The organism is Pantoea dispersa, from assembly GCF_014155765.1.
Taxonomy (GTDB): Bacteria; Pseudomonadota; Gammaproteobacteria; order Enterobacterales; family Enterobacteriaceae; genus Pantoea; species Pantoea dispersa.
This window is the reverse complement of record NZ_SCKT01000002.1, coordinates 426,355-537,872: the sequence shown is the minus strand read 5'-3', so window position 1 is coordinate 537,872 and position 111,518 is coordinate 426,355. Positions and strand designations below refer to the sequence as shown.

At 56.1% G+C, this 111,518-nt stretch carries 115 protein-coding genes and 1 pseudogene (1 of these 116 running past the window's edge); 54 read left to right on the top strand and 62 right to left on the bottom strand.

Annotated features, from left to right (window positions below; translation table 11 throughout):
• The 4 genes in view from H7K56_RS09315 to H7K56_RS09300 are tightly spaced (at most 21 nt apart) and all read right to left on the bottom strand, a layout consistent with a single transcriptional unit that may run on beyond the window.
• Positions 1 to 516: the 5' portion of an ABC transporter permease gene (locus tag H7K56_RS09315; protein ID WP_150360163.1), read on the bottom strand. 315 nt of this gene lie to the left of the window's left edge; only the first 516 of its 831 coding nucleotides appear in the window; it begins with the start codon at positions 514 to 516; its stop codon lies off the left edge, out of view.
• The gene (locus tag H7K56_RS09310; RefSeq protein WP_021508731.1) at positions 509 to 1,456 is read right to left on the bottom strand and encodes an ABC transporter permease; all 948 of its coding nucleotides are present in this window, start codon (positions 1,454 to 1,456) and stop codon (positions 509 to 511) included. Before H7K56_RS09310 ends, H7K56_RS09315 begins: the two co-directional genes overlap by 8 nt.
• A 9-nt stretch (positions 1,457 to 1,465) precedes the next feature.
• Entirely contained in the window at positions 1,466 to 3,064 is a 1,599-nt protein-coding gene (locus tag H7K56_RS09305) for an ABC transporter substrate-binding protein (protein ID WP_150360162.1), read from the bottom strand.
• A gap of 21 nt (positions 3,065 to 3,085) precedes the next feature.
• Entirely contained in the window at positions 3,086 to 4,366 is a 1,281-nt protein-coding gene (locus H7K56_RS09300; RefSeq protein WP_150360161.1) for a M20 family metallopeptidase, read from the bottom strand.
• 79 nt (positions 4,367 to 4,445) lie between these two features.
• Here H7K56_RS09300 and H7K56_RS09295 point away from each other — a divergent pair, with 79 nt between their 5' ends.
• Complete coding sequence (locus H7K56_RS09295; RefSeq protein WP_021508734.1) at positions 4,446 to 5,216, top strand: GntR family transcriptional regulator; 771 nt, start codon at positions 4,446 to 4,448, stop codon at positions 5,214 to 5,216.
• 128 nt (positions 5,217 to 5,344) lie between these two features.
• Positions 5,345 to 5,806 (top strand): OsmC family protein, encoded by a 462-nt coding sequence (locus H7K56_RS09290; protein WP_104093520.1) that lies wholly within the window; start codon positions 5,345 to 5,347, stop codon positions 5,804 to 5,806.
• Here H7K56_RS09290 and H7K56_RS09285 read toward each other — a convergent pair whose 3' ends face one another.
• Positions 5,807 to 6,883: a diguanylate cyclase gene (locus H7K56_RS09285; protein ID WP_021508737.1), complete on the bottom strand. Its 1,077-nt coding sequence runs from the start codon at positions 6,881 to 6,883 to the stop codon at positions 5,807 to 5,809. It lies immediately after the preceding gene.
• A gap of 174 nt (positions 6,884 to 7,057) precedes the next feature.
• Positions 7,058 to 8,893, bottom strand: a complete 1,836-nt coding sequence (locus H7K56_RS09280) for a methyl-accepting chemotaxis protein (protein WP_150360160.1) — start codon at positions 8,891 to 8,893, stop codon at positions 7,058 to 7,060.
• Positions 8,894 to 9,115: 222 nt separating this feature from the next.
• Here H7K56_RS09280 and H7K56_RS09275 point away from each other — a divergent pair, with 222 nt between their 5' ends.
• Both H7K56_RS09275 and H7K56_RS09270 read left to right on the top strand, forming a co-directional pair.
• Positions 9,116 to 9,370, top strand: a complete 255-nt coding sequence (locus tag H7K56_RS09275) for a type II toxin-antitoxin system Phd/YefM family antitoxin (RefSeq protein WP_058758675.1) — start codon at positions 9,116 to 9,118, stop codon at positions 9,368 to 9,370.
• Positions 9,360 to 9,650: a type II toxin-antitoxin system RelE family toxin gene (locus H7K56_RS09270; protein ID WP_088517503.1), complete on the top strand. Its 291-nt coding sequence runs from the start codon at positions 9,360 to 9,362 to the stop codon at positions 9,648 to 9,650. The genes H7K56_RS09275 and H7K56_RS09270 overlap by 11 nt, the downstream gene beginning before the upstream one ends.
• Positions 9,651 to 9,707: 57 nt before the next feature.
• Here H7K56_RS09270 and H7K56_RS09265 read toward each other — a convergent pair whose 3' ends face one another.
• Positions 9,708 to 10,757 (bottom strand): NAD(P)-dependent alcohol dehydrogenase, encoded by a 1,050-nt coding sequence (locus H7K56_RS09265; RefSeq protein ID WP_150360159.1) that lies wholly within the window; start codon positions 10,755 to 10,757, stop codon positions 9,708 to 9,710.
• A 108-nt stretch (positions 10,758 to 10,865) separates the two neighbouring features.
• On the opposite strand from H7K56_RS09265, the gene H7K56_RS09260 reads away from it, so the two are divergent.
• Entirely contained in the window at positions 10,866 to 11,294 is a 429-nt protein-coding gene (locus H7K56_RS09260; protein WP_058758678.1) for a winged helix-turn-helix transcriptional regulator, read from the top strand.
• A gap of 86 nt (positions 11,295 to 11,380) precedes the next feature.
• Here H7K56_RS09260 and H7K56_RS09255 read toward each other — a convergent pair whose 3' ends face one another.
• Together H7K56_RS09255 and H7K56_RS09250 are read right to left on the bottom strand one after the other, a co-directional pair.
• Positions 11,381 to 12,202, bottom strand: coding sequence for a Cof-type HAD-IIB family hydrolase (locus tag H7K56_RS09255; RefSeq protein WP_021508741.1), 822 nt, complete (start codon positions 12,200 to 12,202; stop codon positions 11,381 to 11,383).
• Positions 12,203 to 12,337: 135 nt separating this feature from the next.
• On the bottom strand, positions 12,338 to 12,976 hold the full coding sequence (locus tag H7K56_RS09250) for a TetR/AcrR family transcriptional regulator (protein ID WP_150360340.1): 639 nt from the start codon (positions 12,974 to 12,976) through the stop codon (positions 12,338 to 12,340).
• A 93-nt stretch (positions 12,977 to 13,069) separates the two neighbouring features.
• On the opposite strand from H7K56_RS09250, the gene H7K56_RS09245 reads away from it, so the two are divergent.
• Entirely contained in the window at positions 13,070 to 13,750 is a 681-nt protein-coding gene (locus H7K56_RS09245) for an O-methyltransferase (protein WP_031279936.1), read from the top strand.
• A 57-nt stretch (positions 13,751 to 13,807) separates the two neighbouring features.
• On the top strand, positions 13,808 to 14,041 hold the full coding sequence (locus H7K56_RS09240; RefSeq protein WP_058781352.1) for a hypothetical protein: 234 nt from the start codon (positions 13,808 to 13,810) through the stop codon (positions 14,039 to 14,041).
• A 41-nt stretch (positions 14,042 to 14,082) separates the two neighbouring features.
• Here H7K56_RS09240 and zigA read toward each other — a convergent pair whose 3' ends face one another.
• From zigA to H7K56_RS09225, 3 genes are all read right to left on the bottom strand, one after another.
• Positions 14,083 to 15,300, bottom strand: coding sequence for a zinc metallochaperone GTPase ZigA (gene zigA, locus H7K56_RS09235; protein WP_150360158.1), 1,218 nt, complete (start codon positions 15,298 to 15,300; stop codon positions 14,083 to 14,085).
• A gap of 159 nt (positions 15,301 to 15,459) precedes the next feature.
• The gene (locus H7K56_RS09230) at positions 15,460 to 16,566 is read right to left on the bottom strand and encodes an ABC transporter substrate-binding protein (RefSeq protein WP_021508746.1); all 1,107 of its coding nucleotides are present in this window, start codon (positions 16,564 to 16,566) and stop codon (positions 15,460 to 15,462) included.
• A gap of 150 nt (positions 16,567 to 16,716) precedes the next feature.
• A complete protein-coding gene (locus H7K56_RS09225; RefSeq protein ID WP_150360157.1) occupies positions 16,717 to 17,469 on the bottom strand; it encodes an IclR family transcriptional regulator in 753 nt (250 codons plus the stop codon).
• Between the two features lie 381 nt (positions 17,470 to 17,850).
• Here H7K56_RS09225 and H7K56_RS09220 point away from each other — a divergent pair, with 381 nt between their 5' ends.
• From H7K56_RS09220 to H7K56_RS09195, 6 genes are all read left to right on the top strand, one after another.
• A complete protein-coding gene (locus H7K56_RS09220) occupies positions 17,851 to 18,243 on the top strand; it encodes a RidA family protein (protein WP_021508748.1) in 393 nt (130 codons plus the stop codon).
• A 193-nt stretch (positions 18,244 to 18,436) separates the two neighbouring features.
• The gene (locus H7K56_RS09215; RefSeq protein ID WP_150360156.1) at positions 18,437 to 19,273 is read left to right on the top strand and encodes an ABC transporter substrate-binding protein; all 837 of its coding nucleotides are present in this window, start codon (positions 18,437 to 18,439) and stop codon (positions 19,271 to 19,273) included.
• Positions 19,274 to 19,326: 53 nt separating this feature from the next.
• Complete coding sequence (locus H7K56_RS09210; RefSeq protein WP_021508750.1) at positions 19,327 to 20,064, top strand: amino acid ABC transporter permease; 738 nt, start codon at positions 19,327 to 19,329, stop codon at positions 20,062 to 20,064.
• Complete coding sequence (locus tag H7K56_RS09205) at positions 20,061 to 20,705, top strand: amino acid ABC transporter permease (protein WP_150360155.1); 645 nt, start codon at positions 20,061 to 20,063, stop codon at positions 20,703 to 20,705. Before H7K56_RS09210 ends, H7K56_RS09205 begins: the two co-directional genes overlap by 4 nt.
• The gene (locus H7K56_RS09200) at positions 20,702 to 21,439 is read left to right on the top strand and encodes an amino acid ABC transporter ATP-binding protein (RefSeq protein ID WP_021508752.1); all 738 of its coding nucleotides are present in this window, start codon (positions 20,702 to 20,704) and stop codon (positions 21,437 to 21,439) included. The genes H7K56_RS09205 and H7K56_RS09200 overlap by 4 nt, the downstream gene beginning before the upstream one ends.
• A gap of 11 nt (positions 21,440 to 21,450) precedes the next feature.
• Complete coding sequence (locus H7K56_RS09195) at positions 21,451 to 22,722, top strand: alanine racemase (protein ID WP_104093515.1); 1,272 nt, start codon at positions 21,451 to 21,453, stop codon at positions 22,720 to 22,722.
• Positions 22,723 to 22,847: 125 nt separating this feature from the next.
• Here H7K56_RS09195 and H7K56_RS09190 read toward each other — a convergent pair whose 3' ends face one another.
• The 3 genes from H7K56_RS09190 to H7K56_RS09180 all read right to left on the bottom strand — a co-directional run bounded on the left by H7K56_RS09190 (position 22,848) and on the right by H7K56_RS09180 (position 26,082).
• Complete coding sequence (locus tag H7K56_RS09190) at positions 22,848 to 23,549, bottom strand: aspartate/glutamate racemase family protein (protein WP_132463528.1); 702 nt, start codon at positions 23,547 to 23,549, stop codon at positions 22,848 to 22,850.
• Positions 23,550 to 23,699: 150 nt separating this feature from the next.
• A complete protein-coding gene (locus H7K56_RS09185) occupies positions 23,700 to 23,921 on the bottom strand; it encodes a YdgH/BhsA/McbA-like domain containing protein (RefSeq protein ID WP_010615756.1) in 222 nt (73 codons plus the stop codon).
• Positions 23,922 to 24,027: 106 nt separating this feature from the next.
• Complete coding sequence (locus H7K56_RS09180; protein WP_150360154.1) at positions 24,028 to 26,082, bottom strand: FUSC family protein; 2,055 nt, start codon at positions 26,080 to 26,082, stop codon at positions 24,028 to 24,030.
• Positions 26,083 to 26,324: 242 nt separating this feature from the next.
• On the opposite strand from H7K56_RS09180, the gene H7K56_RS09175 reads away from it, so the two are divergent.
• Positions 26,325 to 27,272 (top strand): sulfonate ABC transporter substrate-binding protein, encoded by a 948-nt coding sequence (locus H7K56_RS09175; RefSeq protein WP_150360153.1) that lies wholly within the window; start codon positions 26,325 to 26,327, stop codon positions 27,270 to 27,272.
• A 173-nt stretch (positions 27,273 to 27,445) separates the two neighbouring features.
• On the opposite strand, the gene H7K56_RS09170 is transcribed toward H7K56_RS09175, so the two are convergent.
• From H7K56_RS09170 to H7K56_RS09160, 3 genes are read right to left on the bottom strand one after another with little or no spacing between them, the layout of a single operon-like run.
• Positions 27,446 to 28,156, bottom strand: a complete 711-nt coding sequence (locus tag H7K56_RS09170) for an ArsR/SmtB family transcription factor (RefSeq protein ID WP_132463522.1) — start codon at positions 28,154 to 28,156, stop codon at positions 27,446 to 27,448.
• A complete protein-coding gene (locus H7K56_RS09165; RefSeq protein ID WP_132463519.1) occupies positions 28,153 to 28,545 on the bottom strand; it encodes an amino acid-binding protein in 393 nt (130 codons plus the stop codon). Before H7K56_RS09165 ends, H7K56_RS09170 begins: the two co-directional genes overlap by 4 nt.
• Positions 28,538 to 28,861, bottom strand: a complete 324-nt coding sequence (locus H7K56_RS09160) for an antibiotic biosynthesis monooxygenase family protein (RefSeq protein ID WP_150360152.1) — start codon at positions 28,859 to 28,861, stop codon at positions 28,538 to 28,540. The genes H7K56_RS09165 and H7K56_RS09160 overlap by 8 nt, the downstream gene beginning before the upstream one ends.
• 395 nt (positions 28,862 to 29,256) lie before the next feature.
• On the opposite strand from H7K56_RS09160, the gene H7K56_RS09155 reads away from it, so the two are divergent.
• The gene (locus tag H7K56_RS09155) at positions 29,257 to 29,610 is read left to right on the top strand and encodes a GNAT family N-acetyltransferase (RefSeq protein ID WP_249042693.1); all 354 of its coding nucleotides are present in this window, start codon (positions 29,257 to 29,259) and stop codon (positions 29,608 to 29,610) included.
• A 62-nt stretch (positions 29,611 to 29,672) separates the two neighbouring features.
• On the opposite strand, the gene H7K56_RS09150 is transcribed toward H7K56_RS09155, so the two are convergent.
• From H7K56_RS09150 to H7K56_RS09105, 10 genes and pseudogenes are all read right to left on the bottom strand, one after another.
• A complete protein-coding gene (locus H7K56_RS09150; protein WP_150360150.1) occupies positions 29,673 to 30,422 on the bottom strand; it encodes a 2-phosphosulfolactate phosphatase in 750 nt (249 codons plus the stop codon).
• A 13-nt stretch (positions 30,423 to 30,435) separates the two neighbouring features.
• Positions 30,436 to 30,822: a VOC family protein gene (locus H7K56_RS09145; protein ID WP_150360149.1), complete on the bottom strand. Its 387-nt coding sequence runs from the start codon at positions 30,820 to 30,822 to the stop codon at positions 30,436 to 30,438.
• A gap of 165 nt (positions 30,823 to 30,987) precedes the next feature.
• Positions 30,988 to 32,238, bottom strand: coding sequence for an MDR family MFS transporter (locus H7K56_RS09140; RefSeq protein WP_150360148.1), 1,251 nt, complete (start codon positions 32,236 to 32,238; stop codon positions 30,988 to 30,990).
• 11 nt (positions 32,239 to 32,249) lie between these two features.
• The gene (gene eitC / locus H7K56_RS09135) at positions 32,250 to 33,011 is read right to left on the bottom strand and encodes a siderophore ABC transporter ATP-binding protein EitC (RefSeq protein WP_059010049.1); all 762 of its coding nucleotides are present in this window, start codon (positions 33,009 to 33,011) and stop codon (positions 32,250 to 32,252) included.
• Entirely contained in the window at positions 33,011 to 34,048 is a 1,038-nt protein-coding gene (locus H7K56_RS09130; RefSeq protein WP_150360147.1) for a FecCD family ABC transporter permease, read from the bottom strand. The genes eitC and H7K56_RS09130 overlap by 1 nt, the downstream gene beginning before the upstream one ends.
• A pseudogene (eitA, locus tag H7K56_RS09125) lies at positions 34,048 to 35,046 on the bottom strand (siderophore ABC transporter substrate-binding protein EitA). Before eitA ends, H7K56_RS09130 begins: the two are co-directional and overlap by 1 nt.
• 290 nt (positions 35,047 to 35,336) lie before the next feature.
• Positions 35,337 to 36,539 carry an MFS transporter gene (locus tag H7K56_RS09120; protein ID WP_150360146.1) on the bottom strand — a complete coding sequence of 401 codons (1,203 nt, stop codon included), beginning with the start codon at positions 36,537 to 36,539 and terminating at the stop codon, positions 35,337 to 35,339.
• Positions 36,540 to 36,584: 45 nt separating this feature from the next.
• Complete coding sequence (locus H7K56_RS09115) at positions 36,585 to 37,346, bottom strand: SDR family oxidoreductase (protein WP_021508768.1); 762 nt, start codon at positions 37,344 to 37,346, stop codon at positions 36,585 to 36,587.
• A 56-nt stretch (positions 37,347 to 37,402) separates the two neighbouring features.
• The gene (locus tag H7K56_RS09110) at positions 37,403 to 38,218 is read right to left on the bottom strand and encodes an SDR family NAD(P)-dependent oxidoreductase (protein WP_150058823.1); all 816 of its coding nucleotides are present in this window, start codon (positions 38,216 to 38,218) and stop codon (positions 37,403 to 37,405) included.
• A gap of 151 nt (positions 38,219 to 38,369) precedes the next feature.
• Entirely contained in the window at positions 38,370 to 39,308 is a 939-nt protein-coding gene (locus H7K56_RS09105) for a GlxA family transcriptional regulator (RefSeq protein WP_104093495.1), read from the bottom strand.
• A gap of 251 nt (positions 39,309 to 39,559) precedes the next feature.
• On the opposite strand from H7K56_RS09105, the gene H7K56_RS09100 reads away from it, so the two are divergent.
• On the top strand, positions 39,560 to 39,967 hold the full coding sequence (locus H7K56_RS09100) for a Rid family hydrolase (protein ID WP_150360145.1): 408 nt from the start codon (positions 39,560 to 39,562) through the stop codon (positions 39,965 to 39,967).
• A 55-nt stretch (positions 39,968 to 40,022) separates the two neighbouring features.
• Here H7K56_RS09100 and H7K56_RS09095 read toward each other — a convergent pair whose 3' ends face one another.
• The 6 genes from H7K56_RS09095 to H7K56_RS09070 form a co-directional block, all read right to left on the bottom strand.
• Positions 40,023 to 41,663, bottom strand: a complete 1,641-nt coding sequence (locus tag H7K56_RS09095) for an FGGY-family carbohydrate kinase (RefSeq protein ID WP_150360144.1) — start codon at positions 41,661 to 41,663, stop codon at positions 40,023 to 40,025.
• A gap of 28 nt (positions 41,664 to 41,691) precedes the next feature.
• Complete coding sequence (locus tag H7K56_RS09090; protein WP_058758909.1) at positions 41,692 to 42,645, bottom strand: ABC transporter permease; 954 nt, start codon at positions 42,643 to 42,645, stop codon at positions 41,692 to 41,694.
• Position 42,646: 1 nt separating this feature from the next.
• Entirely contained in the window at positions 42,647 to 43,636 is a 990-nt protein-coding gene (locus H7K56_RS09085) for an ABC transporter permease (RefSeq protein ID WP_021508774.1), read from the bottom strand.
• The gene (locus H7K56_RS09080; RefSeq protein WP_150360339.1) at positions 43,629 to 45,149 is read right to left on the bottom strand and encodes a sugar ABC transporter ATP-binding protein; all 1,521 of its coding nucleotides are present in this window, start codon (positions 45,147 to 45,149) and stop codon (positions 43,629 to 43,631) included. Before H7K56_RS09080 ends, H7K56_RS09085 begins: the two co-directional genes overlap by 8 nt.
• Before the next feature lie 257 nt (positions 45,150 to 45,406).
• On the bottom strand, positions 45,407 to 46,393 hold the full coding sequence (locus H7K56_RS09075) for an autoinducer 2 ABC transporter substrate-binding protein (RefSeq protein WP_058781967.1): 987 nt from the start codon (positions 46,391 to 46,393) through the stop codon (positions 45,407 to 45,409).
• Between the two features lie 474 nt (positions 46,394 to 46,867).
• Positions 46,868 to 48,202: an aminotransferase-like domain-containing protein gene (locus tag H7K56_RS09070; RefSeq protein WP_150360143.1), complete on the bottom strand. Its 1,335-nt coding sequence runs from the start codon at positions 48,200 to 48,202 to the stop codon at positions 46,868 to 46,870.
• 94 nt (positions 48,203 to 48,296) lie between these two features.
• Here H7K56_RS09070 and H7K56_RS09065 point away from each other — a divergent pair, with 94 nt between their 5' ends.
• From H7K56_RS09065 to H7K56_RS09035, 7 genes are all read left to right on the top strand, one after another.
• Entirely contained in the window at positions 48,297 to 49,199 is a 903-nt protein-coding gene (locus H7K56_RS09065; protein ID WP_150360142.1) for a DMT family transporter, read from the top strand.
• A 153-nt stretch (positions 49,200 to 49,352) separates the two neighbouring features.
• Entirely contained in the window at positions 49,353 to 49,763 is a 411-nt protein-coding gene (locus tag H7K56_RS09060) for an ASCH domain-containing protein (protein ID WP_170264730.1), read from the top strand.
• 511 nt (positions 49,764 to 50,274) lie between these two features.
• The gene (locus H7K56_RS09055; RefSeq protein WP_150360141.1) at positions 50,275 to 50,712 is read left to right on the top strand and encodes a VOC family protein; all 438 of its coding nucleotides are present in this window, start codon (positions 50,275 to 50,277) and stop codon (positions 50,710 to 50,712) included.
• A gap of 188 nt (positions 50,713 to 50,900) precedes the next feature.
• Complete coding sequence (locus H7K56_RS09050; RefSeq protein WP_104093487.1) at positions 50,901 to 51,521, top strand: LysE family translocator; 621 nt, start codon at positions 50,901 to 50,903, stop codon at positions 51,519 to 51,521.
• Positions 51,522 to 51,715: 194 nt separating this feature from the next.
• A complete protein-coding gene (locus tag H7K56_RS09045) occupies positions 51,716 to 52,258 on the top strand; it encodes a GNAT family N-acetyltransferase (protein WP_150360140.1) in 543 nt (180 codons plus the stop codon).
• Between the two features lie 151 nt (positions 52,259 to 52,409).
• The gene (locus H7K56_RS09040) at positions 52,410 to 52,670 is read left to right on the top strand and encodes a hypothetical protein (RefSeq protein WP_104093485.1); all 261 of its coding nucleotides are present in this window, start codon (positions 52,410 to 52,412) and stop codon (positions 52,668 to 52,670) included.
• Positions 52,670 to 52,906: a hypothetical protein gene (locus H7K56_RS09035; RefSeq protein WP_072208584.1), complete on the top strand. Its 237-nt coding sequence runs from the start codon at positions 52,670 to 52,672 to the stop codon at positions 52,904 to 52,906. The genes H7K56_RS09040 and H7K56_RS09035 overlap by 1 nt, the downstream gene beginning before the upstream one ends.
• Positions 52,907 to 53,059: 153 nt before the next feature.
• On the opposite strand, the gene H7K56_RS09030 is transcribed toward H7K56_RS09035, so the two are convergent.
• Entirely contained in the window at positions 53,060 to 53,809 is a 750-nt protein-coding gene (locus H7K56_RS09030; RefSeq protein ID WP_150360139.1) for a DeoR/GlpR family DNA-binding transcription regulator, read from the bottom strand.
• Positions 53,810 to 53,889: 80 nt separating this feature from the next.
• Here H7K56_RS09030 and H7K56_RS09025 point away from each other — a divergent pair, with 80 nt between their 5' ends.
• The 5 genes from H7K56_RS09025 (at position 53,890) to H7K56_RS09005 (ending at position 57,051) form a co-directional block, all read left to right on the top strand.
• Positions 53,890 to 54,483, top strand: coding sequence for an NUDIX domain-containing protein (locus tag H7K56_RS09025; RefSeq protein ID WP_059010026.1), 594 nt, complete (start codon positions 53,890 to 53,892; stop codon positions 54,481 to 54,483).
• The gene (locus H7K56_RS09020) at positions 54,477 to 54,830 is read left to right on the top strand and encodes a hypothetical protein (RefSeq protein ID WP_021508783.1); all 354 of its coding nucleotides are present in this window, start codon (positions 54,477 to 54,479) and stop codon (positions 54,828 to 54,830) included. Before H7K56_RS09025 ends, H7K56_RS09020 begins: the two co-directional genes overlap by 7 nt.
• Before the next feature lie 229 nt (positions 54,831 to 55,059).
• Positions 55,060 to 55,755, top strand: a complete 696-nt coding sequence (locus H7K56_RS09015; protein WP_058781960.1) for a DJ-1/PfpI family protein — start codon at positions 55,060 to 55,062, stop codon at positions 55,753 to 55,755.
• 193 nt (positions 55,756 to 55,948) lie between these two features.
• A complete protein-coding gene (locus tag H7K56_RS09010; protein WP_088517478.1) occupies positions 55,949 to 56,260 on the top strand; it encodes a hypothetical protein in 312 nt (103 codons plus the stop codon).
• 284 nt (positions 56,261 to 56,544) lie between these two features.
• Entirely contained in the window at positions 56,545 to 57,051 is a 507-nt protein-coding gene (locus H7K56_RS09005; protein ID WP_150360138.1) for an anti-virulence regulator CigR family protein, read from the top strand.
• A gap of 221 nt (positions 57,052 to 57,272) precedes the next feature.
• Here the strand turns inward: H7K56_RS09005 and H7K56_RS09000 are convergent, their stop codons facing one another.
• The 3 genes from H7K56_RS09000 to H7K56_RS08990 form a co-directional block, all read right to left on the bottom strand.
• A complete protein-coding gene (locus H7K56_RS09000) occupies positions 57,273 to 57,539 on the bottom strand; it encodes a hypothetical protein (protein ID WP_150360137.1) in 267 nt (88 codons plus the stop codon).
• A 468-nt stretch (positions 57,540 to 58,007) separates the two neighbouring features.
• Positions 58,008 to 59,141 (bottom strand): glutathione-independent formaldehyde dehydrogenase, encoded by a 1,134-nt coding sequence (locus H7K56_RS08995; RefSeq protein ID WP_150360136.1) that lies wholly within the window; start codon positions 59,139 to 59,141, stop codon positions 58,008 to 58,010.
• 372 nt (positions 59,142 to 59,513) lie between these two features.
• Positions 59,514 to 60,047 (bottom strand): hypothetical protein, encoded by a 534-nt coding sequence (locus H7K56_RS08990; protein ID WP_150360135.1) that lies wholly within the window; start codon positions 60,045 to 60,047, stop codon positions 59,514 to 59,516.
• Positions 60,048 to 60,422: 375 nt separating this feature from the next.
• Between H7K56_RS08990 and H7K56_RS08985 the strand changes: the two genes are divergently transcribed.
• Positions 60,423 to 60,932 carry a P-loop nucleotide/nucleoside kinase family protein gene (locus H7K56_RS08985; RefSeq protein ID WP_150360134.1) on the top strand — a complete coding sequence of 170 codons (510 nt, stop codon included), beginning with the start codon at positions 60,423 to 60,425 and terminating at the stop codon, positions 60,930 to 60,932.
• A gap of 102 nt (positions 60,933 to 61,034) precedes the next feature.
• Here the strand turns inward: H7K56_RS08985 and H7K56_RS08980 are convergent, their stop codons facing one another.
• The 8 genes from H7K56_RS08980 to ssuD form a co-directional block, all read right to left on the bottom strand.
• Positions 61,035 to 62,249 carry an acyl-CoA dehydrogenase family protein gene (locus tag H7K56_RS08980; protein WP_150360133.1) on the bottom strand — a complete coding sequence of 405 codons (1,215 nt, stop codon included), beginning with the start codon at positions 62,247 to 62,249 and terminating at the stop codon, positions 61,035 to 61,037.
• A gap of 3 nt (positions 62,250 to 62,252) precedes the next feature.
• A complete protein-coding gene (locus H7K56_RS08975) occupies positions 62,253 to 63,686 on the bottom strand; it encodes an MFS transporter (RefSeq protein ID WP_150360132.1) in 1,434 nt (477 codons plus the stop codon).
• 174 nt (positions 63,687 to 63,860) lie between these two features.
• Positions 63,861 to 64,736: a MetQ/NlpA family ABC transporter substrate-binding protein gene (locus H7K56_RS08970; RefSeq protein ID WP_058770426.1), complete on the bottom strand. Its 876-nt coding sequence runs from the start codon at positions 64,734 to 64,736 to the stop codon at positions 63,861 to 63,863.
• Positions 64,733 to 65,431, bottom strand: coding sequence for a methionine ABC transporter permease (locus H7K56_RS08965; protein WP_058770425.1), 699 nt, complete (start codon positions 65,429 to 65,431; stop codon positions 64,733 to 64,735). The genes H7K56_RS08970 and H7K56_RS08965 overlap by 4 nt, the downstream gene beginning before the upstream one ends.
• On the bottom strand, positions 65,428 to 66,447 hold the full coding sequence (locus H7K56_RS08960) for a methionine ABC transporter ATP-binding protein (protein ID WP_058770424.1): 1,020 nt from the start codon (positions 66,445 to 66,447) through the stop codon (positions 65,428 to 65,430). Before H7K56_RS08960 ends, H7K56_RS08965 begins: the two co-directional genes overlap by 4 nt.
• Positions 66,444 to 67,838 carry an LLM class flavin-dependent oxidoreductase gene (locus H7K56_RS08955; RefSeq protein WP_058780980.1) on the bottom strand — a complete coding sequence of 465 codons (1,395 nt, stop codon included), beginning with the start codon at positions 67,836 to 67,838 and terminating at the stop codon, positions 66,444 to 66,446. Before H7K56_RS08955 ends, H7K56_RS08960 begins: the two co-directional genes overlap by 4 nt.
• A 74-nt stretch (positions 67,839 to 67,912) precedes the next feature.
• Complete coding sequence (locus H7K56_RS08950; RefSeq protein WP_150360131.1) at positions 67,913 to 69,319, bottom strand: FAD/NAD(P)-binding protein; 1,407 nt, start codon at positions 69,317 to 69,319, stop codon at positions 67,913 to 67,915.
• 14 nt (positions 69,320 to 69,333) lie between these two features.
• Entirely contained in the window at positions 69,334 to 70,509 is a 1,176-nt protein-coding gene (gene ssuD / locus H7K56_RS08945; protein WP_150360130.1) for an FMNH2-dependent alkanesulfonate monooxygenase, read from the bottom strand.
• 271 nt (positions 70,510 to 70,780) lie between these two features.
• Between ssuD and H7K56_RS08940 the strand changes: the two genes are divergently transcribed.
• Positions 70,781 to 72,712, top strand: a complete 1,932-nt coding sequence (locus tag H7K56_RS08940; protein ID WP_150360129.1) for a sigma-54-dependent Fis family transcriptional regulator — start codon at positions 70,781 to 70,783, stop codon at positions 72,710 to 72,712.
• Positions 72,713 to 73,218: 506 nt separating this feature from the next.
• On the opposite strand, the gene H7K56_RS08935 is transcribed toward H7K56_RS08940, so the two are convergent.
• The 3 genes from H7K56_RS08935 to H7K56_RS08925 all read right to left on the bottom strand — a co-directional run bounded on the left by H7K56_RS08935 (position 73,219) and on the right by H7K56_RS08925 (position 78,164).
• Complete coding sequence (locus H7K56_RS08935; RefSeq protein ID WP_125311077.1) at positions 73,219 to 74,190, bottom strand: ParB family protein; 972 nt, start codon at positions 74,188 to 74,190, stop codon at positions 73,219 to 73,221.
• A gap of 7 nt (positions 74,191 to 74,197) precedes the next feature.
• The gene (locus H7K56_RS08930; RefSeq protein ID WP_058776156.1) at positions 74,198 to 75,397 is read right to left on the bottom strand and encodes an AAA family ATPase; all 1,200 of its coding nucleotides are present in this window, start codon (positions 75,395 to 75,397) and stop codon (positions 74,198 to 74,200) included.
• A gap of 1,837 nt (positions 75,398 to 77,234) precedes the next feature.
• Positions 77,235 to 78,164 carry a RepB family plasmid replication initiator protein gene (locus H7K56_RS08925; RefSeq protein ID WP_021508802.1) on the bottom strand — a complete coding sequence of 310 codons (930 nt, stop codon included), beginning with the start codon at positions 78,162 to 78,164 and terminating at the stop codon, positions 77,235 to 77,237.
• A 480-nt stretch (positions 78,165 to 78,644) separates the two neighbouring features.
• On the opposite strand from H7K56_RS08925, the gene H7K56_RS08920 reads away from it, so the two are divergent.
• Both H7K56_RS08920 and H7K56_RS08915 read left to right on the top strand, forming a co-directional pair.
• The gene (locus tag H7K56_RS08920) at positions 78,645 to 80,021 is read left to right on the top strand and encodes an aldehyde dehydrogenase family protein (RefSeq protein WP_021508803.1); all 1,377 of its coding nucleotides are present in this window, start codon (positions 78,645 to 78,647) and stop codon (positions 80,019 to 80,021) included.
• Between the two features lie 53 nt (positions 80,022 to 80,074).
• A complete protein-coding gene (locus tag H7K56_RS08915; RefSeq protein ID WP_150360128.1) occupies positions 80,075 to 80,659 on the top strand; it encodes a nucleotidyltransferase family protein in 585 nt (194 codons plus the stop codon).
• A 21-nt stretch (positions 80,660 to 80,680) separates the two neighbouring features.
• Here H7K56_RS08915 and H7K56_RS08910 read toward each other — a convergent pair whose 3' ends face one another.
• From H7K56_RS08910 to H7K56_RS08895, 4 genes are all read right to left on the bottom strand, one after another.
• Positions 80,681 to 84,253 (bottom strand): molybdopterin cofactor-binding domain-containing protein, encoded by a 3,573-nt coding sequence (locus H7K56_RS08910; RefSeq protein WP_150360127.1) that lies wholly within the window; start codon positions 84,251 to 84,253, stop codon positions 80,681 to 80,683.
• Positions 84,250 to 84,777, bottom strand: coding sequence for a (2Fe-2S)-binding protein (locus H7K56_RS08905; protein WP_374710389.1), 528 nt, complete (start codon positions 84,775 to 84,777; stop codon positions 84,250 to 84,252). The genes H7K56_RS08910 and H7K56_RS08905 overlap by 4 nt, the downstream gene beginning before the upstream one ends.
• A 43-nt stretch (positions 84,778 to 84,820) precedes the next feature.
• Entirely contained in the window at positions 84,821 to 85,282 is a 462-nt protein-coding gene (locus tag H7K56_RS08900; RefSeq protein ID WP_021508807.1) for a MarR family winged helix-turn-helix transcriptional regulator, read from the bottom strand.
• 78 nt (positions 85,283 to 85,360) lie between these two features.
• Complete coding sequence (locus H7K56_RS08895) at positions 85,361 to 86,413, bottom strand: 2,5-dihydroxypyridine 5,6-dioxygenase (protein ID WP_125311089.1); 1,053 nt, start codon at positions 86,411 to 86,413, stop codon at positions 85,361 to 85,363.
• Between the two features lie 322 nt (positions 86,414 to 86,735).
• Between H7K56_RS08895 and H7K56_RS08890 the strand changes: the two genes are divergently transcribed.
• The 9 genes from H7K56_RS08890 (at position 86,736) to H7K56_RS08850 (ending at position 95,498) form a co-directional block, all read left to right on the top strand.
• Entirely contained in the window at positions 86,736 to 87,884 is a 1,149-nt protein-coding gene (locus H7K56_RS08890; protein WP_150360126.1) for an FAD-dependent monooxygenase, read from the top strand.
• Positions 87,881 to 88,702 (top strand): alpha/beta fold hydrolase, encoded by an 822-nt coding sequence (locus H7K56_RS08885; protein WP_021508810.1) that lies wholly within the window; start codon positions 87,881 to 87,883, stop codon positions 88,700 to 88,702. The genes H7K56_RS08890 and H7K56_RS08885 overlap by 4 nt, the downstream gene beginning before the upstream one ends.
• Positions 88,699 to 89,451, top strand: coding sequence for a maleate cis-trans isomerase family protein (locus H7K56_RS08880; protein ID WP_132463419.1), 753 nt, complete (start codon positions 88,699 to 88,701; stop codon positions 89,449 to 89,451). Before H7K56_RS08885 ends, H7K56_RS08880 begins: the two co-directional genes overlap by 4 nt.
• A gap of 9 nt (positions 89,452 to 89,460) precedes the next feature.
• On the top strand, positions 89,461 to 90,099 hold the full coding sequence (locus H7K56_RS08875; RefSeq protein WP_150360125.1) for an isochorismatase family protein: 639 nt from the start codon (positions 89,461 to 89,463) through the stop codon (positions 90,097 to 90,099).
• A gap of 109 nt (positions 90,100 to 90,208) precedes the next feature.
• Positions 90,209 to 91,519, top strand: a complete 1,311-nt coding sequence (locus H7K56_RS08870) for an MFS transporter (RefSeq protein WP_150360124.1) — start codon at positions 90,209 to 90,211, stop codon at positions 91,517 to 91,519.
• Positions 91,520 to 91,727: 208 nt separating this feature from the next.
• A complete protein-coding gene (locus tag H7K56_RS08865) occupies positions 91,728 to 92,162 on the top strand; it encodes a hypothetical protein (RefSeq protein WP_150360123.1) in 435 nt (144 codons plus the stop codon).
• Positions 92,163 to 92,216: 54 nt separating this feature from the next.
• A complete protein-coding gene (locus H7K56_RS08860) occupies positions 92,217 to 93,491 on the top strand; it encodes a nucleoside permease (protein WP_031279949.1) in 1,275 nt (424 codons plus the stop codon).
• Positions 93,492 to 93,508: 17 nt separating this feature from the next.
• On the top strand, positions 93,509 to 94,531 hold the full coding sequence (locus H7K56_RS08855) for an ADP-ribosylglycohydrolase family protein (protein WP_182689001.1): 1,023 nt from the start codon (positions 93,509 to 93,511) through the stop codon (positions 94,529 to 94,531).
• On the top strand, positions 94,518 to 95,498 hold the full coding sequence (locus tag H7K56_RS08850) for a PfkB family carbohydrate kinase (protein ID WP_150360121.1): 981 nt from the start codon (positions 94,518 to 94,520) through the stop codon (positions 95,496 to 95,498). The genes H7K56_RS08855 and H7K56_RS08850 overlap by 14 nt, the downstream gene beginning before the upstream one ends.
• Here H7K56_RS08850 and H7K56_RS08845 read toward each other — a convergent pair.
• From H7K56_RS08845 to H7K56_RS08825, 5 genes are all read right to left on the bottom strand, one after another.
• Positions 95,485 to 96,225, bottom strand: a complete 741-nt coding sequence (locus H7K56_RS08845) for a GntR family transcriptional regulator (protein WP_058770409.1) — start codon at positions 96,223 to 96,225, stop codon at positions 95,485 to 95,487. The genes H7K56_RS08850 and H7K56_RS08845 overlap by 14 nt on opposite strands.
• A gap of 92 nt (positions 96,226 to 96,317) precedes the next feature.
• Positions 96,318 to 96,713, bottom strand: a complete 396-nt coding sequence (locus tag H7K56_RS08840; protein WP_072209719.1) for a GFA family protein — start codon at positions 96,711 to 96,713, stop codon at positions 96,318 to 96,320.
• Between the two features lie 25 nt (positions 96,714 to 96,738).
• On the bottom strand, positions 96,739 to 97,176 hold the full coding sequence (locus tag H7K56_RS08835; protein WP_150360120.1) for an acetyltransferase: 438 nt from the start codon (positions 97,174 to 97,176) through the stop codon (positions 96,739 to 96,741).
• Positions 97,177 to 97,210: 34 nt separating this feature from the next.
• On the bottom strand, positions 97,211 to 97,747 hold the full coding sequence (locus tag H7K56_RS08830; protein WP_150360119.1) for a GNAT family N-acetyltransferase: 537 nt from the start codon (positions 97,745 to 97,747) through the stop codon (positions 97,211 to 97,213).
• Between the two features lie 29 nt (positions 97,748 to 97,776).
• On the bottom strand, positions 97,777 to 98,217 hold the full coding sequence (locus tag H7K56_RS08825) for a VOC family protein (protein WP_182688992.1): 441 nt from the start codon (positions 98,215 to 98,217) through the stop codon (positions 97,777 to 97,779).
• A 269-nt stretch (positions 98,218 to 98,486) separates the two neighbouring features.
• Here H7K56_RS08825 and gcvA point away from each other — a divergent pair, with 269 nt between their 5' ends.
• From gcvA to H7K56_RS08780, 9 genes are all read left to right on the top strand, one after another.
• Complete coding sequence (gcvA, locus tag H7K56_RS08820) at positions 98,487 to 99,371, top strand: transcriptional regulator GcvA (RefSeq protein ID WP_136547009.1); 885 nt, start codon at positions 98,487 to 98,489, stop codon at positions 99,369 to 99,371.
• A gap of 96 nt (positions 99,372 to 99,467) precedes the next feature.
• Positions 99,468 to 100,097: a LysE family translocator gene (locus tag H7K56_RS08815; RefSeq protein ID WP_058776142.1), complete on the top strand. Its 630-nt coding sequence runs from the start codon at positions 99,468 to 99,470 to the stop codon at positions 100,095 to 100,097.
• Positions 100,098 to 100,295: 198 nt separating this feature from the next.
• Positions 100,296 to 101,153 (top strand): MurR/RpiR family transcriptional regulator, encoded by an 858-nt coding sequence (locus H7K56_RS08810; RefSeq protein WP_150360118.1) that lies wholly within the window; start codon positions 100,296 to 100,298, stop codon positions 101,151 to 101,153.
• A gap of 127 nt (positions 101,154 to 101,280) precedes the next feature.
• Entirely contained in the window at positions 101,281 to 102,609 is a 1,329-nt protein-coding gene (locus H7K56_RS08805) for an aspartate aminotransferase family protein (protein WP_150360117.1), read from the top strand.
• Entirely contained in the window at positions 102,606 to 103,160 is a 555-nt protein-coding gene (locus H7K56_RS08800) for a carboxymuconolactone decarboxylase family protein (RefSeq protein ID WP_176428143.1), read from the top strand. The genes H7K56_RS08805 and H7K56_RS08800 overlap by 4 nt, the downstream gene beginning before the upstream one ends.
• Positions 103,161 to 103,287: 127 nt before the next feature.
• Entirely contained in the window at positions 103,288 to 104,040 is a 753-nt protein-coding gene (glnH, locus tag H7K56_RS08795) for a glutamine ABC transporter substrate-binding protein GlnH (protein WP_021508827.1), read from the top strand.
• Positions 104,041 to 104,091: 51 nt separating this feature from the next.
• Positions 104,092 to 104,748 carry a glutamine ABC transporter permease GlnP gene (glnP, locus tag H7K56_RS08790; RefSeq protein ID WP_021508828.1) on the top strand — a complete coding sequence of 219 codons (657 nt, stop codon included), beginning with the start codon at positions 104,092 to 104,094 and terminating at the stop codon, positions 104,746 to 104,748.
• Positions 104,749 to 104,750: 2 nt separating this feature from the next.
• Positions 104,751 to 105,473, top strand: a complete 723-nt coding sequence (glnQ, locus tag H7K56_RS08785; protein ID WP_058759243.1) for a glutamine ABC transporter ATP-binding protein GlnQ — start codon at positions 104,751 to 104,753, stop codon at positions 105,471 to 105,473.
• Between the two features lie 19 nt (positions 105,474 to 105,492).
• Positions 105,493 to 106,515: a C45 family autoproteolytic acyltransferase/hydrolase gene (locus H7K56_RS08780; protein ID WP_150360116.1), complete on the top strand. Its 1,023-nt coding sequence runs from the start codon at positions 105,493 to 105,495 to the stop codon at positions 106,513 to 106,515.
• A 92-nt stretch (positions 106,516 to 106,607) separates the two neighbouring features.
• Here the strand turns inward: H7K56_RS08780 and H7K56_RS08775 are convergent, their stop codons facing one another.
• Together H7K56_RS08775 and H7K56_RS08770 are read right to left on the bottom strand one after the other, a co-directional pair.
• Complete coding sequence (locus tag H7K56_RS08775) at positions 106,608 to 107,006, bottom strand: tautomerase family protein (RefSeq protein ID WP_021508831.1); 399 nt, start codon at positions 107,004 to 107,006, stop codon at positions 106,608 to 106,610.
• A gap of 5 nt (positions 107,007 to 107,011) precedes the next feature.
• Positions 107,012 to 107,314: a carboxymuconolactone decarboxylase family protein gene (locus H7K56_RS08770; protein WP_021508832.1), complete on the bottom strand. Its 303-nt coding sequence runs from the start codon at positions 107,312 to 107,314 to the stop codon at positions 107,012 to 107,014.
• A gap of 87 nt (positions 107,315 to 107,401) precedes the next feature.
• On the opposite strand from H7K56_RS08770, the gene H7K56_RS08765 reads away from it, so the two are divergent.
• Positions 107,402 to 108,322 (top strand): LysR substrate-binding domain-containing protein, encoded by a 921-nt coding sequence (locus tag H7K56_RS08765; protein ID WP_375140415.1) that lies wholly within the window; start codon positions 107,402 to 107,404, stop codon positions 108,320 to 108,322.
• 25 nt (positions 108,323 to 108,347) lie between these two features.
• On the opposite strand, the gene H7K56_RS08760 is transcribed toward H7K56_RS08765, so the two are convergent.
• Positions 108,348 to 109,202 carry a LysR family transcriptional regulator gene (locus H7K56_RS08760; RefSeq protein WP_021508834.1) on the bottom strand — a complete coding sequence of 285 codons (855 nt, stop codon included), beginning with the start codon at positions 109,200 to 109,202 and terminating at the stop codon, positions 108,348 to 108,350.
• A gap of 119 nt (positions 109,203 to 109,321) precedes the next feature.
• Here H7K56_RS08760 and H7K56_RS08755 point away from each other — a divergent pair, with 119 nt between their 5' ends.
• From H7K56_RS08755 to H7K56_RS08745, 3 genes are all read left to right on the top strand, one after another.
• Entirely contained in the window at positions 109,322 to 110,068 is a 747-nt protein-coding gene (locus H7K56_RS08755) for an SDR family NAD(P)-dependent oxidoreductase (RefSeq protein WP_136547467.1), read from the top strand.
• Between the two features lie 12 nt (positions 110,069 to 110,080).
• The gene (locus tag H7K56_RS08750; protein ID WP_021508836.1) at positions 110,081 to 110,383 is read left to right on the top strand and encodes an EthD family reductase; all 303 of its coding nucleotides are present in this window, start codon (positions 110,081 to 110,083) and stop codon (positions 110,381 to 110,383) included.
• Positions 110,384 to 110,597: 214 nt separating this feature from the next.
• A complete protein-coding gene (locus H7K56_RS08745) occupies positions 110,598 to 110,909 on the top strand; it encodes a cupin (RefSeq protein WP_058770395.1) in 312 nt (103 codons plus the stop codon).
• Positions 110,910 to 110,928: 19 nt separating this feature from the next.
• Here H7K56_RS08745 and H7K56_RS08740 read toward each other — a convergent pair whose 3' ends face one another.
• Positions 110,929 to 111,414, bottom strand: coding sequence for a winged helix-turn-helix transcriptional regulator (locus tag H7K56_RS08740; RefSeq protein ID WP_058770394.1), 486 nt, complete (start codon positions 111,412 to 111,414; stop codon positions 110,929 to 110,931).
• Positions 111,415 to 111,518 lie beyond the last annotated feature (104 nt).

Below are 111,518 nucleotides of genomic sequence, written 5' to 3'. Positions count from 1 at the left end.
GGCGGCGCTGATGTAGTCCTGCTGACGCGCCGCCAGCGCCACGCTGCGCGCAATGCGCACCATGCCCGGCACGAAGGCGATAGTGATAGCCAGCACGGCGTTCATGCTGCTCTGCCCCAGGGTGCTGACAATCAGCAGCGCAAACAGCAGGCTGGGAATCGCCATCACCGCATCCATGGTGCGCATCAGGAATTCATCCACTTTGCCGCCCAGATAGGCGCTGGCGGTGCCCAGCACCGAGCCAATAACCATCGCCAGCGCGGTCGCCAGCAGCGACAGCAAAATGGTGGATCGCGCGCCGACCAGCACCCGGCTGAAAATGTCGCGCCCCAGCTGATCGGTGCCGAACCAGTGCTCTTCGCTGGGCGGGCGGTAACGCGTCAGAATTGAGATCGCTTCCGGATCAAACGGTGCCACGTGCGCGCCGCCCGCCACCATCAGCAGCGCCAGCAGCAATATCAGCACACCCGCCGCACCCTGCGGCGAGCGCAGTAATCGTTTCAGTATTTCAGGCATAGGAAATCCGCTTATCGAGCATCACGTAGGCCAAATCCGCGAGGAAATTCACCACGGCATAGGTTGCCGCGAGGATCATCACGCCGGCCTGAATGGTGGGCAAATCGCGCGCCTGTACCGCGACGATCAGCTCCCGGCCAATACCGGGAATGGCAAAAATCTCCTCCACCACCACAATCCCGCCCAGCAGATAGCCGACGTCGAGCGCCACAATGGTGATGGTGGGCAACAGGCCATTGCGCAGTGCATGGCGCCACAGGATGCGCCGGCGCGACAGGCCTTTCAGCCACGCGGCGCGAACGTAGTCGGTGTGCAGCACGTCAACCATTTCTGAGCGCACCATGCGCGAAACGTGTGCCACCAGAATCAGCGCAACGGTGATCGACGGCAGAATCAGGTGCTGAATACCGCTGATAAAATTTTCGCTGAGCGGCACGTAGCCGGTGGCGGGCAGAATCTGCCAGACATCGGCAAACAGCAGCAGCACCAGCGTGGCGGTGACGAATTCCGGAAACGAGATGCCCATATATGAGATCACGCTGACCAGCACATCGGCGGTCTTACCGCGCCGCACGGCCGCCCAGATGCCGAGCGGAATGGCGATCACCAGCATCAGCAACAGGGCGCACAGCGCCAGCAGCAGCGAGCGCGACAGCGCCGTCAGCAGCGTTGGCCCGACCGCCAGGCCATTACGCATCGACACGCCAAAGTTGCCCTGCAGCGCCTGCGTCAGCCAGTGCCAGTATTGCAGCCAGGCGGGCGCATCCAGCCCAAGCCGCGCCCGCACCGCCGCCAGCGCTTCCGGCGTGGCGTTTTGTCCCAGTAGCGTGACCGCGGCATCGGCGGGCAGCAGTTGAGTGATGCCGAACACCAGCAGCGACACCACCAGCAGCGTGTAAATCATCAGCAGCAGGCGTTTAAGCAGGTAACTTGCTGTCACGGTCGCTCCTTACAGGCTGCACTTTGGCGCGTTAGCGGTCAGCCAGACATGATCGAGGCGGAACACCGCACCGCGCGGATGCAGATGATAGCCCGCCACGTGCTCACGACTGGCAGCCAGCAAATCAAAGAAGGTCGGGATTAACGAGGGCACCTCGTCGTGCATCAGCTGCTGGGCTTTGCCGTACAGCTGGGTGCGCAGCGTTTCGTCATTGGTTTCGCGCGCCGCCATCACCGCACCGTCGAAAGCCGCATTGTTCCAGCGCGTTTCGTTCCACGCCGCTGTTGAGGTATAGAGCAGAGAAAACACCGCATCCGGCGTCGGCTGCATGTTGTAAAAGCCGACGTAGAAATTGCCCTTCTTCCACACCTGATCGAGATAGGTGCTGTGCGCCATGGTCTGCACATTGATACGGAAACCGCCCGGTTTCGCCATCTCCCGCAGGGCAATCCCTAGCTGGGTGCGGGTTGACGGCTTGTCTGAGGCGATAAGCGTTAAATCCAGCCCATTCGGATAACCGGCCTCCGCCAGCAGCGCTTTGGCTTTGCTGTAGTCCAGCGCTTTTTGCGTCAGCTGCGCGTAATACGGATAAGCGGCGTTGATTGGCGTGTCGTTACCCGGCGATCCCAGACCGTCTGCGACAAAATCTACCGATGCCTGACGATCCACGCACAGCGCCAGCGCCTGGCGGACGCGCACATCATTAAAGGGCTTTTGATCGCAGCCCATGTTGACGTTAAGAAACTGACCGGATGCCACGCGCAGCGGCAGCACGCCCGCCGATTTGGCTAAGCGGGCAAACTCGCTCGACTGCGCACTCAGCATCAGATCGGTATCGCCGGCGATCAGCGCGGAGCTTTCAGCGATAGCGTCGGGATACACCACCACTTCCACGCCATCCAGATACGGCCGCGTGGCGTCGTAATAGTGCGGGTTGCGTTTCACCACGATTTTGCGTTCCGGATCGTAAGACACCAGCTGGAACGGCCCGGCCCCCAGCGAGGCGCTACTCAGCTTGTCGTACTGCCCCTGCGCGATATGCGCCGGGATAATTTTGGCATCCGGATAGGCCAGCATCACCGGCAGATCGGCATAAGGCGCCTCGGTCTCAATCAGGATGGTGTTGTTGTCTTTGGCGCTTACCGTTTTAATCGGGCCGATGTTGTGCAGCGCCGGTGAGGCGTTTTTCGGGTCCAGCAGTGCCTGCAGGCTGGCGACCACGTCCGCTGCGGTGAGCGGCGAACCGTCGCTGAAGCGCAGATCGGGCCGCAGCGTGAAGGTCCACTGGGTTAAGTCGTCGTTCGGCTGCCAGGACTGCGCCAGATCGCCTTCCGCTTTCATCGCCTGCGTCAGGCGGGTTAAGCCGCTATACAACAGCTCTGCCACCAGATATTCCGGATTAACCCGCACCTGATGGGGATTGAGCACGCTGACCGCCTGGTCAACGCTGATGCGCAATACGCCACCTTTACGCGGCGTGCCGCCCGGGGTCGCGCTGGCAACGGCGGCAGCCGAGGCACTGAATGACCAGGGCAGCAGCGCCGCTCCGGTCAGGGCGGTTGAACTGGCGATAAACTGTCTGCGGTTTAACCCTTTCATGGCGCACATCTTCTGTTCCTCGTTGGTTTATTAATTACCCTGGGTTGGCTGAAAATCATTGGCGAGATACGCCAGAATCGACTGCGAAAGTGCAATAACATCTGCCATCGTGGTGTATTCATCGGCGGCATGAATGCGGTTATCGGGACGGGCAAGTCCGCCCAGCAGAATTTCCTGAATGCCGGCCTGCTGTACCCAGCCCATATCCGAGCTGGTGGCGGATCCCCAGGCTTTGAATTCTGCTGGCGGGAAGCCGAAGCCCTGGCTGAGCGCCGCCTGCCAGCGCGGCCAGTGCGGACCGGTGGGATCGGCGACCGGCGCCAGATGGCCAATCAGCTGCAGCGTGACGTCGCTGGCGGCGCTGCCCTGCATCGCCTTATCCACGCACTGCGTCAGCTCCTGCCACACGTCGGCAAACGGCTCTTCCGGCGCATAGCGGCGATTAACCAGCAGCTCGAAACGTTCCGGAATGGTGGAGCCTTTACTGCCACCGTGCGCGGCGGCCAGCGTCAGTAAGGCGGTGAGCGGCCGGCCCTGATAGTGCGGCGGCGCGGGCATTGCCGAAACCCGCTGTTCCACCTCGCCTTTCAGCTGATACAGCGCATTCATCAGCGGAAGTGCGGCCTCAATAGCGTTAATGCCCTGCAGCGGATCGCCGGAGTGCGCCGAGCGGCCGCTGACGATAATTTTGATATCGATACTGCCAAAACAGCCGGCCCAGATACGCGGCACCGCGCCGCCGTTGAAGCTGAGCAGGTGACCGTGGAATAACTGCTGCTCCGCCAGATAACGAATACCGGGATAAAGGCCACCCTCTTCATCGGTACAGAGTAAAAACACCGGGTTATAGCGCAGGCGGAGCTGATAGCGCTGCGCGGCCCGCACCGCAGCCAGCGCGGCCACGATGGTGCCTTTCATATCCGCGGCGCCGCGTCCAAACAGCTTGTTTTCCGCCACGCTGAGCGCCAGCGGCGGAAAGCGCCAGCCATCGCCGGCCGGAACCGTATCGGTGTGAAAGTAGAGATTGCAGTTTTCAGCCGCGCCGGCATCCAGCGCCGCCAGCAGATTCACCCGCTCGCCCTGCGCGCTGCCGTCCGGCGTCTGCCACAGCGCGTCGGGCACCGAAACGCGCTGCAAATCAAAATGCATCGGCTGCAGCATCGTGCTCAGCAGGTCGGCGAATGCTGCGTAACCCAGTCCGGGCGGGAAGCAGGTATCCACCGCCAGCATGCGTTGCAGATCATCAAGAATCTGCGCCTGATCGTCGGCGATATGGGTCAGAGCGCGCTGTAGTGATGAATTTTCCTGCATAAACTGTTCACTTATTGTATTTCTATATAGTTTATAGATAATGCAAATGAACAGCTGGGGTCAATCGGTAATCGGAAACATGCAAAAAAACTATGACGCGCACGACGTTCCTCAATTCAGTCGCCTGAACGAAGGCGAAGGCGCTCCGCTGTACGAAGTAGTGAAGCGCCATATCAGTGAATCCATCCTGCAGGGCGAACTGCCAGCAGGCACCATTTTGCCCAGTGAAAACAGTCTGGCGGCGAAGTTCGGTGTCTCGGTCGGTACGGTGCGCAAAGCGCTGGCGGCGCTTACGACGGAAGGGATGCTGATGCGCCGGCGCAAAACCGGCACGGTGGTGACCGGCTGGGCGCCGCTGCATAACCTCAGCCATTTCTTTCACTATTTTCGTCTGCATGACAAATCGGGCGGTTTGCTGCAGTCGGAAACGCGACTGCTGGAGTATCAGCACAGCCGCGCCAGCGCCGACGAGGCCGATAAGCTGCAGATCGCAGCGGGTGACGCAGTGATTCGTCTGAAACGCCTGCGCCGGGTGAAGGGCATTGCGGCCATGCATGAAACGCTGGTGCTCCCCGCCGCGCGTCTGCCCGACTTTCCGCCGGCGGAACAGCTACCGCAGTTGCTGTATCGTTACCTGTTTGAGCAGTACGATGTGCGTGTTGCGGCTGTACGCGAGCAGATCAGCGCCACGCTCGCTACAGAAGAAGATGCCAGCCTGCTGGAACTTGCTCTGCCGCACGCGGTGATGGTGATCGATGAGGTCTCATTTGATCAAAGCGCTACGCCGGTGATTCTTGCGCATCACCGTTTCAGCACTGAACATTTCATGTATGTCAATGAGATACGCTGATTACACAGACGTTTTACTGTAAGGTGTTCAGATGCGCATCGACGCGCACCTGATTAATTTGAACCAAAACGCAGCGAACGTTGTGAATAACAACCGCTAAGGTGATCTCACTGAACAGGACATTTCCCATGGCAGCACGGCAGCACCATTACCAGATTCACCTTCGCTGGAGCGGCAATCGCGGCGATGGCACAGCTTCTTATACCGCTTACGATCGTGACAGCGAATTACAGGCACCCGGTAAACCGCCCATTTTGCTGAGTGCCGATCCGGCATTTCGTGGGGATAAAACGCGCTGGAATCCTGAGGAATTGCTGCTGGCGTCTGCGGCGGCCTGCCATAAGCTGTGGTATTTACACCTGTGCGCCGATGCCGGCATTGTGGTGGAGGAGTATGAAGATGCTGCCGAAGGGAATATGGTCGAGGGGGCGCGTGGACGCTTTACCGATATCACGCTGAAGCCGCGCATCAAACTGCGCGACCCAGCGGATGCCGATCGCGCGCGGGCATTGCATCATCAGGCACACGAAGCCTGCTTCATCGCTAACTCGCTGAATTTCCCGGTAAACTGCGATCCTGAGTTTTTCTGATTATGATGCGCGGGCCAGCGGCGTTTGCCACAGTCGCACGCCGTTGCGCCCGGCGCGCTTCACTTCATACAGCGCTTCATCCGCATGGCGCAGCCAGTCGCTTAACGATTCGGCGCTGACCGCAGGCGCAATACCGATACTGACCGAGCAGCGGAACTCTGCCGAGGCCGGTAAGCGCAGCTGGGCAATCTTCTCTTTTAGCCTTTCGGCCAGCTCCACCACCGATTCATCGCTGGCCTGATGCACGATAACGCCCAGTTCATCGCCGCCAAAGCGCGCCGGAATGTCCTGCAGCCCGACATAGTTGCGCAGCAGCGCCGAGATCTCGGCCAGCAGAAAATCGCCCGCCTCATGGCCCCAGCTATCATTGACCACTTTGAAGTGATCGACATCCAGCAACAGCAGATAGCCGCTGCTATCGCCGCGCCGCGTGCTGAGAAACTCACTCTCCAGCCGCCGCTCAAACAGGCGCCGGTTAGGGATTTTCAGGCCGGGATCCATCAGCGCGATGCGCTCCAGTTCACGGTTGCGGGTGCGTAAATGCCAGGTGAGATTGTAGGAAGCCACGCTGAGTACCAGCATGTAACAGGTGGCCAGCGGCAGCGTCAGCCAGACGGTTTGCGTGCTGAACGCCAGATGTACGCTGGTGCCATCCAGCAGCCACACCATAATAAACCCGCACAAAAATGCCTGTATGGCGGCAATCAGCTGCGCGCCGCCGCCAGCGGCATAGCGATCCGATGCCAGCACCGCCATGATGACAAAAGAGGGCATCGGGCTTAACGCCATCAGCGCCACCCAGATTCCGCCGAAAGCGGCATCCAGTGTCAGATTCTGGCGTTCGGTACCGGTTGAGTCTTCGGCACGAAGCGCACGCTGATACGCCAGCCATGGCCAGAAAAAGGCGTTCACAAACAGCAGCGCGCTGAATGCCAGTCCGCGCTGCATTTCCAGCAACACTGAGAGAATCGGAAAGAAACAGAGGATCGTGCCGAGCTGACGCATGATGAACATACGACGAACGAAGCGTTTTGACCGGCGCTTCAAATGGTTTTCATCAGGCGAGTAGTAATTCATTCTCGGGAAAATTCAGGTCGACAAAAATGGCAGTGTATCGGGAAAAAGTCGCCCTGCGGCGACTTTTTTTAAGAATTTTCACCTTGCATATTGGCGGCACGCAAATAAGAAGCGCTTTGCCGCCAATAGCAGCAGCGGCCAGCGGGTAAAGTTCGCTGCCGCTGCGCGTGTTTTTTAGTTCACTGCCCCTTGCAAACGGAACTGGCTGACCAGCCGCTGCAGCATGAATGCCTGCTCTTCCAGCGCCTGTGCGGAATGGGATGACGCAGTGACCAGCGACGCATTTTGCTGAGTGGTACCGTCCAGCTCACCTACCGCGCGCGCGATTTGCTCAATGCCGCGGCTCTGCTCATCAGAAGCAGCCGAGATCTCCGCAATGATTTCATTTACGCGTGCGATGCTACTGACAATCTGCTCCATCGTTTCACCCGCGCGCGCCACCTGCTGATGGCCGTTGCTGATTCGTCCCACCGATTCGCCAATCAGTCGTTCAATATCTTTCGCCGCTCCGGCACTGCGCTGGGCCAGATTACGCACTTCGCTGGCGACCACGGCAAAGCCTCGCCCCTGCTCGCCGGCGCGGGCGGCTTCAACCGCCGCGTTGAGCGCCAGGATGTTGGTCTGGAAGGCGATGCTGTTGATCACCGCAGTAATCTCGGCAATTTTCTTAGAACTATCAGAGATCTCGCCCATGGTGCTGACGACGTTGTGCACCGCGATACCGCCCTGACTGGCGTTATGCGTCGCTTCCGCCGCGATCTGGCTGGCGAGACGTGCATTGCTGGCATTATTTTTCACCGTGGCGGTGAGCTGCTCCATGCTGGCGGCGGTTTCCACCACCGCAGCCGATTGCTGGGCGGTGCGCGACGACAACTCCAGGTTACCCTGGTGTATGGTGCTGGCAGCCTGCGACACATTGCTGACGCTGTGCAGCACCTCGCCAATCATGCCGCGCAGCCGCGCATTCATGCGTCCCATGGCAGAGGTGAGCTGGCCGAGCTCGTCCTGGCGATTAGTGACAAACTGCGAACTGAGGTCGCCGCTGGCAATGCGTTCCGCCAGCGCTAGGTTGTGGAACACCGGGCGCGTAATCTGCCGGATAATGGTCCAGGCCACCAGCACGCCCAGCACTATTGCCAGGCTGCCAATCAGCAGCGAGAGCGCCGCTGACCCGTTAGCCAGTTCATCGTTACGTGCCTTAACCAGGGCGATGATCTGTTTGATCGCCGCGCTGCTGTTATCGCCCGCCACTTTGACGGTGTTTTCCGCGCCGCGCAGCTGGCCGTAAATCGCTGCCGCCTGCAGGCTCAAATCTTTAAAACGTTCGGTATCCTGCCATAGCGCGTTAAATCCACCCTGCTGCTCCGCTGGCAGCTGAGTCAGTAGCGTGTTCATATCCTGGCCGGCGCGCTGAAAATCATGTTCCAGTTTATTGCGTAGTGCCTCGCTGACGTTGAAGCGCAGCGCCCAGGCCTCTTCGCGCACATTACTGATGGCAAACAGCAGCTGATAGATCTGGTTGGTGAGTTCGGGTGTGCTGACAGGGGTCCGGATTAGTGCGGTATAGCGCGACGTCATGTCCTGCTGGCTCAGCGCATCCAGCTGGCTGCGCAGATCGTTGAGCTGTCGGGTTGCCTGGGTCATGGCGGTGATGCTGTGCTGAAAACGGGCAAGATGGCTGGCGACATCGTTGAGCAACCCTCTGGCATCCGCCGTCCACGGCAACTGCTGGGCCTGCTGCGTCAGTTGCTGAGCGTGCGTGACGTAATCCGTCATGGTGTCGCCCGCTTTGTCCTCGCCGTATAGATATTTAAGACGATTGATTTTGGCCTGAAAGACTTCAATGTTGATGTCATAAATCAGATTGGTTTTCTGATAGATGTCGTGAATCTGATTGAATCGTTGCACGCTGAGCGCTGTGGCCAGCGCCACCAGCAGCAGGACGATGCCGAAGCCCGCCGCCAGTTTGCGCGTAATGCGCACATTCCGTAATCGGGAGACCAGTCCCATGTCTCGCTCCTGTCATTGTTGTTTTTGTTGAGTTTGCAGAAGGAGTTATCGGACCGTAACGGGAATTGTTTACTGTCGCGGGGCGAAAATGTGCTGTGTCATAAAAGCGGTATAGTATTTAGCCAAAAGACTCTTTTAAAGCACTTCTTAAAGCGCTAATATCAGCACCATAAAGTGTTAATATACTTCACCTGTTTTCATTATCTAACCGGATACCTCACCATGCCATTTCAGATCCTGTCAAACACCGCTGCCAGCATCACCGATTTAAAGCGTGATCCCATGGGAACAGTGCGTTCAGCGGAAGGGGAAACCATTGCTATCTTAAACCGCAACGAGCCCGCTTTTTACTGCGTTCCACCGGCTGTTTACCAATATCTGATGGAATTAGCAGAAGATGCAGAACTGGGTCGTATCGCTGATGAACGCATTTCTGAATTAGCGGATGCGAAAGAGATTTCGCTGGATGACTTATAAATTAAAGTTCGTTCCTTCCGCTGAAAAGGAGTGGAAGAAACTGGGTCATCCGGTGCGTGAGCAGTTTAAGAAAAAGCTGGCACAACGGCTGGAAAATCCCCGTGTCCCCTCAGCACAACTTCACGGACGAAAAGATCAGTACAAAATAAAGCTACGAGCTTCAGGCTATCGCCTGGTGTACCTTGTGCAGGATGAAACCATCACTGTCATGGTATTAGGTGTGGGTAAGCGCGAAGGCAGTCAGGTCTATGCGGATACGGAATGCAGATTGCCTGAGTAATCTGTTGATAGCAAAGCCGGCGATTTCAGCCTGAAATCGCCAGCCATGGCCGGGCAATTACCAGCGAGTCGCCAGCATATCAATGACGAAACGGTACTTCACCTCGCCTTTCAGCATACGCGCGAAGGCCGTTTCGATCTCTTCACCGGCGATCAGCTCAATATCTGCCGTAATGTTATGCTCGCCGCAGAAATCCAGCATCTCCTGGGTCTCTTTGATGCTACCGATGGATGAACCGCTGATGCTCAGGCGGCGAAACACCAGCGGCGTGATGTTCGGCGACTGATGCGGTTGGTCAGGAATGCCGACCAGCACCAGACGGCCATTGGTCTTCAGCGTCGCGAGGTAAGGATCGAGATCGTGCGGTGCCGCCACGCAGTCAATGATGAAATCAAGCGAGGTCTGGCATGCCGCCATCTGCGCGGCATCACGCGACACCACCACGCGCGTCGCACCAAGACGACGTGCGTCAGCACCTTTTTCCGGCGAGGTAGTAAACAGGGTAACCTCAGCGCCCAGCGCGCTGGCCAGTTTTACCGCCATGTGGCCCAAACCACCCAGTCCCACTACCCCGACGTTATCGCCGGCTTTGACGCCAAAATGGCGCAGCGGTGACCACACCGTCACGCCCGCACACAGCAGCGGTGCCACGCCCGCCAGCGCCAGATTTTGCGGGATCGACACGACAAAATGCTGATCGACCACCACATTCTGCGCGTAGCCGCCCCAGGTGCTGTCGCCGGTGTATTTATCGATGCCGTTGTAAGTGGCGGTGAAGCCCGCTTCGCAGTACTGCTCTTCCTGCTGCTGGCAGAAGTGGCAGGCACGGCAGGAATCCACCATCACGCCCACACCGACCACATCACCGGCTTTGAAGCGCGTAACCTGAGTTCCGGTCTCCAGCACGCGTCCAACGATCTCGTGGCCCGGCACCAGCGGATAACGACTGACCGCCCACTCATTGCGCGCCATGTGCAAATCGGAATGGCATACGCCGCAGTAAAGAATTTCAATTTTTACGTCCTGCTGCTGCAGCGGACGCAAAGTAATCTGGCCGGCAGCGAGCGGTTGCGCTGCATCCTGTGCCACCAGTGCGTTAATTTTCATGATGCCTTCCTCAAATTCTGATGTGGGCTGAATGAAGGCGGCAGACTATAATCAACGCGGTGCAGAATTGGTAGTAGTCACCATTTGGTGACCATAAAGGAGAGTGCGATGCCAGCCTGGGTTGATGGCAAACTGTTTTTCTATGCGGATTCGCCACCGCGCCGTCTGATGGATCTGTTTTCGGTGAAGTGGAGCACAATGGTGCTGCACGCGTTGTATCACTGGCCGGGACAGCGCGCCCGTACCGGTGAACTGCAGCGTAGCCTGCAGGGGATTTCGAAAAAAATGCTGTTTCAGACACTCAAAGAGCTGGAGCAGCGCGGCTTAATTGCGCGTCAGGTTTACGAAGTCATTCCACCGAAAGTGGATTACCGGCTGACCGCGCTGGGCATGACCTTCGCCCGGCCGATTGAGCAGATGTATCAGTGGGGATTAGAAAACCAGGCGGCACTGGATGAAATGGAAGCTAACCTTCGCGTGGCAGGCGGCACGCCGGCGGAAAACGCCCGCCCTGCAGCGTCATCCGCCCGTGAATAACCACGCGCGGGTCGCATACTGTCCGTCGCGGCGCGATTTATCACACACTAAATAGCGCCGCGGTTCGTGGATCGATCCGGTGACCGTTAACCAAACGGCGTTTCGCGTGCCAGCAGGCGGGCGATGACGTTGAGAGCGCCCTCGTCGTTATTACTTTCCGTCCGATACCGCGCAACGGCTGCCACCGGTGCAGCGGCGTTGGCCATGGCAAAGCTATAACAGGCCTGGCGCAGCATTTCGATGTCGTTGGCGCTGTCGCCAATCGCCAGCACTTCACAATCATCAATGCCCCACTTCTCCTGCAGCAGCGCGATGCCGTGCGCCTTATGACAGCCGGGAATGATTAAATCGACAAATCCAAATCCGCTGGAGACCGGATGCATGATGTTTTCAATCGCGTTCAGTTCGCTATGCAGACGCGCCAGCAGCGCCTCAACACCTTCGTGTGCCAGATTCAGCGAAAACTTGAAAATGGTATCGTCGATATCGTACAGGCTGTCGCGCTTCTCCAGCCGGCGATAGTGATTGGCCAGCATGGCGACCACCTCATCCGGCATTGACTTGTGCACATAGGCGCCGTTGCGACCGCACACCACGGTGCTGATCTCCGGTTCTTTGGCGAGGATATCCAGCACCTGATGAACACGCTCCGGCGCCAGCTCGCCGCAGAAAATTTCTTCGTTGCTGTCGGACACCCAGGCACCGTTTTCAGCCACGAAGGCGATCTCATCTTTGATAGCGGGAAAATAGTGCTGCAACTGATAATACTGATTGCCGCTGGCGACCACGAAACGGATGCCTTTCTCCTTCAGCAGCGCGTACTGGCGCGCAAAACGCTGCGCGTTGTACTGCTTATTGTCATCGAGAAATGTCCCATCCATATCCACCGCAATCATTTTTACTGCCATCATGCTCTCCCGTCTCTGTGTGCCGTCAATCCATCCGGCTTTACCAAGGTTTTATCAAGCTTACTCGCGGTGTGGATTAATGAGAATGTGAATAATGAGTTTGTTAACCGCTTTCAGAGATTTCCAGCCCATTTTTTACTGCAATTCGGCCCCTTTTTCTCTGATCCAGGCACAGAACATGTCTGCCATATCGCGTGCGTAAGCCTTAATTTCTGCTGCGCTGCGCGGCGATTCGGAAAAATGCTTGCCGACGTCACCCAGCGTACTGTTGATTAAATCCGCCGCCCGCGCCACCTCAGCCGCGTCCCGCTGCGGCAGCAGCTGTTGCAGAAATTCGCACATCACATTTTCGCCATTGGCGCGCGCGGCCTGCACTTCCGGCGCATCCCGGTAAAGCGGCGCGGCATCATTCAGTGCGGTGCGCATCGCCGCCTCTTCACACTCCGAGTGCAGGAACGCCCAGGTCAGCTGATGCAAGCGCTGACGCGGCGTAGATGCGCTGTCGCGCAGAATCGAACCCAGCAGATCGCCGGTTCGCTGCCACTCTTCGCTCTGCAGCCGGAAAAGGATAGCGGCCTTGTTGGGAAAATACTGGTACAGCGATCCAATACTGACGCCCGCCCGTTCGGCCACGCGGGCAGTGGTAAAGCGCGTGGCGCCCTCCTGCTCCAGAACCTGAGTCGCCGCCTGCAAAATGGCTGCCACCAGCTCACTGGATCGCGCCTGCTGCGGCTTTTTTCTTTCAGAAATCTTAGCGTTACGTTGTGCGGCCATCGTCTGCTCCTGAACGCGAATAGTGAAATGCGAGTAATCCATCGTATTCTGTTCCTGACGCAAAATCCACCTTCTGATGCAGGAACCCCGATGATGAACACCCTGACTTCCGCGCCGCTGGCGCCGCTGCTTAACTATCTGTTTGAGCTGGCGGATAACATGGCGCATCCCACCAATGAAGCGTTTCGCGTGATGTCCGATGAGGAGCAAACGCGTCTGCTGCAGAGCAAAACCGATTACCGCGAACTTTACGGTCATTTAAAAGATGTGCCGCTGGCGGTCTCACGGGAAACCGGCAAACTGCTGTATATGCTGGCGCGCAGCAGCCGGGCGCAGCATATCGTTGAGTTTGGTACTTCGTTTGGTCTCTCCACCCTGCACCTGGCGGCGGCGGTGCGCGATAACGGCGGCGGTCGCATCATCACCAGCGAGTTTGAACCGGGCAAAGTGGCGCTGGCGCGCAATCATTTTGCCGATGCTGGCGTCAGTGACCTGATTGAAATTCGCGTGGGCGATGCGCTGGACACGCTCAGTCAGGACCTGCCAGCCAGCGTTGATATGCTGGTGCTGGATGGCGCGAAGGCGATCTATCCGGAGATTTTGCAGCTGGTGCAGCCCTGGTTGCGTCCGGGTGCCCTGATTGTGGCCGATGATGCCGATTTCAGCCCGGAATATCTGGAAATGGTCCACGGCAGCCGCCTCTATACCTCGCTGCCGTTTGCTGATGGCGTCGAAGTTTCAATGTGGCTGGGATCGCCACATAAAGGCGCTTAACAGCGTCACGTTTATGTTATATCGTTACAATCCCGTGCTCTGATTGAGGTTGCTGCGATGAAGGTTACCGTTCCACTGTTAGTGATTGCTTTTGCTTCGGCGAAAGCGGGGGCATTTCAGGCGAAAATCGATCCGTTAAAGCTGGCGCTGAAACCGGCTAATGCGCTCGCCAGCACCGATCAGGCGCAGCCGCTGGCAATTGCCGAAGCGCATGCGCGCCTGGCGGCGGCGGTGAGCGGCTGTCAGTGTCCGTTCTGCACCCAGATGCGGCTGATGAATACCGGATTATGATAATAGGTTCGTCGCCGCACAGCCCGCTGCGCGGCGACGCATCAGTCAAACCATGGCTGGAACGGATCCGGCAACTGTGCCCAGCCGTCTGGCCCCAGCGCCATCTCCTCATCGGTCAGTAATGCATGGTGCAGCTGCTGACGCAGCACGGTTTCATCCATATCGATCCCGATGATCACCATCTCCTGCCGCGCATCCCCCGTGCCTTCATGCCAGTTCTCGCGGATGTAATGCAGCGTCTCTGCGTCCTGCGGCCAGCGATCTTCAGGCACGCAGGCCCACCACATCCCGGCCAGCCCCTGCCGCGTAACGCCGCCGGCCTGCGACCAGGATCCGGCGTGACGCGGGCGGGTTGCCAGCCAGAAATATCCTTTCGACCGCACCACGCCCTGCATGTGCTGCGTAATCACCTGATAAAAACGCTGCGGATGGAAGGGACGACGCGCGCGGAAAACAAAGCTGCGGATGCCGTACTCTTCAGTTTCAGGCGTGTGCTCGCCGCGCAACTCTTTCAGCCAGCCAGGAGCCTGTGCCGCAGCATCGAAGTCAAACAGGCCGGTATTCAGCACCTGATCAAGCGCCACCTGACCAAACTGCGCGCGAATAATCCGCGCACGGGGATTGAGCGAGTGCAGAATCGCGGTCAACCGTGCCTGCTCCGCCGCATCAATCAGGTCGGTTTTGTTGAGAATCAGCACATCGCAGAATTCAATCTGATCGATCAGCAAATCGACTACCGTGCGCTCATCTTCCTCGCCGAGCGATTCGCCGCGCGAGCGGACGCTTTCGCTGGAATCATAGTCACGCAGGAAATTGTAGCCATCCACCACGGTCACCATGGTATCCAGCGCCGCTACGGCGGACAGGCTTTGCCCCTCTTCATCGGCAAACGTAAAGGTTTCCGCCACCGGCAGCGGCTCAGAGATGCCGGTCGATTCAATCACCAGATGATCAAAGCGCCCCTCTTTCGCCAACCGGTTGACTTCCAGCAGCAGATCTTCGCGCAGCGTGCAGCAGATGCAGCCGTTGCTCATTTCCACCAGCTTCTCGTCGGTACGTGACAACGCCGCGCCGCCCTCACGCACCAGCGCGGCATCAATATTCACTTCCGACATATCGTTGACGATCACCGCCACGCGGCGGCCTTCGCGGTTGTTGAGAATATGGTTAAGCAAAGTGGTTTTTCCGGCACCGAGAAAGCCAGAGAGTACGGTGACCGGCAGCCGCCTGAAGCCGCCGTTGGTGGATAAAGCTGACATAATCACTCCTGAATAATGACATCACGCGCACCTGAAGCGGTGCTGATATTGATATGTTATAACATAACAATATGCAGTGTCATGATCGTCGTGCACTTTTTGTGGGGAGTTTGCCTTTCAGGGAAAGCGAACAGCGGGCCGGGCGCCCGCTGCGGGCAATTACTGGTTGTCCGGATAGCTCAGTTCGATGGCATCGTCCGGCAGTTGAGTGAAGGTTTTCACGAGGGTATGGAAATCCGCCACCGGTTTGAGATCGGCAAACTGCTGCGGATAGAGATCCTTCGCGAGGATTTCCATGCCGATAATGTTGTACGGGTGATTGTAGAAGTGATGATACACCCCGTACACGCGCCCCTGCTTCACCGGCGCGATTTGCGCCAGACCGGTACGCTGCAATAACGTCTGGAACGTGGCACGTACTTCCTGCGGCTGCACGCCGTAACCAAACGGCAGCACGTTACTGTTTGGCCGCTTTGAACCGGTCATGATGTAAACGTCCGGTTTCATGGCGATGATTTTTTCCAGCGCGACAAAGCCGGCATTGCCTGGCAGCAGTGCCGAACCAATATTTTTGCCGCCGACCGCTTCTACCAGGCCACCCCAGCCATTATGGCTGTGGGTAAAGCAGCAGTTATCGCTGTTACCGGCAATGGGTTCGATAAATACCGTGGGCTTGTTTTTGACCTTCGCAACGGCTTGGGTGATGCGGTCGAAGCGCTGCTGGTAAAAATCGGTGTAGGCTTTGGCTTCGCTTTCACGGTTCAGCACTTTGCCCAGCAGCGTGACGCTCGGGGCGGTGTTTTGTGCCGGATGCAGTTCATAATCGACGAACAGCACCGGGATGTGCAGGTTGTTCAGCGTGCTCAGCACGCCGGATTGTTCCAGCGCCGGCTTAGCGCGCAGCTGCGCAATCATCAGATCCGGTTTTTGCGCCAGCACGCTTTCCAGATTAACCTGGCCCTGATCGCTGAAGCCCATATCGACAATTTTTGTCGCTTCAGGCCAGCGGCGCTTCAGCATATCCCAGGTTTGCGTATCCTGCTTTTTCGGCAGATTGTTCCAGGCCACAACGCGTTTAAACGGATTGTCGCGATCGAGCAGCGCCAGCGTCAACACATCACGGCCATCCTGCAGAATGATGTGCTGCGGTTCTTTGCTGATTGTTTGCGTGTGACCATCCATGTCGGTGACGGTGAGCGGATAGTCAGTCGCGCAGGCTGCGGTTGAGACCAGAATCCCCATTGCCAGTAACAGGCGCGTTTTCATGCCAAAACTCCGTGGTAAAAGAAATAGTTATTATTATCAATTACCTTAACACAACCTTAATCACGGCAAAATAAACCCGACGGCACGCGGTTGTAAGCGAATAATACGGCGCCGGGAGCCCGCCTCATTAAGCTGTAGCGAAGCAACGGCTCAGGTGAAATCAGACAATTTTTGCCCGGACGCGATCAGCTCCTGCAACAGCATCTGTCGGCGTTCCGCCGGGGTATCACGACTGACCATAAAGCAGATCGCCGCGACCGCCTGGCCGCTGCGCGAGCGAATCGGTGCAGCCATACAGCAGGTAAAGCTTTCGGACAGACCTTCGGTCATGCAGTAGCCCAGCTGGCCGGCTCGGTGAATCTCTTCAAGGAAGGTCTGCTTATCGAGAATCTGACCGCTGGCCAGCCGATAATCCTCCTCCGGAATCAGGTCGAGGATGGCGCTGTCCGCCCAGTTACTCAGCAGCAAACGACCGGTCGCCGTCCAGGTGATCGGCACGCGCACACCGATATCAGAGGTGATTTTAAACGGATGGGCGTTGCTCTCCGACAGCACCACGGTGTATTTGTTACCTTCCAGCATACACAGCTGCACGGTTTCGCCATGACGCGCCACGATCTCAACCATAAGCTGATGTGCACGACGGATCAGATCATTGTGGGCCATGTAATCCGCACCGTAATAGTGCATTTCACGACCGAAAAACACGGCACCTTCCGCATCAAGCTCAACCAGACCCGCTTCACTCAGCAAACTGACCAGCTCATAAATACTGGAGCGCGGTGCACCGGTCGCTTCGATTAAATCCCGCATCGCCATAGGCTGACGCGCGATATGCAGCTGACGAAAAATATCAATAACCCGGTCAACACCGCGTGCCCGGGACGTTTTTTCATCCGGCATACGCTCACTCCCCTGTCGTTATGGTGCTACTCATCTGCGTTTAAAAAGAGCTGCATGATACACCCGGAAAAAGAAATTACCCATCCCCGCCATAATAAAAATCTTTCCGGCGACTTTATTTATCATGCGCTATTTTCGGGCCCCATTATGGCGCATAAAAAGGATGAGCTTCGCCGTCAAATTCGATAGCGGTCACATTTTCATTCAAAAAAATCAGGCACTGGATTTTATTTTGCGATCGCACCAGCACGGCAAAAAATTAATTGCCGATTGCCATATTGCAAAAAAGCAACAGCTGTGCAAATCTCGTCCTATCCGGTATTGCAGATAGCAGTCTGGTATATCAGACAGAAACAGAAGTGTGCAAAGGAGCAGAAAGACATGACGATCAAACGTTATGGCATTGAGGGCGGTACCGGTACCGGCGGGCAAAAATTGCCGTTCGCCCGCGCCGTTGAGGCCGATGGCTGGCTGTATATCTCAGGCCAGACGCCGATGCGCGACGGCGAAGTGGTAGAGGGCGGCATCATCGAACAGACACAGTTAGCGTTCGACAACTGCCTCACCATCATGCGCGAAGCGGGTTATCGCGTGGAGGATGTGGTCCATGTGACGGCGGTGTTGACCGACGCGCGTTATTTCAGTTCTTTCAACAAAGTATTCAGTGAGATATTCAGTGGTCATCCACCGGCGCGTATTTGTAGCGTGCAGGATTTAGTGGTCGACTGCAAAGTCGAAGTGGACATGAAATGTTTCCGCGCCGACCGTAAATAAGTAATACCGTTCAACCAGGCTGCGATGTTCATTTTCTTCGCCAACACCAGGCCAGCCTGATATTAATTAATGCATTTGCTTTTTCAATAAAATAACCCGAAATACGCGGTGCGGCCGCTGCGCTGGCGATCGTCTATTAAACGGGTGATGCGGAATAACGCCGTCTCGTCAAACATTTAAAGAGAGCATAAAGATGAATGCAACATCGCTGAAATTAAGTGCCAAAACCGTGGCCGGTGCGCTGGTCTTGCTGGCGATAGCAGGCTGTACGCCGACCGAAGAGAAAAAAGAGGCTGGCGCCGCGCCACAGTCGGCGCTGCAAACCGTGCTGCAGCGCGGCACATTGCGCGTCGGTGACTGCCTGAGCTTCGCACCGTTCGGTTTTTATGACAAAGACGGCAACCCGGATGGTTACGACGTTGACCTGGCGAAAGCGCTGGCCAAAGAGATGGGCGTGAAGCTGGAAATGGTCAACACCACCAGCGCCAACCGCATCCCTAATCTGCAAACCAACAAAGTCGATGTGGTGTTTTGTAACTTCACCCGCAATCTGGAACGCGCCAAAGAGATTGGCTTCACCCATCCGTACGTAGTGGCCAGTGAGGCAATGCTGGTGCGCAAAAACAGCGGCATTCAGTCTGCGCATTACATGGCCGGCAAAACCATTGCCACGGTGAAAGGCTCGACCAATGGCGACGAAGTGCGCAACCTCGGCATCGACGTGAAAATTCAGGAGTACGACTCATCCCAGGCGGCGATTCTGGCCGTCAAACAGGGTCAGGCCGATGCGATGATCGAGGATAACAACTTCCTCGCTTACCAGGCGAAGCTCGATCCGTCACTGGCCGTGACCAACGAAGCGCTGGTACCACTGGAGTACAACGCCTTTGGGGTGAAACAGGGCGACCAGGTATGGACCAATTACCTCAACGAATTCCTGTTTGAAATCAACGCATCTGGTGAGAACGCCCAGCTGTATGAGAAATGGTTCGGCAGCAAACCGCGTTATCCGCTGAATCCGCAATACTGATTGTCCGCCCACGGCGCAGTCGCACAGGCTGCGCCGCCTGAAGGAGTCATACCATGAGTTATCAATGGCTAACCCTGTGGCGTTACGCCGACACCTTTCTGGAGGCCGCGTGGCTCACGCTGCAGGTTACCCTGCTGGCGTTCGCGCTGGCGGTGGCGCTCGGTCTGCTGGCCGCACTGGCGAAATCTTCACCGCTGGCGCCGCTGCGCTGGATCAGCCACTGTTATGTTGAATTCATCCGCAATACGCCGGTGCTGCTGCAAATTTTTATCATCTTTTTTGGCCTGCCGTCGCTCGGTATCACCATGAGCGCTTTTACCGCCGGGGTGCTGGCACTGGGGATTAACGTTGGTGCCTATTTGTCGGAAACCTTCCGCGCCGGTATTCAGTCCGTGGCGAAGGGGCAGCTGGAAGCGGCATATATCCTCGGCATTCCGCGTCACCAGATTTTTCTCAGCGTGGTGCTGCCGCAGGCGGCTCGCGCCGTCTGGCCGGCGATCATCAATAACCTGATTCAGCTGCTGCTCGGTACGTCGCTACTCTCGGCAATCGCCCTTCCGGAGCTGACCGGTACCGCCACGGTAATTAACGCGCGCACCCTGCTTTATATCCAGACTTTCAGCGTCGTTGCCCTGGTGTATCTGGTGCTAAGCAACCTGTTTTCATGGCTTGGCACCGTGGCCGGACGCCGGCTGTTCCACCCGCCGCTGGTGACGCCGGTAAAAAAGTCCGGCTGGCGGTGGGCAAAAAAATGGCTGATTAATCCAGTGAAACGGGAGAATGCGTTATGAGCGAACTTATCATTAGCTCGCTGCCAATCCTGCTGAAAGGGCTGGTCATCACCTTACTGCTGTCCATCGCCGCTATCGCCGGCAGCACCCTGCTCGGTTTACTGGCCGCGGTGCTTCGCACCAGCCGTCTGCCGATCGCCAGAGAGATTGCCGTGCTGTACACCGAGCTGTTTCGCGGCACGCCGGTGCTGATCACCCTGATGTTCATTTACTTGGGTGTGGCCTATTTTGGTTATGAAATCAATCTGTTCGCCGCCGGCATTCTGGGCCTGAGCATTTATCAGGGCGCTTACATTGCTGAAGTGTTCCGGGCCGGCATTGAAGCCGTGCCGAAAGGGCAGTGGGAAGTGTCGTGGATCCTCGGATTATCAAAACGCCAGACGTTTCTCAGCGTAGTGCTGCCACAAACGCGCGGCATCGTACTGCCGCCGCTGGTGGGCCAGTATCTTTCGCTAATCAAAGATACGTCGATCGTCAGCATGATCGGCATGTCGGAGCTGATGCACCAGGGGCAGGCGATTGTTGATCGCATTGGCCAGCCGGTGGTGGTTTACGGCCTGGTCGCCCTGCTCTACTTCGCTGTCTGCTTTCCGCTTTCCCGTTGGGTTCAACATCATCAAACCAGGAGCCAGTTATCATGAGCAAATCCGCCATTACGCTGAGCCGTATTACCAAATCCTTTGGCGCAACCCAGGTACTGAAAGAGATCAGCCTGGACGTGTCGCCGGGCGAAGTGCTGGTGCTGATTGGCGCCTCCGGCTCGGGAAAAAGTACCGTGCTGCGCATTATGAGTGGTCTGGAAACCGCCGACGGCGGTGAAATCTGGGTCAATGAAGTACCGCTGCATGACCGTAAACGCAGCAGTGAAATTTGCGGCCACGTCGGCATGGTGTTTCAGCAGTTCAACCTGTTCCCGCATAAAACCGCACTCGGCAACGTGACGCTGGCGCTGATCAAAGCGCAGAAGCTGTCCGAAGCGGAAGCGAACAAACGCGGCATGGCGGCGCTGACGCGCGTTGGCCTGGCGGAGCGCGCGCATCACTATCCGGCTCAACTGTCCGGCGGGCAGCAACAGCGGGTGGCGATTGCCCGCGCGCTGGCGGTCGAGCCGAAAATCATGTTCTTTGATGAAGCCACCTCCGCGCTCGATCCCGAACTGGTTGGTGAAGTGATGGAAGTGATGCGCAGTCTGGCCCGTGAAGGCATGACCATGGTGGTGGTGACGCATGAGATGGGCTTTGCGCGTAAAACCGCCGATCGCGTGGTGTTTATGGACCAGGGGGTGATTGCCGAACAGGGTTCGCCGGAGCAGATTTTTGTTAATCCGCAGAATCCGCGCACCCAGCAGTTTTTGTCGCGCGTACTTGAGCACTAACAGGAGGCAGGATGTCGATTCACTTCCCTTTGCAGGCCGACGGCGCGCTGGATGCGCTGCAGCCTGCGCCGCGGTTTAAATCAGTGGCCGGAACGGGCAATCAGCCGCTGGCTAACGGCACGCCGGTGTTTAACAGCCCTGAAGTTTTTTCACCGCTGATGCTGATGAAACAATCGGCGCTGGAGAATAACCTGCGGCAACTGGCAGCGTTCTGCCAGGAAAACGGCGTGATGCTGGCTGCGCACGGCAAAACCTCGATGTCGCCGGCGATTCTGCGCCGTGCCGTCAGTGAAGGCGGCGCCTGGGGCCTGAGCGCAGCGACGCCGGCCCAGGTGCGCGCGCTGCGCCAGTTTGGCATCCGCAACGTATTTCTCGCCAATGAACTGGTCGATCCCGCCGGGATCCGCTGGATTGGCCAGTGGCAACAGCAGCATCCCGACCACGGCTTTCTCTGTTATGTGGATTCGCTGCAGGGCGTAAAACTGCTTGAGCAGCATCTTGGCGGCGCGCAGATTGCCGTACTGCTGGAGATGTCGGTCAGCGGCGGCCGCACCGGCTGTCGCTCGCCGCAGGCCGCGCTGGAAATCGCCCAGGCAATCCATGACAGCCGCTCGCTGCAGCTGGTGGGTGTGGCCGGTTATGAAGGTGCGCTGGGTGCCGGACGCGATGCCGCAGGCGTGCAGCGCGTGAAAGATTACTGCGAGATGATGATCGCGACCGCCGCGCTGCTGGCTGAACATCAGCTGTTTGCCAGCGGAGAAATTATTCTCAGCGCCGGCGGTGGCGCGTGGTTCGATGTGGTCGCGGCCTGCTTCAGCGCGGCACAGTTGCCGCTTCCGGTCACGCCGCTGATTCGATCCGGTGCGTACATGGCACACGACAGCGGCTTGTATGCACGCATTGCCCCTTTTGCGCAGCCGGGTGCAACGCACCATTTCAGCGCCGCACTGGAGATCTGGGGCCGCGTGTTATCGCGTCCGGAGCCGGGGCTGGCCTTTGTCGATTTCGGCCGGCGCGATGTACCGTTCGATCAGGATCTGCCCAATCCGCTGTGGATTCGTCAGGCGGACGGCAGCGCACCGCGCGCGGCTACGCATTTGCGCATCACCGACGTCAACGATCAGCACGCTTATTTGCAGTTACCGGCGGACGATCCGCTGCAACCGGGCGACTGGATTGGCTGCGGCATTTCCCATCCCTGTACCGCATTTGACAAGTGGCGTTATCTACCGTTGGTGGATGATGACTATTGCGTCACCGATTCACTGGAAACAGCGTTCTGACGCTTTTTCAGCCACAAAAAAGGCTGCCAGTGCTGGCAGCCAGTTCTGGCACATCCCTGTGCGACCATGCGGGTCGGCGTTGTGCCTTCAATGAACACATAATAACACAGCTTATAATTAGCAGGCTAGTTATTTGTTGCCAGCGCCAGCTTCACCGCGTCCTGCGCATGGATTAATGTGGTATCGAACAGCGGCACCGCCGCATCCTCCGCTTTAACCAGCAGCGTGATTTCGGTACAGCCAAGGATAATGGCTTCAGCCCCTTGTGCCACCAGCTGAGCAATGATGTCACGGTACTGCGCGCGTGATTCTTCACGGATCACGCCGAGGCACAGCTCCTGATAAATAATGTTGTGCACCGTTTTACGTCCGGTAGCGTCCGGTACCAGCACCTCGATGTCATATTGCTGCTCAAGGCGGCCTTTATAGAATTCCTGCTCCATGGTGAACGCGGTCGCCAGCAGACCGACGCGTTTCACGCCGGCCTGACGAATGCGTTGTGCCGTGGCGTCAGCGATATGCAGCAGCGGAATGCGGGTGGCCGTGGTGATCTGATCGGCGACTTTGTGCATGGTGTTGGTGCACAGCACAATGAAATCCGCCCCGCCCTTCTCCAGGCTACGGGCGGCTTCGGCCAGGATTTCACCGGCCTGCTGCCATTCACCGGCGACCTGCAATTTCTCAATCTGCTGAAAATCGACGCTGTACATCAGGCTGCGCGCCGAGTGCAGTCCGCCCAGCTGTTGCTTTACCTGTTCATTGATGATGCGGTAATAGAGCGCGGTGGATTCCCAGCTCATGCCGCCAATCAGGCCAATCATTTTCATCAGTTACCGTTCCCCACGGAAATTAGCTCGTCTGGCACTGTACGGTATTCAATGAAGGCATGAAAGCGTCGCGGCGCTGAACCGCATCGCAGGCACAAAAAAGCCCGGGATAACCCGGGCTAAGCACGTTAACGGAGAAAGGGATTGTTATTATTTGTACAGCTCAGCAGTCATGTCCACGCCGTTGTCTGCGCGGGCGCTGGTGATTTTGTAGCTGTCTGCACCACTCGCTTTAGCCTGAGCGGCAACCTGGGCTTCAGCGCTATCCAGGGTGCTGCCGTGAACGGAGATGCTTTCAGCGGCGAAGCTACCGAAAGAGATCATAGAAAGAGCAGCAACAGCAGCGATGGTCAGAGTTTTTACATTTTTCATGGTCATATTCCTTCAATGTTTGGGTCAGAGCTGAATGCTCTGCATGGGAGTTATAGTAACCATTGTTATTATTACCGACCTAACAAAAAGTGCGATCTTAATCACACTATGTGCGGTTTTGCTCTGCCAGCGGCTGCGGCCAGCGCGCGCCAGGAAAGAGCGACAGACGGATATTGAACAGATGAAACAGCGGCGCAAACAGCGCATTTTCCTGCTGCGCCGCCGCCTCCAGCCGCAGCAGTAACACATCAAGCTCATGCAGCAGCGCCGGCGACGGCGTGCTGTCCAGCGTTTTTAGCCGCTGCTTAAGAAACTGACTCAGCTCGTGAAACATGGCTGCGCTTTCTATCTGGTTCGCCAGCAGCAGGTGCCGATGACGGGTGTAATAGTCATAGCAGTTAGCCCCGAGCCAGGCTTCCGCAATCAGGTTACCGCCCGCCACCAGTTCCGGTGCCGGATCGACACGTTTACGCGGCAGAATCACGTTTACCCTGTCCAGCGTGCGTGCGACAAATTGCTGCCGCGCCGTCAGCGTGGCGGTGTTCATGCGCAGCGCGGTAATAAACTGCAGCAGATCGCGAATGCCTTTGCGCAGCGCACGCGTGGCCGTCCACGCCGGGCGTTTGTTGCGAATCAGCAGCGTCAGCACCAGCGCAACGGCAATGCCCACCAGCGTGGAGATCATGGCATTCACTATGAGCTGCAAATCGGGTTTGAAATGGTGGCTCATGCCGATCAAACCGGGGATCTGCGTGGCGACGATGAGACCGATCAGGTTGGTTGACGGATTGGCGATCACCAGCCCTAAAGCAAACAATCCCGGCGCGAGGCAAATCACCAGTGCTTCAAACGTCACCGCCTGCGGAATCAGCAGCGTGACGTAAATCAGGCTGATCGCCATGGAGATCAGTACGCCCTTCAGAAACAACTTCATCGGCGCGATGGGGCTATCCAGCCCGGCGAAGAACGAACACAGCACCGCCGCCATCATCGGCGCGGTTGAACCATCACGCCAGCCGCTGCCAATCCAGAACAGGCAGCTGGCAAAAGTGGCGATGAAGGCAGTAAAGCACGACAGCAGCAGCAGACCTTTATCGACATGCTTGTGCGCGCGTGAGGCCTTGCCCGGTTTCACCGCTGGCGTCCAGTCACTGACGCGCTCGCTGACGCTGTGGTAAGCATCGGCAATACGGACAAAATTGAGTAACCGTTCCAGCAGGCCGATGAGCAAAATGCTCTCTTCACTGTTAAGCCGCCCTGCGCGCCAGGCCTGCTGCAGCTGCTCCTGAGCGTCGGTGAGGCGATCGCGCACCGGCTGCTGCGCGTCGCCGTTCAGCCATTGTAAAAATTGCTGAAAGGCCGTCGCGACATAATCGGGAAAGCGGATCTGCTGCTGTGCCAGCAGATTCAGCCGCGATTCAATGGCGGTGAGCGTCGGGATTAGGTACGACAAATGCTGATACTGCACGCTGACCAGCCGCACCAGCCGCCGCGCGGCATCACCTTCATAGACGCAGTGAGTGATCAGCGTTTCGACGTTAAGCGGATAGTTGGCCATCTGCACCAGAATATCCTCGCGCTCCAGTGATTTTGCCGCGGGCATCGCCGTCATCAGCTCGCTACACAATTTACGCGCGTTCTGATACCACAGCCCGACGCTCTGTTCGAGCAGATGACGCATCGAAACCGGGAAGATCAGCCGATGCACCAGGCTGCTGCAGACAATCGCTACAGTGATTTCCTCAATGCGGGAAATCACCGTATAGGTAATGGCGCCGGGCGAGGTCACATCGGGAAAGCCCATAATGGCGGCGCTGTAGCCGGCCAGCATAAAGACGTAACTTTTTGGCGTGCGGTCGTGCAGCGAGAGATACAGGCAGATGGCAACCCAGAGTGAAATACACAGGCTGAACAGCATCGGCGACTGGACCGTAGCCGGATAGATCAACAGAGTAAACAGTCCGCCCAGCACGGTGCCAAAAAAGCGAAACACCGATTTGGACACCGTCGAAGCGGAATACAGCTGCGAGGCAACATACACGGTGGTCAGTGACCAGGCGGGTTTGTCCAGGTTGAGTTCCAGCGCAAGATAAAAAGCCAGAAAGGCGGCCAGACAGGTTTTGGCAGAGAACAGCACGGCGCTTCGGGAAAACCACTTCATAGAACGGGAGCAACCTATAGCAGGCAACGTTATCGCTTATCCTGACAGAAGCCTGCGGCGTTGACATTTTGATTTGTTATACAAATTATTACCGTGCTAATTATCCGGTTCTCTATGCAACTTGCCCATTACAGTGAATGCTGATGCAGGCTGGAATTAGAGTTATAAGCGATATTAAAAAGTTATTTATTGGTTATATAGCAACTTTGCCAGGATGGAGGAAAAACCACGAGAGACGTCCCATGAAAGCACAACGTTTTGCCCTGAGCGCACTGGCACTCAGCTTCGGCCTGCTCGCCACGCACGCCTTTGCCGCCAACCCGGAAACCGTCACCATCGGCTATCAGAAAGCCAACATTTTTGCGCTGCTGAAATATCGCGGCACGCTGGATGAGACCTTCAAAAAAGAGGGTATTGCGGTGCGCTGGGTGGAATTCCCCGCCGGCCCGCAAATGCTGGAGGGGTTGAACGTGGGCAGTATCGATCTGGCCGCCACCGGCGATTCGCCACCCGCCTTCGCGCAGGCGGCAAAAGCCGATCTGATTTATCTCGGACATTCACCCGCCAACCCTAAAACCGAAGCCATTGTGGTACCGAAAGACTCACCCATCAAAAGCGTGGCCGATCTCAAAGGCAAACGCATTGGCCTGAACAAGGGTTCAGACGTCAATTATCTGCTGGTGAAAGCGCTGGAAGATGCCGGGCTGAACTATAAAGATGTCACGCCGGTGTACCTGCCGCCGGCCGATGCGCGCGCCGCCTTCCAGAAGGGCGCAATCGATGCCTGGGTGATCTGGGATCCCTACCTGGCAGAGGTCGAAGCCAACGCCGGCGCGCGTGAAGTGCGCAACGCGGAAGGTCTGGTGCCGCACTACACCTTCTATCTTGCCAGCCGCCCGTTTGCCGAAAACCACCCGCAAACGGCTAAGCAGGTGGTTGACGAGTTGAGCAAGCTGAGCGACTGGGCCAATCAGCATCAGGATGAAGCCGCCGCGATTCTGGCGAAATCCACCGGTCTGGATAAATCCATCTGGCAGACCACGCTGCAACGCCTGCCTTATGGCGCGTCACGCATGTCACCGCAGGTGTTTGCGGAACAGCAGGCGCTGGCGGACACCTTCACCCGCGTCGGCCTGCTGCCGGTGAAGGTTGATGTGCGCAGCGCGACCTGGTCGCTGGATAAGAACTAACCCCTCTATGTTCTGGCGATTAAGCGCCTGACCTGAAGCGGAGTAAGCCCGTTTTCCACGGCCGGACGGTAAGTTACCGCATCCTGAGGGAAAACTTATCGCCCTCCGCTTAACCTTTCACAATGAAGGCATGCCGGCTCACCTGATCACATCGACCGGTACCTGACGTTAATTCAGCTGATTTTCAGCTTAAACAGCCGATTCATTGCCACCCGGCCTGAATCGGTTACGTTGACTTCACGATATCCCTGTATACGCTTTACCCATTCTTTTTGCAGGAAAAGCGTAAACAGGGCTGAGCCCGCGTCACCGCCGAGGTGGAAACGCCTTTCACTCCAGTCCAGACAGGGGCAACAGGGCTTGCGCCGTGTGCGGGAATTCAGCATAACGCCCATGTTCTCAAAATGCATTTTGCCGGCTGATGTCAGTCCCGACCCCTCTGCTTCCAGCCAGTTTTCCCGCAGCATAAAGTCATAAATTTCGACAGCAAGCTCGCCGGCCAGATGGTCATAGCAGGTGCGTGCATAACGCAGATGAAGCGGCGTACTGGAAACGGGGGCCTTAATGGTCCCCATGGAAACCCCCATCAGGTTTTCCAGTAAGCCGGCGATAGGGTGGCCAGCCAGACTGTAATAGCGATGACGACCCTGCATCAGGCAACTAACCAGACCGTTGCTAAGGAGTCGGTTCAGATGCCCGCTGGTTGTCGAGGCTGCTATGCCAGCCACTACGCTAAGTTCGGTCGCTGTCCATGCGCGCCCGTCCATCAGCGCGCACAGAATAGTCACCCTTGACGGGTCTGCCAGCGCAGATGCCACCATTGCCATTGATGTTTCAAGGACATTATCCGGCTCACTTTCGCGCATTTGGTTAACAAGGTTCATTCAGAAGCTATTGCCCATTTTCGGGTTACTTCGGCTGCCCGGACATCATCATCCGTAATGAGAATGAGCCGGTTACGGTGGTCGCTGTACTGTACCAGAATATTGATGCCGTTCCGGGCAAGTGTGTCAGCGATTTCGCCCAGCTCTCCGGGACGTTCCTGCGCTAATTTTCTGACCAGAGGACGACATACGTTGCCGACTTCAAAACCGGCTTCAGTTAATACCGTACGCGCTTTATACCCGTCTTCAACCAGAAAGTGTGCATGCCCGCCTTCCGGTGTTGTAAATACGCCACCCCCTTCAAGACCCACACCGTTTTTCCCCAATACACTCCCCAGTAAACCTAGCGAGCCCGGGCTATTTTTGAGAATAACGTGAATGTCATGCATGCGGATTGGTGCCCTTATCAGAAGAGTAATCACGGAATACGCTGGCTACCCGTATCCTGTAGAATGAAAAAATCGACTGCCTGCCTTCTTGCTGCGCGGCCTGATGCATCACATTGCGTTTCCACCTGGCGACAGCATCCTCATCTTCCCACCAGGACAAAGAGAGGATCTTGCCGGGCGTGGTCAGGCTCTGGAAGCGTTCAATGGAAATAAATCCGGGCGTGTCGGATAAAAGAGGCTTCAGCTCAGAAGCAAGTTGAAGATATCGCTCCTGAGCTGCTGGCAGGGCTTCTGCCTCAAAAAGTACTGCAATCATGGTCCGCTCCGTCGTTTATTTTCGGACAGCTTAATGAAGACGAAACCATGTTGCTTCGGCCGGTACCGAAGTGTGTGTGTTAGCGAAGCCACCGGCATGGATAAGCGATAAACAGCATGCTCAGGAGTTAAACGGCGGGAATGTGGAACCACTGGCTATGGCCGCTTCTGATACAAAGCGGATTCATATACACTTCGATATCTGGTACAAGCGAAAAAAGACATTACGAGCAGCTTTGGACTCAAACCCTGATGACTTTATAAAAATGGCATCAATACTAAAATTTATGCTTATCCTGGAATGGAGTTATACCTCTGAACATAAATATAAGAACTGCCCAGGCAGCTGATATCGATGGCATGTTTCATGTCAGAATCTCAGTTATCGAGAATCATTTGAGTCGTGAGGAAATGCGGCGAATCGGGATTACCGAAAACGTAGTAGCTGATTTGATTGAAAAGAGTCGCTGTGCATGGGTTGCGACTGATGACGAGAAAATTATTGGTTTCTCTATGATTTTACCTGATGAAGGCTGCCTTTTTGCTGCCTTTGTTCTCCCGGAGTACGAAGGCAGGGGTATAGACCGCAGGCTTGTTGAACTCGCGGAGAATGAATTATTCAGGCATCATGAGATTGCCTGGCTTGAAACTGACAAACAAAGTCGTGCAGCAAAATTTTATATACAGCTCGGCTGGGGCAATAAAATTGACATCAATGACACTGATATCAGATTAGAGAAACATCGCTGAGTGAAATCCACAGCAATATTCATTGATGTCCGCTCATGGCACAGAGCGCACCGTCTGGTCGGTCAGAAACTATTTTGCCCGGGCAATGCTGACATATAGGCATCACCCCAAAGCCGGCATTCCAGGCTGGACTTGTCTACTTCAAGGCAGAGATCGACATCCCCGGCGAATCCACGTTGCATCAGCTCTATTGCAGACGAACACTCCCGTAAAAGCACCAGGTTTTGCTTCTGGTAATGCTGCCAGACAGCCACCGCAGCCTCTGCTTCTGGTGAGCAATTTTGACGCCCCATTGCAGCAATAATTCCGCCAGCAGCCACATAATCCTCAATACTGGGTCGAAGGCTACCATCGGGCCAGCGTTCTCCACAGGGAATTACCAGCACACGGCTGAAGGAACGGCAGGCATTCGCGGTCGCAGATATGTTTCTGAAACAGCCGCTCAACACTGCTATTCCTGCATCCCTTGCTTTGAATGAAACAGCTGAACCGTTAGGCGATGGGAGGACCAGTTTTTCACCCTCGCTTATGTTTCTTAGCGAAGCCGGCGATAGGCTGTAACCTTCACCGCTGAATCGCCTGTCCGGACTTGCTGTGCTGGCTCCCATTTTCAAACCATATTCAATAGCAGAAGCATCTTTCCAGGGGTACGGATAGACACAGGCACCATTATTGACAGCCATACTGACGCAAGTTGAGAACGACATAACGTCAACAATGACAGCGCAGTCGACTTCCCCGGCAAGATGCTCTACCGCAGGCAGTCCCCACTCAAGACGAACCGCAAATTTTTCCTGACTGAACCATTGCACGAGGCTTTCTCCGTTATTCCCACGCCCTGTTTTGCATCACCACCCGGTACCCGTCGGGATCGACGAAGGTTTGCCCATTCACATCCCAGTAAGGATTAAAAGAATTCGTCCGTTTAAAACCCGCTTCGATCATGGTTTCGCATGCCAGCTTCCATGCATTTTCATCCGGATAATAGAGGACGAGGAGATCGTCTTCGGTTGGCGAGGGTTGAACGGGATGTCCCGGGCAGCAGGTGAATTCGAGGTGCCAGTCGAGGTCTTTTCGCCCCAGCATCACGCCATTGAAGCCGTCGTGATCGTGGAATTCGGCAATTTTTTGCAGACCCAGTCCCTGACTAAACATCAGAACCGATCGTTCAAGCTGGGAGACGGGTCTGGCAATGCGCATGTGCGTAAACATCTGGCTTGACTCCTGAAAACGTTTTTCTGGGTGTTGTTAACCAGGTAGAGTTTACACATGATCGGGCTGGTCATTTGTCGATGAGAGCCTGCGCAACCTGCCCTGCCCGCGTTGTGCACGTCAGGCTACAGCACCGCGGCGGTATAACCCGAACGGCAGCAACGGTTATTCAGGTTTCCCGATCGGCGCGCTGCGCAGCGGGCGACAAATCACGCTCATGGCAACGGCGCTGCACAGGGGAAACAGCGCCAGCAGCAGCCAGGGATAAATAGCCTGCGTTGAAGGGACAAGCGCGTTGTCCAGCAGCGGTCCAGACATTAAATTTCCGGCCAGCACCACGAAGCCGCCGGCGGTGGCAAGGGCGCCGTAATGCGCCCCCAGCGTCGCGGGGTCGGCAAAACGGGGAATCAAATCCTTGGCCGACGGCACCAGCAGCATCTGGCCGAATGTTAAAAACGTCACCAGACACACCGCAGGGATCAATCGCAGCCAGCCGTCAGGCGGGGTTGTCGACGCGAACAGGGCCACGCTGGCAAACGCGGCGGAGAGCAGCAAAAAACCCACCGGTAAAACATTTACCGTTCCCACGCGTCGTGCAAAGCGCGCCAGCGGCAGCTGAAAAGCGATGATCAACACCGAAGCCAGCATAAAGAGCGGGCCGAGATCTTTCTCGCTGCCGCCTGCTCGCCGAATCTCCACTGGCAACGCCAGATACAGCTGGTTGTAGCTCAAAAGCCACGAGCTGTAAGACACGATGAAAGCGACAAAACGCGGCTGGCGGAAGGTCATCCACCAGGGGACAATTTTCAGCGCCTGTTTGCTGTTACCTGTAGCAGGGAGAAAAAAGTACAGCACAATCAGCGCGACGACAAAGACCGCGGCCCCTGCCAGCGCCACCTGGCGGAAACCGAATCCGGTCAGCAGTGCGCCAGCCACCGGGCCCAGTACGGCACCGAGTTCGCCGCACACCGCAAACAACGCAAACCACTCAGCGCGGCCGCGCTTGCCTTTGGCCTCGCTTTGCGTTCCCGCTTTGGCCAGCAGCGCTTCAATCGACGGGGAAAACAGCGCACCGCCGATGCCCGTCAGACAGGCGCCCAGAATGATCGGCCACAGCGATTGCCCCAGCGCCAGCAACAGATAACCTGCAATCCGGACCAGACAGCCACACAGGATAATGATCTTTGCGCCGTACCGGTCAGAGAGCGCACCGCCCAGCAGAAACATCCCCTGCTGGGAGAACGTGCGTAATCCCAGAATCAGGCCGATAACGCCGCCGGAGAGCAACATATCATCGCGTAAGAATATCGCCAGAAAGGGAACGACCGCGTAAAAGCCAATGTTGAAAACAAACTGGCTGCCCAGCAAAACGCCCGGGCGCAGGGTAGAGACAGGCCGCAGCGAGAACGGAAGCATGCTACCTGACCCTAAAGAATGAAATGAATGTGCTTCTTGCCATGAAAGCGGGAGATCTCAATTTTGGTTTTCACCCGGAATACCTGCCAAAGCAGCGCCTCGGTCAGGATATCCTGCGGCGTGCCGGTTGCGATGATTTGACCGTTCTGCATCACGATCAGCGAATCACAGAACATCGATGCGTGGTTGAGATCGTGAATGGCGACAATGCTGGTAACCGGTAACTCGCTGATCAGCTGCATTAATTGCATCTGGTGATGGATATCCAGATGGTTGGTGGGTTCGTCCAGCAGAATTTCGCTCGGCGTTTGCGCCAGTGCGCGGGCAATGTGCACACGCTGACGTTCGCCACCGGAGAGACTCAGCCATCCCTGCTCACTTTTCTCCAGCATGTCCACGCGCTGCAGAGCGGCCGTCACGGTCTCGTCATCGTGCGCGCTCCAGTTAGAAAACGGCGAATGATGCGGAATGCGCCCCAGTTTCACCACATCGCGCACACGCATATTGGCGTCAGTCATGCCGTGCTGCTCGACGAATGCCACCCGGCGGCCAAGCTGTTTGCGGGCGATGCGGACGATATTTTGCCCGTCCAGCGTCACACAGCCGGTATCCGGGCGCCGCAGGCCGGCAAGGATGCGCAGGAGAGAAGATTTACCGCAGCCGTTTGGACCAATCAGCCCGACAGTTTCACCACGGGAAATGTGCAGCGATACGTTATCGACGATGACCTTTTTTCCGACCTTCCAGCTAATGTTGTCAGCGGAGATACTCATTATTTATTCCCCGAACGCCAGATAATCACCGCAAAGAACGGTACGCCAACCAGCGCGGTCACAACGCCCACCGGCAGGCTTTGCGGGGCAATCAGCAGGCGCGACGCGATATCTGCCAGCACCATCAGAATGGCACCGGCCAATGCGCTGGCAATCAGCAACGTGCGATGCAGCGGACCAAAGAAGAAACGCATGACATGCGGCACCACCAGGCCAATAAAACCAATCGAACCGGCCATGCTGACGATGGTGGCGGTGATAAGCGCGGTGGTGATAAAGAGCGCAAGGCGCACCTGAGGCACCGCAATACCCAGCGAGGCAGCCGCATCGTCACCAAAAGTGAACGCATCCAGCGCCCGGGAATAGTAGAGGCAAATGGCCAGTCCGAGGGTCACTACCACCAGCACCAGCTGGAGTTCCGGCCAGCGCACGCCACTGAAGCTGCCCAGCAACCAGAACATTACATCGCGCGCCTGCTGCGCACTGGCAGAGGTGCTGATGGTATAAGCGGTGATGGCATTAAACAGCTGGGAAGCCGCAACGCCAGCCAGGATGGTGCGTTCATTACCGCCACGTGCCCCTTTCGTCAGAAAAGCGACAAAGGCAAAGGCAGTGAAGGCGCCGGCGAAGGCTCCCGCCGACAGCGAGACGGCCCCGCTGCCGATGCCCAACACCACGACAGAAACCGCCCCGGTGGAGGCACCGGCAGAGACACCGAGCACATAAGGCTCAGCCAGCGCATTCTTCAGCAGGCTTTGCAAAACGGCACCGCAAATCGCCAATCCAGCGCCACAGCACGCCGCCACCAGCGCCCGGCTGAGGCGAAAGTCCCAGATCACACTTTCGTAGATGCGGCTCAGGGGAACGTGCGTGAGCCCCATTTTATTGCTGATGGCATAAAAGACGCTTTTTAGCGGGATCGACAGCTCCCCGACGCTGACACCGGTCGCAATCACCAGCAATAATAACGTCACGGCAGCCAGCAGCGAGGCGGTCAGGAACAGCCCCTGTCGCGCCTGAACAACAGCGATGGTCATCAGTTCAGTTCCAGTTTTCTCAGCTGCTCACCCACCTGTTCGGCCCCGTAGATAGTGCGGATGGTCGGGTTCATGGCCTGGCCATCCATCACCACGATGTGGCCTTTTTTTACCGCATCCAGCTGGCTGACGGCAGGATCGCTTTTCAGGAATTTGATTTTCTCTTCGGCTTTATCCAGCGCCCAGCGATTGCGATCGAGACTGGAGACCACGATCACATCCGGATTGGCAGCGATGATGCTCTCCCAGCTGACCGTCGGCCATTCGGTCTCTGACGTGATGGCGTTGTGCCCGCCCAGCACGCTGGCGATGAATCCGGATGGACTGTTTTTACCGCCCACATAGGCATCCGCAGACGGTGACGAGCTTGAGAACCAGAACACAAACGAGAGATCTTTCTTGCTGCTACCAAACTCCTGACGCAGTGCCGCTTCACGTTTTTTGAAATCGGCAATCACCGCCTGGCCACGATCTTCCACGTTGAAAATTTTGGCGAAGTCCTGAATCTCCTGATACAGGAACGTCATATCCTACAGCTGCTGGCGACTGCCATACATATCCCCTGCGGCTTTTTTGGTGGCGCACATTCCAGGCGACACATAACTGTTCACGCCAAGGGTGATTAAATCTTCGCGTTTTGCCACCTTGCTCTCGGGTCCCAGCAGCAGCGGCGTCTGGGCTGGAACGAAGTCCGGATTTTGCGCCAGCACGGATTCGAGGGTGGGGATTTCAACCGTCAGCGTTTTGATTTTTGCATTCTGTGCAGCCAGCTGTGGCAACACTTTGGTTGGCCAGAAAGCGCTGGCGATGACCTTATCCTGCAGGCCGAGCAGCAGCAAAATTTCTGCGGTATTTTGCCCCAGCGCCACCACGCGCTCAGGCGGTTTGGTGAAGGTCTCTTTATAGCCGCAGTTTTCAATCGTGAGAGGATAAGTGGTGGCCAGCGCAGAACTAACCGATGCAAACACCAAACATAACGTGCAGATGACCTTTTTCATTAACCCCTATCCCCATTGATAATCTTTTGAGAAGCCCGCGCCGCTTTAATGCAAATGAAACTCATTAACGAAGCGGGCTTTTATACAATGGGCACTTTAAGGTGTCAACGGGAGATTGTTTCCCTGAGTTATCATCGTCATGGGCCTGCCGGGATCGCATACCGGACGTTCTGTAAAAGCCTGTCCGCAGCCAGCCGGTCCCCTTCCCCCGCTGGCGTAACGTATTTAATGCGCAGAGCGTGCCAGGCCAGCATTCGCTTCGCGGCACCGGGTTAGAGGCATCCACCGATTCAGGCCTGACGCTGACCGCACTCAGCGATGTTTACCGGTTGCCTGCGCTTTTCTGACAGCTGCAGACTGAGCATCGCCAGCAGAATAAAGGCCACCGACATGCCGATCAGCCCGTAAAAGCCGGCGAGTGGATATATCCATGATGCGACCGCAGAGCCAAAGCCGATACCACCAAACATGAAGGCACTGGTCAGCGCCAGCGCAATGCCGCGATGGCGGACTGATGCCAGCTCGACGATCCGGCGCTGCTGGCTGGGCCAGAGCAGATCGGTGGCAAACGCCCAGACCACCAGTGCCGCCAGCAGCACGCCCAGCGCTTTCGGCAGCACGGCGATAAGCGCCGTATCGACGATGAGCAACGTCATGCCGCTCAGCAGCAGCTTCTCAGCGGTAAAGCGTGTCGCCGCGCGGGTGACCCAGAGATTGCCCAGCACCCCGGCAACGCCCAGCACGGCCAGCGCTGCGGAGACCGCATGCGTGCCGCCAGTGTAGGTGTCGCGAATGAGCGGCGCGATAAAAGCGTAAAAGCTGTAAACGCCGGAAGTAATAAAAAACACCACCAGGAAGGCCGTCAGGTATTTACCATCGGCCAGCACGCCGGCCATCTCACGCAGGCGGATGCGCGTCCCGGCACTGTCATCCGGCACCGTCAGCAAAATGTTCAGCCCGCTCAGCAGACTTAGCAATCCGACCAGCACAAACAGGGCTTTCGCGCCCCACAGGCTGGCTACCCAGGCGGCGAGCGGAATACCGGCAAGGCTTGCCATCGATACTCCGAGCAGTACCATGCCGATGGCCCGGCCGCGCTGCTGTTCATGGACCAGTTCGGAGCCCAGCGCAACCAGCACCGGACCGATGAACCCGGCGCCTGCCCCCATCAGGATGCGTGAGGCGAGCAGTGCGTTGTAGCCCGGCGACAGCACAAACGCGAAGGCGCCCAGGCTAAACAGTGCAATGCCGGTGAGCACCAGCCGGCGACGGTGCAGGTGACCAAACAGCACCTGCACCAGCGGAGCCGCCAGCGCGAAGGTGAGTCCGAAAACACTCAGTAAGCGCGCGCTCTGCGCATCAGTCAGCTGCCAGGCTGCAGAGATGGCCGGCAGACTGCCAGCGACAGACAGCGCGCCGGTAGCCTGTACGAAGTAGGCAATGCTCAGCGCACGCAGCGCGCGGCGCTGGGAAGAGGTGATGACAGCGTTCATTATTTCTCTCCGGCATAAACTTCAGGGGCGCTGCCCCTGAAATGTTTACTGAACAGGAATCGGGTTATCCGCTACAGACTGGTTGAACTGATTCACCAGCGTATGCTCGTTCGCGCCCGGGTTATCGCGCACCGGCAGCACGCGGTCGACAATCGCTTCGATGGTGTCGGTACCCAGCTTTTCAAACGTCTCGCTGATGAAGGCGTCCAGTGGCATGGCGCGCGGGTCGCCGCTTTTGTAAATCAGATCGGTATCCACCCACGGCGGTGAAATTTCAATGACCTGCACGCCGGTATCACGCAGCAGGAAGCGCTGCGACAGGGTATAGGAGTGAATCGCGGCCTTGGTGGCCGAGTAAAGCGCGTTGGTCGCCAGCGGCAGGAAGGCCAGCACCGAGCTGTTGTTAATCAGCACCGCGTCCGGCTGCTGCTTCAGGTGTTCGATAAAGGCCGCACTGACGCGCACCGGTCCCAGAATGTTGGTGTTCAGTAGCGTCACCGCCTGCGCGTCATCCAGTTCGCCCGCCGCATTATCAAACGGCATGATGCCAGCATTATTGATGACCACGTTCAGGGCCGGATAGCGTTCCAGCACGCTCTGTGCGGCGGCCTGAATGCTGTCGGCGCGCGTGACGTCCAGCACCACATAGTCCATGCCCGGACTGGCGGCGGTGACTTCCTGCAGCAGCGCCTCGCGGCGTCCGGAGATGATCACCTGGTTGCCCAGCTGATGAAATTTTTCTGCCATTGCGCGGCCGATGCCAGAAGTGCCGCCCGTGATGAAGATGGTGTTATCGGTCAGTTTCATGATCTGATTCCTTAATGGGACAGTTATTAGGATTGCGATTCTGAATAAGGGGGCGTTCAGTGCACAGAGACGGGCCGATAGCGTTCAGCCGGCGCGTCGCTGCCGAGGTGCGGCATCATGGCCTGACGCGCCTGCTCATAGCGGGTCCAGAGCGCTTCGTCCTGCAGGGACGGAATGGTAACGAGCTCGCCGCGGGCGAAGCCGGTGAGCGCCGCATCAACCATCTCCTGCGCGCTCATGACGATGTTCGGGTCAAGCTGGTCAACCGGCAGACCGCCGTTATCCCAGAACGGCGTCGCGGTAGCGCCAGGCAGTACGGCCTGCACCTGAATCCCCTTACCGGCCAGTTCATGGTGCAGCGACTGACTGAACGCCAGCACGTAAGCCTTGCTGCCGCCGTAGACACCATTCAGCAGCTCAGGCGCAATGCTGACAATAGAGGCGATGTTGATGATGGCGCCGCGTCCGCGCGCCACCATGCCTGGCACCAGCGCATAGGTCAGGCGGGTCAGCGCGATGACGTTGAGGTTAATCATGGCGTTCATCTGCGCCACGTCGCTGTCCAGCAATGGGGTATGGGTGCCGATGCCGGCGTTATTCACCAGCAGCGTAATGCTCGCGTCCTGACGCAGCTTCTCTTCCAGCGCGTTCAGCTGTGCGGCATCGGCCAGGTCCGCGGTGATGACTTCCACGCTGCGGCCGCTGTCGGTGGTGATGTGTTCAGCCAGCTGGTTCAGGCGGTTGTGATTGCGGGCCACGATGATCAGGTCATAGCCCATGCGTGCCAGGCGGCCGGCGTACAGTGCGCCCATACCGGTAGAGGCACCGGTGACAACGGCAGTGCCGCGGTTGGTGTGTGTCTGCTGCGTCATGATATTCACCTTGTCAGTTATCGGGTTGGTGAATTCATAGTACGCAGTCGCGCACCGGCGCGGCTGACGAGAAAGGTCGTGATTTCGGACAACATGATGACCGGGATTCCGGCCATCGTGATCAGAAGGCGTTCAGGCGGGACAGCCCGCGTCAGGCTTTACCGGTACGCAGCGACTGCGGCGGGATGCCGTAACCGCGAATGAACACTTCCCGCATATGGCGGCGATCGCGGAAGCCGGATTCACGGGCTATCACCTCCATCGGCAGCCTGCTCTGCTCGATCAGCAAGCGGGCGTTTTCCAGTCGTAATCCCTCAATGGCTTTGGCTGGCGACTTGCCCGTCTCAGAACGGAACAGGCGGCTGAGCTGCCGCGCGCTGAGGTGAACCGCATCCGCAAGGTCTTCGATGGTCAGCGCTTTGCTGAGATTGTTGCGCGCATATTCCAGCGCCGACTGCAGCCGGTCGCTGCGCGGAGAGAGCATCAGCATCTCAGAGTGCTGCGTCTGTCCGCCGGAGCGGCGGTGATGCATGACCAGCAGGTGCGCCACGCTGCGCGCCACTTCGGCACCGAGATCTTTCTCCACCATTCCCAGCGCCATATCCAGCCCGGCGGTGAGTCCCGCCGAGGTCCAGATGTGATCGTCAATTATAAAGATGCGGTCTTCTTCTATCCGCGTCGTCGGGTGCAGCAGTTGCAGACTCTGGGCATGTACCCAGTGCGTAGTGGCACGGCGCTCCGATAACAGACCGGCCTGCCCCAGCACGAATGCGCCGGTACAGATCCCGGCCACCCGTCGGGCCCGGGGTGCGTGCACCTGCAGAAAATCAACGATGCCCGCTGTGGCCGGCAGCTCCAGCGGCGTCATTACGCCTGCGACCAGCCAGGTATCCATTTCCATCTCTGCATGGATCGGCTGGCTGTCCACGCCGAAGCCGGAAGAGGACTGCACCGTGCCACCGCGCTCTGAATAAACCGTGCAGTGGTAAAACGGTTCGCCGTTTACCTGATTGGCAAACTCAAAAATACTCAGCGTGGATAATCCCAGAACCTGGAAATAATCGGAAATCAGTAAACCTACCCGGTGCATCGTCGTCTCCTTCAGTCGTCCGGCACCGTCTGCCACACTGTGTCCGGCCTGATGTTAAGCAGGGTGAGCGATGACAATAACCCGATTTCGCTCAGCGGTATCACCTGCGGAAAAATAAAAAAGGCGATGACACCGACCTGCTGCGGATCTTCTGCGCCGTTTTATGTTAAGAGTACCCGATCGGGCAGTTCGCCAGGCATAGGGTTTTAAACAGGCGGCCATTGCCCAGGTCATCAACCAGAGAAAAAACCATGAAAAAATCGATCGTTCCTGAAGAATTTCAGCACTATTACCATGACTGGCACTTCTCTCCCGTTATCGAAGCCGATGGCACCCTGTATCTTTCCGGTGTGACGGCAGCGCGGAAAGACAAACCGATAAGTACCCATCCTGAAGAACAATTCCATGATGCGTTTTATAAGCTGGGTGTGTATTTAAACGCTGCCGGACTGGGCTATGAACATATACTGGAGATGACCACTTTTCATATCGATCTTAAAAAACACATCGGGGTATTTTCTAAGGTCAAAGATGCGTATATCAAAGCCCCCTACCCGGCATGGTCTGCCATCGGCGTGTCAGAGTTCATTCCGGAGAATGCCCTGGTAGAAATGCGGATTGTGGCGAAAAGAGTGCTTCAGGCGGATGGACAAAAATAACCGCAACCGCCGCTTCCGTAACAGGGCTGTGATTACAGCCCTGCTTCTTCCGCATTTATTCAGTTTTTCCCTGCATCAGCTGCCGGTATTTCATGCTGTCGTTGTACATCTCATGGAATACGCGGTACTTACGGTCGTAATACTCTTTGATTTTGTTGGTCTGCGGCGTGATGGTCTTACCGATGCGGCTCATGGCGGCCATCGCTTCGGGCAAAGAGTCGTACGCGCCCGCCGCCACAGTGCTCATCATGGCGCTGCCGAGCAACATGGCTTCACTCTCTTCCGGCAACAGCATCGCGCAGCCCGTCGCGTTGGAGTGCTCCTGTACAAAGATGGGATTTTTGGTGCCGCCCCCGCTGGCCATAATGGTATCAATGCAGTAACCACTCTGGTTCATGGTTTCAATAATGTGGCGAGTGCCAAGCGCCAGCGCCTGGATGGTAGCGAGATAATGCAGCGCCATATCTTCCGGTGTGCGTGACAGTTTCAGGCCAGTCAGCGTGCCGGTCAGGGTCGGATTGGCACGCGGTGAGCGGTTGCCGTGGAAATACGGCAGCATATGAATGTCTTTGGTCAGGAAGGCAATATTCTCGGGTTCACCCGCCATCTTGCGCAGAATGCCGTTGAGTACCTCATAGATGGTTTTGCCGCTGTCTTTACCCTGCTTAAGCAGATCCTGATAACACGGATGCGACTGAATCACATGGTCAATCAGCGCGCCGGTGGTAGATTGCCCGCCTTCGTTCAGCCAGTAATCCGGCAAAATCGCCGAATAGTACGGCCCCCAGATGCCGCCGATATAGCGCGCGCTGCGCGACATCGCCATATGGGCCGTGGACGTGCCGCCAATCAGCGCAATGCGGTTGTCAAAATCCGCTGATTCGCCAGATGCGCCGCTGGCACCGAGAATACCGAGGCTGCCGGCGTGCGCATCAATAATCGAAACGCTGACCGCCGTGCCCGCCATTAACCCCATCTCTGCGGCAGCGCGCTGCGTCAGGCCATGCCCCAGCGGCTCACCCATGGTTTTCACTTCGCTGCCGATCTTTGCCGCGTTGTTTTCCAGTAAATCCTCCAGGCCAATCTGGCGGAAATAGCTCGGATCCCAGCGGTCTTCATGGCCGATATAGGTCCATTTGCAGACGGTTGAGCACAGCGATCGCGTAGTATCCTGGGTGGCGCGCCAGGTGAGAAAATCCGGCAGGTCGAACAGATGTCCGACGTTGCTCCAGGTGGTCGGCATGTGCTGTTTCAGCCACAGCAGTTTGGGGGTCTGCATTTCCGGCGAGATAATCCCGCCGACAAACTCCAGCACGCGATGGCCGGTGGCATTGATGCGTTCTGCCTGCGTGATAGCGCGGTGATCCATCCAGACAATAATGTTCTGCTCGCTGCGCCCGGTCGGGCTGACGGTCAGCGGTTTGCCTTCTTTATCCAGCACCACCAGCGAACAGGTGGCGTCAAAACCGATGCCTTTCACCTGAATCGGGTTGATATCCGCCTGACTGACCACGTCTTTAATCGCGTTACACACGGACTGCCAGATCTCATCAGAGGATTGCTCAACAAAATCAGCTTTCGGGCGGTAGAGCGTGATCTCCCGGCTGGCCTGGCCCAGCATACGGCCAGTCATGTCGAAGACGCCCGCGCGGGCGCTGCCGGTTCCTACGTCGACGCCAATAAAATAACTCGCCATGTTCTTTCCTTTCTTGAAAAGCTTTCGCTTATGATTTTCTGTTTTGCAGAGCGATAAACAGGATCAGGACACAACCCCACAGCGCCATGGTCAGGTAACTACTGACGCCCATCAGGTTCAGGCCGCTTTCCAGCATTTGCAGCACGATGAGCGCCAGCACCAGCCCAATCACCCGGCCAAAACCGCCGTCAGGGTTAATGCCGCCAAGCACCGAGGCCAGAATGGTCACCAGCAAATAGGAGTCGCCGTAGCCAGCCTGTGCCGAGTTAAATTTGGACATCATCAGCAGTGCCGCGCCCCACCCCAGCAGAGCAGAAAGCACATACACTGCGATGGTGACTTTATGCGTGTTGACCCCACTGAACCGCGTCGCCTGCTCGCTGGACCCCATCAGATACAAGCTGCGGCCGAGCGTAGTGTGTTCCAGAAACACCCACAGCAGCAGCGCCACCAGCAGGAATAACACCAGGGCGACCGGGATACCCAGCAGGCTGCCGTTGCTGAGGTACTGAATTACCGGCGGGAAGCCGGAAATGACCGCGCCGTTGGTCAGCAGAATATTCAGCCCGGCGATCAGCGTCATGGTGCCGAGCGTCGCCAGAATTGGTGAAACCCCGATAAAGGCAATCAGCGCGCCATTGAGCACCCCAATCACCAGCGCCACACCCAGACCCGCAAGCAGCGCCAGCGCGACATATTCCGGCTGGTTCGGATGCGCCACCAGAATCGCCGCCATCACCAGCGAACACGCGTTGGCACCGGCAATGATCGAAAGGTTGATCCCGCCGGTCAGCATGGTAATGCCCATCCCCAGCGCCAGCATGCCCAGAATCGGTAACTGCGAGGAGATCGACTGGAAATTGCCGACGCTGTAAAAGCTGCCACCCAGCGTAAAGGAGAACAGCACGGCAACGGCCACGATGATCAGCAACTGCAAACGGATGATGCGGTCGCCGGGGAAGAATCGGTTTAACGTTGTCATGTCACATCCCCTTCGCCAGTTTGCGTTTTTCGTTCCACGCGGTGCTGCTAATGCTGACCAGAATGATCGCGCCGCTGAACACCTGATGCCAGTAAGATGAAATGCTAAGCAGGGTCATGCCATTTTGCAGGAAGGCCAGCAGCATCACGCCCAGAATGGTGCCGGTTAGCGAGCCGCGCCCGCCGGTCATGCTGGTGCCGCCTAATACCACCGCCGCCAGCACCGTCAGTTCATAACCGAGCAGGGAATTAGGTGCCACCGACTGGGTAATTTGCGCCTGTACCACGGCAGCAATACCCGCCAGCAATCCCATAAAACCGTAAACGTAAAAATGCAGTCGCAGGATGTTCAGACCGAGACGCGATGCGGCGTCACGGTTGCTGCCCATGGCGTAAATCTGGCGGCCCACGCGGGTGCGATTCATCAGGACGCCGGTAACGATGATCACCCCCAGCAGGCAAAGCAGCGGCAGTGTCAGCCCATAGTCGTAACCGTCGGCGGCGGTGAAGGAGAACCAGCTGATCCCGTTCATAAACCAGTCGGGGAAACCGTACAACCAGGTACCGTTAGTCAGATACACCAGCAAACCGTAAAACAGGTTGAGCGTCGCGATGGTGATAATGATGGCCGGCACGCGCAGCCAGTACACCAGAAAACCGTTGACCAGGCCGAGCAGCAACCCGATTCCCATCGACATGGCAAACGCCAGCGGAAAGCTGCCGCCGTGATGAATGATGTAGCTCGCCATCACGTACTGACCGATGGAGGTGACGGCGGGAAAGGAGATGTCGATGCCGCCGGCAATCAGCACCACAAACAGACCACAGGCCAGAATGCCCAGAATGGCATAGCTGGTGGCGACGTCAGTCAGGTTACCCAGCGTCATAAATTCACTGCTGCTGGCGCTCAGACCCACCACCAGCAGCAGCACCAGTAATCCCAGCCAGAATTCGTGCTGGGTAAACAGTTTCGATAGCGATTTGTTACCCATTAATCACCTCCGCAATCTGCGCCTCGCTGCTCTGGTGCGGCGCGAACTCCGCTACCAGTTCGCCTTTGCGCATCACCAGCACGCGATGGCTGTTGTAATACGCTTCCGGGATTTCATCGCAAATCATCAGCACCGCCATGCCGGATTCCGCCAGATCGCGGGCAATGCGGTAAATGCCTTCTTTATTGGCAATATCCACCCCTACCGTTGGTGAATCGAGGATCAGGATATGGGGCCGCGTCGCCACCCATTTGGCGATGGCGATACGTTGGGCATTACCGCCGGAGAGCGTTTTAACCGGTAAACTGCTGTCCGGAACTTTAATGTTCAGGTCTCGGATCAGATCCTTAACCACCGCAGCGGCTTTGCGGTGATCCATCAATCCGACGCCGGTATGCAGCTGGTCGAAAATCGATACCAGCGTGTTGTCATAAATGGATTGATCCATGATGAGCCCCTGCGTCAGCCGGTCTTCCGACACATAGGCGATGCCGTGACGAATGGCGTCGCGGTTAGAGTGGAATTTCACCACCTTGCCGTTAATGCGGATCTCTCCGCTGTCCGGCTGGCTCATGCCAAACAGGCTCAGACAGAGTTCCGTGCGGCCCGAACCGAGCAGGCCGATAATCGACGTGATTTCTCCCTGGCGCAGCGACAGCGAAATATTGTGATACTGACCTTTGCGACTCAACTGGCTGATTTCCAGCAGTGGCGTCACATCGGCGGGCGCCCGGTGCGGCAGATGGCTATAGGTGAAGCGCTGCCCGGTCATCAGGAACGCCAGTTCATGGCTGTCGAGTTCACTGGCCGGATAGGTGCCGACCAGTTTGCCGTCGCGCATCACGCTGATACGATCGGCGACTTCCATCACTTCATCGAGACGGTGACTAACGAACACCACGCAGATACCGGCGGCTTTGAGTTCATTCACCACCCGCAGCAGACCATTCACCTCGCTGCGGGTCAGTGACGCCGTCGGTTCATCCATAATCACCAGACTGGCGTCAGCAGCGATGGCACGGCATATTGCCACTAACTGGCGGTCAGCGATCGACAGCTTTTCAACTTTACGATCCGGATCCAGAGCAACGCCGACCCGTTGCATCGCCGCCAGCGCTTTTTTGCGCATTGACTCGCGATGTACCCAGAAATCACCGCCCGGTAAATAGCGGTGAATAACGATATTTTCGGCGACTGACAGATTGGGAAATAACGACAAATCCTGATAAATAACCTGAATGCCGTAATAAGAAGACAGCTGTGGCGTCAGGGTATGAAAGAGTTTTCCGTCCAGCGTGATGGCCGCGCCTTTTTCCGGTTGATAAACCCCGGAAATGACTTTAATTATAGTGCTTTTGCCGCAGCCATTCTGCCCGGCCAGACAATGCACTTCACCTTTATTCAGCGTCAGGCTGACATTATCCAGTGCTAATACGCCGGGGAACTTTTTACTGATTTTTTCGAGGCTGATAAAGGCCTCAGCATTAGCGGGGGACGTGCTGAGCGTATTCATCATAGATCCTTAAGCCTGACCATCCTATTTCCAGCCGGGTGTTGGCGATGTTCGCTTATCCGAATCATTTATTTAAATCTCATCGAATGTCACTGACTTTCGCCGCGCCTGACGCGAATTATTCAGGGTATATGTTTTCAATCTCTGAGTAGAAGTTCAGATACAGCACAACATACAACGCCGTATCTGTTTCTATTTGCCTGGTGTGGCGCTGGAGATAATCTATCTCCGTTAAATTAAGGTGTTAAACATTCTGATCAGAAGCCAAGTGATTTCGCATTCTCTGGCGTTACTTCGAGAATTTTATTAAAGCGAATCACTTTCTTATCCATATCGACGTCGGCTTTGCCCAGACCTTCAATGCTCAGGTCTTTAGTGACTTCTTTACCCTGCAGCAGCTGATCGGCAACCGAAACCAGGGCGTAACCGGCATCTTTTGGATCCCACAGCAGGACTTTTTTGATGTCACCGCGCATCAGATATGGCGCAGCCTGAGCCGGCATAGCGATACCGACAACCGCGATTTTATTTTTCGCCCGCTTCTGCTGAACCGCCTGACCGGCACCGATCGGACCGAGCGAGCCAAAACCGATAATCCCTTTGAGATCAGGATAGGTTTTCATTAAATCCAGCGTGGTGGAATATGACTTATCAATATTTTCTGCCACCGGCAGGCGTGACGTGACTTCATGCATCTCCGGGTATTTTTCTTTCTGATATTTGATCGCCGCATTGGCCCACGCATTATGTAATGGCACGGTCAAAGAGCCGACATAAATGGCATAACCGCCTTTGCCACCCATATCTTTTGCCAGCTCGTCCATATTGGCTTCCGCATATTTCTGGCTGTCGATGGTTTCAACATCCCACTGACCAATTTGCTGGTCCGGCGATTCATGGGTTAATACAACGATGCCCTGGTCGCGCGCTTTTTTCAGTACCGGCTCCAGTACTTTGGCATCGTTTGGCACCACAATGATGGCGTCAACTTTTTTGGCAATCAGATCTTCAATCACCTTGACCTGCTGCGCCGGATCGGGCGTCGAGGCGCCAACCTGATAGGCGTTAACATCCAGTTTCTGCGCGGCTTCTTTTACGCCGACTTCCATGCGGGTGAACCACGGAATACCGGTAACTTTGGCCACCACGGCGATATCGTAAGGTTTGGCAGCGAATGAGGGTGTTGTGAATAACATGCACGCTGAAACCACACATGCACTGACTAATGCGAGGTTAAATTTCATTTTGGTACCTTTCTGATGAGGTTCTGATATAGGGAACAGGCGGTTGCTATTTAATTCACGCTCAGAGATTAACTTACCCGTACATAGGTTTTCGCGCAGATGTGATGGAAATGTGAGCAAAGCCCATAAATGTTAATATTAATGATTAAATATGTTAAATAATAGTTAATTTAGAGAAAGTTGTGGCACGATTCTGAGCTTTATGATGGCTTTTGCTGCCATTTTACAACATTAAAAGATCTATTAATTAACAATAATGTTACATTTAAAACACTCCGCAACGGGTTTTATGACTGCAAAGTCACCGCGATGTCTTTTAAATTGCACGGATTGTGAACAGCGTCACGGGAGCAGGCGAAGAGGTTTTGCACTGCCTGTGCAGATGCCCGGGCATGATGTAAGCCACATCCACACCAGAGGCAGGTCGGGCATGCACGCAGCTATGGTTCCTTATGAGCGAGGAGCGGACAGCGCTCAAAGATCAATCTCATACTCAATAGCCTCTTTAATTTTCGCCAGGGCCTCGCTCAGCTGATTCATCGTGACTGAGCCAAGAGCAAGACGAATAGCATGCGGCACACAGTTTGAGGTGCTAAAGGGTTCTGCTGTGGAAACAGAGATATGTTGCTGCATCAATCGGTAAACAAGCCTGTCAGCCCTCACTTCCTGAGGAAGTGATAGCCAGATAAAGTAAGAGTCGTCATGGCTTACCCATTCACAGTTCACAAGTATTTTGCGCGCCAGCGCCTGCCGGTGACGCGCGTCCCGTCTTTTCAGCGCCTCAAAGCGTTTAAGTGTGCCATCTTTAATCCAGTCGCAGACAATCGAAACCATGAGGGAGGGAGTATTCCAGGTCGTTGCCCTGATGGCTCGCTCCAGGGCAATTCGCATTTCAGCGGGACACACCACGGCACCGACGCGCAGGCCAGTGGCGACACTTTTAGCAAAACCGGTAACATAAACGGTTCTTTCGGGCGCATAAGTGGCAAGCGGCGGCGGTGGACGACGGACAAGAAATGCATAGGCCGCGTCTTCGATGATAAGAAGATCGAACGTTCTGGCAATCCGGGCCAGCTCCCTGCGCTGGGCATCATTCATAACCCAGCCAAGCGGGTTATGCAGTGTTGGCATGGTATACACCGCGCGCAGGCGCCGGCGTTGGCAGATTTGCCTGAATGCCGTCAGGTCCGGTCCACTGGCATCAGCGGGTATCGCCACCAGCTCCAGATGATAGAGGCTGGCCAGGGCTTTGAAGCCAGGATAGGTCAGAGCATCTACAGCCACCACATCCCCGGGTTTCAGCAGCCCCATAACAGCAACGCTAAGACCGTGCTGCGCGCCATTTACAATCAAAACCTCATCAGCAGACGCGGTCATGCCGGAGGCATTGAGCCATAACGCGATTGTCTCCCTGTCGCTTTGCCTGCCAGCGTGCGGCTGGTAACGCAACAGTGAAGCCAGATCGCCAGATGTGGCCAGCTGTCGCATTGCCTGGCGTAACCGTTCCGCCTGGTCCGGTAGCGTAGGATAGTTGAAGTTCAGATCGAGCACGTCAGACGCCACTGCGTACTGATCCAAACCCAGCCCGGCGGGCAGCGAAATTTCCCTGACAAATGTTCCTCTTCCGGTTTCTCCGCTCACCAGCCCCATGGCTTCCAGCTCAGCGTAAACGCGGGTAGCCGTTGCCAGTGACACGTGCTTTTCAGCCGACAGCGCTCTGTGGGTAGGCAGGCGGGCGCCCGGCAGGAGCGCGCCTGTTCGTATCGCGGAAGCGAATTCATCCACGATGACTTTGTATCGAGCTTTCATGGATTGTATCTATGACAATTATTTGATTGTCATAGATGCTGTTACTTAGCATGGGCGCTGTCAACGTTATCTGTTAAATCATTTATCGAACTTAATGAGGTCATTTGTGACAGCTACCAGGGTAATAAATACACATACTGGCCTGAAGTCAGGTTGGCTGAATGGGCTGGCAGGCGTGATCATCTTCAGTGGCTCTTTGCCCGCAACACGCATAGCAGTGCGGGAAATGGATCCCTTTTTTCTGACTTTTTCACGCGCTGCAATTGCCGGTGTGCTGGCCATTATGGTGATTCTCTTTTTAAGTCAGGCTCGTCCTCAGCGACATCAGCTGATTTCTCTGGTTGTCGTTGCTGCAGGTGTAGTGGTTGGTTTTCCTCTTCTGACAGCCATGGCGCTGCAGCACGTTACCTCGGCTCACTCTATTGTCTTCCTCGGTCTGCTGCCCATGGCGACGGCTATTTTCGGCGTTATCCGGGGAGGCGACAGGCCCAGGCTGGCTTTCTGGATTTTTTCTGTTGCCGGCAGTCTGCTGGTGATGGGATTTGCCCTACTCCAGAAGAGTTCTGTATCAGTAACCGGCGATCTTCTGATGCTGGCTTCCGTGGTTGTGTGTGGCCTCGGCTATGCCGAAGGTGCAAAGCTTTCGCGTGAATTGGGTGAATGGCAGGTTATCTGCTGGGCACTGATTATTTCCCTGCCGCTGATGCTTGTTGCCACCCTGGAGACCTTGCCTGAGAACATAGGCGAAATAAGCCTTCAGGCGTGGCTTTCACTGGGATATGTATCGCTGTTCAGTATGCTGATTGGTTTCATTTTCTGGTACAGGGGACTGGCTGCAGGCGGCATCGCCGCTGTGGGACAATTACAGTTGCTGCAGCCATTCTTTGGTCTCGGACTTTCAGCAACGTTACTGTCTGAAACGGTAAGTCCGATGATGATTCTCATAACGCTCGGCGTGATCCTGTGTGTCGTTGGCTCGCGCAGGTTTGCACTTTAGGTCTTAGCCTCCTGTCGTCTGGATTTACGTAAGTGTCCGCGTTGAGCAAAAAGTGGACCACGATATGCGACGATCAGCCTGATTCTCAATACCGGAACAGTTCATGCTATAAACGATTTAACTTTTCATTCACCGACGATTGAGGGAATTTTCATGTTTGCGGTTGAGGAAATAAAAGTGAAGTATCCTGGCGCAGATGCCTGGCAAATGGGTGACAGCGCGGAACTGGCCAGCAAGCTGGCAGAACTGGTAAAAAAAGGCATCAAAACAGCTTCCTGCGGATCGTTTACCGCTTACCAGCAGGAGGAGTCTGCTCCGAAGATTGGGAGCTATAACATTATTCTTGATGGTCAGAATACCCCGGTCTGTGTGATCAGATTGATTTCACTGCGGCTGGTGCGTTTTTGTGATGTTACAGAAGCGTTTGTCCGCAAAGAAGGTGAAGGCGATTTAAGTCTTGAATTCTGGCAGAAAGAACACCAGCGCTTTTTTAGCCGTGAAGGTCATTTTTCAGAAGATATGGAGTTGATTGCTGAAGAATTTGAAGTGGTAGAAGTGCTGTAAGATCAGGCAAAAGGTCAGCATTTTATCGGCGGCCATCAATAATAATGTCCGCTTTTAGCTTACAGAGGACTTAGCACAAGTCCATTTCTGCTATGAGCGCGAAGCGGTCATCAGCTATTTATAGACAAAAAATGCAGGCTTATAGCATAATGCTTATCAATTGAGAGTAAACAGCAGGCACATTTTTGTAGCGGCGCAATTTATTGCGCGAAGCATTGATGGGCACGGTGCTGCTATTAGTAGGCGCGATTAATCGCGCCGCTACGAAATGTGCGGTAAGTGAATTTGGGACTTAACTGAACGGCATTAAGGCTTATAGCATGGTTGCTTATTTATCAACGGGAGCTGGTTTCTATCCATCTGATGCTGTGTATCCATCATAAATGCATAGTTAAACCGATTTCAGTAATGCTTTTTCCTGGAAAAAATCCCATCGCATTTAGTGTGTAGCAATAAAGCAGGCTTATCATATAGTTGGATGGTAAACTTTCGAAACTCAGCAGGTAATCGAATGATCTTAAGTGTTAATCACGTTGGTTTTTCAGTTAAAAACATTGAAGACTCCGTATTCTTCTGGACTCATATCCTTGGAGGTGAATTATTACGCGAAGGAAAAATGTCTGGACCCATAATCGATGAAGTCACAGGTGCAAGGGGAGCTGATGTACGGATGGCTTTGCTTGAACTGGCTGGTATCAAAATTGAATTACTACAATATAATAATATTGAGCAGCCAGCAGAACCTTCAGCACCTTATATCCCAGGCTACGCTCACCTTGCTTTTACAGTTGAAGATCTTGATACACTGTTGAGCAAAGTATCAGACTATGGCTGGAAGACGCCGGGTAAACCTCAGACAGTGTTGTCAGGACCGATGAAGGGAACCAGAGTAATATATTTACAAAGCCCTGATGGTCAGACGCTAGAGTTGATGGAGCACAGTCAATGAAGTCCACATGGCATAGCCCGTTATCTGCTTATTGAAACAGTGATGTTTGCAAAGTCCGCTTCTGGCACAAAGCGGACAGACGCGGAGCATGGTCCGCTATGAGCGAAAAGCGGACACTTAAAACTGATATTTGTTAGATTGATTACAGGGAACTAAATGATTAACATCTGCTCTTTCGGACAAAGAAAATGACTGTTAACGATTCTCTCTTCGCATTCTCTCTCGCAGCATTGTTACTTACCCTGACCCCCGGCCTTGATACGGCACTTATTCTGCGCACTGCTTGTGCAGAGGGCGGCAAAAAGGCTTTTCACGCTGCGCTTGGCATTGATGCTGGCTGTTTTTTATGGGGGGCGCTGGTCGCATTAGGCCTTGGTGCACTTCTGGTGGTTTCAGAAATGGCTTATACGGTGCTTAAAGTTTGTGGCGCGGTCTACCTGAGCTGGCTGGGTTTACAACTGCTGATACGTCCCCGATCATCTTTCAGTGATGGCGATGATGACAATGGTTTTCAGGGGAACTGGTTTATCAGAGGAATGTTGGGAAATGTGCTAAACCCTAAAATGGGCATTTTCTATGTCTCCTTTTTGCCGCAGTTCATACCTGCCGGTCACTCTCCTTTGATATGGACTTTTATCCTGGTCAGCATCCACGTGGCGATTGGGACTATATGGTCAGTCACACTCATTTTAAGCACGCATTTTGCGTCAGCTATTTTGAAGAAAAATCGCGTTGTCCAGATGATGGACAGAGCAACAGGGGGCTTATTTTTATGCTTTGCGGCTAAACTTGCTATGAGCACAAGATAGCTGGCAGGACTGGCTGAAAACGTCCGCTTCTGGCACAAAGCGGACGTCAGCAACCGCATCATACGGTCCCTACAGAGAAACCGGGTAGACAGCTTTTGATATCAGGGCTGAAAGGTTTCAAAGAAATGCTTCTCAGCCTATGTCTCACATATTAATGTGTTTAAACAAATCACTTACATGGAATGAAGAGAGTAATGTACTGGGAGTCAGAAAGGCTGCTTTACAGACCAGTAGTAATGTCCGATCTGGATGCGCTGTTTGGCATTTACGGTGACATCAGAACTCAAGCGTTTAACCCGAGGGGTCCACATCGGGACATTGAGCATAGTCGTAATGTTATCCTGCAGCGAACCGCAGATCGTGAGCGTTATGGGTTTGACGACTGGGCTGTTTCTGAAAAGGCGGATCCAGAAAGGATCATTGGCTTTGGAGGTGTATTTGTCAGTCAGTTCAATGGCCGACAAACGAATAATTTGGGCTACCGGTTTGAACCAGAATCATGGGGGAAAGGTTATGCAACCGAGCTTGCCTGTCGCGCTTTAATATATGCATTCGACGAGCTAAAACTTCCTGAAATTGTCGGAGTTACACGCGAAAATCATATCGCCTCTCGCCGCGTTCTTGAAAAAGCAGGTCTGTTGTTTAACCAAAGGATAGACAATCCTGAGGACCCACCGGCTAACCTGATGTTCACTCTGACTCTCGAGCAATGGAAAAGGTTAAAACGACAGCCTTGATGCATGGTTACATCTTTTGACTACATAATGTTAAGTCCACTATGAGCTAAGAACGCACATCGATTTTTGAGAAGGATAACTGTTATGATAAATTCTGACGTAAAGACATTCAATTGATAGAAATCGGTGAAGGTAATAAAAGGGAGGTGTAATGTTCGTCCCGGATTTTATTAATGAAGTTCATGGAGAGTTTATACTTGTAGCCAGCCACAGCCTGGCATCTCCGGAATCAATAAAACTCAGTATTGCGTATAATATTGCCAGAATATCCTATGGACTATCGCAACTTCCATCGCACATTCAAACTTGTCGGGTCGTCTATGATATCAGAGGACAATCGATCTCCGACCTGGTCCTGGCCCAGATTAAAGAAGCATTCGAGCAGGTAGCAATTGTGGAGTTTAAATTCTGATGGGACTTCAGTTAATTGTAAAAGCTGATCTTAAGAAGATAGAAAAATCTTTGGGCTCACTGACATCAGGTTGTGAAATATTCGCTATTGCTGAAGGCCTTTTCGGCATTTCAATTCCAGAGCGAACTCTCTCATCCGTAGGTGAAGATGTCGTTCTACACAAACTTGAACAACTCAAGCGTTTTGACCTTTGGCAGGGGGCCTGGCAAGAGCCAAAACGGCGTTGGCTCTGGTGAGTTTCAGCTTTGAGCGATCTGCGGATATTACTGACAACGCGGTGTATCAATCTTTTGGGGCAGGTCACGGACATTCACAGCTTTGCCATGCAGGTCATGCACAATCACGAACCGATCTGTTTCGCAGATGCGTCAAAAAGGCAGCGTAGAACACTACAACAGCGAGACATGCTTCTGCTTTAAAACCATGCGCAGCTCTTTATCAGGTTCGCCATCAACAATCAGCGTACTGGCCAGCTCCAGATCCCCAATCGCGAAGGCGGAGGCGGAATTAAGTTTCTCTTTTGACACCATGACAACGGTCTCGGCGGCTCTCCCCGCCAGCGCGCGCTTTATGCCAGCCTCTTCATAGTTGCCGGTCGTGAGGCCGGCGGTTTTATGCACGCCGGTAACGCCCATGAAAAACAGATCAGCATTAATACGCGCAGCCGCCTCATGGACAGCCGATCCCACCGCGACCACCGAGTGGCGATAGAGCAGCCCGCCCAGCGTTATCACTTCTACCCGTGGAAAATCCACCAGCGCAACCGCAATATCGGGGCTGTGGGTGATCGCCGTGAAAGCCAGGTCTGCTGGCAGCAACTGCACCAGTTCTGCTGTGGTAGTGCCGCCATCAATAATCACCACCTGACCGGGCTGAATCAGCTTCACCGCCTTTTGTGCCACACACTGTTTGGAACTCATTTGCACGTTTTTGCGTTTTTCGAAGGATGCCAGCGCGGCTGAAACCGGCAGCGCGCCGCCGTGCACGCGCTGTAACAATCCTTCAGCGGCCAGTTCCCGCAAATCGCGGCGTATTGAGTCCTCGGATATGCCGAAACGCTGACTGAGCTCACCTGACATCACCTGATTTTCAGCCGCCAGAATCTTCAGAATCTGTTGTTTACGCTGGCTCGATAGCATAATTACCACTCACGTTTTTTTCTTGAATTTGCACGATTATGCATGATAGCGTCTGTTTTGTCATCTTCAGGAGGCAAGCTATGCAGCAGAAAATACGCAATATCCGTGAGCAGCTGTTGTCCGACAACTGGTACACCCTGAAAAAATACACCTTCGAATTACAGCGCCGTGACGGCTCATGGCAGGAGCAGCAGCGTGAAGCGTATGACCGCGGTAATGGTGCCGTCGTGCTTCTCTATAACCGCCAAAAGCGCAGCGTGGTGCTGACCCGCCAGTTTCGCTTGCCGGTTTTCATTAATGGTCACCACGGTTTTTTGATTGAAGCGGCTGCCGGGCTGCTCGATAACGCTTCGCCGGAAACTCGCATTGTCGCGGAGGCAGAAGAAGAAACCGGTTACCGGGTGCAGCATATTGAAAAAGTCATGGAAGCCTTTATGAGTCCGGGTTCGGTTACCGAGAAACTCTATTTCTTTATCGCCGAATATGCTGATGACGATCGCCAGAGCAAAGGCGGTGGCCTTGCCGACGAGGGCGAGGATATTGAAGTACTGGAATGGCCTTTGACTCAGGCGCTGAGCGCAATTCGCAGCGGGGAGATTATGGATGCGAAAACCATCATGTTACTGCAATACGTTGCCATGAATGTCCATTTTGAGGAGCCAATACCATGCTGATCCTGATTGCCGGCCCTGTGCGCAGCGGCACCGAAGGAGACCCGGTCTTAATTCACGCCAATATACAAAAATTAGATGAAGCCGCTCTGCAGGTTTATCACAGAGGGCATACGCCGGTGATTGGAGAATGGCTGGCATTACCTCTTGCCGCCGCCGCAGGTTCAAAGGCAATCGGTGATGAAATCCGTGAGGCTTATCTTTATCCGGTTGCACATCGGCTTATTCAACATTGCGACGCGATCTTACGTATGCCGGGCGCGTCGCACGGCGCCGATAACGATATACGGATTGGCAGAGAACGCGGGTCAAAAATTTATACTGACATAGATGAGATTCCGATCGGGTGATTATGCTTTCACTGGATGGCGACGATGCCAGCGCGGCCATTCAGGCTTATGGACATTTGGCTTGTCGCCGTCATCCAAACACGAGTATTTTTCGCGAATAAAACAAACTCATTGATGCTGGGGAAATATGCCACTATTGCTGATGGCGGTTTCTCTGCATCGTCTGTTGCAGTGATTCATAACTTACCGCAGCGATGTCGGCTGCTGGCACACAATGAAGGCATTATTTATGAATGATTCTGCATCTACATCCATCGGTCTGCTGCTGTTCCCTGCGCTTACGCAGCTTGACCTGACCGGTCCGTTTGAAGTCTTTGCGCGGGCACCAGACACGAAGGTGCATCTCATCTGGAAAAATCTGGAGCTTGTGGTGTCAGACCGGGGGATGGCGATTCAGCCAACCACCACGTTTGACACGTGTCCTGCGCTGGATATTATCTGTGTTCCCGGCGGACCTGGGCAGATAAACCTGATGGAGGATGAAGAAGTCCTGTCGTTTATCCGGGCTCAAAGCAAACAGGCGAAGCTGGTAACGTCGGTATGCACCGGATCGCTCGTGCTGGGCGCGGCCGGGCTTCTGGAGGGATATAAAGCGACGACGCACTGGGCTTCGCTGGATCAGCTGGCGCTATTGGGCGCAGAGCCGGTAAATGAGCGCGTTGTACGCGACCGCAACCGTATAACGGGCGCCGGTGTGACTTCAGGTATCGATTTTGCCCTCAGCGTCGTATCAGAGATGTTCGGATCGGATATCGCGCAAAACATTCAGCTGCATATGGAATATGACCCTGCCCCGCCCTTTGACTGTGGCTCACCCCGCTCCGCATCTGAAGAACAGCTGAAAAAAGCTCAGCAACAGGTTGCGCCATTTATTGAAAAGCGGCGACAGGCAACGTTGAAAGCCGCTGCCAGACTGCAGAAATAACGGGCCGGCACAGAGCGGACTTTCCCACCGACGAATGCCTCGATGAGCGAAAAACGGACCTACAGGTAAGAGTGAATAGGCTTTTGTCGTCATAAATTTATTTTGCATTAACGAACACGGCCTTCAGAAATTACACCGTTAAGTGGCTTGCGATGATAGGGTGACATCCTTGCCACATTAAGAGGAAAAACGAATGATTGTAAGAACCTGGCACGGTTGTGTTCCGCTCAAACACGCTGAAGATTTTGCTAAACACCTTGAGAAGACAGGTGTAGAACATTCACGAAGCATTGCCGGGAATATAGGCGCTTATGTGCGCAGAGAAACACAGGGTGACTGGGAGCATTTCTTTCTGGCAACTTACTGGAAGGATCTGCAGTCAGTAAAGACCTTCGCGGGAGAAAACTATCACGTGGCAGTGACGTATCCGGATGACGAACAATTTGAGTTACTTTCCGATCCGTACGTTTTTCAGCACACCGTGGAAACCGTTTTACCGCTTTAACCCCCTTTCAGGGCGACTTAGCGGTGATCCTGATGCGTTTCTAAATTAATACCAGGCGTCAATGTCCGCTTTGCGCGACGAGCGGACATTTCTTTCATTAGTCACGAGCCGGCAGGCGCACCCCTGGGTTCAGAGGCTGAGCAGTGGAATGCCCGCGTTCAGAGTGAGTCCCAGACATGTCCGGCTTATTACATTACTGATATTTCAGAAATGAGTTGATGGTTAAGATTGCCGCCTCGTTCTATATTTCAATTAGGCAATACATACTACTAAGGACATCTGTCATGCTCATGCAACGCACGCTCAAAACAACCTTTGCTCTGATGATTGGTTTCGCCGTTTTTGTTGCACCGGCTTATGCAAACCCTGGCAATGGCAATGGCAATGGCAATGGCAATGGCAATGGCAATGGCAATGGCAATCACGGTAATAATGGCGCGCACGGAAATAAAGAGCAGGGTTACGCATCGTCGAAAAACGAACATGGACATCGCAAGAACGCCCGACACCCCGATCATGTTCAATCTGATATCAGCTTCTCTCAGGCACGAGCGCTCGCCGTCAACTATGGTTTGGTAGGCTATCAATCTCTGCCGCCGGGAATCGCTAAGAAAGTGGCGCGTGGGAAAGCATTGCCACCGGGTATTGCTAAGAAAAATTTGCCAGCATCCATGATAAATGCGCTGCCTCATTACCCCGGCTACGAGTGGCGCGCGGTTGGAGATGATTTAGTGCTTATTGCGTTGAGCACAGCAGTTGTGACCGCCGTGATTAACGGTGTGTTCAACTAACCACAGACTGCAAGCCCGGCTAAAAGAGATCGCCGGCAAAGTCATCTATACGCAAACAACCTGTTTCCCGAATTGCTTGCAAATCAAACGGATGATGTCCGCTTTTCGCGCAAAGCGGACATCGGTCTGTTCGTCAATTCGTTCTATGGCAAAAGCCGATGTTTACGATTATCCGACTCAAATGCCCCCAGACGAAACCCACATAGTGCTGTATTTAGCGGCTAATTACTGAGTGGGAAAAGGTGAATCAAATTAGCGGCCAGGGGATAAATACCTAATGATCGCGTTGAAGCCCTGAGGTCATCAATGGAGGCGCCTTCTTTCGGCATGCTTCCTCCCCACACCGTAATTCCTTCCGAAAGATGCGACGGGCGCTGCTGGCTTTCGTCACTAATTTCAACGGTTTCACCATTACTTAATGTGATAATCAAAGATGCAACATCCTGTGTTTCGGATGTTCCATTTTCTTTTTTAAGTGTAATTTTCATTAGCCTTTTCTCCGTCATGAATATTCATATGGCTATAATACCAGGCGTTTGGCTCCCTTTCTCGATTATGACATTGATGTTGTGTCCTCTTCTCGCTCATCGCGGGTATTAGCAAATCATGAAAAATGATAATTAAAAAATTAGTTATTACAAAGTTGAATAATCCGTTATCTCTTTCATGCCTGATAAATAACTTTAGCTGAGGAGGAATGATGTCAGACGACGACCAGAAATGCCTCGAAGCTTGTTATCTTTGTTGCGGCAGGTAATCACTGTGCGGCTTCGTGCCTTGCGAAAGAGATGCTGCGCATATGCATCAAACTGGATAAGCAGTGGGCAAATTTCTGCCGGATTTACGCTGATATGTCATTAATGTGGTCATGCCAGATATAGCCAGCCACAAACAGGCAGTTTTCGTTCTCCCTCTTCCCACCGCCTGAATGCGTCTTAGCTTTTCTGAGTTACCTTTCAGGGTTTCAGAATGACTTTTGTCCAGCCATTATCACGATCATCAAAATGCTTATAGCCATCGGCAGCGTCCGCCAGAGCGAGACGATGGGAGATGATCTGCGCCGGATTGGCCCTGCCCTGATGGATAAGCCTTGCGAGCTGGCGGTTGTACGCTTTGACATTACACTGACCGGTCTTGATTGACTGACCTTTGAACCAGAAATTCCCAAAATCGAATGGCACTTTACCCTCTTTGGCCAGGTCGGTCGCGCCTCCGGGATCCTGCGGAACAAAAACGCCGACCGCACCGATGCCGCCCGTGGCCTTAGTTGACGCGACAAGGCTGTTGAGCGTGGCAGAGTTATCCTCGTGGCCATGTTTATTGCAGCATTGATATCCCACACACTCGCAACCGCAATCCGTGCCGCGCCCGTCGGTTAACTCGAGAATTTTGTTTACTGCCTCATCGCCCACACCATTGATCGCTACTGCACCCAGTTGTTCGGCCAGCGCCAGTCTGTCCGGATGGGTATCAACCACAAACACCTGCGATGCGCCTTTAATCATGGCCGAGTGAGCCGCCATCAAGCCGACCGGGCCTGCGCCGTAAATCGCCACACTTTCTCCGGGGCGCAATCCTGCCAGTTCAGTGGCATGCCAGCCGGTGGGGAAGATGTCGGAAAGTAAAACGTAGTCCTCCTCTTTTTCAACCGCATCCGGCGGCAGCACCAGACAGTTAAAGTCAGCATAGGGAACACGCAGTAACTCAGCCTGTCCGCCATCCCATTCGCCCATTTCAGCAAAGCCATAGGCGGCACCGGCCGTACCCGGATTTGCCGTCAGGCAATAGCCGGTTAACCCTTTCTCGCAATTTTCACAGAATCCGCAGCCGACATTAAAGGGCAGGCAGACATAATCGCCAACTTTGACCCGCTCAACCGCGCTACCGATTTCAATGACCTGCCCCAGATTTTCATGGCCAAAGATGCGACCCTGTTTGAAGCTGGTGCGTCCTTCGTACATATGCAGATCTGAACCGCAGATATTGGTGGTGGTAATACGGACAAGCACATCGGTAGGGCGAACGATTTTGGGATCCGGAACCTCTTTGACTGAAACGTCAAAAGGTCCGTTATAGACAACTGCTTTCATGGTGTTCTCCTCACGTGCATGATCAGTTATGAAGGCTGCGGCTGCGTGACGCTTTGCTGTCGCCGCCCTCTCAGTGATGCTGCTTTTTCAATCAAACGGCTTGGTTGAATGTGTAAGTGTAGAACAGCTCATGAAGTCACCCGGGAGTATTAATATTATGTAACTCTATGAATTGTAAGCACCGTTTCGCTAAACGCCCTTTATCTCCGCCTTCTTCCAGGCCCCTGGCGCACCACACCGCTACGCTGACTTGGCCTTGCACTGAATCCCGTAACAGCTATTGTCCTCAACCTCTGCCTGGTTTGAGTACCACATGAAAAAGCCCACTCCAGGGTGGGCTTAGGCGTACACACGGTGACCAGCGTCATGCAATTAGTCAAGTATACCGGAGGGGCAGAAATTGCCTTCCCATCCAACTATCTTAGCGCCTGGATCCAGATCTCTCACCGATACGCTATCCCCGCCAAATTCTGAGCCAGTGACGACGATATCGTAATCATGATTTGGCTGAGGAATGAATCTGGTGGAGACAGATCGTTCTGTATTTTGGTAGTAGCCCGGCTGAGTCCAGTAATGAATTATACTTATCAGTTGCCCTGGCTTGATCGTAAATTCATTTATGAAAGCCCCCTTATTGTTACTTGATTCTGGCATTCCGATTTTTTTATTTCCTGACACAGGAATACCGAGAATAGCCAGACCAGCTGTAACCCGGCGCTCTAAAACTTTTTTATAACAGCCACTCGGCTGTTTTTCGTAAAATTGCAGGGCTGTATTGCCCTCAGATGCAGCACGAACCCTGGCTGCATCTGAACCTTTATAGTCTTCCAGAGAAGGCCTAAACCCAGCCGAACATCCACTTAACAACGTTACTATTATTCCCGTAATAACCAGTTTTCCATACATGCGCATCTCCTTACGTTTCTGTCGCTCCTGTTTTTATCGGCCTGTGGGTGTGAAATCTTTAACAGAAATTAAGCCAGCCATCCGGGGATAATCTGTCCCTGGTATACCTGCCTGACACCTGAACAATGTCCGCTCCCGGCACCAAACGGCCCTACCCCCTGCGCACTCCGCTATCAACAACACGCTGCCATCATAGCTAAAGCAAAGCATCAGGTGATTATTGAGACTTAACCTGTTAGTTTAAAACGATGAAAACTTGCTCAGCCCTGTCTTCCGCAATCATTATTATCACCCTGCACGTTCAGGTGGGATAACGTTTGCCATTTTCCCGCCGGTAAGGCGGGCCTTACCGGTAATCAACCAGTGAGGTCAGCCATGAACACCACCGATGTCGCATCACCTGAAAAAGCCACACTTCACCTGTTATGTGGAAAAATTGCGTCGGGTAAATCTACGTTATCCGCAAAATTAGGCGCTGCACCGCGCACGATCATTATCAGTGAGGATCGCTGGCTTGCAGCGCTCTATGCCGATGAAATGCACACGGTCGCGGATTACGTGCAGTATTCCTTTAAGCTCAGAAATGGCATGAAACCGCATCTGGTGTCATTACTTAACGCGGGGATGTCGGTAGTGCTGGATTTTCCGGCTAATACACCCGCCAGTCGTGAATGGATGATGAGTATCATTAAAGCATCAGGTGCTGCTAACCACCTGCATTTCCTTAACGTCCCTGATGAGGTGTGTAAGAGCCGATTACGTGCCCGTAACGCAGCAGGCACTCACGATTTTGCCGCTTCAGATGAACAGTTTGAAATCATAAGCCGTTATTTCTCAGCGCCAGCGGCTGATGAAGGTTTCAATATTATTGAATACTGCTCTTAAGCCGCCGGGTTGCGGCTTATGAGGTGCTAATTTCATGACGCAACTGGATTCTGCGCCATTAAACGGCGCCCGATAACGGCGCCGTTTGCTCATCAAGACTGGTTACCCCTCTCCCCTGCCGATTTGCCAGATGCCGGTTGGTGGCGTGCCGTTGACTTTCCAGTCACCGATGTCGCGCGCTTTGTAGATTACCGGGTTATGCGACGAGACGGTGCGCGCATTGCGCCAGTGACGATCCAGCGCTTTGCTGACGCGCGTATCCGACGCGCCAAGCGCATTAAACAATTCGGTGGCAGCACGCGGCACCAGCTCGCTGGCGATCACCTGCGCCTGTCCGGCCTCGGCTTCCGCCAGGTTGTTGATGGCGGCGATGGCCGCTTCATCGGCACTGACGTGCGCTTCATATGCTGATTGCAGTGAATGGGTAGCGCGAATCACTGTGGCTTCGACGGCAAATGCCAGACTGGTGATCTCGCCCACCACCTGCAGCACCTGTGCATCCAGCCGTGAGGCCGCTCCGTTGCCGTGACTGTAAACGCGGTTGCGTGCGGCAACGGCTGCCGCGCCGTCCCGCGCGACCGCGCGCGCAATGCCCGCCAGCGTCGCCAGCAACACATGCTGGTAATACGCGGTCTGATAACGGAAGCGCGTGGCAAAATCATACACGTGCTGCGTCTCCACATGCGCGTGTTCGAAGCGCGTCGTGCCGCTGCCGGTCAGGCGCTGGCCAAATCCGTCCCAGTCATCTTCACGCGTGACGCCCGGCTGATGCGTATTGACCAGCGCGATCACGTCACCCTGATTGTCATCGCGACGCGCGTAAACATCTATCCAGTCGGCGAACAGCGCACCGGTGCTGTAAAACTTCTCGCCATTCAGCGTCCAGCCATTGGCGGCAGGCGTAACGCGGGTGATCACGTCGCCCAGCCTGACGTTGCCAATCTCCGTCCAGCCGCTGCCCACCAGCTCGCCATCAACAAAACGGCGAAACCACGCATCGCGCTCCGCATTGTCCGGCTGGTTGAGCCGGTCCTCGACAAAAGCAAAGTGCGCGCGCAGCGCCTGCGGCAGGTTGGAATCTGCTTCCGCCAGCTCAATCAACAGCTGAAACAGCTGCGGCAGCGAGGCGCCCCAGCCACCTTTTTGCTGTGGAATACGCACCGTGCCAAAGCCGGCTTCCTTCAGCCACTGCAGTGGTTCATAAGGCAAGGTACGCGTACGCTCGCGTTCCGCCGCGCCCGCCGCGATGCGGGCAAACAGCGGTCGGAAGTGTGCCGCCAGCGTGTCATAGTCAGTACCGGTAGAGAGAATGCTCATGTTTTACTCCTGAGGGGAAAGGTCGTCGATGTCGTGGCGGGTCGGTTCGTGACGCACCGCCAGCAGGAAAAAGATCGGAATGATGGCGGCCAGCGATACCACCCAGAACATGTTGGTGCCGAGCGCCGCCTGCAGAATCGGCAGAATGAAGAGCGCCAGCGCACTGCCGATGCCTGACAGCGCACGGCTAAAGCCGACGCCGGTCGCGCGAATCGAGGTGGGATACGAGAGCGCCGGATAGACCATCAGCTGCGCGCCCGGGCCAAAGCCTTCAGCGAACAGCCACAGCCCGAGCATCAGCACCGCGAACACGATGCCCACCAGCGCCTGCGGGTGGCCAATCAGTGCCAGCGCCACCAGCGCCAAAAACTGCAGCGCAAAGCCAGCGATCGCCACGTGGCGTGACGGATATTTCCACGCCAGGCGCATCCCCAGCAGCCCGCCGGTAAAGGCAAACAGCGCGTTCAGCCCCAGCGAAGCTGAGATGGTCTCGAACACACCGGCACCAAGAAATTGCGCCAGTATCGACGGCAGGAAGAAGGCGATGGCGGTGTACTCAAACGAAATACAGATATTCATTACGCCGGCAACGATGGTGCGTTCACGCCACGGCTTCTGGAACAGTACGCGAAAACTCACCTTCGGTGCCGCCGCCGCGGGTGGCGTTTCTGGTTCTGCTTCGTGTGCATGAATACCGTACGAATCACGCAGGATACGCACCGCCGAGGTCAGATCGCCCTGATTTGCGGCCCACAACGGTGATTCATTCATGAACTTACTGCGCACCGCGATGATCAACAGCGCAGGTATCGCGCCAAACAGCAGCGAGGCGCGCCACAGCCAGTCGAGATGATCTTTAGGCAGCAGAAAATAGAGGCCAAAAATCAGCAGGAAACACACAGTGGAAGCCGCATACCACATCGGGCACCAGGCCGCGAGCCGTGCGGCTTTGTTGCCTTTGCCGGCAAATTTAGAGAATTCCGCCAGATAAGACATCGCCACCGGCAGATCGATGCCCACGCCAATGCCCATCAGGAAGCGCGCGCCAATCAGCACCCAGACGTTGGGTGCTAAGCCCGCCGCAATCGCCGATACGACAAAAAACAGCATGTCGGCCATGAACACCGAATAGCGGCCGTACTTATCCGTCAGCCAGCCACCAATCAGGTTGCCGACGATGGTGCCGACCATGATGGATGAAGTGACCAGCCCGGTGGTGAACGGCGATAGCTGGAACTCGCGCACCACGTCATCGATGCCGTACGACAGTGTGGTCAGGTCGTAGGCGTCGAGGAACACGCCACCCAACGCGAGAAACACAATCATGCGCGCATAGTTGTTTTTGCTACTGCGGGTGTTGATCAGCCTTGCCACATCACTGACCGAACGTACCGGTTGCGAAGCCGGCAAGGTGTTTTCTAAAGGAAGAGTACTCATAACGCCTCACGTCTGTTTTTGTTGTGCAGGTGAGGTGGTTATAAGCGCTTTATGCAGGGAACCAAAGCAACAATATTTGCTATTAATTACAATATAATCAATAAGATAACAAAGACACCAACACTAAAACCCGGACGCGCAATGCGGGTCCGGGTAGCGTATTCGGCAGTAAAGTTATTCAGCAGAAACCGGCACCAGTACGCCTTTGACCAGCGGGTCATCGGTGGTTTTTAGCCACTGCTGTACGCGCGGATCGGCAAATGCCTGTCTGAGTTTGACGATGTTCTCCTGCTCCAGGTAAGGCGTACCGATCACCAGCTGCGAGGCAAAGGTGCGCGGCGCGGGCGGGAACAGAATGCCTTTGTCACGCGGGACTTTACCGGCGTCAAACTGCGACACATAACCAATCGCCGCATCGACCGAATTAAGCGCCCGCGGCATGGTCAGCAGATCCAGCTCTTTGAACACGAAACCGTGCGGATTACCGACAATGTTTTTCAGTTTGGCGGTGCGCGGTTCTACCGTTGGATCGAGGGTGATCAATCCCTGACGCGCCAGCAGCCAGAGCGCCTGGCCCTGATTCGCCCCATCGTCGGGCACCACAATGGTTGCGCCCTGCGGCAGATCCGCCACAGAGTGGTAGCGATCGGAGTAAATACCAAAGGCCCACTGGAACAGAGGCAGGCTGGAAGTGAGCTGGAAGCCGTTAGCATCGACCACCTGCTTCAGCCACCACTGATGCTGATAGACCGTCGCAGCATACTGCCCTTCTGCTACCGCACGGTCCGCCTGCACCGGATCCTGCACACCGACCGCCTCCAGCTTCAGGCCGTAGTCCGGCGCGATATGCTCACCCACATAGTCAATCAGCTTCTGTTCCCCGGCCATTGCCGGCTCATAATGCACTTTCAGCGTGGTGCCAAACACCACCGCCTGCGGCTGCTGGCTGCGCCACAACCAGCCAGCGACGGCCAGCAAAATGACCACTATAATCAGCAGCAGCCACGGCCAGCGGCGTGTTTTACGTAACTCAAATTCTTGTGTTGTCATAACGATGTCCCCTGAGGATGGCGCAAGGCCGCAACCAGCCGGTCGCCGAAAAATTGAATGGTCTGAATCAGTGCAATTAACACCACGATGGTGGCGATCATGATGTGGTTATCGAACCGCTGATAGCCATACACCACCGCCAGGTAGCCAATGCCGCCAGCGCCAATGGTGCCGGCGATGGCCGAGTACTCAATCATGGAGATCAGGTTGAGCGTGATGGCTGCGACAATCGCCGGCAGCGCTTCACTCAGCTGGGCGGAGCGGATGATCTGCCAGCGCGAACCGCCGCACACCAGCCCCACGGCGGTAACTTCTCCGGGCAGCTCGCGTAATGCGTTGTCGACCAGGCGGCCAAAGAAAGGAATCCCGGCGGCGATCATCGGTACCACCGCCGCCGGAATGCCGATAGTAGTGCCGGTGAGCCAGAAGGTAAACGGAATGATGGCCGCCATCAGCACCAGAAACGGTAACGAGCGCCCCATATTGACGATCCAGCTCAGCACCCGATGCACGCCGCGCTGCGGAAACAGTCCGCGCGGCGAGGTGTTAAACAGCACCACGCCAACCACGCCACCGAGGCTCACCACAAACAGCATCACAATGGCAACCATCAGCGCGGTTTCACCCAGCGCTGGCAGCATCAGTGCCGGAATTTCAGGCCAGGGCGTGTCCTGGCTTATCACGGATACGCTCATACCGCCTCCCGCAAGGGCGGCATGCTGACAGCAACGCTGGCCGCCAGGCCATACTGCTCCAGCTGCGTCAGCAACCGTGCCAGCGGCACCTGCTCCTGCTGAAAATGAATGCCCACCTGCAACCGTCCGGCCTGGATGCCATTGACCCGCTCGACATGCGCACCCAGCAGATCCACCTTTAAAGCGAACTGCTGGCTGATGCGCGAAATCCAGTCGCTGGCCACCGCGACATCGGTACGGTAGCTAAGCTGCAGCACCAGTCCGGCATCACTGACTTGTGCCGTCAGCGGCAGCAGCCGCTGGCCGAGCGCGCTGTCCGGCTGTGCCAGCAGCGCACTGACGGTGCCATACTGCACTATCTCTCCATCGCGAATCTCGGCAACCGCATCCGCCGCCTGACGTACGGCATCCATTTCATGGGTGATCAGCACGATTGCCAGCCGGTAGTCGTCACGCAGTTTTTTCAGCAGCTCAAGGATGGTGACCGTCGCTTCCGGATCGAGGCCGGAGGTGGCTTCGTCGGCCAGCAGTACAGAGGGACGCAGCGCCAGCGCGCGGGCAATACCGATGCGCTGCCGCTGCCCACCGGAGAGCTGGGTGGGAAAGGCGCTGGCTTTGTGGCTCAGTCCGACACTCTCCAGCAGCTCGCCGACGCGGGCGCGGATATCGCGCTCGACCACACCGAGATAGCGCAGCGGCAGCGCGATATTTTCCCAGGCACTTTTACGCTGCAGCAGCGCGGAAGACTGAAATACCGTGCCGATGGCGCGGCGCGCGCGGCGCAGCGCTTCGCCATCCAGCCGGGATAAGTCGCTGCCGTTAACCCGGATGCTGCCGCCGCTCGGCTGCTCCAGCAGGCTGATGCATTTCGCCAGCGTAGATTTTCCGGCACCGCTCGGTCCGACCACAGCGGTGATGCTGGCTTCCGGCACCTGCAGCGTGATGTTTTTCAGCACGTCGGTGACGCGACCGTCCGGCGCACGGTAGTGTTTACTCAGGCGCTCGATTTCGATCATATGACCTCCTGCTGCTGCGCGCTGCGTACGCGATAGCCAGCACCCGGATGCGGCGCACTGAGCTGCGGCCCGGCGGCAAACAGCTTTTCGCGTAGCGTGCCCGCGGCGTAATCCTGTTTGTAAACGCCGCGTTTTTGCAGCTCCGGAATCAGCAGCTCGACCACATCCTCAAAGGTTTCATGGGTCAGCGCATACGCCAGGTTGAAACCATCCACGTCAGTCTCTTCTACCCAGCTCTGCAGCTCATCCGCCACCGTTGCCGCACTACCCACCAGCAGCGGGCCAAAACCGCCGATGCCCACCCAGTCAGCCAGCGCTTTCACCGTCCATTGACGATCGGGATCGGCAGTAGAGAAGGTTTCAACCGCTGACTGAATGGCGTTGGTGTGCAGGTATTTCAGCACCTGGTCCGGCTGATATTGTCCAAAGTCGATGCCGGTCCAGCCAGAGACCAGCGCCAGCGCGCCTTCGTAGCTGACCCAGTTTTTATACTCCTGCCACTTCGCCTGTGCCGCCCGATCGGTTTCACCGACAATCACCGTCTGCAGGTTGAAGATCAAAATACTACGCGGATCGCGACCGGCTTCGGCTGCACGACGCCGGATATCGGCCACGGTTTTCTTTAACAGCACTTTGGACGGCGCGGCGACAAACACACATTCTGCGTGCTCAGCCGCAAACTGTTTGCCGCGGCTCGATGCACCGGCCTGATACAGCACTGGCGTGCGTTGCGGCGAGGGTTCACACAGGTGGATGCCCGGTACGTTAAAGAAGGTACCCTGATGGTTAATCGGATGGATTTTGCTGGGATCGCTGAAAATACGACGCTGACGATCGCGCAGCACCGCATCCTGCTCCCAGCTGCCTTCCAGCAGTTTATAGACCACCTGCAGGTACTCATCGGCATAGTCATAGCGGCTGTCATGATCGGTTTGCGCTTTATGACCAATGTTGCGCGCGCCGCTCTCCAGATAGGAGGTAACGATGTTCCAGCCAATGCGGCCTTTGGTCAGATGGTCCAGCGTCGACAAACGGCGCGCGAATGGATAAGGATGCTCAAACGACAGCGAGGCGGTTAAGCCGAAACCGAGGTGCTCTGTGACCAGCGCCATCGGCGTAATCAACGCCAGCGGATCGTTCACCGGCACCTGAGTGGCCTGGCGTATCGCCGCGTCACCGTTGCCGTTCAGCACATCGTAAATGCCGAGCACATCGGCAATGAACAGGCCGTCAAACTTGCCGCGCTCCAGCAGGCGCGCCAAATCAACCCAATATTCCAGATCTTTATACTGCCAGGAGCGGTCACGGGGATGGGCCCAGAGTCCGGGCGACTGGTGACCGACACAGTTCATATCAAAGGCATTCAGGCGTATTTCGCGTTGCGATGGCATAGCAATCTCCATAGCGAGGCCGTGATCGTGCAGCGACCCGGCGTTCGTCAGTTAATTTTCAGGATGTTGAGTATTCAGGAGGCGGAAGGGGGACATCGCTCAGCGTGAGCGACAGGCAATACCTTAAGAATTTCATCCGCTACGGCGGCCGCGTGATCGGCCACCTGCGGCAATCCCATCAGCTCGCCAAAGCGGGCGCGCGCCGCCGGGCCCACGACAAACAGGTTTGCGTTGGGCTGACCGTGCCGGTTGAGGGTGCGCGAGTGGTGATCCACATCAATGCCGAAGCCGAGCGCATCGGCGCGGATCAGGCCCTGCTCGCTGAGCGATTGCAGCAGCGGCTGGCTGGTCGTCAGCGCTTCATGTCCCGGTCCGGTCGTGACAATCAGTTTATCCAGCACATGGTTTTGCCGGGTGCCATCGCGCTGACGCAGGGTGATTTCCAGCTGCTGCGGATGAGCGTGAATCGCCACGAGGCGAGCGGCCAGTACCTGCAAGCTACCCTGCTGCTGTCGCCGGGCGATGACGGCGGCGACCTGTGGGGCAATGCGATAGCGATGCACATCCCACCATGAACGCAGATGACGCGCAAAGCGTCGCTGTTCAGGCAGCGGGAGTGACTGCCAGATGGCTTGTCCCTGCACACGCACCTCATCAAGCACACGCTGCCACGGCAGCTGCTGCGCGGCAGCGCGAGCGACTTCATCACGAATATGCCGCAGCCAGCGGCGCGCGCTGGGCTGAGATTGCGCGGCCACTGTCCACTCCGGCCATTCGCCGCTGAGATTGGCGCGTGACAGTTGTCCGCGCCGTGAGAACGCCAGCAGCAGCCCCTGATGGTCACGCGTCGCCAGCGAAGCCACCACATCAGCCATGCTCAGGCCGGTGCCGACAATCGCCACCGATGCGTCAGGCTCAACGTTATCCAGCACGCCTGGCTGCCACGGGTTAGCAATCAGCGCCGGATGGTCGGCAAACGGCTGTAGCATACGTGGCAGCGACGGCGGTGGATGGCTGATCGCCAGCGCCAGGATGTCGCCAGTCAGGGTTTCACCGTTACTCAACAGCAGTTGTTGCCCTTCCCATGCCAGCGCACGCGCCTGAACGTGACGCAGAGTGACATGCGGATGCGCCTCAGCGGCGGCGACAAACTGCTGAGCCAGATAGCGGCCAAACAGCGCGCGCTGCGGATACACCGCGCCATCGGCACAGTGTGCTGCCGAATCCAGTGAACATTCCGGTTGCTGACGATACCAGCGATCAAAGGCGCCCTGCTCTTCTCCGTTGAGCTGCATACGCGCAGCCGGCACGTTGATGCGGTGTGCCGGTTCCAGCGTGGAATAGGCAACACCGGCGCCGAGGCTGGCGCGCGGTTCGACCACTGTAATCAGTAGCGGCGCGAGCGACGTGCGGGCAAGGTGAATTGCCAGCGCTGTGCCGCTGAAGCCCCCGCCGACAATAATGATGTGCGCTGTTGCCATCGCCTTCTCCTGCATCAGCTGGCGCTCGTCTGTTTCGCCGATGGGCGCTTATCGCCGCCGATGGTTTCACCAAACGGGCCAGTGTTAATGGTACGGGCGCGCTGCTGCTGACCGTGAGCCAGCGGTAACAGCGGCAGCAGCAATTCAGCCACGCGATGTGCCTCTTCCAGATGCGGATAGCCCGATAGAATGAAGTTAGTCACGCCGAGCGCATGGTATTCCCGGATGCGTTCAGCGACCTGCTGCGGGCTGCCCACCAGTGCCGTGCCGGCACCGCCGCGCACCAGTCCGACGCCTGCCCACAGATTCGGCGCAATGTAGAGATTATCGCGCGAACCGTTGTGCAGCGCACTCATGCGCGCCTGACCGGCGGAATCCATGCGGGCAAAAATCTTCTGCGCCTGAGCGATAGTGTCGTCATCCAGATGGGCAATCAGTTTATCCGCCGCCGCTCGGGCTTCTTCTTCGGTTTCACGCACAATCACATGCAGGCGGATACCGTATTCGAGTTTCCGGCCGCGTGACTCAGCGCGCTCACGCACGACCGCCAGTTTTTCTGCTACCTGCGCCGGTGGCTCTCCCCAGGTGAGATAGGTGTCAATCTGCTGCGCCGCCACGTCGATTGCTGCCTCCGATGAGCCACCAAAGTAGAGCGGTGGACCGTTTTCCTGCACCGGTGGAAACAGCACCTCAGCGCCTTCAACCTGAATATGCTCGCCCTGATAATCCACTTTTTCGCCGCGCATCAGCCGACTATACACATCCAGAAACTCGCGAGTCACTTCATAACGTTCGCTGTGGTTGAGGAAGATGCCGTCGCCTTTGTTCTCTACCGGATCGCCGCCGGTGACCACGTTAATCAGCAGACGGCCTTCCGACAGACGATCCAGCGTGGTAGCCATGCGCGCTGCCAGCGTGGGTGGCTGTAACCCTGGCCGTACGGCGACCAGATAGCGCAGCCGGCGCGTCATTGGTGCCAGCGCGGAAGCCACCAGCCAGGAATCCTCACAGCTTTTGCCTGTCGGAATGAGGACGCCGTAAAAGCCCAGATTGTCGGCGGCCAGCGCGACCTGCTGTAAATAGGCTAAATCAACCGGGCGTCCGCCTTCTGTGGTACCCAGGTAACGGCCATCGCCGTGCGTCGGCAGGAACCAGAAGACATTTATGCTCTCGTGCGCAGAATCGGCCATTATGCTTATCCTATATAACTTTATGAGAAAACGTTCATTCATTACTTTCTATTTGGTTATATAGGCGTAAGCGAAAAGCATGCCAGGTTTTAACGAAACAGAGATTGTGCATTTTCAGTCAGTTAGGCCATCAGAACGCGTAATGTCTGTTGCAATTGCAACGCAACGCCAACAGCATTTGCTGCATATGCAACTGCTTATGCTTTTTTCCTGCTGTTCATTGCCACTTACCGGGTTTAGCGTGATGGCAGACCTTTACAGGAGCCATCTCATGCTGACACCTTACAATCAACCGGATTCACCTCGCCTGGTCGACCCGGCATCGCTGGCTTTCCAGTCGCTGCTGGATAAATTCGCACCCACCGACGCCACGGTACTGATTGTGGGCGAAACCGGCACCGGCAAAGAGGTGGTCGCGCGGTATCTGCATCACCACAGTCCACGCCGGCATGCCCCGTTTCTGGCCGTCAACTGCGGCGCCCTGACAGAAAGCCTGGCAGAAGCTGAATTGTTTGGACATGAGAAAGGTGCCTTTACCGGCGCGACTCAGGCGCACCCTGGCTGGTTTGAAGCGGCGCAGGGCGGCACGCTGCTGCTGGATGAGATAGGTGAACTGAGCCTGCCGCTGCAGGTTAAACTGCTGCGCGTCCTTCAGGAGCGTGAGATCGCGCGCGTCGGTTCACGCAAGGCCATCAAAATAGACGTGCGCGTTATCGCCGCAACCCATGTCGATCTGGCGCAGGCAATTCGCGAACGGCGTTTTCGTGAAGATCTGTTTTATCGTCTGAATATCGCCGTTGTTCCCCTGCCACCGCTGCGCCAGCGTCGCGAGGATATCCCGCTGCTGGCCCAGCATTTCCTTTCCCTGTATGCACGCCGCCTTGGCCGTCCGGCACGTCGCCTGTCGCCTGACGCGCTGGAAGCACTGCGCGACTACAGCTGGCCCGGCAATATTCGTGAGCTGGAGAATACGCTGCACAATGCGGTGCTGCTCAGTCGCGATGAGACATTAACGCCGACGCAGCTGCGGCTGGCAGGTTACAGTGAACGTGGATACAGCGAAACGGACGATTCGACGCTGGATAGTTTTCTGCGCCAGCAGATTACACGCGAACCGCAACAGCTGTTTGATCGGGTGATTCAGAGTCTGATCAGTAACGCACTGGAAATAGCGGACAACAATCAGACGCAGGCCGCCACGCTGCTGGGCATTAGCCGGCACACGCTGCGCACGCATCTGGCACAGATGGGCGTCATAAAAGGGCGGCGCAAGTCCGCCGTCATGGCCTTCGCACACGCCAGCGGGGCCGCGCGCCCTGAACGCGAGTTGCGTATCGGCTATCAGAAATTTGGCAATCTTGGCGTATTGAAAGCGCGTCAGACGCTGGAACAGTGCTTTAACCAGCAGGGTATCAGCGTGGTGTGGAGTGAGTTTCCTGCCGGTCCGCAACTGTTATATGCGCTGCAAAATAATGAGATTGATTTCGGCACCACCGGTGAGGTGCCGCCCATCTTCGCGCAGGCCAGCGGTAACGCCGTGACTTATATCGCCTGGGAGCCACCCGCGCCGGGCAGCGTCGGGATTGTGGTGCCACGCGACAGTACTATCCACAGCCTGGCAGATTTGCGGGGTAAGCGTATCTCGGTCAATAAAGGATCGAATGTTCACTGGCTGCTGTTACAGCTGCTGGAGGAAGCCGGCATCGGTCTGGATGAAATTAAAGTGGTGTACACGCCGCCGAAATATCCGCTCACAGCCAGCGATTATCTGGCCGTCGATGCCTGGATGATGTGGGATCCGCTGCTAAGTGCCGCAGAAAGCAACGCCGATTTGCGCGTGCTGGAGAAGGGCGAAGGCCGGGTGCACAACCACCAGTTTTATCTGGCGCGCCATGATTATGTGCAGCAGCATGACGATATCGTGCAGCAGCTTGTGACGAGCCTGCAGCAAACCGGGACCTTTATTGATAATCATCGCCATGAAGCCGCCACTATGCTGGCGCAGGAACTGGGGCTGGAGTTCGCAGCCGTGGAACGTGCCTTATCCCGACGCAGCCACCAGACGCGGGCCATGGTTTTCCACGTCATCAAAGAACAGCAAACTATCGCTGACCGCTTTTATGCGCTCGGTTTGATTCATAAACCGGTGCGCGTGCGTGATGCAGTGTGGCAGTCGCCCAGCCAGACGGCGCTTATGGCATAGGGGCTACAGTAAAAGTTATCCACGTTTTCTGTGGATAACACATTGAATATCGTCTGGCTAAATCCCCGTTTTCTCACGGCAGCATGAAGATTTGCTGTGAAATTCGGGCGATTTCAGCCTGAAATCCTGCAGATAAAAACCCTTTTTTCAAACAGTTAGAGGTGAAATCGCCATGGCGAACGTCGCCTGATTCCGGCAAATTCCATTAAGGATTCCCCCTGCTGTTTTCACTGTCGATTTCGCATCCAGCAAAGCTTGCCATCATAAAAGTCTCAGACAGCGATGGCGCGGTTTCACCGTATTACATTGCTGAGCTGGCGATTTCAGCCTGAAATTCCGGCTAAGGTTAATTTGATTTCATGCACTTAGCGCTGAAATCACGCTGGCGAAGGATGAAATTTTGGGGGGAGATATCTGGTGGGTGAGGTAACAATCTGTAGCGGCACGGTACAGGGTGTACGGGATTGTTCTGCTACAGATTGCTTATCATCAGAGGTGAAGCGCTATTACTGATTGAGATACTTATTCAGCGTCTCGGTGATAACACGATCCAGCTCTTCCTGTAATTCTCTGGACTGGCGGTTAAACTCATAGCTAAACATGCGTCCGCGCGTTTTCTTGCGGGCGTAACGGTCTTTATCCGCGAAGGTCCACAGCGGTGTCGCCACCACTTTATCTTTAGCCGGCGCCTGCACCAGCGTCTGGCTACCGTTACGGACCAGCCTCAGGATGCCATTCTTGACTTCATCTTCCGCCAGGCCTTCACGCGCACAGACGCTGTCCACATCCATACCGATGGTTTCGATCAGAGCATCAACAGTCTGACCGGTTTCCTGCAGTTTTTCGTAGGCCTGCAACAGCGTTTTGTAGTCAGGATAGGTCAATTCTGAATGGTTCGGGAACAGGGTGACCAGCTCCAGCGGCACACTGGCAGCCTGCAGCGCGCGGGTCACTTTTGCCTGTGACAGCCCTTCAGTTTGCGCAATCTCTTTTTGCGACAGGCCGCTGTCTTTCAGTGACAGCAAACGCATGCCGACTTCACGCAGATTATGCTCACGCGCGGTCTGGATATCCTGCGCCAGACGACGGGCTTCTTCGGCAGAGATGGCAACGTCGGTAACCAGCACATCCAGCCCGGTTTTACAGTGCAGCGCGGCCGCCCGACGACGCGAACCATCGAGGATTTCAATCCGATCGCCACGCTTCACGCCGATGGCCGGGAAGAACTGCTGAAGTTTAATGGTACGGATGATATCGCGCAGTGACTCTGGCGTGAGACCGGACTGGTCACGGCCGTTGGTTTCCATCACCACGTACGTACGTTCTTCTATCTCTTTAGCCGTGATGTGTTCCAGGGTGAACAGGGCGCGTTTACCGGTGGAAAGGATAAACGTCTGGGAGTGGCCATCCTCGCTGGGTTCATTTTGTAACGGGCTCTGGCTGAAGGTGCGGCCAATAGTGATTCTTTTTGCGCTCATAATAACCTCAGTTCAGGCGGATAAATTCAATACGGTCAAAAACGGCTTTGGCAAAGTCTTCTGCCGCCGAACGCGCGTTTTTCAGGGCTTCGCTGCTGCCGACATAGGTAGATGGGTTAGCGGAGATAACCGTATCGAACGATTCACCGCAGCGTTCAAAGCCATCCAGCCGAGGTAGCGCCGCATCCAGCATATCGCCGCCAAATATCTCTTTCGCCAGGCTGTGACACATCTTGTGGTCCGCTTTATTCGACAGCTTGGACATAAAGCCAATGTTACCCTGCAACCGGCAGGTGGCGCCCGACTCTTCGATGATGTCGATAAGCTCGGGCAGGCGCGTCAGATACTTCAGCGTGGAGTGGAAATCAACCTGTGCCGGCGGCACCGGCGTCATCAGCAAATCGGAAGCGGCAATGGCGTTTTTCAGGAAGGCATCCAGATGTGGGCCGCTGTCAATAAAGATGAAGTCGTAATCTTTTTTCAGCTTAGCCACTACGTTTTCATACAGCACCGCATGCACGTTTTGCTGCGGCAGATGCTCAGCACACAGCTCTTCCCAGCGTGAAGCAATGAAAGCGTCATCAATTGAGGCGGGCAGTACGTCAACGCCAGGAATAATCGACGGCACAATAAATTCACTTTTCAGCTCTTCGCGGCTGACGTTTTGCAGCATCGCCTGAGCTGCGGTGGCCTCAACCAAACCGACCGAACGTTCATGATTCAGGAACATGGTGGCCGAAGACTGCGGATCGAGATCGATAACCAGGATGCGTAAATCCTCGAACAGCAGGTGCGGATGCGCGCGCAGCGCGTGCGCCAGCGATACCGTGGAAACGGTTTTAGACACGCCGCCTTTCAGGTTACCGACAAACAGCGTAAACGCTTCAGGATGGCGATCGCGGTATTTCGGGACGCCGCGATGATGGTAGATGTCGATAATATTTTGGATCGACATCGCATACTTAGTGGAACTGCCGGCCGCGCGCTTATCAAACGGATAGCCGTTTTCTTCCATCTCGTTAACCGCGTAATCGACACTGGCGCGCGTCAGCTTGGGCAACTTGGCTAACGCCGCTTTGGCATAAACCTGGTAAAAAGTATTCTCGTGTAACTCTTCTTTTTGCGCCTGAATCTGCTCCGTCAGGCTCATCAGCATTCTTTCTGAGCGTTGAGCGACTTTCAGAACCTGCTTCTCATCGTTAGCCATACTTGCTCCACACATGTAGGATTTATGACTTTATACCGAAATCCTGCACATGAGGCAAATCTATCTCATCTGTTCATCATCGGCTCGCGTTGTAAAAAGACCTTTTGCAATAGGGGGTTAAACCAGACGTTCACTGCAGTCAGTAGTGCGCGTTGATTGTTTACCCATCAATTGATGAAAATGTGCTCGGCGTAAGGGCGGCACTCTGCCACTGTTCACTGTAATCAGTAACCGACATATCTGGCTGAAGCGGTCAATCGCGGTAAAATACTGCGCGTCGTTACCTGACAGAACAGTCCGCACGTTCACTGTAATCAGCGGGTGGTGAAAAGGAGTCAACTGCGTTCACTGTACTCAGTAGGAACATTCACTGCAATCAGTAACCCTGCCGGAAGATTCACTGTAATCAGTAATCCTTTAGCGCAGGGACAGCGCTACCGGCGCCAGGGTGAGCCAGTGCGCAAGAGTAAATGTTCACTGTAGTCAGTGATTCTGCGATCATCCGCTCACCAAATGAGCAGGATTCACTGTAGTCAGCACAAGCCCACTACATTCTTCCCTCTGTGACTGCCTGCATAGCACGGTGTGAGTGGGGCCTGCCGGCCAGTGAGAAGGGGAGAAGCTGCACACGATGAGAATTAAGCGGTTTGCGATTGTGGGCTGGCGAGCATCGCCTGCAGGATGATTGGGTAGCGTCGCGGCGAGCGCCGTGCAGTGCCATGTTAAGGGCCGCCTTACTGGCGGCAATATGCCAGCGCATCGATTGATGCAGGTATGAGATTCACTGTAATCAGTAAACTGCGACGTCGATGCCAGCGGCATTCACTGTAGTCAGTAAACCATGAACGCCTTTTCGTCAATGTTCACTGTAATCAGTAACGTGACCGTTATCAGATATTCATAACCTGATCGCTGCGGCGCATTCACTGTAGTCAGTAAAAGGAAAAGCGTGTTTAAGCCTGAACTGCTGACCTGCCTGCTGAGCATTCACTGTAATCAGTAAACCCGATCATCTTTATCGCGCCAGGTCGAGGGAGGGTCGTGCGGCACAGGGAAGGGCACTCAGCTAACAACATTCACTGTAATCAGTAGCCGGGTTCGCGCGCGCTGCGCTTTGAAGCAGCAGTACCTGACGAACACGTTCACTGTAATCAGTGCATGCCCGCTTAGCCTCAGCCCGATAACGTTCACTGTAGTCAGTAGTTGGCTTTCTCTTTCTTACAGGGCAGCGGCCACGGTGAGGGCAGGGGAGTGTTGAGAACGTTCACTGCAATCAGTAACGCAGAGAGCCGTTTCGTCATGAAATGACGTTCACTATAATCGGTAATCCCTCCCACGATTCACTGTAATCAGTGATAGTGACCAACCCTGTCACTTTTACTGGTTACTTTTACAGCACAATTGCTGAATACAGTGAATGTATTGCAGTATATCGATTATTAACTTTGATTTTCAGTCAGATACGATAAATCGTTCACTGTAATCAGTGAGCTCGTAGGCTTACGTGTTCACTGTGGTCAGCAGAATAGCCCGGCAGACCAGACATTCACTGTAATCAGCCAGACTGGCTCTTAAGGCACAGACAAAATGTCAGTCGACCCACCTGGTAAGTACCCACTATCAATAAAAGCGCTGTTCTGCATGAAAAGGAAGGTTTGACGATTTTTACGGAACAGGCAATACCGGCAGCGACCACTGATTACAGTGAATGCTACCGATTACAGTGAACAGATCAGGATGTGCTGATTACAGTGAATGAGGGTAAAGCGGCAGTGTCACTTTTAGGCTCAGTGACACTGCGCGAAGAGAGCTGACTGATTACAGTGAATGGGTGAAGTCAGTCTTCGAAATCGAGGTCTTCCAGCGAATCGATACTTTCCAGATTGCTGATACCATCGAGTTTGGGTGTGCGGCTGTGGATGATGAAAAATACCGAACGGCCCCGTTTCACTTCGGAGTAGTCCAGATAGCCAATCTCTTTCAGTTGCTCCATGGCGCGCCGCACCACATGGTTTTGCGTGGTGGTTTTTGAGCCGAGATTAAGGCGCATGCGTAAGCGCGCCAGGGAGATAGGCGCCGGATTAGTGGGCAGGCTTTCCAGATAGGTATACAGCGCCTGCGCCGACTCCTTACGCTTGAGGCGCGAGATAGCACGCAGCTGCAGCAGCACCTTGTGGTCGAAGTTATACAGCTCAAACAGCTTAGGATCGGCCTGAATACGCACCAGATCTTTCTCACGATCGTAGTAAGCCGACTGCACCAGGTGCGTGTGGTAGGCCTTACCATTCCCCTCAAACGACAGGGTATTGGTTGCGATGCGTCGCAGCGAGGCGTCAAGACGCTTACGCAGCGCCGCGGACGAGTTGGCTGAGGGAATACCGCACATCTTGACGAAGTCGATAAACGGCAGCGTGACGGTGTCGCCTTTCGACGGATAACGCGAGAAAGACTGAATGATGCCGGCCCAGGTTTTGAAATCATTATCCATATCCAGCCGTGCGCCGGTGATGGTAATCTTTTCATAGCCTTCCGCTTTCACCAGCGACAGGTTTTTGAGCTCTTTGGTGGCATCGGTTGAAGCCATTGCACCGGATTTTCCGCGCGCCGTTGACTTCAGGGTAGGAACAAACAGACCCAGGCGCATCAGTGCGACCGGTTGTACGGTGTTATTTTTATTCGGATGAAGCTGAATAACTTCACCACTGTTTTTCGTCACCGACAGAAAAGGTTCAAGTAACGCCTTGTTTTCACTCTCTTTATCTGCCATAGCCTGAGATCTTCATTCTGTGGATGAAAAGGATCGGTATCTGATTACAGTGAACATTAACACTGTTTATAGTGAACATTCTACTGTCTATAGTGAATAAAGTACTGACTATAGTGGATACTTTACTGATTATAGTGAACACGATCACCTTCTCAGCCCTTGTCGGGTGCGGCCTGCCGCGATCGGGGATCTCTTAGGATCTCTTTTAGATCTCTTTATGATCTTTCTTTAAGATCTAATCACTGTATAAGTGGATAACCCGTTGAGGCGACTGATGCTGATAAGCGTAACCTGCAGAATATTCGCTTACGTCTTTAAATCACCCAGTGAGGGTGGAAAATGAAAATCTTCAGGCCTGCGCTGTCTCTCAATTCATTTCAGGTGAACAACTTGCTCTCATCTATTCATTTTTCATCACCTGATGGCTGGCGTAAGGTAGATCCCACTCTGATCAACCCGATTATCTGACGAAGGCATCTTATGACTGATCACGTTATTTCACGTAATCCCACCAGCGGCGAAATCATTGCCACTTATCCCCTGCAGAGTGCAGCAGAGCTGGAAACGGCTTTACAGCAAAGCGCCAGCGCCTTTGCGCAGTGGCGTAACACAGAGATGGCACAGCGCGTGAAGGTACTGCGTCAGCTGGGTGAGCAGCTGCGCCAGCGTCAGGAGCAACTGGCTACGCTCGCTACGCTGGAAATGGGTAAACCCATTGCGCAGGCGCGTGCCGAAGTCCTGAAATGCGCCAGCCTGTGTGACTGGTATGCCGAACACGGACCGGCAATGCTGGCCGATCAGCCCACGCTGGTGGAAAACCAGCAGGCATGGCAATCGTTTCGTCCACTCGGTGTGATCCTGGCGGTGATGCCGTGGAATTTTCCCTACTGGCAGGTTCTGCGTGGCGCAGTCAGCATGCTGCTGGCGGGCAATACCTACCTGTTGAAACACGCTCCGAGCGTCATGGGCTGCGCCTTGCTGATGCAGGAGCTGTTTGCCGCAACCGATTTGCCGCGCGGCGCATTCAATGTGATCAACGTCGATAACGACGGTGTTTCTGCCGCCATTAAAGATCCGCGCGTCGCGGCTATCGCCGTAACCGGAAGCGTGCGCGCGGGTGGCGCGATCGCCGCTCAGGCCGGTGCGGTACTGAAAAAAACCGTGCTGGAGTTAGGCGGTGCCGATCCTTTTATCGTGCTGGCCGATGCCGATCTGGATGCGGCAGTGGCCTCAGCGGTCACAGGACGCTACCAGAACAGCGGGCAGGTGTGTATGGCAGCCAAACGCTTCATCATTGAAGAGAGCATCGCAGAAGCGTTTGAGGCGCGTTTCAGCGCAGCCGTGCAGGCACTGAAAGTGGGCGATCCGCTGCAGGAAGAGACTTATATCGGTCCGATGGCACGCTACGATCTGCGCGATGAACTGGATCATCAGGTGCAGGAAACCCTGCAACAGGGTGCACGTCTGGTGCTGGGCGGCCACAAGATCGAGGGCGTCGGCAACTATTATGCGCCAACCATTCTTGCCGACGTCACGCCCGCGATGACCGCTTTTCGTCAGGAGATCTTCGGGCCGGTGGCGGCGATCACCGTCGCGCGCGATGCGCAACATGCACTGCAGCTGGCGAATGACAGCGAGTTTGGCCTGAGCGCCACCGTGTGGAGCGGCAATGAAGCGCTGGCGCAGGAACTGGCAGAGCAGCTGGAAACCGGCGCGGTGTTTATCAACGGCAACGGCGCCTCAGATCCGCGTGTCGCTATTGGTGGCGTGAAGAAGAGTGGTTATGGCCGCGAACTCTCCAGCTTCGGCGTCCACGAGTTCTGTAACATCCAGACGGTGTGGAAAAACCGTCGCTAACCCGGCCGGGGCGCGCCATACTGTGCGCCCCAACTTCCGGAAGTAATCCTTGTATGCAGACGCCAGGCATTCTCATCCTTGCTGCCGGTCTCGGCAGCCGCTTTCGTCAGGCCGGCGGTACCGGGCACAAACTGCTGGCACCGTATCCTGACGATAATGGCGTGCCTCAGCCGCTGCTGAAGCTGACGCTGCAGCAGGCGCAGCGCAGCGGTTTGCCGCTTCTCCTTATTATCCGGCCGGAAGATCGCGCTATTCAACAGCTGGCACAGCAGTGCGGCGTCGCGACCTGCACTATTGCCAGCGCCGGCAGCGGTGAAAGCATTGCCGCTGGCGTGCGGGCCACCGCCCACTGGCATGGCTGGCTGATCGTACCCGGTGATATGGCGTGGGTGAGGGCGGAGGATCATCAATGCGTGGCGCAGGCGCTGCGCAACGGTGCGCCGCAGGTACGGCTCAGCTGGCAAAACCAGCCGGGTCACCCGGTGGGATTTGCCGCGCACTATGGCGCGGCGCTCGCTCAACTGCAGGGCGACAGCGGTGCCCGCGCGTTGCTCGACCCGGCCGTTCTCATCACTCTGCCGGCCCATCAGGGCACGATCCGCGACGCGGATCTGCCACGATCCGGGGCAAGCCGCTGACCTGCAGCGCGCCTGAATGGGTCAGTGGCTGCCGGGATTAGCGCGCACCTGCGCCACTTTTTCGCTCAGATTCTGCCACGCCGGTTGGTCAGGTGCGTAGCGCTGGCGCAGCCAGGCAGCAATATCCGCAACCTGCTTATCCGACAAACTGGCGGCAAAGCCGGGCATATAACCGAGCGCATCGGTTGCCGGTTTGTCGATACCGTGCAATACCACCTGTAACAGATTATCCGGCGTCGCGCTGGTTATGCTGCTGCTGTTGGCCATCGATGGGCTGACGCCAAACAACTGCGGTCCGCCCTCGCTGGCGCTGTGGCAGGCCTGACAGGCGCCTTTAAACAGCCGTTCCCCCGTAGCAGTGTTCCATGCCGGTTTTGCCACTGGCGCAGCGACAGGGCGCGCTGCCTGACCATTAATGTCTGCCAGATAGCTGGCCATGGCGCGCACGTCGGCTTCCGGCAGGGTGGCGAGATGGCTTACCACCGGTGCCATCGGTCCGGCGGCAACGCCGTGCTGCGCATCGTAACCACTGCGCAGGTAGTTATACAGCGACTGCGCCGTCCACGGCTGCGGGGCTTTATTCAGCTGATTGAGCGCGGGCGCTTCCCAGCCGTCGACCCAGCCACCGGCGAGGAAATTGTCCCCGCGTTTTTCCGCGCCCAGCAGATTACGCGGCGAGTGGCAGGCACCGCAGTGTCCGGCCCCGTTCACCAGATAGGCACCGCGATTCCATTCGGCGCTTTTGCGGGGGTCAGGCTGGAATTCGCCGCGCCCGAGGTAGAGCGCGTTCCAGCCCGCCATCAGGAAGCGCAGGTTATAGGGAAAGCGCATCTGGTTCTCTGGCGGTGCCTGCTGTACCGCCGGCTGCGACATCAGCCAGGCGTACAACGCCTGCATATCGCCTTCGCTCAGCTGGCGAAAGCTGGTGTAAGGAAACGCCGGATAGAGATGATGACCGTCGCGGCTGATGCCCTGGCGCATGGCGCGATCGAAGGCGTTAAATGACCAGCTGCCGATGCCGGTCTGTTTATCCGGCGTGATGTTGGTGGTGTACAGCGTGCCAAACGGCGTCTCCATCTTCAGGCCGCCGGCATTGGTCGCACCGCCTTCCGTGGTATGGCATACCGCGCAGTCACCGGCGGCGGCCACCTGCCGGCCGCGTTCCAGCATCTCTGCCGACCAGCTTCCGGCGGCCGGGGGTGTCACGGGCGCAATCGGTGCGCGCCACGGCAGCGCGTTAATCGCCACGCCAGCGGCGAGGCCGAGCAATCCTGTTACGCCACCCAGCGCCCATTTTCGGCTGCGGCTGCGGCTGCGGGCGGCTTGGGCCGGTGCCGCCAGCTGTGGCTCCGGCTGCGGATCGGGGCCGTTCAGCGCCTGACGCAGTTTGTCAGCGGTAATGGGCAATTCGCGAAAACGGATACCGGTGGCATCAAACACCGCGTTAGCGATGGCCGCGGCGCTGGGCACCGACGCGGATTCCCCCGCGCCCAGCGGCGGTTCGTGCGGGCGCGGCACCATCATCACGTCGATATCCGGCACTTCCGGAAACGTCAGGATCGGGTAGCTGCCCCATTCCTGGCTGGCGATCAGATTGCTTTCAATCGTCACCTGTTCTTTGAGCACCCGGCTGGTGGACTGAATGACATTGCCGTGAATCTGATGCTTTACCCCTTCCGGGTTGATCATCATGCCGGCATCATGGCCCACGGTGATGCGCGTAACGGCGATCTCGCCGCTCTGCTTATCAATCGCGACATCCGCGACCCAGGCAGCCCAGGCGGCGCCGAAGCCGGGAAATTTGCTGTGAATATAGCGTGCGTAGGCAAAACCGCGTCCGCGCAAAATCCCGGGTTCGCTGGCGGTCTGCTGAATGGCGGTGCGCGGCGTCCAGTCTGCACGTGCAGCGGTGGAGCGCATTAGTTCGGCGGCGCGATCGTCCTGAATGTAGCGCAGCCGGTACTCCACCGGATCGACGCCTGCCGCGTGGGCCAGCTCATCCATATAGGATTCATGGGCAAAGGTGTTGGGCAGGGCTGAAACGCCGCGCATCCACGAGGCGCGCACAATCGGCGCCATGTCCTCAATGGTGACGCGCAGATGGGGAAAATCGTAAGGTGGAATGGAGGTGCGATCGCCCATTTCATACGCCAGCGCCACCGGATCGACGCGGCCGGTCAGCAGCAGTGCAAGGGTGGGTGCGCCGTTGGACGGATAAGACGTAGTGAAATCATACACCTGCGGATTGCCCTGCGCGTCCAGCCCGCCGTCCACCTCCATCAGCTGTGCAGTGCCTTTCGGTTCCCACACGTGCTCCTGGGCGCGCGTCAGCTGTACCCGCACCGGCTGGCCTACTGCGCGTGACAGCAGCGCCGCATCGGCGGCCACGTCATCGGCGCAGTTGCGACCATAGCAACCGGCGGCTTCCATGCGGTTCACTTCAATGGTCTCTTCCGGCCTCTCCAGCAGCCATGCCAGATCGGCGCGCAGCAGGTGCGGATTCTGCGTACCGCTCCACACCTGCAGCGAATCAGGCTGATAGTCGGCCACCGCACAGGAAGGGCCAATCGACGCATGCAACTGATAGGGCCAGACATAGCTGCGGGTAAAACGCTGCGCGACATTCGCCAGCGCGGCATCCACTTCACCGCTGTCATGCACCACGCGCGAGGTGCGGGGATTATCACGAATAGCCTGTTCGATATCGCGCAGGTCCGGCAGGCTGTGTTCCCATGGCTTCCAGCGCACCTGTAATGCGTCCATCGCGGCGATGGCCTGCTCCTCGCGCTCGGCCACCACGCCGACAAAATCCGCGATCTGCACCACTTTCACGATGCCTTCGAGATGCGCGATCGAACTTTCGTCAATGCTGAGCAATGAGGTGCCGACAAAGCTGCCGGTGTCATAGCCCGCATACGGTGGACGAATGACCCGGCCGTGCAGCATACCGGGCACGCGCAGGTCATGCACCCACGTCAGTTCGCCGGTGGCTTTGGCGGGAATATCCACCCGCGCTGAGCTGGTACCAACTAAGCGATATTCACTGGCGGGCTTGAGTGTTACCTGATGATCAAGCGGCACGATGCTGCGCTGCTGCTGCACCAGTTCGGCAAATGACAATTGCACCCCGCTGGGGTGCTGCAGGAAACCGCCGTCCAGCGTGATGCTCTCTACCGGCAGCTGCCAGCGCGCGGCGGCCTGCTGTAACAGCCACTGGCGCGCCGTTGCAGCCGCTTTACGCAGTGGTACGGCAGAAATTTGCAACGTGGCGCTGGCGATGGTGGCACCCTGGTTGGGTACGCGCAGCGTATCGCCCAGCACCATTTGTACCTGATCCATGCGCAGACTGAGCTCTTCGGCGACGATTTGCGTCAGCGCGGTTTTCACCCCGGTGCCGAGATCGACATGGCCATTGAAGGCCCAGACGCGGCCGGAACCGTCAATAGCCAGAAACAGTGCGCGCTCTTTGGCTTTCAGCGTCGGCGTCTGGCCTTTGGGTACCAGCCCGGGCGGCGGCTGAATCTCATCGACAATCAACAGGACGTCGCTGGCTGCCAGCAACTGCTGCTGCGTGGGGACGTTAGCCGTACTCATGATGCCGCCTCCGCCTGCTGCAGGCATAAGGTGATGGCACGCTTCACTGCGCACAGGATCTCCTGATGGGTGCCACAGCGGCACAGGTTACCGCTCAGCGCCGCACGTATCTGCCGGTCATCAGGGCAGGGCTGAGCGCGCAGCAGCGCGGCGGTGGTCATGATCATGCCGTTAAGGCAGTAACCGCATTGTGCGGCCTGCGCCTCAATAAACGCCTGCTGCACCGGGTGCAGTGCTTCGCGGTTGCCCAGCCCTTCCAGCGTGGTGATAGCGCGCTGACGCACGCCATACGCTGGGATCACGCAGGCGCGCGCGGCAACGCCATCGATCAGCACGGTGCAGGCGCCGCATTCGCCCAGGCCGCAGCCATATTTGGGTCCGTTAAGCTGGAGTTGATTACGCAGCACCAGCAGCAGCGAGGTATCGCGGTAGCTGCTGATAGAGTGAGTCGCGCCATTCACCTCAAGGGCGTAATGGCACGTGGATGCAGGTGAAACCGGTGTGGCAGTCTGATGTGCCAGCATTTTCATTATTAACCGCCTTAGCGAGGCGGCTAAGCGCCCCGGGTTAGGGCTGGCTCGTATCGTCCAGCATTTTCTTCAGCAGATAAATCAGCGCGACCCGTTCGGCCGGATTCAGCTGCCCGTAAGTCATTTCGGTGATGCGCATCGCGTTGTCTGTCGTGCTGTCAATCAGGCGGTGTCCTGCATCGGTCAGCATGACAATCACTTTGCGTTTGTCGGTGGGATCGGGACCCAGACTGACCAGATCGCGCGCCTTAAGACGCTCAACCACACCGCGAATGGTGGCCTGATCGACGGCGGTATAGCGCACTAAATCGTTCTGTGCGCTCGGACCGCGATCGCGCAGCGCACAGAGGGTAATAAATTGCACGGCAGTGATCTGTGAATCACCGACGTGTTGCTGAAAAATCGCCGCATGGCGTTGATACACCTTGCGCAACAGATGGCCAACCTGCTCGGTATAGTCATAGCGCTGGTCTGCGCGCGGATCCTGCTGGTGCGACATGCCTTTATCCTTTTTCCCGGAAACTGTCAGGCAGTGTAATGCATTGTCACTGCGCTGACAGCCGTTCCCTGCGCACGATTAACGCGCGCGTGAGGCCTCCGGTGCCACCACTTCACCTTCCGCCACCACCAGCAAATCGTCCACTTTGATGTCGCAGCGGCGCAGAGCAATGTCCATATGGCACGGCGTTTTGCGCTTACCGCCCACTTCGGTGTTCGGTCCGGTCGAAAACAGGAAGTTGCCGTAAAAGGCGCGCGCGTCCATACACATGCCGTCGTTTTTGTCGTGTAATCCCATCGCCGTCCACTGTGCGCGCGGCTGCAGCCCCCAGCCGATGTGGGAAATACCGTACACTTCCGGGTCGTTGAAGTAGCGCATGTAATCGCGCAGATACTCGGCTTCAAAGCCACCGTGAATGCGGGTGACAAAACCTTTCTCGATCTCCAGCGTAATACGTTCACGCGCGTAAGATTTAAACGGCAGCAGGATGTCGCCGACGTCCAGCACCAGCACGCCTTCAGCCTGATCTTCATTCGGCCAGGTAAACAGGAAGCCGCTCGGCCAGTGATCCCAGCGGCCTGGCTCATCCGCGTAGCCATATTCCGTTACCGTGGGGTACTGGCCGAGCGGGGCACGAAAATCACTGCCGGCCGGCGATTTCACCGTCATCATGCGCGCTTTTTCCAGCACCGCCGCCGCAGCCAGCACGCGCGACTTGTCCTCTTCGTTTGGCAACATTCGTGCCAATACTTCCGGCGGCTCGACGGCCAGCAAAATTCGTGTCCCGGTTTTCAGGATTTGTTCCTGCTCCGGCGAATGCAGCAGCATCATGGTATCGACGATCAGATCCGCCGCTTCCAGCGCGCGCTGCGCGGCAATGTTGCCGGTAAGCGCGGTATCACCACAGTAGGCGGTCATGTCGTTACCCATTGCCGTCGGGTGATTGAAGGCCGGCAGCTCAACGCAGTACACCTTCGCGCCCAATCGTAGTGCAGCATCAGTGGCTGCCTGCACGGTGCGTGCATCGGAATAGTGACTTTTCAGGATGGCGACACTCTGGCTGGCGTCGACTTTCGACAGCCGTAATACCTGCTCGAACATCTGGCCTAACTGGCTCTGATTTACTGCCATAGCGGTTTCCTCTCAGGGTTAGATGTCAGACAATTTGCTGCGCAAAACTTCAGCTATTTATAGCGAACACGCTTTATGTGTTTGTTATAGACGTGTTGCGAAGAACAGTGCAAGCATTTCTTTTTGACATAAGAAAAGCCTATTTAACCTTATCACCAGGCTGTGATTAACATCATGTTATCGAGTTTTCACTGTAAATACGGTTGCTTTTAACAGTGTCATAACATCAATAATTAAAGCGTATGCACTATAAATTCACTGTCGGGTTTGATCGTTTATCCGCGTGCATACCTTCAAATCAGCGTCTGTGTGAGAGGAAAATATGAGCAATATGAAACGCATCGCGGTAATCGGCGCCGGGCTGGGCGGGCTTGCCGCCGGCTCGCTGTTACAGAAAGCGGGATTTCATGTCACGGTCTACGAACAAAGCCCGACTTTCTCCCGTCTGGGTGCCGGCATCCACATGGGGCCGAACGTGCTCAAGGTGTTTCGCCGCATGGGTATCGAACAGCAGCTGGAGGATCTGGCTTCGCATCCCGATTTCTGGTTCAGCCGCGACGGCGAGACCGGGGAGTATTTGTCACGCATTCCGCTGGGCGCTTATGCGCGCAAAGAGTACGGTGCGGCTTATGTCACGGTGCATCGGGGCGATTTGCAGGCCATGCAGATGACCAGTCTGCAGCCGGGCAGCGTCCAGTTCGGTAAGTGCCTGAGCAGCGTCGAAGACAGCGGCAGCGATGTGGTGCTGCGTTTTCAGGACGGCAGTGAAGCGCGCGCGGATATCGTGATTGGCGCGGATGGCATTAACTCAAAGCTGCGTGAACATCTGCTGGGTGTGGAAGCGCCCACTTACAGCGGCTGGGTGGCGCACCGTGCGCTGATCCGCGGCGAACAACTGCGCAAATACAACCTCAGCTTTGAAGATTGCGTCAAGTGGTGGTCTGAAGATCGTCATCTGATGGTCTATTACACCACCAAAGCGCGCGACGAATATTATTACGTCTCCGGTGTGCCGCACCCGGCGTGGGATATCAAAGGCAGCTTCGTTGAAAGTAGTCAGCAGGAGATGCTGGAAACCTTTGGTCACTACCATCCGGTAGTTCAGGCGCTGATCGAGTGCAGCGAATCGGTCACCAAATGGCCGCTGCTCAACCGTCAGCCGTTGCCGGTATGGAGCGAAGGGCGCATTGTGCTGCTGGGTGATGCCTGCCATCCGATGAAACCGCACATGGCACAGGGCGCTGCGATGGCCATCGAAGATGCCGCCATGCTGTCGCGCTGCCTGACGGAAACCGGTCTTGATGATTACCGCACCGCGTTCCGCCTGTATGAAGCCAACCGCAAAGAACGCGCGTCGCGCGTGCAGGCCGTCTCTAACGCCAATACATTCCTGCGTACCCAGGAAGATCCGGCCTGGGTGTACGGCTACGACGTGTTTGCCGCGCCGCTGAAAAGCGAGGTGACCTCATGAGCCGTTTTATGCACGGCGGGCAGGTACAGGCCAACGGCATTCGCCAGCACTATCTGCGCTACGGCGGCAGCGGGCCCGCGCTGATCCTCGTACCGGGCATCACCAGCCCGGCGATCACCTGGGGTTTTGTGGCGGAAGTTTTTGCGCAGCATTTTGATACCTGGGTACTGGATGTGCGCGGTCGCGGGCTCTCCAGCAGTGGTGAAGGGCTGGATTACGGCATGGAGAGCTGCGCCGATGACATCAACGCCTTCGCGGATGCGCTGGGGCTGACGCGCTATCACCTGGTTGGCCATTCGATGGGCGCGCGCTTCATCATGCGTGCGGCGGTGAAACAGCCAGCCGGCGTGCTGTCGCTGTCGCTGATCGATCCGCCGGTTTCCGGTCCGGGCCGGCGTCTCTATCCGGGACAGTGGCCATGGTATGAGGATTCCATTCGCGACGCGCAGCGCGGCATGGATGCTGAAGCCATGAAGCAATACTGCCCGGCCTGGAGCGATGACCAGCGTCAGCTGCGCGCCGAGTGGCTGCATACCTGCTATACGCCGGCCATCCGTCGCGCCTACGACGATTTTCACCAGCTCGATATCCATCAATATTTCCCTCAGCTGCCGGCAAAAACCCTGCTGATGGTGGCAGGCAAGGGCGGCGTCATTCAGGCGGAAGATGAAGCCGAAATCCGCGAGCTGCTGCCGACCATCGAGATCAGCCGGGTAGCCGGCGCTGGTCACATGATCCCGTGGGATGATTTTCACGGTTTCTTCAACGCCTTTGGTACCTTCCTTGGCCCCTCACTGACTCCGGAGACGCAGCCATGACGCGTTCGTATCGTATCGGCCAGATTGTGCCGAGTTCCAACATCACCATGGAAACCGAAATTCCCGCCATGCTGCAGGCGCGCCAGCTGATTCGCCCGGAGCGGTTTACCTTCCACTCCAGCCGTATGCGCATGAAGCATGTCAATAAGGATGAACTGGCGGCGATGGATAAAGAGTCCGACCGCTGTGCGCTGGAGCTGTCCGACGCGCGCGTTGACGTGCTCGGCTATGCCTGTCTGGTGGCGATCATGGCGATGGGCCCGGGCTATCATCGCCAGTCGCAGCAGCGCCTGACGCAGGTCACGCGCGACAACGAGGCGCTGGCACCGGTGATCACCAGTGCCGGCGCGCTGGTCGATGCGCTGCATGTTATGGGCGCGAAGAAGATCGCGCTGGTGGCGCCCTACATGAAGCCGCTGACCGAGCTGGTGGTGGATTACATCCAGCGCGAAGGGATTGAGGTAAAGCAGTGGCGCGCGCTGGAAATTGCCGATAACCTCGCCGTCGCCCGCCACGACCCGGCCAATTTACCTGGCATCGTGGCGGACATGACGCTGACGGATGTTGATGTGGTGGTGCTGTCGGCCTGCGTGCAGATGCCATCGCTGCCGGCGGTGGCAAAAGTGGAGGCGCAGACCGGCAAGCCGGTAATTACGGCCGCCATTGCCACCACGTACGCTCTGCTGAAGGCGCTGGAGCTGGAGCCGGTGGTGCCGGGCGCGGGCGCACTGCTGTCCGGTGCGTGGTAAGGAGAAAGCATGAGCCAGAGTGTCAGTGATAACTACGCCGGTGTCTGGGGCAACCGCATCGGTTTTGGTCAGCGTCCGGCGCTGCTGATGATCGACTTTCTGCAGGGCTACACCACGCCGGGTGCCGCGCTATTTGCCCCGGGCGTGGTGGAGGCGGTGGCCGCTGCACAGGGCCTGCTGGCGGCGGCGCGCCAGTGCGCGATTCCGGTGATCCATACGCAGATTCGCTACCACCCGCAGCATCAGCAGGACGGCGGGATCTGGGTGCAGAAAGCCCCGGTGATGCGTGACATGGTGGAGGGCAATCCGCTCGCCGCGTTTTGTCCGGCGGTGCAGCCGCTTGCCGCAGAAGTGGTGATCACCAAACAGTATGCCAGCGCGTTTTTTGGCACGTCTCTGGCATCGATGCTGGTAGCGCAGGGCATTGATACGCTGCTGATCGCCGGCTGCTCCACCAGCGGCTGCATCCGCGCCAGCGCAGTGGATGCGTTGCAATACGGTTTTCGCGCCATGGTGGTGCGCGAATGCGTGGGCGATCGCCATGATGCGCCGCATCAGGCCAATTTGTTTGATATCGACAGTAAATATGGCGACGTGTTAAGTAAAGCCGCGGCGCTGGAGTATCTCGGGAAGTTCAGCGCCCGTTAAGGGCGCGTTTCACCTGCACGGAGTGCGCACAAACAGTCCGTTTCGGCTGCGGCTGAGACGCATAACAACATCTCCCCCGACGACGGGGTTATTGCGCCCGGAGAACACCATGACTGACGTTTCAACCCGTCCTGCTGCGCTGGCAGCCGAAGACACCGCTTCGATTTATCGCAAAATCACCTGGAAGCTGATTCCGTTTCTCTGCCTGTGTTATCTCGCGGCCTATCTTGATCGCATCAATATCGGCCTGGCTAAGCTACAGATGGCGAGCGATCTGGCGCTGAGCGAGACCGCGTTTGGTCTGGGTGCCGGGCTGTTTTTTGTCGGCTATATCCTGTTTGAAGTGCCGAGCAACCTGATCCTGCAGCGGGTCGGCGCAAAGATCTGGATCGCGCGCATTATGATTACCTGGGGCCTGCTCTCGACCGCCACGCTGCTGGTGCAAACGCCGACCCAGTTCTACGTCATCCGCTTTTTCCTCGGCGCGGCCGAAGCCGGTTTTCTGCCTGGCGTGCTGTTCTATCTCACCAAATGGTTTCCCTCGTGGCGCCGCAGCCGCATCATTGCGCTGTTTATGATTGGCCTGCCGCTCTCCAGCCTGATTGGCGGACCGCTTTCCGGCTGGATCATGGGGCATTTTCATGAGGTTTACGGCATGCGCGGCTGGCAGTGGCTGTTTCTGCTGGAAGGCCTGCCCAGCGTGTTACTGGGTGTGCTGACGTTCTGGCTGCTGCCGAACAGCGTCGAGAGCGCCAGCTGGCTCAGCAGCAGTGAGAAGCAGGCGGTGCTACGCGAACTGGCGCGCGACGAAGGTGACGCCAAAGGGCTGAAACACAGCCTGCGCGATGGTTTGCTGAATATTCGCGTGGTGATGCTCGGCGGCATCGATTTCTCGATTCTGCTCAGCGCTTACGCCATGGGTTTCTGGATGCCGACCTTTATTAAGAATGCCGGCACCACCGATATCACCACCATTGGCTATCTGACGGCGATCCCCAGTCTGGCGGCGTTGATTGGTATGCTAGCGATTGGTGCCAGCTCAGACCGCCTGCGTGAACGCCGCTGGCATATTATTGTTCCGTTTATTATTGGCGCGGCAGCGATGGGCACCAGCACCTTCTTTGCTCATAACGTAGCGATGACCGTGCTGCTGTTCTCAATTGCGCAGGCGATGATTATCGGGGCGGTGCCGGTGTTTTTCAGTCTGCCCGCTACGTTCCTGAAAGGCACGGCAGCGGCAGCGGGTTTTGCACTGGCCTGTTCGATCGCCAATATCGCCGGACTGGTGAGTAATTCCGTGATGGGCGTGGCGCTGGACCTCACCGGCAGCAGCAACGGCGCGCTGTGGTTCTTCGCCGTGTGTCTGCTGCTCAGCTCGCTGTTAGTGGTCGCGCTGCCAGCGAAGCTGGTGAATCGGTAGAAGATACCTGCGCGTTAAAGCACTTGTTATTCCCTGGTGCGCATCAATGCGCACCCTACAAAACAGTGCGAATTCGTTGTAATTATCGCCGTAGGGTCGCCATTCATGGCGACCTGGTTACATAATCTGCATAACCAGGTGCGCATCAATTCGCACCCTACAAAACCGTGCGCATTTTGTTGCAATTATCGGCGCAGGACCGCCATTCATGGCGACCTGGTTGCATAATCTGCATAACCAGGTGCGCACCCTACAAAACCGTGCGCATTTTATTGTAATTATCGCCGTAGGGTCGCGATTCATGGTGACCTGGTTGCATAATCTGCATAACCAGGTGCGCATCAATGCGCACCCTACAAAACAGTGCGAATTCGTTCTAATTATCGCCGTAGGGTCGCCATTCATGGCGACCTGGTTGCATAATCTGCACAACCAAGTGCGCACCCTACAAAACCGTGCGCATTTCGTTGCAATTATCGCCGTAGGGTCGCCATTCATGGCGACCGCCTCACAGCCGCAGAATGCAGCTCCACACCCCGCCAGACCGTCACGCCCACCCGCACCCAATCCTCCTCGCTTATCGGTTATCCATAAGGTAAAAATCTTGTGGGATAGCTCAAACTATCAGCTAAAGGTATTATAAAGGTATCTATTCTGGTGCTAGATTGGTTCTACCAACACCGGGGAGTCTATTTCGATGAAAACTACAATTCCAAAGCTGTCGTTCATGATGTTCTTAGAGTGGTTTATCTGGGGGGCATGGTTCGTGCCGCTGTGGGCGTTTCTCAGCAAAAACGGCTTTTCGCCAGTTGAGATCGCCTGGTGCTACGCCTGTACCTCCATCGCTGCCATCCTGTCACCGATTCTGGTCGGCTCGCTGGCTGACCGTTTCTTCCAGGCACAGAAAGTGTTATCGCTGCTGACCATCGCCGGCGCGATTCTGATGTTCTTTGCCGCACAGCAGACGCACTTCAGCAGCTTCTTTCCGCTGCTGCTGCTGTATGCGCTCACCTATATGCCGACCATTGCGCTGACCAACAGTATTGCGTTTTCTCACGTCGGTGACGTGGAGCGCGACTATCCGCGCATCCGCGTGATGGGCACTATCGGCTGGATCGCCTCCGGCATCGCCTGCGGTTTCCTGCCGCCGCTGCTCGGCTTTGGCGATATCTCCGCCAGCAATGTACCGTTGCTGATCACCGCGGCCAGTTCGCTGCTGCTTGGCCTGTTCGCCCTGACCCTGCCAGCCACCGAACCCAAAAGCACCGGCAAGTTCAGCCTGCGCGTGGCGCTCGGCCTCGACGCACTGCACCTGCTGAAAGATCGCAGCTTCCTCGTATTTTTCGTCTGTTCATTCCTGTTCAGTATGCCGCTGGCGTTCTACTACATCTTCGCTGAGGGATATCTGACCGAAGTCGGTCTGCCACACGCCACCGGCTGGATGACGCTCGGCCAGGTATCAGAAATCTTCTTCCTGCTGGCGCTGCCGTTCTTCATTAAACGCTTCGGCATCGGCAAAGTGCTGCTGCTCGGCCTGGTTACCGCCGCGCTGCGCTACGTGTTCTTTGTGTTCGGCGGCGATCAAAACCTGCTGACCTTCGGCCTGCTGTTTATGGGCATTCTGCTGCACGGCGTCAGCTACGACTTCTACTTCATCACCGCCTACATTTATGTGGATAAGAAAGCGCCGGTGGCGATGCGTAACGCTGCGCAGGGCCTGATCACCCTGGCCTGTCAGGGCATCGGCAGCCTGCTGGGTTACCGCCTCGGCGGCTATCTGATGCAGGAGATGTTCGCGTATGACCAGCCGCGCAACGGTCAGACCTTCAACTGGGCGGGGATGTGGATGTTTGGCAGCGTGATGATAGTCATCATCACCATCGCCTTTATCGTCCTGTTCCGCGACGGCAAAAAACGCAGTGATGAATTAACCGCTTTTGAAAACTCAGCAACCGCTGACAGCCATAAATAAGAGATGTAACCATGACGATGACACACCAGGAAAAACGGATTTTGGGCGCATTTTACGGCCAGGCATTGGGCGATGCGATGGGCATGCCATCGGAACTGTGGCCGCGCAGTCGCGTGAAACAGCACTTCGGCTGGATCGATCGCTTCCTGCCCGGCCCGGCAGAAAACAATGCCGCCTGCTACTTTGGCCGGGCGGCTTTCACTGACGACACCTCAATGGCGCTGGCGCTGGCCGATGCCATTATCAGCCACGACGGCGTAATTGATGCGGAAACCATCGGCGCCAATATTCTGCGCTGGGCGGAAGCGTTTGATGCCTTTAACAAAAATGTGCTCGGGCCGACCTCCAAAATCGCGCTTAACGCGCTGAAAAACGGCACGCCGGTGGCGCAACTGGAAAATAACGGCCTGACCAACGGCGCGGCGATGCGCGTCTCGCCGCTTGGCTGTCTGCTGCCGGCGCGTGACCTGCCGGCTTTTATTGATGCTGTCGCGCTGGCCTCCAGCCCGACACACAAATCCGACGTGGCGATTGCCGGTGCCACCGCGATCGCCTGGGCAATCTCCCGCGCGATTGACGGTAGCGACTGGGCAACGATTCGTGACGAACTGCCGGCGATTGCCCGTGCGGCGCAGGAGCGGCGCGTCACCACTTTCAGTGCGGCGATGGCGGCCCGCATCGAACTGGCGTTGCAGGTGGTCGCGCAGGGCAGGGGCACCGAATCGACCATGCAGCAGATCTACGATCTGGTCGGTACCGGCACCAGCACCATTGAATCGGTACCGGCGGCGATTGCCATGGTCGAACTGGCGGCGACCGATCCCAATCGCTGCGCCATTCTGTGCGCCAATCTGGGCGGCGATACGGATACCATCGGCGCGATGGCGGTTGCTATCTGTGGCGCGCTGCACGGTATCGACGCGATCGATGCGCAGCTAAAAGCGGAGCTGGATGCCGCTAACGCGCTGGATTTCACCCATTACAGCCGCGCGTTTGTCCGTTTCCGCCAGCAGCGCGAGGCCGCCTATGCTGACGCCTGACGATCTGTCCCGACTGGCGGGCCGGTTGCCAGTGTGCGTGGTGGGGGCGGCGGTAGTGGATGTGATTGCCGATGCCTGGACGTTGCCGTATCGCGGCAGCGACATCGAACTGCATCAGCAGGGCGTGAACGTTGGCGGCTGTGCGCTTAACGTCGCCATTGCGCTGCATCGTCTCGGCATTCCATCCATCAACGCGCTGCCGCTGGGGAACGGTATCTGGGCCAGTATCGTGCGACAAAAGCTGGCGGAATACGGTGTGCAGAGCGTACTGGAAAATGCGCACGGTGATAATGGCTGGTGTCTGGCGCTGGTCGAGCCGGATGGCGAGCGCACCTTTCTTTCCGTTAGTGGCGTGGAAAACCAGTGGGACGCCGCGCTGTTGCGCACATTGCCGCAGCCGGCGCAGCGCTGGATCTATCTCTCCGGTTATCAGCTCACCAGCAAAAGCGGCGAGGTGCTGATCGACTGGCTGGAGCAGCAGGCACCGCCGTATCAGCTGCTGGTGGATTTTGGCCCGCGGCTGGCGGACATCGGCGAGGCGCAGTTTGCGCGCATCATGGCGTTGCAGCCACTGATTACAGTGAACAGGCAGGAAGCGGAGCTGCTGTGGCATGAGCGTCTGCGCGCATCCGAACCTTTCGACGCCCATCAGCTGATGGCGCGCTGGCAGCAGCAGTTTGGCGGCGCAATGGTGTTAAGGCTGGACAGCGAAGGTGCCGGATACATCGACGCTGAGGCGCAGGGCTGGGTGCCCGCACTGGCGACAACGGTGGTCGATACTATCGGCGCGGGCGACAGCCATGCTGGCGGATTACTGGCGGGATTAGCGTCCGGCTGGTCACTGGCGGAGAGCGTTGCGCTGGGCAACGCAGTGGCGTCGTATGTGGTTTCCCGGCGCGGTGGCGACTGTGCGCCCGATCGCGCCACCCTGCGCGCTTACTGGCAGCAACGCCTTACTCAGCAATAAACACGTACATATCGCTGCGGCAGTAGCTGATGCTGTACTCCAGCGGATTGCCCTGTGCGTCGAGTGCCAGCTGCTTAATCACCAGCACCGGCACATTGGCGGGCAGGGCAATTTGCTGCTGCAGGGCTTCGTCCGGCATACGCGCACTGACCCGGCTCTGGGATTTCACCGGCAGGATCTGCTGGCGATGAAAATAGTCATACAGCGAAATACCAATCTCATCGGCATCGGCAATGTAGCGCGCCGGCACCCATGACTCTTCAACCGAGACCGCCTGGCGGTCAACATAGCGAATACGTTTCAGCAGATAGACATCGCTGCCCGTGCTCAGCCCCAGTTTTTCGGCGATCTCTGCGCTACAGGCAATTTTGCTTTTATTGATCCACACGGTGTCCGGCGTTTTACCGCGCAGCACCGCCTGCTGCGACAATCCTTTTGGCTCTTTGAGTGAATATTCAAACTGGCTGCAAATCTGCGTGCCGTAGCCGCGGGAACGGAACACGACGCCCTCTTTTTCCAGCTCGTCCATGGCTTTACGCACGGTGATGCGCGAAATGTTCAGCGACTGGCTGAACTCGCGCTCGCCCGGCAGGATCTCTTCGTGCACCAGCGTGCCATCGCGCACCGCATCTTTAATCGCACTGGCAAAGCGTTTGTACAGCGGCGTGCGGCTCTCTGCCGCCAGTGTGGTGGTCAACCGCGCCAACAGCGCATTGTGGTCAGTCATAGCGGGCAGGGCACTCACTCGGGTCAGCGGCAGGAACCGCTATAATACTGAATTTTAATGCGGCGCGCAGCCAGCGGCGTTTTGACCAGCCATCATGTCTCTTTATCCTGCTGATACTGAGGCACATCGTCGCGTTCTGTTAGCCACGGCACGGTGTGCGAGCACCAGATATAGGAAACCGGCGTCTGAGCGGGATCGTCGTCCAGCGTGGCCACACGCAGAATCACGTGGCTCTGATGAGGTCTTTCAGCCATCAGATGAGATCCGCAGACTGAACAGAAATAACGCAACTTATCCGGAGAAGAATTAAATGCCGTCAGAAATTCTTCTCCCTGGGTCCACCTGAAATCCTCACGCCGCACGCGCGCTGTGGAGGTATAAGCGGCGGCGTGCGCTTTCCTGCAGGTATGACAGCAGCAATGCGTAATGCTGCCCGCCAGGCGAACGCATTCGTAGCGCACACGTTTACAAAGACAACTTCCGTTCATTTTTTCTCCTGATTCCTCTGCCGGATTATTGCATCAGCTTCAGATGGAGGAGGGGAAACGGTTTCCCCTCACCATCAACGGAAGACCGTCCAGTCACCTGAAAGCCCAGATGCTGATAAAACCCGAGCGCAGCGGTATTTTGTTCGTTAACGTCCACTTTCTTCGCTGCAAGATGACGGATAGCGTAACGGACTAACCGTGCACCGATCCCTTTTTTGTGATGAGCAGGCGAGACGAAAAGCATCTCGATATTCTCATCCTGCACGCCGATGAATCCGACAATGTCATGGTTTTCATCGCTCACTTTTCTCAAAACAACAGCATCAAAATAATTTTCCAGAATAAGCTGTCTGAGCCGCAGGATATCCTGTTCATTCAGGAAATGATGCGTTGCCCTGACGGCAGCCTCCCAGACCTGAATCAGTAAGTGATACTCTTCCTTGCTTACTTCGCTAATTGTCACTATGCCTCCTTAACATGCTAACGCAATGCCTGCGCTAATCGCTGGCCAGCCGCGCATAAAGATATTCATCGCTCCACATCCCTTTGAAAAAAATATTCTGCCGGTAGTGCGCTTCACGGCGAAAATTCAGCTTTTCCAGCAGGTTTATGGCGCGAGTATTACGTGTGTCTACCACGGCAGTGAGCCGGTGTTTTGCAAACTGCATAAAAAGCAGAGTAACGATGGCACTCGTTGCTTCAAGCGCAAAACCCTGTTTCTGATATCCGGCATCAAATGTCATGCCGAGTTCAGCTTGTCTTCCTTCATCAAAAAAATGAATTCCGATGTCCCCTATCAGCCGGTCGTCTTCCTGATGTGCTACGGCAAACTGAAACCAGGTGTTATCGCTGTTGAATGGCAGCGCATCCTGCTGCGCATATAATTTCTCAGCGTCCTGCCGGGTAAATTCTTCCCAGCTCTGATAACGAGCAACGTCTGGCAGATTGCGATAGCGCGACAGATGCGGCAAATCAGCCAATGCCAGCTTGCGTAACACCAGGCGTTGAGTATAAATCGGCAACGTGAGTGCCATATGTTCTCCGCTGCCTGCGTGCAGGCGAGTTAAAGTAAACCGGGAGCGGTGCGTATCGCTTCAAGCCCGACGCGCTGCCCGAAAGACAGCTCCAGCGTATTGCCATCAGGATCGGCAAAAAATACGTAATACCCCCCCGGTTCGCCAGCCTCTTCGGGGGCTTTGCGTAACACGCCTTCGGCGACGGCCATCGCTGTTTTACGATCGATCTCTTCGCGTGACGCACAGGCAATGCCTAAGTGTCCAAATTTACCCAGTGGCGTATCTGACACGTCATCCGCCTGCACCAGAACCAGCGCGAAAGGGCGGGTATGATCGCTCAGCCATGCCACCTTGCGGGCAGCCGGGACGTCAGGTTCACGGGTGTGTATCACCTTCATTCCTGCATAGCGGCGGTAGAAATCCATGCTCTTCTCCAGATCCCTCACCATAAACGCAACGTGGGTAAATCCAACATCGATATCCTTCATCTGCATCCTGTCTCCATTTATTGCCTCCCTGACACGACAAAAACTCAAGCCTGGTAAAGGTTAATCGCCATAAAGGGCCTGGTCGCTGATCATTTTTCCGTGTGGAGGCGTGATGCGTGAAACGGTACTTTCTCTTAAAATTTCAATGTAACTCAACAGTTTTGGAATAAAAACGACACGGCATCGCGTGCTATTTGCCTATTAATAACGTTGACGGAGAGGAAATAAAAACGATTTAATTTCCGCCTGTTTTTTAGGAAAACTAAACAATGCGAAACAGCCTGCCTTCTCTTAACGCCCTGAAAGCGTTCGAATCCGTTGCCCGGCACCTCAGCATGACCCTTGCAGGCCAGGAGTTGCACGTCACGCCCGGCGCGATCAGCCTGCACATCAGGGAACTGGAACGGCAGCTGGGCCTGCCACTGTTTCAGCGAAATGGACGCAAGCTGGCGCTGACGGCATCCGGTCAGGGCTATTACTACTCGATTGCTTCGGCTTTCAGCCTGATGCGTGAAGCTACCGAAACGCTGGTGCAGGAGACACAAAAAAATACCATTACGCTGGCCTGCACCACCGGATTTGCGACCCACTGGTTACTGCCGCGACTGGCTGATTTTGAACGTGCCTGTCCGGATATCGACCTGCGCATCAGTGCCACTTCCCGCATCCAGTCTTTCGCCACGGATGGTATCGACCTGGCCGTACGGCATGGCAACGGTTTCTGTGAGGGTTGCGTGAGTGAGAAGTTGATCGACGACGACTACCTTGCAGTCTGCATTCCTGCTGTGGCGCAGCAGCTGGGAGAACCGCCGGCACTTGCCGCACTCGGTCGCGTCACGTTACTGCATGATATGCACCGGGAAGACTGGCAGCGCTGGCTCGCTGAAGCCGGCGTCGGGCATATTGATTCCGGCAAAGGGCCTTTGTATAGCGATGGCAGCGGGGCGTGGCTGGCGATGCTTGCCGGCATGGGCGTAGCGCTGATGCGCAGGCGATTTGTTCAGGCAAACCTAGCATCCGGTGAAGTGGTGGCACCGTTTCCAAATACGCTGAATACCGGACACGCGTACTGGCTTATTACGCCCCACGAAGCGCTGCTGCGTTCTGCCGTGGTAAAAGTAAGAGCCTGGCTCATGCAGCAGTCCACAGAATAGAACAGCGTCCGGCATTTCTTCATATCAACAAGACATAGTAAATTTCTGAGCAAGCCGATATAACAGGTTGAGGACATTTTACCTGCAGAGGATATCATGGCGCTTTCACACGAATTAATGCTGATTTACACCACTTATTTTGTGGCAACGGCCAGCCCTGGTCCGAGTAATATGGCGATTATGGGAACGGCGATGAATAAAGGGCGCGGTGCCGCCTTAGCGCTTGCGGGCGGGGTAATTGGCGGCTCAATGCTGTGGGCGCTGCTGGCGGCCTGCGGGGTATTAACCGTGCTGGCGACGTTTGCCCAATTGCTGCTGGTGTTGAAAATCGGCGGCGGGTTATATCTGTTGTGGCTGTCATACAAAGCCGGTAAATCTGCGTTAACCCGCACTGCTGCCGATAAAACCGTTATCAGCGATCACCGTGTTGCGTATGGCGCGTTATTTCGGCAGGGAATTTTGATGCACGTCGGTAATCCGAAAGCCATTTTAACCTGGGTCGCGATCATGTCCGTCGCGCTCAAACCGGACGCTGCAGCCTCGACCTTACCGCTGATTATTCTCGGCTGTGCGGCGATTTGCGTCGCAGTATTTTGCGGCTATGCGCTGATATTTTCCACCGCAGCAATGAACGCGTTTTACCGTCGTATCCGCCGGGGATTAGATGCGCTATTAGCCTGCTGTTTTGCTATTGCCGGACTGAAACTGGTGTTGAGTCGTCAATAAAGTAAATTTTTAACCTCAGGTTCGCCCTCCATAGCAACAGGCCGCTCAGTTAAGTAAACCACCATGAGCAGCCTGATTGTCGCGGCGCGACGCATCGCGCCCTGCTTCAGGCCGTCACTCCGGTGTGATATCCGCGCCTAGAGTCTTGATCTCAAATGTGTTTAGATACCTCAACGTCAAAGCCAGTGAATTGTTGCCATGAATCTAAAGGAAACTATCGTCCGTGAGTTCAGTGAATTATCGCCAGAACTACAGCGGGCTGCCGAATTCTCACTGCAGAATGCCAATCAACTGGTGGTGCAATCCATGCGCACCTTTGCGCAGCAGGCCGGAGTGAAACCGGCAACGCTGCTGCGCCTGGCGAAACGGCTGGGCTATAACGGCTGGAGTGAACTCAAAGACGCATTCATCGATGACATCGGCCTGCGCAATGATACCTATGTCTCGAAAGCGGAAAAGCTGGTGGCCGCCGGCACGCAACCGCAGCTGTATGATGCGATGTTTCAGGCCCACCAGACCAACCTGGCCTTTACGCAGGAGGAAAACCGCCAGGCAATGGAACAGGCCGTGATCTTACTCGATGCGGCTGACAATGTTTACATCTGCGGCTTCCGCGCCAGCTTTCCGATCGCCTGGTCATTATTTTATGTGTATCGGCTGTTCAATCGTCAGGTATCACTGGTGGATGGTCTGGCGAGCAATATCGAAGTTTTCACGCGTGAACTGACCGCCGCGGATTGCCTGTTACTTACCAGCTTTGCCCCTTATTCACGCGAATCACTTGATGTACTGCGCGCAGCGCAGCAGGCGGGCGCAAAGATCATCGCCATCACCGATTCACCGGTCTCGCCGCTGGCGCAGGCCGCTGATTGCTCGCTCCGGTTTTCACTGGATAGCCCATCGTTCTTCCCGTCAGTCGTCTCTGGCATGGGCCTGGCAGAGTGCCTGCTGGCGATGCTGGTGGCCCGTCATGGACGTGATGCGGTCAGTAAAATTGAAAACGCCGAACGCTATTTAATCGATTCTGGCGCTTACGTGCATGCCGGCAAATCCTGACAGATGATTCATTTGTATCTGTCATAAGAATATTGAATGCGATTGAATCATTATTGCGTTGACGTGATTCAAATGGATCCTGCAAGATACGTTTCAACAACGAAGCGTATTCAGGAGCAGGACCAGCATGAGCCGTATCATTCACCGCAGTCTGCGCAGCGTGCCCGCCGTGGCCACGCGCGCACACGGGGCCTACATTTTTGATGCACAGGGAAAGCAGTATCTTGATGCCTGCGGTGGCGCCGCCGTTTCCTGCCTGGGCCACGCCCATCCTGACGTCCTCGCAGCTATGCATCGTCAAATCGATCAACTGGCTTATGCGCATACCAGTTTCTTCACCAGCGATACCGTTGAACAGCTCGCCGAACAGTTAACGCGCACCGCACCGGGCGATCTAAACTATGCCTATTTTGTGTCGGGCGGTTCTGAGGCGGTGGAAACCGCGCTGAAAATGGCCCGGCAATACTTTGTTGAGATCGGACAGCCTGCGCGCACCCGTTTCATCGCCCGCAAACAGAGCTACCACGGCAATACGCTGGGCGCGCTGGCGGTGGGTGGCAACGAATGGCGCCGGCGTCAGTTCGCGCCCCTGTTAATCGACGTGATTCGCGTTTCAGCCTGCAATGAGTATCGCGATCGCCGTGCCGATGAAACCCAGCAGCAGTATACCCAGCGGCTATTGAGCGAGCTGGAGCAGGCGATTATCGATGCGGGCCCGGAAACGATTATTGGCTTCTGCGCGGAGACGGTGGTCGGTGCTACCAGCGGTGCCACGCCGCCGACGCCGGGCTATCTGCTGGGTGTACGTCGCCTGTGCGACAAGTACGGCATTTTGTTTATCGCCGATGAGGTGATGTGCGGAATGGGGCGTACCGGAACACTGCACGCGTTCGAACAGGATGGCGTGGTACCTGATTTGGTTACCATCGCCAAAGGACTGGGTGGCGGTTATCAACCCATCGGCGCGGTGCTGGCCAGTGAGAAGATCGTGTCTGCGCTGCAGGCTGGCAGCGGTCTGTTCCAGCATGGACACACTTATATTTGTCATGCGACAGCCGCTGCGGCGGCGTTAGCAGTACAGCAGGTGATTGAGCGCGACCATCTGCTGGAGGCGGTTCAGCAGCAGGGCGCTTATCTGCACAAGGCGCTTCGCGACGTGCTGGGGGAGTTACCGCACGTCGGTGATACACGCGGCCGCGGCCTGTTTGCCGGTGTGGAGCTGGTGCGTGATAAAGCCACAAAAACCCCGTTCGATCCGGCGATGAAACTTCACGCAGCCATCAAGGCCAACTGTATGGCGCGCGGTTTGCTGGTCTATCCGATGGGCGGCACGCTGGACGGGCAATATGGCGACCATATTTTAATTGCCCCACCGTTTATAGTCACCCCGCAACAACTGGATTTTGTCGTGGATACGCTGAACACCGTGATACGTGAAGAGACCGGCAAATTATGATCAACCGATTACCGCCGCTGGCGGAGCAGGACTGGGATGAGCAGCAACGTCCGCTCGCGGAAGAGATTATCAACGGGCCACGCGGTGCGCTGCTGCCCCCGTTTGAGCCGCTGCTGCGCAGTCCCGAGTTAATGGCACATGCACAGCGTATGGGGGAATATCTGCGCTATCGCAGTGCGCTGGGCCAGCGGTTATCGGAACTGGCGATTTTAATGACGGCAAGGCACTGGTCACAGCCGGTAGAGTGGGCAATCCATGCGCCGATAGCGCGCGAAAAGGGGATTTCTGCTGCAGCGGTGCAGGCCATCAATGAAAAACGTCAGCCCGCGGATTTGCAGCCTGATGAGTGGGTGATTTATCAGTTTTGCCAGCAGTTACATCAGCAACAGAAAATCAGTGATGCCACCTGGCAGCAAGCCATCGAATTATGGGGCGAGAAGGGCGTGGTGGATTTGATAGGCATTAACGGCTATTACAGTTTTCTCTCGATGATCATGAACGGCGCACAGACGCCGGTACCCTTTACGCAGGATCACTTGCTTCCTGCATAAGTTGTCGCATTACTCCGGGCGTACCTGATACGCCCATTATATTAACCACCTTCTTTGACCATGTCCGCCGGGTTATTTCGCTGGATGACAATCATTGCACGCTACATTACTGACGCTGAGGGTTATTATGTCTGCATTTTTAAATAAATTAAAGGTTACACTGGCATTGGTGGCCTGTTCCGCCAGTTTTATCGCTGCGGCGCAGGATAAATTAACCGTCGGGGTTGATACGGCTTTTGTTCCTTTTGAATTTAAGCAAGGTGATAAATACGTCGGCTTTGACATTGATTTATGGGATGCCATCGCGAAGAAAATGCATGTCAGCTATGAATTACACCCAATGGACTTTGGTGGCCTGATTCCGGGGCTGCAATCACGGAATCTGGATGTCGCGATGGCAGGTATTACCATTACCGATGCGCGTAAGCAGGTGGTGGATTTCAGCAACGGTTATTATGACGCCGACTTATTAATGGCTGTCAAAAGCGATGATAACAGCATTAAGAAATTCAGCGATTTAACCGGCAAGAAAGTGGGCCTGAAACAGGGCACGGCCGCAGCCAGCTTTATGAAAAGTAAATACAAGGCAAATTATGTTGAGTTTCCTAATATCGACAACGCCTATCTGGATTTGCAGGCCGGCAACCTTGATGCGGTGGTCCATGACTCGCCCAATGTGCTGTACTACGTGAAAACGGCGGGCGATGGCAAAGTCAAAGCCAGCGGTGAAAACGACACGATTCTGCCGCAGCAGTATGGCTTTGCCATGCAGAAAAACAGCAGCCTGACGCCTAAGATCAACGCCGCGCTGCAGGCCCTGCGCGCGGATGGGACTTACAGCAAAATCTACGTGAAATGGTTTGCTAAGCAGCCGAAATAATCCTGTCAGGCCGGAGCTCTCCGGCCTTGTTTAGCGTTTACAGGTTAAATTATGAATTTTGACAGTAAATATATTTGGGAATCTCTGCCGCTACTGCTGCAGGGTCTGCAGCTGACCTTGATTATTTCGCTGTCAGGTCTGCTGGGCGGTTTTATTATTGGCTTACTGGCGGGAACCTGCCGTGCTCTGGGTGGCAAAATTGCTAAGACGCTGTCACTTATTTTTGTCGAGCTTATTCGCGGTACGCCCATCATGGTGCAGGTAATGTTTATCTATTTTGCACTGCCGATGGTGTTGCCGATAAGAATTGATCCCGTCACCGCCGCGATCGTGACCATTGTGATTAACTCCGGTGCCTACATTGCTGAAATTACCCGGGGCGCGATCCTCTCAATTAATAAAGGCTTTAAAGAAGCGAGTCTGGCGATGGGCTTATCGCAGCGCAGTACGCTGTGGTATGTCATTATGCCTTTAGCGTTACGCCGCATGATTCCGGCTTTAGGTAACCAGTGGATTATCAGTATTAAAGATACCTCACTGTTTATTGTGATTGGCGTGGCAGAACTGACGCGTCAGGGGCAGGAGATCATTGCGGGTAATTTCCGTGCGCTGGAAGTGTGGACGGCGGTGGCCATGATTTATCTGCTGGTGACGTTATGCCTGAGCTTTTTGCTGAAGCAGCTGGAAAAAAGGATCCATATTTTATGAGCATGGTTGAATTTAACGCAGTGTCGAAAAATTTTGGTGCCACGCAGGTCCTGCACAATATCAATTTAAAAATTGAGTCCGGCGAGGTGGTGGTGATTATCGGCCCTTCAGGTTCAGGCAAATCAACGCTGCTACGCTGCATCAACAAACTGGAAGAGATCTCATCCGGGACGCTGCTGGTCGCCGGAATGCACATCACCGATCCGCATGCGAATGAATGTGATATCCGCCGTGAAGCCGGCATGGTGTTTCAGCAGTTTCACCTGTTCCCGCATCTGACTGCACTGGAGAACGTGATGTTCGGCCCGATTCGCGTGCGTCATCAAACGAAAGCCGCGGCGCGCGAGCAGGCGCTGGCGCTGCTGGAGCGCGTTGGCTTGCGCGATCGCGCCAGCCATTATCCGTCTGAACTTTCAGGGGGCCAGCAGCAGCGCGTGGCGATTGCCCGGGCACTGGCCGTCAGGCCGAAAATGATGCTGTTCGATGAGCCGACCTCCGCGCTGGATCCGGAGTTACGTCATGAAGTGCTGAAAGTGATGCGCTCGCTGGCTGAAGAGGGCATGACCATGGTGATTGTGACGCATGAGATTGGCTTTGCCCGCGATGTGGCTTCGCGGCTGATCTTTATTGATGGCGGTACCATTGCCGAAGATGGGCCACCTGATATGCTGCTGACTGCCAGCCGTAATCCGCGTCTGAAAGAATTTTTGCAACATGTATCCTGAAATGAAGTGAAATAACGCTATGAAAAAACTCGACTTCCGTGGTTCGGCTTTTGTTATTGGTCAGCAACTCGGTGACTTTGGCCGTGATGCCTGGCATAACAAACTCAGACATACCCGTCTCTGGCAAACGGTCACCGCCATGAAAGATACGCAGCAAATCCGCAGTATGCGCGCGCGGGTTCAGCGCCAGTTCCCGCTGATCTGGCAGGAGCTGGAAGGACTGGCTGAAGGATTACAGGCACCGATTGACGAGGTGTTTGCGTGGAACTGCCGGGGCGATCTGGTGCGTTCAACTTCGGATGGTTGCACCACGGTGGCGGGGAAAAGTGCCAGCGGGGAGTTGATCATTGCGCACAACGAAGATGGTTTTCCCCAGCTGCGTGACGACTGTGCGCTGGTCACCGTGACCCCCGATGACGGGCTCGCGTTCACCAGCTTCGCCTATCCGGCATCACTTTGCGGTCACACTTTTGCCGTTAATGAGAAGGGCATCGTTAATACCGTCAATAACATTCGCGCACAGCATCGTCCGGATGGCGTGCCGCGCCAGATCATTGCCCGCGCGTCGCTGAACGCGACCACGCTGGATGAAGCGATCGCCATACTTAGCGCCATACCGCGCGCCGGCGCGTTTCACCATACGCTGGGGCAGCAGGGCGATAGCCGCCTGATCAGTATTGAAGCGACAGGCTCAGGCTGTTCAGTGATCGCACTGACTGCGCCTTTCGGGCACGCTAACCATCTTATTCACCCGCAGCTTGCCGCCGTCGAACAGGTGGTCACCGCCAGTTCCGGCTCGCGCCAGCAGCGTCTGGATACATGGCTGACGACGCAAACGGCGGTAGATGGCGCGGCGGCCAGGGCGATTTTATCGGATCAGCAGGATGCAGCGTTGCCGATTTACCGGCTGTCGCCGCAGGATCCGGATGAGGAAAATACCCTCGCCACGGCTATTTTTACCCTGAGTGATGACGCGGTGACGTGGCAGATCTTCACGCGCGACCGCCAGCGCGCCGCTTTGCAATCTGCTGGTCGTCCATGAGGTGTTATTTTTAATCTCCACAGCCCATCACTGAAGCCGTACAGTGATTGCTGGCAGCGCGCTAACCTGCGCTGCCAGCAATACTGACTATGTTACTCGTGGAAACGCGCTTCTTCGGACATCAGACATCCGTCGCTGAAACTCCAGTCATCGACGGTGTTAAACTGAATAATCACCATCACATCCTGCGGATCGATATCCAGCGATTGCGAGAGTTGCTGACACAATCTGCGACACAGCTTGTGCTTCTGTTCGCGGCTGCGCGGCTTGCCCGCAGTAATCATGAACTGAACAAAATTCTCTGAACGCCCGCGGCTTTTATAGTGGCGATCAAACACCCTTAGCCGTGCCGGCAGTTCTTCAAATACCTGAAAGCGGTCGCCGGGTGGAACGGCAAATTCGTCCTCCAGACTCTGTTGCAGGATGTCGGAAATCTGCGTTAATTGCGCGTCGCTGTAACCCTGACGCAGTATGATGCGGGTAAAAGGCATGAGGGTTACGCCTCTTCCAGACAGCTTAGCGCTGACACCGCCGCCGGCCAGCCGGCATAAAAGGCCAGATGGGTGAACACTTCGACGATCTCTTCTCGTGCCAGGCCATTTTGTTGCGCGAATTCGATATGCCACGGCAGCTGTTGCACTCGCCCCAGCGCCGTCAGTGCGGCCAGCGTAATCAGGCTGCGTTCGCGCGGCGTAAGCGCGTCTCGTTGCCAGATGTCATCGAAAAGAACCTGCTGACTGAGTTCCGCCAGCTTTGGCGCGATGCGCGCCAGCGTTTTACTATCGAGTGTTTTTGCCATGATGTTTCTCCGTATTGACTCAGCCGCGATTGTGGTGAAACATAACCATCCTGAAAATCAAATAAAACACCGTCATTCATCCCATAAATCAGGACGATTATGCAAAAGTTAGCTCAGACGCTGGATCTGGATGCGCTGCGCAGTTTTGTCACCGGCATGGAGTGTGGCAGTTTTGCGCAGGCCGCCGTGCGGCTCTGTCGATCCACTTCGGCGGTCAGCGCCCAGCTAAAAAAGCTGGAACAGCAATGTGGCAGCAAGCTGGTGGTGAAAAGCGGGCGTCATCTGGCGTTAACCCGTGAGGGGGAAGTGATGATGGGTTATGCCCGTCGTCTGCTGGCATTGAACGACGAAGCACTGTGCACCTTCAGCGGTGTAGGGCTGCAGGGGGAAGTGCGCCTGGGCATGCAGGAAGATTTTGGCGACACCCTGATGCCCGGTATTCTGGGCGAATTTACACGTCACCATCCCGGGCTGCAGATCATCGCACGCGTGGCGCGTAATCAGGAGCTGCTTGCAGCGCTGGACAGCGATGCTCTTGATATGGCGCTGCTGTGGCAGGCACAACCGCTGCAGCGTAAAGGCGTGTTGATCGGCCAGTTCCCGCTGGAGTGGATCGCCCACCCCGACTGCGACGTCAGCGCGATGATAAGCCAGGGCGAACCGCTGCCGCTGGTGATGTTTGATAATCCATGCCTGATGCGCTCGCGCGCCATCGACAGTCTGGACCGGGCGGGCATTGCATGGCGAATCGTGTTTGTCAGCCATAGCCTGAGCGGCATCTGGGCGGCGGTGCGGGCCGGTCTGGGGATCACCGTGCGCACGCGGGTCGGCATGCCCGTTAATCTGGTGAGCGCCGGCAATGTTTTGCCGCCGCTGGGCGCGCTGGGCGTTACGCTGGAACAAAAAAGTGGCAGCCAGACTGAACCGAATGCGCAAAACCTGCTGGCCAGACTGATGGAAAATGCGCTGCGCAGCATAGAGCCGTTACCGGGTCTGAGGCCCGCCTGAATTGCTGCGCTAATCCCTGCGACAGTTACTTCGCAATCAGCAGCGCATCGGCGATATCCAGCATGGCGCGCAGGCGATCCATGTGCCGCAGATCCTGATGATAGCCTACCCAGATATCGCGCGAAGGCGGCGGCTGCGGGGTGGGAATCCGCTGCAGTCCATCGGTGGCATCGCCCAGCGGCTGGGGTAACACCGCCACGCCCATGCCGCGCCGGCACATCTGCGCCTGCACCGCCCGGCTGGTGCTGGTAAAAGCCCGCCGTGACTGTGGAAATTGATCGAGCAGCCAGACGACGTCCGGAAAATGCGCTTGCGCGGTATTCATCAGGATCAGCCCCACTGATGCGGGATCGTGTTGCAATGCTCGGGCATTTTCAGGCGTGCCGTATAACGCATAGGGCATGCTCATCAGGCGCCGCTGGACGATATCCGGCTCGGTAAAAGGCACAATGCGAAAAGCCACGTCGGCGTCGCGCCGCGACAGATTGAGCAAACGGTAGCTGGCGATGATTTCCGGCACGATAGCGGGATGGCGCTGTGTCAGCTCGCTCAGTACCGGCGCCAGCACGGCGGTGGCAAACCACTCGGCACAGGAGATGCGTAAAATACCTTCCAGTCGCGGGTGATTGCCCGCAAGCCGTCTCTCCATCGCCAGCGCAGCATTTTCCATACTTTCCGCCAGGCCCAGCACGGCGTCACCGGCATCGGTTAACACCAGGCCATCCGGCGTGCGGCGAAACAGCGCCTGATGGGCCTGCGCTTCCAGCACCTTAATGCGACGACCCACGGTCGGATGGCTGACGCCGAGCCGGCGCGCGGCCTCGCCATAGGATCCGCTGCGCATCACCGCCAGAAAGATCCGTACATCGCTCCATTCCATTGCGCTCGCCCCCGTTCAAAAATGAACGTCGAATATACAAAAATGGCAGTTCTCAAACAACTTTGCAGATATCACCATAACGGCATCACCCAGACTGAACTGATTGAGGATTGCAGAACATGAAGAAGCTTCAGGACAAAGTCGCCCTCGTGACCGGCGCATCTAAAGGCATTGGTGCGGCGATTGCCCGCCAGCTGGCCGCCGACGGCGCAAAGATCGTCGTCAACTATGCCGCCGATAAAAACGGGGCGGATAAGGTGGTCGCCGCTATTGAGGCTGCCGGTGGCACGGCGGTGGCGCTGGCAGCGGATGTCACCGATCAGCCGCAGGTTGAGGCACTCATTCAATCTACCCTCGCGCAGTTTGGCCGGCTGGACATCGTGGTGAACAATGCCGGTGTGTATCAGTTTGCGAAGATTGAAGAGAGCAGCGAAGCGCTGTATCGCAAGCAATTTGACATCAATGTGCTCGGGCCGCTGCTGGTGACGGGCGCCGCCGTGCCACATCTGGGCAAGGGCAGCAGCATTATCAATATCAGCTCATTTGTGACGCGGGTATTTCTGGCGGAGAGCGCTATCTACAGCGGCAGCAAAGGCGCGATTGATGCCATTACCGGCGTGCTGGCGCGCGAACTCGGTCCGCGCGGCATCCGCGTCAACGCGGTCAATCCGGGGTTAATCGAAACCGAAGGCACGCACAGCACCGGCGCGATGGGATCGGAGTTTCAGCGCTGGAACGAAAGCCAGACGCCGCTTGGCCGTATTGGCCAGGTGCAGGATATTGCGCCGATTGTGGCTTATCTCGCTTCCGACGATGCCGGATGGGTGACGGGCGAGGTGATGATGGCGTCAGGCGGCATGCGTTAACGGGAGAAAAGGATGCATCAGATGATGGTGGTGTGCGTCGGCGATGAAACCCATCGCTTTGACCGCGACTATTATACCCACACGCACCTGCCGCTGGCGCTGGCGTGCTGGCAGGATTATGGGCTCATTTCGGCGGAAGCGTTCTATCCCGCTTCAGACCGCAGCGGCTGGCTCTCCATCGGTGTTTACACGTTTGCCTGTCAGCAGGATGTAAACCGGGCGCTGGAGTCCGAACAAACCAAAAGGGTGATGGCAGATGTGGTGCATTTTACCGACGCCACCACGGTGATTCGCAGCCATTTCATTCCCTTCTGAACGGCAGCGACGCCGCCGCGCGGTTATGCCCTCCATTCACCGGTTTGATAGCCTGCTTAATGAACGTATTGTGCATTAAGCAGACATCCCGGCAGCAAAAACGGGACGCGCTGGTGCCAAATCAGGACAAACCAATCCCTGAATCTGGTACGCGGCGCTGCCTTTTGCTATTTCATGTGTGAGCTATCACCGCAGCAGCACACAGGATGCAAACATGAATTTTTACAGCAGCAGAGAATTTACGGGTTCCAAAGCCTGGGAGTCTCAGCATATTGCCAGCTTCGATAACATCAGCGTTAAACTGCACTGGACCGATCAACCCTACAAATGGCATATCAATGACGGACAAGAGGTGTTTGCCGTTATGGATGGTTGCGTTGACATGTTCTACAAAGAAAACGGTGAAGTGAGAACCCAACGATTAACCGCCGGTGATATTTTTTATGCCAGCGAAGGCACTGAACACGTCGCACATCCACAGGGCGTAGCCCGGGTGCTGGTGATTGAACAAGCGGGATCGGTTTGATGCGACGCCTCAACCCCGGTTATTTCACGCTCGACGAAGCCTGATCAGCGCGATTACCGGCTATGACGCGCCGGCGATGGCAGTCGGCGGGATCGAGCCGTTCTCCCCGGGCAGAATACACGGCCAGTTCAGGTAACGGTTCGCCATTGGCGTTATCCAGCAATACCGAGTGAGTCTCGCCTTTTTCAAACAGATAACGCTCTCCCCACTGGCGCATCGCCACGACTATTGGGAAGACGGCTCGTCCCCGTTCGGTCAGCAAATATTCCTTGTAGGCGCTGCCATCTGACGCCGGACAACTCTCAAGCACACCGACCTCAACCAGCAGTTTCAGCCGTGACGCCAGGATATTTTTTGCCAGCCCAAGGTTTTTCTGGAAATCACTGAAGCGGCGCACATCATCAAACGCTTCACGGATGATCATCAGACACCAGCGTTCGCCAATCACCTCCACGGTCCGGGCGACCGGGCATTCGCTGGTTCTGAGCGCTTCCTGTTTGGCCATCTTCTCTCTCACTCTGCTGATTTACTGACGGCAGCTTAGCCTTCAGCAAAACAAGTTGCAAAAAAAAACCACCGCTGCTACTTATAGAATAAATCGGTTTCAAA

Excerpts from the sequence above, each read along its gene's own strand:
- H7K56_RS08860 (WP_031279949.1), top strand. The coding sequence starts at position 92,217 with ATGAAAACTACAATTCCAAAGCTGTCGTTCATGATGTTCTTAGAGTGG.
- H7K56_RS08995 (WP_150360136.1), bottom strand. The coding sequence starts at position 59,141 with ATGAAAGCAGTTGTCTATAACGGACCTTTTGACGTTTCAGTCAAAGAG.
- H7K56_RS09075 (WP_058781967.1), bottom strand. The coding sequence starts at position 46,393 with ATGAAATTTAACCTCGCATTAGTCAGTGCATGTGTGGTTTCAGCGTGC.
- H7K56_RS09140 (WP_150360148.1), bottom strand. The coding sequence starts at position 32,238 with ATGCTTCCGTTCTCGCTGCGGCCTGTCTCTACCCTGCGCCCGGGCGTT.
- H7K56_RS08750 (WP_021508836.1), top strand. The coding sequence starts at position 110,081 with ATGCATCAGATGATGGTGGTGTGCGTCGGCGATGAAACCCATCGCTTT.
- H7K56_RS09205 (WP_150360155.1), top strand. The coding sequence starts at position 20,061 with ATGAGCGAACTTATCATTAGCTCGCTGCCAATCCTGCTGAAAGGGCTG.
- H7K56_RS08845 (WP_058770409.1), bottom strand. The coding sequence starts at position 96,225 with ATGACTGACCACAATGCGCTGTTGGCGCGGTTGACCACCACACTGGCG.
- H7K56_RS09275 (WP_058758675.1), top strand. The coding sequence starts at position 9,116 with ATGCCATTTCAGATCCTGTCAAACACCGCTGCCAGCATCACCGATTTA.
- H7K56_RS09070 (WP_150360143.1), bottom strand. The coding sequence starts at position 48,202 with ATGAAAGCTCGATACAAAGTCATCGTGGATGAATTCGCTTCCGCGATA.
- glnP (WP_021508828.1), top strand. The coding sequence starts at position 104,092 with ATGAATTTTGACAGTAAATATATTTGGGAATCTCTGCCGCTACTGCTG.
- H7K56_RS09165 (WP_132463519.1), bottom strand. The coding sequence starts at position 28,545 with ATGCATGACATTCACGTTATTCTCAAAAATAGCCCGGGCTCGCTAGGT.
- H7K56_RS09280 (WP_150360160.1), bottom strand. The coding sequence starts at position 8,893 with ATGGGACTGGTCTCCCGATTACGGAATGTGCGCATTACGCGCAAACTG.
- H7K56_RS08935 (WP_125311077.1), bottom strand. The coding sequence starts at position 74,190 with ATGAGCGCAAAAAGAATCACTATTGGCCGCACCTTCAGCCAGAGCCCG.
- H7K56_RS08970 (WP_058770426.1), bottom strand. The coding sequence starts at position 64,736 with ATGACAACACAAGAATTTGAGTTACGTAAAACACGCCGCTGGCCGTGG.
- H7K56_RS09045 (WP_150360140.1), top strand. The coding sequence starts at position 51,716 with ATGTACTGGGAGTCAGAAAGGCTGCTTTACAGACCAGTAGTAATGTCC.
- H7K56_RS08965 (WP_058770425.1), bottom strand. The coding sequence starts at position 65,431 with ATGAGCGTATCCGTGATAAGCCAGGACACGCCCTGGCCTGAAATTCCG.
- H7K56_RS08855 (WP_182689001.1), top strand. The coding sequence starts at position 93,509 with ATGACACACCAGGAAAAACGGATTTTGGGCGCATTTTACGGCCAGGCA.
- H7K56_RS09220 (WP_021508748.1), top strand. The coding sequence starts at position 17,851 with ATGACGATCAAACGTTATGGCATTGAGGGCGGTACCGGTACCGGCGGG.
- H7K56_RS09055 (WP_150360141.1), top strand. The coding sequence starts at position 50,275 with ATGATCTTAAGTGTTAATCACGTTGGTTTTTCAGTTAAAAACATTGAA.
- H7K56_RS09035 (WP_072208584.1), top strand. The coding sequence starts at position 52,670 with ATGGGACTTCAGTTAATTGTAAAAGCTGATCTTAAGAAGATAGAAAAA.
- H7K56_RS09250 (WP_150360340.1), bottom strand. The coding sequence starts at position 12,976 with ATGGCCGCACAACGTAACGCTAAGATTTCTGAAAGAAAAAAGCCGCAG.
- H7K56_RS09230 (WP_021508746.1), bottom strand. The coding sequence starts at position 16,566 with ATGAAAACGCGCCTGTTACTGGCAATGGGGATTCTGGTCTCAACCGCA.
- ssuD (WP_150360130.1), bottom strand. The coding sequence starts at position 70,509 with ATGGCCGATTCTGCGCACGAGAGCATAAATGTCTTCTGGTTCCTGCCG.
- H7K56_RS09190 (WP_132463528.1), bottom strand. The coding sequence starts at position 23,549 with ATGAAAATGATTGGCCTGATTGGCGGCATGAGCTGGGAATCCACCGCG.
- H7K56_RS09305 (WP_150360162.1), bottom strand. The coding sequence starts at position 3,064 with ATGTGCGCCATGAAAGGGTTAAACCGCAGACAGTTTATCGCCAGTTCA.
- H7K56_RS09270 (WP_088517503.1), top strand. The coding sequence starts at position 9,360 with ATGACTTATAAATTAAAGTTCGTTCCTTCCGCTGAAAAGGAGTGGAAG.
- H7K56_RS09290 (WP_104093520.1), top strand. The coding sequence starts at position 5,345 with ATGGCAGCACGGCAGCACCATTACCAGATTCACCTTCGCTGGAGCGGC.
- H7K56_RS08890 (WP_150360126.1), top strand. The coding sequence starts at position 86,736 with ATGAGCAATATGAAACGCATCGCGGTAATCGGCGCCGGGCTGGGCGGG.
- H7K56_RS08760 (WP_021508834.1), bottom strand. The coding sequence starts at position 109,202 with ATGGAATGGAGCGATGTACGGATCTTTCTGGCGGTGATGCGCAGCGGA.
- H7K56_RS08825 (WP_182688992.1), bottom strand. The coding sequence starts at position 98,217 with ATGAAGGATATCGATGTTGGATTTACCCACGTTGCGTTTATGGTGAGG.
- H7K56_RS08990 (WP_150360135.1), bottom strand. The coding sequence starts at position 60,047 with ATGTATGGAAAACTGGTTATTACGGGAATAATAGTAACGTTGTTAAGT.
- H7K56_RS08770 (WP_021508832.1), bottom strand. The coding sequence starts at position 107,314 with ATGGCAAAAACACTCGATAGTAAAACGCTGGCGCGCATCGCGCCAAAG.
- H7K56_RS08985 (WP_150360134.1), top strand. The coding sequence starts at position 60,423 with ATGAACACCACCGATGTCGCATCACCTGAAAAAGCCACACTTCACCTG.
- H7K56_RS09005 (WP_150360138.1), top strand. The coding sequence starts at position 56,545 with ATGCTCATGCAACGCACGCTCAAAACAACCTTTGCTCTGATGATTGGT.
- H7K56_RS09170 (WP_132463522.1), bottom strand. The coding sequence starts at position 28,156 with ATGAACCTTGTTAACCAAATGCGCGAAAGTGAGCCGGATAATGTCCTT.
- H7K56_RS08745 (WP_058770395.1), top strand. The coding sequence starts at position 110,598 with ATGAATTTTTACAGCAGCAGAGAATTTACGGGTTCCAAAGCCTGGGAG.
- H7K56_RS09030 (WP_150360139.1), bottom strand. The coding sequence starts at position 53,809 with ATGCTATCGAGCCAGCGTAAACAACAGATTCTGAAGATTCTGGCGGCT.
- H7K56_RS09215 (WP_150360156.1), top strand. The coding sequence starts at position 18,437 with ATGAATGCAACATCGCTGAAATTAAGTGCCAAAACCGTGGCCGGTGCG.
- H7K56_RS08840 (WP_072209719.1), bottom strand. The coding sequence starts at position 96,713 with ATGAACGGAAGTTGTCTTTGTAAACGTGTGCGCTACGAATGCGTTCGC.
- H7K56_RS08930 (WP_058776156.1), bottom strand. The coding sequence starts at position 75,397 with ATGGCTAACGATGAGAAGCAGGTTCTGAAAGTCGCTCAACGCTCAGAA.
- H7K56_RS08800 (WP_176428143.1), top strand. The coding sequence starts at position 102,606 with ATGATCAACCGATTACCGCCGCTGGCGGAGCAGGACTGGGATGAGCAG.
- H7K56_RS08865 (WP_150360123.1), top strand. The coding sequence starts at position 91,728 with ATGGCGACCTGGTTGCATAATCTGCATAACCAGGTGCGCACCCTACAA.
- H7K56_RS09285 (WP_021508737.1), bottom strand. The coding sequence starts at position 6,883 with ATGAATTACTACTCGCCTGATGAAAACCATTTGAAGCGCCGGTCAAAA.
- H7K56_RS09255 (WP_021508741.1), bottom strand. The coding sequence starts at position 12,202 with ATGGCAGTAAAAATGATTGCGGTGGATATGGATGGGACATTTCTCGAT.
- H7K56_RS08875 (WP_150360125.1), top strand. The coding sequence starts at position 89,461 with ATGAGCCAGAGTGTCAGTGATAACTACGCCGGTGTCTGGGGCAACCGC.
- H7K56_RS09100 (WP_150360145.1), top strand. The coding sequence starts at position 39,560 with ATGAAAAAATCGATCGTTCCTGAAGAATTTCAGCACTATTACCATGAC.
- H7K56_RS08940 (WP_150360129.1), top strand. The coding sequence starts at position 70,781 with ATGCTGACACCTTACAATCAACCGGATTCACCTCGCCTGGTCGACCCG.
- H7K56_RS08755 (WP_136547467.1), top strand. The coding sequence starts at position 109,322 with ATGAAGAAGCTTCAGGACAAAGTCGCCCTCGTGACCGGCGCATCTAAA.
- H7K56_RS09185 (WP_010615756.1), bottom strand. The coding sequence starts at position 23,921 with ATGAAAAATGTAAAAACTCTGACCATCGCTGCTGTTGCTGCTCTTTCT.
- gcvA (WP_136547009.1), top strand. The coding sequence starts at position 98,487 with ATGCGAAACAGCCTGCCTTCTCTTAACGCCCTGAAAGCGTTCGAATCC.
- H7K56_RS09180 (WP_150360154.1), bottom strand. The coding sequence starts at position 26,082 with ATGAAGTGGTTTTCCCGAAGCGCCGTGCTGTTCTCTGCCAAAACCTGT.
- H7K56_RS08910 (WP_150360127.1), bottom strand. The coding sequence starts at position 84,253 with ATGAGTACGGCTAACGTCCCCACGCAGCAGCAGTTGCTGGCAGCCAGC.
- eitC (WP_059010049.1), bottom strand. The coding sequence starts at position 33,011 with ATGAGTATCTCCGCTGACAACATTAGCTGGAAGGTCGGAAAAAAGGTC.
- H7K56_RS09050 (WP_104093487.1), top strand. The coding sequence starts at position 50,901 with ATGACTGTTAACGATTCTCTCTTCGCATTCTCTCTCGCAGCATTGTTA.
- H7K56_RS09040 (WP_104093485.1), top strand. The coding sequence starts at position 52,410 with ATGTTCGTCCCGGATTTTATTAATGAAGTTCATGGAGAGTTTATACTT.
- H7K56_RS08920 (WP_021508803.1), top strand. The coding sequence starts at position 78,645 with ATGACTGATCACGTTATTTCACGTAATCCCACCAGCGGCGAAATCATT.
- H7K56_RS08775 (WP_021508831.1), bottom strand. The coding sequence starts at position 107,006 with ATGCCTTTTACCCGCATCATACTGCGTCAGGGTTACAGCGACGCGCAA.
- H7K56_RS08740 (WP_058770394.1), bottom strand. The coding sequence starts at position 111,414 with ATGGCCAAACAGGAAGCGCTCAGAACCAGCGAATGCCCGGTCGCCCGG.
- H7K56_RS09110 (WP_150058823.1), bottom strand. The coding sequence starts at position 38,218 with ATGACGCAGCAGACACACACCAACCGCGGCACTGCCGTTGTCACCGGT.
- H7K56_RS09120 (WP_150360146.1), bottom strand. The coding sequence starts at position 36,539 with ATGAACGCTGTCATCACCTCTTCCCAGCGCCGCGCGCTGCGTGCGCTG.
- H7K56_RS09300 (WP_150360161.1), bottom strand. The coding sequence starts at position 4,366 with ATGCAGGAAAATTCATCACTACAGCGCGCTCTGACCCATATCGCCGAC.
- H7K56_RS08980 (WP_150360133.1), bottom strand. The coding sequence starts at position 62,249 with ATGAGCATTCTCTCTACCGGTACTGACTATGACACGCTGGCGGCACAC.
- H7K56_RS08950 (WP_150360131.1), bottom strand. The coding sequence starts at position 69,319 with ATGGCAACAGCGCACATCATTATTGTCGGCGGGGGCTTCAGCGGCACA.
- H7K56_RS09060 (WP_170264730.1), top strand. The coding sequence starts at position 49,353 with ATGTTTGCGGTTGAGGAAATAAAAGTGAAGTATCCTGGCGCAGATGCC.
- H7K56_RS09145 (WP_150360149.1), bottom strand. The coding sequence starts at position 30,822 with ATGTTTACGCACATGCGCATTGCCAGACCCGTCTCCCAGCTTGAACGA.
- H7K56_RS09080 (WP_150360339.1), bottom strand. The coding sequence starts at position 45,149 with ATGAATACGCTCAGCACGTCCCCCGCTAATGCTGAGGCCTTTATCAGC.
- H7K56_RS08885 (WP_021508810.1), top strand. The coding sequence starts at position 87,881 with ATGAGCCGTTTTATGCACGGCGGGCAGGTACAGGCCAACGGCATTCGC.
- H7K56_RS09260 (WP_058758678.1), top strand. The coding sequence starts at position 10,866 with ATGCCAGCCTGGGTTGATGGCAAACTGTTTTTCTATGCGGATTCGCCA.
- H7K56_RS09160 (WP_150360152.1), bottom strand. The coding sequence starts at position 28,861 with ATGATTGCAGTACTTTTTGAGGCAGAAGCCCTGCCAGCAGCTCAGGAG.
- H7K56_RS08900 (WP_021508807.1), bottom strand. The coding sequence starts at position 85,282 with ATGTCGCACCAGCAGGATCCGCGCGCAGACCAGCGCTATGACTATACC.
- zigA (WP_150360158.1), bottom strand. The coding sequence starts at position 15,300 with ATGTCAGCTTTATCCACCAACGGCGGCTTCAGGCGGCTGCCGGTCACC.
- glnH (WP_021508827.1), top strand. The coding sequence starts at position 103,288 with ATGTCTGCATTTTTAAATAAATTAAAGGTTACACTGGCATTGGTGGCC.
- H7K56_RS08895 (WP_125311089.1), bottom strand. The coding sequence starts at position 86,413 with ATGGCAGTAAATCAGAGCCAGTTAGGCCAGATGTTCGAGCAGGTATTA.
- H7K56_RS09105 (WP_104093495.1), bottom strand. The coding sequence starts at position 39,308 with ATGCACCGGGTAGGTTTACTGATTTCCGATTATTTCCAGGTTCTGGGA.
- H7K56_RS09130 (WP_150360147.1), bottom strand. The coding sequence starts at position 34,048 with ATGACCATCGCTGTTGTTCAGGCGCGACAGGGGCTGTTCCTGACCGCC.
- H7K56_RS09115 (WP_021508768.1), bottom strand. The coding sequence starts at position 37,346 with ATGAAACTGACCGATAACACCATCTTCATCACGGGCGGCACTTCTGGC.
- H7K56_RS09195 (WP_104093515.1), top strand. The coding sequence starts at position 21,451 with ATGTCGATTCACTTCCCTTTGCAGGCCGACGGCGCGCTGGATGCGCTG.
- H7K56_RS08805 (WP_150360117.1), top strand. The coding sequence starts at position 101,281 with ATGAGCCGTATCATTCACCGCAGTCTGCGCAGCGTGCCCGCCGTGGCC.
- H7K56_RS08815 (WP_058776142.1), top strand. The coding sequence starts at position 99,468 with ATGGCGCTTTCACACGAATTAATGCTGATTTACACCACTTATTTTGTG.
- H7K56_RS08925 (WP_021508802.1), bottom strand. The coding sequence starts at position 78,164 with ATGGCAGATAAAGAGAGTGAAAACAAGGCGTTACTTGAACCTTTTCTG.
- H7K56_RS08810 (WP_150360118.1), top strand. The coding sequence starts at position 100,296 with ATGAATCTAAAGGAAACTATCGTCCGTGAGTTCAGTGAATTATCGCCA.
- H7K56_RS09065 (WP_150360142.1), top strand. The coding sequence starts at position 48,297 with ATGAGGTCATTTGTGACAGCTACCAGGGTAATAAATACACATACTGGC.
- H7K56_RS08870 (WP_150360124.1), top strand. The coding sequence starts at position 90,209 with ATGACTGACGTTTCAACCCGTCCTGCTGCGCTGGCAGCCGAAGACACC.
- H7K56_RS09200 (WP_021508752.1), top strand. The coding sequence starts at position 20,702 with ATGAGCAAATCCGCCATTACGCTGAGCCGTATTACCAAATCCTTTGGC.
- H7K56_RS09210 (WP_021508750.1), top strand. The coding sequence starts at position 19,327 with ATGAGTTATCAATGGCTAACCCTGTGGCGTTACGCCGACACCTTTCTG.
- H7K56_RS09015 (WP_058781960.1), top strand. The coding sequence starts at position 55,060 with ATGAATGATTCTGCATCTACATCCATCGGTCTGCTGCTGTTCCCTGCG.
- H7K56_RS09240 (WP_058781352.1), top strand. The coding sequence starts at position 13,808 with ATGAAGGTTACCGTTCCACTGTTAGTGATTGCTTTTGCTTCGGCGAAA.
- H7K56_RS08830 (WP_150360119.1), bottom strand. The coding sequence starts at position 97,747 with ATGGCACTCACGTTGCCGATTTATACTCAACGCCTGGTGTTACGCAAG.
- H7K56_RS09020 (WP_021508783.1), top strand. The coding sequence starts at position 54,477 with ATGCTGATCCTGATTGCCGGCCCTGTGCGCAGCGGCACCGAAGGAGAC.
- H7K56_RS09090 (WP_058758909.1), bottom strand. The coding sequence starts at position 42,645 with ATGACAACGTTAAACCGATTCTTCCCCGGCGACCGCATCATCCGTTTG.
- H7K56_RS09010 (WP_088517478.1), top strand. The coding sequence starts at position 55,949 with ATGATTGTAAGAACCTGGCACGGTTGTGTTCCGCTCAAACACGCTGAA.
- H7K56_RS08975 (WP_150360132.1), bottom strand. The coding sequence starts at position 63,686 with ATGAGTACTCTTCCTTTAGAAAACACCTTGCCGGCTTCGCAACCGGTA.
- H7K56_RS09295 (WP_021508734.1), top strand. The coding sequence starts at position 4,446 with ATGCAAAAAAACTATGACGCGCACGACGTTCCTCAATTCAGTCGCCTG.
- H7K56_RS09025 (WP_059010026.1), top strand. The coding sequence starts at position 53,890 with ATGCAGCAGAAAATACGCAATATCCGTGAGCAGCTGTTGTCCGACAAC.
- H7K56_RS08905 (WP_374710389.1), bottom strand. The coding sequence starts at position 84,777 with ATGCTGGCACATCAGACTGCCACACCGGTTTCACCTGCATCCACGTGC.
- H7K56_RS09265 (WP_150360159.1), bottom strand. The coding sequence starts at position 10,757 with ATGAAAATTAACGCACTGGTGGCACAGGATGCAGCGCAACCGCTCGCT.
- H7K56_RS09225 (WP_150360157.1), bottom strand. The coding sequence starts at position 17,469 with ATGCCGGATGAAAAAACGTCCCGGGCACGCGGTGTTGACCGGGTTATT.
- H7K56_RS08960 (WP_058770424.1), bottom strand. The coding sequence starts at position 66,447 with ATGATCGAAATCGAGCGCCTGAGTAAACACTACCGTGCGCCGGACGGT.
- H7K56_RS08850 (WP_150360121.1), top strand. The coding sequence starts at position 94,518 with ATGCTGACGCCTGACGATCTGTCCCGACTGGCGGGCCGGTTGCCAGTG.
- H7K56_RS08780 (WP_150360116.1), top strand. The coding sequence starts at position 105,493 with ATGAAAAAACTCGACTTCCGTGGTTCGGCTTTTGTTATTGGTCAGCAA.
- H7K56_RS09000 (WP_150360137.1), bottom strand. The coding sequence starts at position 57,539 with ATGAAAATTACACTTAAAAAAGAAAATGGAACATCCGAAACACAGGAT.
- H7K56_RS09175 (WP_150360153.1), top strand. The coding sequence starts at position 26,325 with ATGAAAGCACAACGTTTTGCCCTGAGCGCACTGGCACTCAGCTTCGGC.
- H7K56_RS09245 (WP_031279936.1), top strand. The coding sequence starts at position 13,070 with ATGAACACCCTGACTTCCGCGCCGCTGGCGCCGCTGCTTAACTATCTG.
- H7K56_RS08880 (WP_132463419.1), top strand. The coding sequence starts at position 88,699 with ATGACGCGTTCGTATCGTATCGGCCAGATTGTGCCGAGTTCCAACATC.
- H7K56_RS09095 (WP_150360144.1), bottom strand. The coding sequence starts at position 41,663 with ATGGCGAGTTATTTTATTGGCGTCGACGTAGGAACCGGCAGCGCCCGC.
- H7K56_RS09085 (WP_021508774.1), bottom strand. The coding sequence starts at position 43,636 with ATGGGTAACAAATCGCTATCGAAACTGTTTACCCAGCACGAATTCTGG.
- glnQ (WP_058759243.1), top strand. The coding sequence starts at position 104,751 with ATGGTTGAATTTAACGCAGTGTCGAAAAATTTTGGTGCCACGCAGGTC.
- H7K56_RS08955 (WP_058780980.1), bottom strand. The coding sequence starts at position 67,838 with ATGCCATCGCAACGCGAAATACGCCTGAATGCCTTTGATATGAACTGT.
- H7K56_RS08915 (WP_150360128.1), top strand. The coding sequence starts at position 80,075 with ATGCAGACGCCAGGCATTCTCATCCTTGCTGCCGGTCTCGGCAGCCGC.